The sequence below is a fragment of the Thermosynechococcus sp. PP555 genome, from assembly GCF_031583225.1.
Classification (GTDB): domain Bacteria; phylum Cyanobacteriota; class Cyanobacteriia; order Thermosynechococcales; family Thermosynechococcaceae; genus Thermosynechococcus.
In genome coordinates, this window is record NZ_CP134168.1 from 56,454 (window position 1) to 171,796 (window position 115,343).

Genomic DNA, 115,343 nt, shown 5'->3' on the forward strand with positions numbered 1-115,343 from the left:
TACCCGCAATACCTTGGATTTAGCAGCGATTCCGGTGCTGCGCAAGCTCACCCATCTGCCGATTATGATTGACCCCAGTCATGGCACCGGCTGGGCAGAATTTGTTCCGCCGATGGCCAAAGCCGCCGTGGCCGCGGGCGCCGATGCCCTGATGATTGAAGTGCACCCCAACCCAGCAAAAGCCCTCTCCGATGGTGCCCAATCCCTCACGCCCGCTCAGTTTGATGAGTTGATGCAAGCCCTGCAACGTCCCCTTGTGAGTCTCAGTCGATAGGCTGCCCAAATGACCGATATGCTGGTCAAGCTCTACGAGCTAGCGGTGGATTGGCCCGCCGTCATGGCGCATCAGCAGCAGGGGATTCACTACCGCCAGCCTTTGGGGTCAGAAGTGGATGGCATCGTCCAGTGGGTGGGCGATCGCTTTAGTGCCGGTTGGCGCAGTGAAGTGGCTCTTGCCTTGAGTCAGCGTCCGCCACGGGGACTGATTGCCGTTGAAAATGGCGAACTTCTAGGCTTTGCCTGCTACGATGCAGCCGCCCTGGGACTGTTTGGGCCAATGGCTGTGGCCGAACCCTATCGCGGGCGGGGGATTGGTCGCCTGCTGTTGCAGTTAACCTTGGCTCAGATGCAGGCAGCGGGCTATGCCTATGCCGTGATTGGCTGGGTTTCCTCAGAGGACTTTTATGCAAAGACCGTTGGTGCCATGCCGATTCCCAATTCGCGGCCCGGACTCTGGCAAACGGCCTTAAACCTTGGGCAGTTGACTAACCCGTCAGGCTCTTAACGAGGAGGCCAAGGACAAATCCCAAACCAGCAAAGCGGACAAAGTGCCAAAAGTTTTCTTGAGCCAGAATGTCCTGCCAGCATTCCCGCGCTGCTTCCCCTAAATGGAACAGGAGGGTCAGGCCAAACTCCGCCTCTAGTTGCCGCAGCTCTTGGACGAGGCGATCGCGCTCTTGATCTAGGGCAGCCTGATTACGTCCTTTTAACCGTGCTTGGGTGGCTTTGATCTGCTCGTACTCACGGTAAAGCTCTGCCATCCGTGTTTGCGTCTCTTCATAAACCTGACGCACCTCATCTTGGGGTTCCACAACCTAGCCCCCATGACTGCGGGGATCATCACTGCGTTGGCGGGCGAGGGGACTCGTGAGTTGGGACATTTCACCCGTCAGTTGACCGTAGGGCAAGGGGAGGTTATTGCTGAGGGCTTCAAGATTTTTGGCCATCACTTCCTTGGGTTGCAGGCCGATCGCCACCGCTTGGGGTTCCAAGTGCCGATTCAGAAAGACAAAATGGGGAATGCCATCCACATTAAAGCGCTCAATTTCCGGTAGCCACTTGGTGTTGTCCACATTCAGCATGACGAAGTTCAGGCGATCGCGATATTGCGCCTTTAATTCCGCCAAATCCTTGGCCATGGCGCGACAGGTGCTACACCAGTTGGCGTAAAACTCCAAAAGTGTCGGCTTGCCATTGACTTGAGCCTCCTCCCAAGGGGTGGCTTGGCGGGCTTGCTCGGCGAGGGTGAGGGGTTGATTGCTACTGCGCAGACCCGCCAATAGGGCAAGACTAATGAGAATGGCGACAACAGCAATCACAAAATTCCGTAACCGTTGACCACTGGCTGCCGTTGCTGCTCCCATAGGGCATTCCTTGCACGTCTTAACACGTTGATCCTAGCGGATTTTCTTCCCAAGAGTTGCCCCATGTTGACGTAACACAGCGCTTTTCACAGGGATTGAACGGCCTTGAAAGGTTCAAACTTCTTTGACACTCATCCCGCTAACGCTAGGCGTATAGCAGGAGATTCCCCGTTCACAGAGTCATAGAACAAGCTCCTATCCGCTTTGTGTACCGTTTTTTAGAAACAGGCTATACCTTATGCTATGATAGATATTCTGGAACTTGGGCGGTTAACTCAGTTGGTAGAGTATCTCGTTTACACCGAGGCTGTCGGGGGTTCGAGTCCCTCACCGCCCATCCTAAAATCAATGCCTCAGGAATCTTCGCTATCTTTGATCTGAGATTGCCGCTGCTGGCGTAACCATGTGGCTTCATCCAAGCTGTCTTTGGCCACGACGATGTACTCATTCTCTTGGTGATCAATAATTAAAATCTCCTGACCATGCTGGGGGGTGACCGTTGCCCAAGGGGGGAGCACTGCCGGCAGAATCAGCCGATTGCGATTGGCATCCAAAACACTCACTTGGCCAATACCAGTACCACTGTGGGGAATATGGGCAGAACTGACGTGGCCACTGCACCCCAGCAGGCGATCGCGACTGGTATCTTCACTAAACTGCGCAAAAATTTGCCCCAAAGGCCGTGAACACAGCCCCCCAATTGTTAGCGCCAACAGCAGTGCCGCGATCGCAATCACCCCAGACCACACCACCCCCGGCCAACTGCCACTCAGGGTGTAAAAGAGAACATTAAAAAACCAGCCCAGCACGCCCAAAAGGCTAAAGTCTAAGGCGAGCAAGAGAATGAGGGGCGCTCTCCCCACCCCCAACCAATGCAAAATTGTCAGAAATGAGATGCCCTCCTCTAGATCGACCTCCACTTCCAAGGGATCGGCATCTCCCTCTAGCTCGACCTCTTCAGCGCCCACATCGCCAAAGATCACCGTCAAAAAGAGCAAGACCCCCATGCCCAAGACAATCCAGTAGGGAGTGTGAATCAAGTGAAATAGCATTGCCTTAGTACATAAAGGGATTTTCAGGCTCAGGAATCGGCGTTATCGTCTCAGCAACCAATACCAATTGGCGGCGGTCGTTGAGGGTTTCTGTGGTCATCCGACCTTCAACGCGAAACCACTGATCTTGGGGATAGGCTTGGCGCGATCGCCCCAATTTCACGGGCAGTCCCACAGGATAGGCATCCGCTGCACAACAGGTAATGACAAAACGGGTGAGCGTGAGATAAGTCTCTGGCAGTTGGGGACTATGAACCGCAAATCCCTCAATGCGAGCGGGCAACCCCCTATAGGCATCGGGTTCGGGATAGACATCAAGGGTGCGAATCCAGTCAATGAGCGTCCGCTCCTCAGGCCGTTGATTGAGGCGAAAGGCCACTGGACTATTGCGGGTCACTGTCAAGCCATCCTCGAGACCGCGATGAATGGCCGTGGCACTATTGAAAGGACGGGGCGTAATCACCAAACCCACGACTGCCGCGAAAATCAGAATACTGAGCGTCCAACGAGCCGGTAAGAGGGCAACATGCTGCACAGGTGTCACTCGCCCCCGCCATAACCGCCACCCTTGCCAACCACTCACAGCAACTAAAAGAAACCCAGCGGCGATCGCCAGCGCAAAATAGTTGGGGTGAATTAGTAACCCCAGTCGCCCCTGCCACCAATATCGAAGAAACAACATTCCCCAGAGGAGAAGTGCCCCAACCGTCCACCACTCTTGCTGTAGCCAGCGACGGCGCATCATCATGCGTTGGACACGCGGAGAATAGCGATTGGAGGAGCTAGAAAACATCGGGCGGTGGAAAATTCGCCATCCCTAAACATTCTAGGGGGAATCCTGCCACTGCGGGCTTAGCTCACGAAAGTTAAAGAGGGTGGCCTTGGGATGGCACTGGGCACAACCATCGAGGGTGACGGGCTGCGGCACCGCAACACGGGGATGGAGGATACGAAAGAAGGGCGATCGCCCGACGCGAAAGGGAATTTGGGCATCGTTGGGCAGGGGTCGCGAATAGGTGCGCAAATAGTTCCACAGGGGAACCAGCTCTGGGCGGGGAATGGGTTCGAGGGTTGCGCCGTAGTGATTGGTATCTTGAATCAGTACCTGCCATGCCGGAGTGGGCAATGTTTCCGGGGGGACTGCGAGGTGACAACTGCCACAGCGCCGCAGATAGATTTGCGCTCCCAACTGGGCATTCAAGGGCAAAACATCGACGGTACCGCTCCAGTCGGGGGTGGCGATCGCTGCTAAGGCTGTACCCACTAGGGCACAGAGCATCAAAAGAACTGCCCCTACCCCCCAGCGCCAGTGTTGTCTAATCTTGGATATACTCAAGCCCTTCATCCAAACAAAACTGTGCCCGCATCAGTTCTCGGCCGAGATAGGCCGCATGGTCAAACATCGTCACCAGTTGGCGATCCTTTTCAAAGAGTTCAATGCACAACTCCTTGGCTGTTCGACCGCTAAGTACTAGATCGGGTTCCCGCGTTACTTTCCCTTTGGTGGGAATGGGTTCTCCCGTATCGGGATCCACCGCTAAGCCCTTCTCATTGATGTCATTGGGATAGTGTTTCATCCAGATCAGTTCTTGCGCAGGGTCAATGTAGATAATGAAATACCCTGCCGGATCGAGATGAATAAATCGCTGCGATAGCTTGTTGTCAAGCGCCGTGCGTTCTGCTTTGCTCAACGCCTATCTTTCCTCTAATGGATCCACTCTATTATTGTACGGCGAACTCGACTGGAATCTGCGGGCCGAGCCTTGAGTTTTGGGACATTCGCGTTATAATGAGAATTGCGCAAAAATTTCGGCTCAGTAGCTCAGTGGTTAGAGCAGGGGACTCATAAGCCCAAGGTCGCAGGTTCAAATCCCGCCTGAGCCACTTCTTATGACGATTCAAACTATACGGTTGCTGCCTCTAGCTCGACTCCTTCTAGCAAGTCATTCACGGGGAAGCGATCGAGGAGGTAGCGTGCCTGCTGGGCGCTTTGGCGGAGTTGGGGACTGGTGTGGGGCGCATGGGGAATCTGGGAAAGAAAATCGAGGGTGCGCCGCAGCAACCGCACAATATCGCCGGCATCGAGATTGGTTTCAGTGCACAATTCATGCCACGGCGTGCCCAAGGCCCACTGCTCTACCAAGCCAATGAGATCCCACTCGTAGCAGAGGGGAAAGATGATGTGATGGCGACGCTGCACCTGAAACAGTCGGCGGCGAATCGGACTAAGGGCGGCAAGGCGTTCTTCCACTTCACTGGGAATGGGGTAGTTGCACCAACTGTCGGAACGGGGCGTTTCAGTCACTAGAGCTGCGATCGCTGCCGCCAAGAGGTGGGGGGGCAAGTCATCGAGTTCACCAGAGGCCAAGGCCAGAGCCAACCACAGTTCATTTTCGCCGCGCAGAGCAGCGGCCATTTCCCCAAGGGGGGTGGGGGTTAGGTCGTTGAGGCCACCAAAGTCCTGCAGGGCAGCAATGAGGGCAAGAAATTGCTCCCAGTGGCGTTGGGACTGTTGCTGGAGCTTGTGCTGGCGATCGCGCAGTTCCGTTTGTAGCCGTTCTTCGCGACGAACTAAGCGTAGCAGCGAATGGACATTTTGCGGCAGACTGGCTTGGAGTTGCGTGAGTTTGGCCTCAAGGTCAGCGATTTTAGCGGCTTGGGCCGCCACTTCCGGCGCGGCTAAGACAGGTGGCAGATCCGGGAGGGTACCGAGGTAGTGATTCGCCTCATTGCAGGGATAACTTTCCCCTAGGCGCAGTTTCATTGCCTCTGGGGGCGGGGGGAGATTGCTACAGGGGGGGCGATCGGGATAGACAGCCAAAATGTCATCAATGCCAACGACCCGAAAGCGACCATCAGCCGCAAGGCACAGCCAGTGGGGCAACTGCCCGGAACCAGCAACGGGTTGACAGAGGACGGCGGCTAAGGGGGGATGGTCTCGCAGGGGGGATTTGATATGGAGCCATGTCCCCGGCGGCACCGCCATCATAAAGGGGAGGAGTTCTTGGGCACGTTCCTGCTCCGCCTGCTGTTCGAGGATTTTCAGGAGGCGTTGATCCTGTCGTAGCCGTTCCCGCAGCTTTTGATACTGCGCTAGTTGCTGCCGATCAATGCCTGTGAGGCGTTGTTGCACGGTTTGCAATTCCGTTTCCAGTTGGGCGATCGCCTGCCGTTGGGGCGTGAGTTGCAATGTGGCCAAGTATTGACCAAAACTGCGCTCCACCAATTCCCGCGCTTCTTCAAGGGTGTGGCGTTGGAGCAGGTTCAAGACCATGCCATAGCTGGGGGTAAATTGGCTAATGAGGGGATCCGGGGCGGCGGTGGCCAAAAATGCCGCTTCATGGGCGCCCTCAAAGGGGGTTTGCAGCGTCACCACATGACCCACGGTATCCATACCGCGGCGGCCGGCTCGCCCTGCCATTTGCAAAAATTCAGAGGCCGTCAGGAGGCGATGACCACTGTCGGTGCGCTTCGAAAGGGTGGAAATGACGGTGGTGCGCGCGGGCATATTGATCCCTGCGGCCAGCGTTTCCGTGGCAAAGACGAGTTTGATCAGGCCTTCTTGAAAGAGGGTTTCCACAAGGGTTTTCACCACGGGTAGCACCCCGGCATGGTGAGCGGCAATCCCTTGGTAGAGGGGGGCAATCATTTGCGGGGCAACAATGTCCTGATGTTGTGCCAAAAAGGCCTCGACCCGCTCCGCTAGTGCTTGCTGTTCTGCCTTGGTGAGGAGATTCATGCCCAGGACCTCTTGAACCGCTTGGTCACAGCCGCGCCGACTAAAGATAAAGTAAATGGCCGGCAGCATCTCCCGCTGTTGCAGTTGGCTGACCACGTAGCGGATGCTCAAAAAGTCCCGCTTGCCGCCGCGTCGCCGCAGTTCGGGCTGGCCGTGGAGCTTCGGGTTGAGGCGTTTGCGTTGGCCGTCCAAGAGGGGGAAGAGTCCCTTGCCGTTGCAAAAGTAAAAGTGCAGCGGTATCGGTCGCCAGTCGGAGTAGATCAGTTCAGCATCCCCATGGACGGATTGAATCCAGTCGGTGAGTTGTTCGCCGTTGGCGATCGTGGCGGAGAGGGCGACTAGTTGAATTTCCTTGGGGCAGTAGATGATCGATTCTTCCCAAACGGTGCCCCGCTGGCGATCGTTCATGTAGTGGCATTCATCGAGCACCACCACTTCAACCCCCGCAAGGGAGGTACCCACTTCGCCAATGGGAGTGCCGTAGAGCATATTGCGGAAAATTTCCGTCGTCATCACCAGAATCGGGGCATCGCGGTTAATCGAGACATCCCCGGTCAAGAGGCCGACCTGCTCTGCACCAAACTGCTGCTGAAAGTCACGCCACTTCTGGTTGGAGAGTGCCTTGAGGGGGGTGGTGTAAAAAACCCGCTGCTGCCGCGTCAGGGCACGGTGAATCGCATACTCACCAATGAGGGTTTTACCTGACCCCGTAGGAGCACAGACCACCACAGAGCGACCGGCATCAAGGGCAGCGATCGCCGCTTCTTGAAAGGCATCCAGTTCAAAGGGGAGTTGGGCAAGGAAGTCTGCTAGGGCCGGCGATCGCTCACTCATGGGGTAGGTGTCGGCTCCTGCTGCACCAGAACTTCACCCCTGAGGAGCCGTGCCGCCGCATCCAGTAATTGCTCCTCGAGATAGGGCTTCGTAAAGTAGCCCCGTGCCCCCAGTTGTGCGGCCATCTTGCGGTGGCGATCGGCGCCCCGTGAGGTCAGCATGGCGATCGGCAGATGGTTGAGTTTGGGATCTTTTTGAATCCGCGAGAGCAACTCCAAGCCATCCATGCGTGGCATCTCAATGTCACAAAAGACTAAGTCACAGGGCAAGCCAGAGCGCAGTTTTTCCCACGCATCTTGACCATCCCGTGCCTGCTCAACGCGGTAGCCTGCCCGCGTAAAGGTCATTGAGAGCAACTCCCGCACTGTAATCGAGTCGTCGATAATCAGCACCAAGGGTTCGGAGGCTTCCTCGGGTTCCGCAACATCCATGGTGTGACCAAAGCCACGCCAGTCGCGATCCATGCGTCCTAGGGACAGGTCAATAATTTCCAGCACGTCGGCGATCGCCATCGCGCGACCATCCCCTTGAACTGTGACTCCCGCTACCCCCACCGGCTTCGGCACCGGTCCAGACAACTGCTTAATCACGATTTCCTGTTCGCCGATGACCTGATCCACCTCCATGGCCACGAGATCATCGCCGCTGCGCAGCACAACAATTGAGACCATGCCATCGTCTTGGCTGCTCCCGCCATAGACATTGCTGCGGCTAATATTGCGGCTGTACTTGAGCAAGTCCCCAAGTTTACGCACTGGCAGCAGGCGATCGTGCCACGAGAGGACACGTTGACCATCTTCTAGGGTTTGGATGCGCTCTTGGGGAATATCCAGCATATCCTCCACACCGTCAATGGGGAAAGCAATGCGGCAGTGGTTATCAATGCAGCAGAGGGCTTTGGTAATGCTCAGCGTCAGCGGCAAGCGGATCGTAAAGGTGGTGCCTTTGCCCACCGTAGAGTCAATGTTAATCGTGCCGCGAATGTCCTCCAGATTTTTGCGCACCACATCCATCCCCACACCGCGACCGGCAAGGGCATCGGCTTGATCTTTGGTGCTAAATCCCGACTGAAAGAGGAAGGCATAGACCTCTTGGCGCGACAGGTTGGGGGCATCCGCCTCCTTCAGGAGACCCTTCTCGATTGCCTTGCGTTTTACCCGTTCTGGGTCAATCCCCGCCCCATCGTCACTGACGGAGATAATCGCTTGACTGCCTTGATAGAAGGCTCGCACGCGAATCAGGCCTTTTTCAGGTTTGCCCAATCGCCGCCGCTCTTCGGGGGGTTCAATGCCGTGATAGACGGCGTTATTGATCAGGTGGGTCATCGGGTCAAAGAGCTTTTCGAGGATGCCCTTGTCAATGAGGGTATCTTCCCCTTCAATCTTCAGTTCCACCTGTTTGCCAATGGTACTGGCAACGCGGCGCACGGCACCCGGCAAGCGGACAGACATTTCACGGAAGGGCACCATTCGTGAGCGGCTCAACCCCTCTTGAACTTGGGTAGTGACTTGACGAAACTGCCGTGCCACCTGCTCCACTTCATCAATCACGTACTGGATGTCATCCGCTGCCTCCCGCACCCGCACGATCCGCTCAATCACCTCCTGAGAGAGGGTGTGGAAACCGGTAAAGCGATCCATTTCCAAGGCATCAAACTCGACCCCCGTGGCGTGGGTTCCCCGTTCCCCTTGGCCATTGGCTGCCCGTGCTGTCGTTACGCCCAACAGTGAACTCTCAAGGAGCGATCGCTCGTAGAGGTCTTGCATTTGTTGGCTGACATCCCCAAGTTGTTGGACTTGGTAGAGCAAGTTATCAAGAAACTGCCGCAGGCGTTCTTGGGTGTCTTCGAGGCTATTGCGGTTGACCACCAACTCCCCAACGAGGTTACTCAAGGTATCGAGGTGGCGTACGGGTACCCGCATGGTTTGCTCCACCAAGGCGCTACCTTTTGGCCCTGCCCCGGCTCGGCGAGGAGTGGCCGCCTTCGCACTACTCCCTGCGGGTTGGGGAATTAATTTCTCTAAATCGGCAAAACTATCATCCGCAGTCGAGGGGGCTGTTGTGGCCGGCGGTGGGGTGGGTGCCGTAGGGGTGGCTTGACCCAAGAGTTGCTCGAGATCCTCAAAGGCCGGTGGCGCCACCGTCTCTAAAAGCTGATCCAATTCGTTGAACGTGGCAGCCTCAGCTGGGGTTGTACTCGTTGCACTTTGCTCAATCAACCCCTCCAATTCCTCTAGGACGCTTTCGGGGGTGGCAGGCACAGTGGCATCATTCATCAGTGCCTCCAGTTCAGCCATGCTGGCAGCTTCAGGGGAGGGAATGGATTCCTCCACCACCGCTTCGGGTTCCGTCATGCCTGCAGCTTCAGGAGAGGTGAAGGAGGCTTCCATGAGGGATTCTCGCTCGGCAATGCTAGCAGTCTCAGGAGCGGGTACAATCTCCTCCACTAGGGGTTCGGGTTCAGCAATATTTGCCGCTGTCACTTCAGGCATACTTGGCTCAGCGATCGCCGGTGCCTCGGATAGCGTTTCTGCCCAAGGATCATCAGGGCTTGGCGGGGCAATAAATTCCGCGAGGGCTTCTTCCGCCGCATTATCCACAACCAAGTTTTCTAGGACATCGTTGAGACCCGGCACCTCTTCGAGGAACTCAGCCACATCCTCAGCAACATCACTGAGAGCAGGGATCTCAAAGTCCTCTTCTAAGGGAAGCAGATCGGGAGCCTCAGTGGTTTCCACCTCACCCAAAAAGTCTTCTAGGGAAGCAACTGCCTCATCAAGAGCGGCCATCTCTGAGGGGGCTTCCTCGGCGAATTGTTCAAGAAATGCATCCAGACCAAGTTCGGCGGGTTCTGCGGCTGCACTCTCCTCAAGAGGACGGTCAAGTGTCAAGGGCGCCTCAAGGGCCTCAGCCATACTTTCGGCGATCGCTGGCGGCGTGAGGTCATCGAGGGGGGCTTCCTCCACCTCCGCAGAGACCAGCTCACCCGAGAGTTCTTCAATTTCATCGAGAATGGCATCAAGGCGGGGTTCTGCCTCAGGCAACTCCTCAGCAGCGGTTATGTTCAAAAAGTCGGAAATCTCCTCATCAAAGGCCGCTTCATCCCCCAGCTCTAAACTGGCCAAATCCCCCTCAAGGGTGTCCTCCAGCCAGGCCGTCGGCAGCGCTGTGGCATCACTAAAAATGTCACTCAATTCTTGGAAATCAGTCCCACTCTCCTCACCAAAAACAGTGACACCATCGCCACCGCTGCTCATTGGCTCCATTGGCTCGGAAATCTCTTCTTCAGGCACCCTCACCTCTAGCGGAGCAACCTCAGAGGCCATTTCAAGGGGTTGCAGTGGTTCCTCAAGGGTGACGGGAGCTGATTCTAAGACCACAGGCTCTGGCGCTTCTGGAACAACAGCCGGCGCTTCCTCAATCACAGGGGGCTGAAGCGCCACTAAACTGTCACTGGGACGAATCGCACTGCCTTGACCATTGAGCACCAAGTCGCGAGCCGCCATAATCTCTTTGATCACCACGGGTGCCAAGGCCGTGAGGGGCTGAGCTGTGTTACTCACCGCCTGTTGGGCGATCGCCAGCAGTTCAACCCACTGGGGCAGCGCAAAGGTTTCCCCCAATTGACCCAAATTAGAACAGGCCTCCGCCAATTCTTGCCGCACTTGGGGCGAATCGGGTTGCTTAAAGAGTTGCAACATTGCCCGCAAGCGATCGGGCACCTCCGTTTGAAAGACTAAGCGGTAGCTGGAGTCAGCAACGGGTTGCACCGGCGGCTTAACAGGTTCGGCCACAGGGGGAGAAGGCGCAGCTACAGGGGGCGCCACCTCTGCTCCTTGGGTCAGGTGGCTCAAGTGGGCTTGCAGTTGATTGAAGACTGGCTCCACCCGATTCAGCGTTGCCGTTGCTGTCTCCTCCGTCAAACCAAAGGGGCCTTGCAATTCATCGAGGAGTTCCCGCAGCGCATCAAAGGCTTGCAAAAAGAGTTGCTCTAGGGTTTCATCCACCGTTACGGGGTGTTCCCGCAGAATTTTGAAGTAGTCCTCCAGCTTGTGGGCGGTGTGCTGAATGCTATGGAGTCCGAGCATAGCCGCTCCCCCTTTGACGGAGTGGGCTGCCCGAAACATTTCACTCATCGCCTCGGGGTCATTGACCACCTGCTGGAGATTCATCAAACTGTCTTCAATGGTGGTCAGGTGTTCCTGCGCCTCCTCAATGAAGTAGCCAAGAATGCGCTTTTGTTGATCGCTTTGCATAGCCCCCTCCCGGATTGCTTAGGCTTGATCTTCAGTATTTTCAACGCGGAACCGTTCCACCGATGCCTGCAAGTTGCGCGCCACACTCACTAGACCTTGCAACGAGTCAGACACCCGCTGTGCCTCCTGAGAGGTGGCCTGCGCTGTCAACTCAATGGATTGCATCACCTGAGCCATGGCTCGCGCCGATTCTGTTTGCTCGACCGTAGCGTTGGTAATCGAGCGCACAAGGGTATCAATTTGCGACGACACTTGGATGATGTCCTCAAGGGAGTGCTTGGCCTGTTCAGCCCGCTTCGTCCCCTCAATCACCTGCTGTGTCCCTTCTTCCATGGCGGTCATCACCGCGCCGGTTTCACTTTGAATTTGCAACACAATCTGCTCAATTTCTTTCGAGGCTTTGGCTGCGCGGTCTGCCAGTTGGCGTACCTCATCGGCGACCACCGCAAACCCCCGACCTGCTTCCCCAGCTCGTGCGGCCTCAATACTGGCGTTCAAGGCCAACAGGTTCGTGCGGTTGGCGATCGACGAGATCACACCGACAATCTTGGCAATCTCTTGGGAAGATTCCGCTAGGCGCTTCACCTTGCGGGTGGTCTCGGCCACCGTTTCCCGAATTTGCAAAATACCCGCCACTGTGCGTTCCACCGCCTCACCACCACGGAGGGCTGTTTCTGAAGCATTGCGTGCCACCTCATTAGCTTCTTGGGCACTTTCGGCCACCCGCTGAATCGCATTGGTCATCATCTGCACCGAGTTCAGGGTGACGGCTAGCTCCTCCGCTTGCCGCAGAGCATCTGCTGAGAGACTACGGGCAAAAGTTTCGTTTTCTGCCGCACCGCGACTCACCTGCTGGGCGGCAATTTTCACCTGTTGCACAATCGTCCGCAGGTTGTGAATTGTCAGGTTAAAGGAGTCGGCCACTGCGCCGAGCACGTCCGCTGTCACTTCCGCTTGTACGGTCAGGTCACCGCGGGCAGCCCCCTCCACATCATCGAGGAGTCGGATCACTTGGCGCTGTAAATCATCCCGCTGCCGTTCGTTTTCCTCTGCTTTTTTCTGGGCATCAGCAGTAATTTGCTGGATGGTATCCGTCATTTGGTTAAAGCTTTGTGCCAAGAGTCCCAGTTCATCGTTACTGGTGACCGGCACCCGCGCCGTCATATCACCGGCAATCACGGCATTACACTGTGCCTGCAAATCCGTACAGAAGCGCTTGATGCGGCTGACACTGCGCTGCCCCATGGCATAGACGGCCACCCCGGCGGTGAGACCAGCAGCAGTACCACTCACTAAAGGCGCAGGGCCGGAGGCACTAAAGCCTAAACTAACGGCACCCGCAGCCAAGGCGGAAAGGACACCACTGGTTACGGCTGAGGTAATGTTTTGCTGGCCAAAGGAACTCGTGGCCGTTGAGGTTGCTGGGACTGTTCTAGCCACAGGACTAGGACTACGGGAAGGTGTTGGCGCAGTAGCTGCTGGTGCTGCAACGGGTACTTGCTCGGTAAAGGCTGACAGATCCTGACTTGCTGCAGGGGGTGGGGTTTCAGCGCGGCTAGCAGTGCTTTGACTCAGGTCGAGGCTAAAATCGGCCAAGTCCTCAAGACTTTGCTGGCTGAGATCAAATTCATCCGGTAAAACTGCAAAGGTCTCGGTGCCGGCATCGGCCATCACGGTGGCATCTGAGCCAACAGCCCCCATACCATGCACTTGAGGATTGGCAATGGTCATTTCATCATCAAATCCCGCACCGGAGAGATCTGCATTGCCAAAGGAGAGATCCTCTAGGTTAAAGTCGGCAATGGATTCAAAGGGTTCAGCACCACCAGAGCTCGCTTCCCCTTGCGCGATCGCTGGTGCCTCTGGCTCCCTAACGGTTTCACCTGCGGGAAACTCAGACATGGCGATCGTTTGCTCATCCTCAAAGGTAGCGGGGTCAAAGGCCTCAGGAGACAGGGGTTCTGCCACAATATCTGGGGCTTCAAAAGCCTCAAGGGAAGCTGAAAAGTCGCCAAAGAGATCGTCTTCCTCCTCGGCTGCATCAGAGGAACTTAATTCCGGCTGCGGCAACAATTCAATGGCATCTGCCGCCTCATTGGTCAACAAATCACTGATACCAGCGGCAGAGGTAGAGACTTCAGGAACATTGGTCTCAACGGATTCCGTCAGATTTGGCAAGAGGCTCTCTTCAGAAATGCTGGCTGCTGGGGCTTCCTCAATATCGCCAAAGAGACTTTCTGCCGACATATTTGCCGCTGGGGATTCCTCAAGACCGGGAAAAAGGCTCTCTTCAGAAGCGTTGGCTTCTCCCGATTCTGTAAGCCCCCCAAAGAGACTCTCTTCAGATACAGCTACTTCAGCAGCAAAGGCATCATCAAATGTTTCGAGGGCGGGGGGTGTCATTTCTTGAAACGGAGCCGCAGTACTTTCTGATGTCTCACCATCAAAAATAGGTCTGGCCGGTTCGGACGGGGTCAAAGGAGAACTTCCCATGAGCATTGTGACATCATCATCACTGATGGACTCTGTACCTAGGGGCTGCACGGATTCGCCGATGGGAATTTCTGGAATGTCCGCGACTGGCTCCTCCAAAGAATTGGCCGAAAAGGCAAAGGGATCCTGAACCGCCGCATCTTCGTCGAAGGGATTAAAGGCACCCTGTTCTAAACTGGCGCCAAATTCTTCCTCAATGCCGCCCACCTCAAGATCGTCAAAGGGGTTACTTGTCCCTAAATCGCTACCAAAGTCATCAAAGTGATCAAGACTCAATTCCTCTGAAGGGTTTGCGGCTTGGGGTTCCACAATGGGTGGCGTGGTTTGCAAAAAGGTATTGTCCCCCTGCAGTTGGGTGTGATCTCCTTGCAGGGGGGGGTGGTGTTCGCCGCCGTTTTTGGCAGGTTCAGCAGCGGGAATCAAATCCTTAATCTTGGCAAGGCTCTCGTTGGCCAAGTTGATCAATTCTGGATCCGTTGTGGCATTGAGAACCGCATGGTACTGCTCTTGAGCCTCGCTGTAGCGTTGTTGACAGCAGTAAATGTGCCCCCGCAGCAGCCGCAGGTTTGGATCGCCCGGTCGGGTGCCCACCAACTGGTCAGTGATTTTGGCTGCTTCTTCATAGTTGCCTTGCACATAAGCGGCAACCGCTTTTTGATATTCTTGGGTGTGTTGGGTGCTGCTGGATGCCATGGGCTTACTCCCAGAATGGACGATGACGAGGGGCAGAGAATTCTTAGGGACTACATCAAGGAAGCTTTAATTACTAAAGTATGCGCCAATCCTTGGGAAAGATAGCACGGGGGTGTTAATTTTCCTAAAGTGACTGGTGTTGATGGGTTCCATCGTGACACTTGCGGGCGAGTGTCATTGAGATTCTACTTTTTCTAGTTTAGAGTCCCCAACGAGCACTGCGTAAAATGGCGAGGGGATCCAAGAGCTTAACAATGTCCTGTTGCTCGGCATCAAAAACCCATTCGCCACGGACAAAGGGAGCCATCTGATCGCTGACATGGGTCGCGGGCTTAATGGTGTCATTGTTGAGCCACTCCATGCCTCGGACTTGATGAACTGCTAGCCCTACCATTAACTCATCATCTTCAATGGCAATAATCGATAGCTCAGAGCGATCGGTATTCAAGGGGGTGTCATCGCCAAGAAACTTACCGGTATCCGCGACCCAAATCACCTGCCCCCGCAAGTTCAAAATCCCCAGTAGCAGATTGGAGGTATTGGGCACTGGCGTAATGCGATCGGGAGTCACGGCCACAACTTCGCGTACCCCAATAGCCGGTAGGGCTAGGGTATCACCGCTAGGGATGGTAAAGAGGATATGTAAATCCCCCTCTGGGGTTCTGAGGTCATCGATATTGCCACTTTCGATGGGGGCATTGGTTGCGAGTAAGTCTGAGCTACTAAACATTTTTTTAGCCTCGCAAGAGTTGCTTGATGGTGCCAACCAATTCTTTGGGGTCAAAGGGCTTCGTAATATACGCATCAGCCCCCTGTTTCATGCCCCAATAGCGATCAAACTCCTCACCTTTGGAGCTACAGATCACCACGGGAATGGATTGGGTGCGGGGGTCGGACTTAATTTGGCGACAGACTTCATACCCATTCATGCGGGGCATGACAATGTCGAGGACAACCACATCGGGCGTGCTCTGCTGCAATTGCTCCATTGCCTCGACACCATCGGTGGCAACGGTTACTTCAAAGCCTGTTTTCGCCAGCAATTCGCTGATCATTTCCCGCTGGGGTGGACTATCTTCGACAACTAAGACTTTACTCATAGGGGGTTACACGTAGAATTCAGGGTTTGCTTTATATTCTAAAAGCCTAAGAGGTTGACAGGTTGATGATAGCTAACCTGCTAACGGGGCGTCTCAAGGCCTGATTTTGGTTCTAGCACGTCGCCAAAGGACTCGTCTGTTAAGGAGGTCACAGGTGGCGCTGCACCAATGTAATGGTGCGTAATTGTTAACAATTCTTGAGTTGAAAAGGGCTTGCTGAGGTAATCAGTGGCACCGGCCACTTTGGCGCGCAGGCGATCGCTCCAACCAACGAGGCTAGTCAGCATAATAATCGGCGTATAACGGAAGCGAGGGGTGTGCCGTAGAAGGGTGCAAAATTCGTAGCCATCCAATTCGGGCATGGCAATATCGAGGAAAATCAGGTCGGGGTTGAGTTGGAAAATGAGACTCAAGGCCGTTAAGGGGTGGGCGATCGCCGTGGCTTCATAACCTGCGGCTTGCAGGGTGGATTCAACCACTTGACGGACAGTGGCGGCATCATCCACACACACGACCCGGGGCGATCGCCGCCAAGAGAGGGGGGGAAATGTACGGGTGTGGCCATTGGTTCCCCAAGAACTGACTTGTAAGTACCCTTGATGGAGATAGGGCAGCAGGAGTTTGCCCACCGTCACGCCATCTCGTCCCAGTTGCCGACTCAGACGGCGCAAGGTGATCCGCTCGCGCACGAAGGGTTCCAGTTGGCGAAACCACTGATCCGCTGGATCGTTGCCTGTGGGTTTAATATCCGTCAGTTCGAGGGATTGATCAAGGGAACGCAACTCTGGATGCAGTTTTTTCCATTCCCGCAGATGACTCAGGCTGTCATTGAGCAGCATTGTCAGGGAGAGATTGTGCCATTGGGGGGTGAGGGGACTCGCACTATAAAACTTGAACCAAGCGCGATTGAGGCTAACAACGTCAAAGAGACTCTCCCGCAGCAGCGCCCGCCACACGCTATGGATTTGATTGAGCTTGCAGTGATCGAGGAGCCACCACAGGCATTCGTATTCCACCCAACTGGCACCGGCTTTGCTTTCGATGAAGCTATCGGGACTCGGCCAAGGAATGCCCTGCCCATAGAGCAGATCCTGCAACCGCTCTAAACTGTGGCTGTGGCGATCGGCAATATACACTAGGTGGCCATGACTCAAAAAGAGAAGCCACGTATGACCGGCATCATCTTCGAGGTAGAGTTCCCCGGTGCGCTGGCCAAGGGCAAGGGTTTGGCACAGCGTGTAAATATCCGTATCGTTGAGGCATCCTTCCATGGCGCTATTATAGCGATCGCCAGCGGGCTGACCGCGACACCGGATAGTTCAGTCTCAGTTAGCGCTGGGTATAGCTAGAGAGCAATTGCACCAGTTGCTTCACAAGGGCTTCCTGATCGCGATTGATCTGGGGAAAGTTAAAGTCATCGCGAATATGAACCTCAAAGCCCGGCACCACCTCAATGCGCTTCCAAGATTCTGGTTGCGGTGAATGGCTCGGGGGCGGTACCTCGCGGCGGCTGACACTGGGACTGACGCGCATGGGTTCCCCATAGCGATGCTCGGAGCGGTCTTGTACCTGTTGCAAAAAGGCCAAAGCTGGGTTGATCGGGGGTGGATTCAATTGCAGATGAACCCCTTGCTCAAGGAGTGCCCGCAGTTCTGGGGTGCTCATGCGATACACCAGCTTGTAAATGGCACCTGCGGTATAGCCCTCCATCAACAGCCGCCGCACCACCAGCAATTGCACCAGGTGGCGATAGCCGTAGCGCCCTTCGCGGCCAATGCGAGCGGGACGGTCAATCAATTTGCAGGAGGTGTAATGGCGCACCAGACGCGGGTTGACCTCTTCCAAAACACGGTTTTTGGAATCCTCCTGGGGGAGGTGCTGGGGTAAGAGTTCGTTGGCGATTTCCACCAACTCATCTAATGACCATTGATCCTGAACGTGGATGAAATCTTGAATTGTTGCCATGATGAGCAAACACAGCCTTTTTTGAACGAAAAAAACAAAGAAGTCAGTTAGAGAGGGATTTTCCTGTCCCAGATAGAGCGCAAGGGCGCCCCTAGAGCAGGAGTGAAACTATATTATCGTATTTTTTTGGTTCTGTATCATTTTGGGTCTAATTTAGTCTTACAATTATCAAGGAAAGTAAACACCTGAATATTACAAGTCTACAGAGAGTTCAACGCAACGCGAAGCTGCATTGTGACACCAAAACAATTTATTTGATGCTAGCATACAGCGTTTGGTGTTGAGTGAAGTTGTCCCAAAAATTACTGGGATTTTTGTGTTGTCAAGCAATTTGTTGCAGAGTTGTTACAAATTCAGGATAGGAGACGGCTGCCGCACTGGCGTTGTGAATGTGGCTGGTTCCTGTGGCATTGAGGGCAGCGATCGCCAGACTCATGGCCATGCGATGATCGCCGTAGGTTTCCACATGGGTGCCTTGCAAGGGTACGCCCCCCTGAATATCGAGGCCATCACTGAGTTCAGTGACCTTAGCGCCCATTTTTTGCAATTCTGTGGCCACGGCCTTGAGGCGATCGCTCTCCTTCACCCGCAGTTCTGCTGCATCCCGAATTTCGGTGATCCCCTCGGCAAAGGCAGCAGCCACAGCCAAAATCGGAATCTCATCAATCAAGCGGGGAATCAATTCACCGCCAATACGGGTTCCCTTGAGGGCTGCCGATCGCACCCGCAGATCTGCAACGGGTTCGCCTGTGACGAGCCGCTCATTTTCAAGGGTAATCTCGGCCCCCATTGCCCAAAGCACGTCGAGAATGCCGGTGCGGGTGGGGTTAACTCCCACATTGGTCAGTACTAGTTCTGAATCAGGGGTAATGGAGGCTGCCACCAACCAAAAGGCGGCTGAACTGATGTCGCCGGGCACAATCACCTTCTGACCCTTTAAGACCGCAGGTCCTTCAAGACTCACCGTACAGGTGCCCTCATCCACGCTCAAACAGGCACCAAAGGCCTGAAGCATACGTTCACTGTGATCCCGTGAGCGGTGGGGTTCGCGAATAATGGTGGTGCCTTCGGTGTGGAGGGCGGCGAGCAATAGCGCTGATTTCACCTGAGCGGAGGCAATGGGACTGTAGTAGGTGATTGGCTCTAAGGGCTGCCCCAAAACGGCCAAGGGGGCACGGCTGTGGTGTTGACGCCCCCAAATCTGGGCACCCATCTGCATCAAGGGTGTGACGACCCGTGCCATGGGGCGCGATCGCAATGAGGCATCCCCAGTCATCGTAAAAAAGCGACCTGTTTGCGCTGCCAATACCCCCAACAACAACCGCATCGTTGTACCAGAGTTGCCGGCATTCAGGACATCCACGGGTTCTTGGAGATGGCCAATTCCCAAGCCTTGAACCGTGACTGCTGTGGCATTGAGATCTGAAATCTCGGCACCAAGGGCACGAAAACAGGCGGCGGTACTACAGGTATCTTCACCCACGAGCAGGCCTTCAATATGGGTAGTGCCCTCTGCCATTGCTCCCAACATCAGGGCACGGTGGGAAATGGATTTATCTCCCGGTACCTGGAGGGTGCCCTGCAGGGGATGGCCATCGGCCTGAATTTGCCAAGTGTCGTCGGATGTAATCTGAATAACCGCCATGGGATATTTGGATAAAACCGCGTTCTCGATTGTCCCACGTCTGTTGCGCTATAGCCCCATTGAGCGCTTCAGTTCCTCAAGGGCAGTTTGCAGTTCCAAGCGGCGAAACTCAGCTTCAATTGGGTCATTGAGGTCACTGCTCATGCGTGGTGGCGGTGGGGGCGGTGGTGGGGGCGCACTGGCGGTAGGCACACGGTTCATGATTTCTCGCCGGCGATCGCGAATCTTTTGCAGCAGCTGCTGGGTAACGGGGATTTGATTGAGGGCGTCGAGGCGTTGCGTCCACAATTGTTCCCCCCGTTGGCGCAATTCGGCCTCCCGTTGTCGTGCCAATTCGGCCAGATCAGGACGCTGAGCGGCCATAGCGGTGTGGGTACGATCGCGCCAGCGGCGAATCTCGGAAACAAGGCCTAAAATTTGCTGTTCGCAGGTATTGACTTCCTGTTGCAGCCGCAGTAGCCGCTCTTGGGTTTCCCGTTCTTGATCCTCTAGCTCAAGGAGCAGTAGATTGAGTTCAAGCTGCGGATTGGCACGAATAAAGTCCTCGAGTTTTTGCTCTAGGAATGCATTCAAGTCGCGGAAAAAGCTCATGAGTGCCCCTTTTTTTAAAAACTTTGGCCAACAGTGAGGGAGCGCACTTCCCCTTGACGCCGTAGCACCGCCCGCTGATTTTGAATCTGTACCAGTTGCCAGCCGTCGTTGCCAATTGTATCGCCCACACTCAAGCGCAGTGTTTGGCCATTGCTTTGAAAAAGAGCCACTGAGCGATCGCCCAGTTCGAGGATGCCAACTAAGGTATGTTGGGGGGGCGCCGGTGTAGGGGCAGGGGGTACCGGTGTGGCTGCCGGCGTAGGAGCTGTCACCGTTGGTAAATTGGGCAGGGTCACCGTTGGCGCGCTGGGGGCTTGGTAGACGGGAACGTAAATGCGTTCAACCGTCGGGGTGGGGGTTGAGGGGGTGCGAACCGAATTGCTGGCGATCGCTGGCGATGCAGGGGTTGGGGGGGCGGCCCGTTGGCTGAGCAGCTGAAGGGAGGTTTGCAGATACTCAGCGAAGGCAATGTCCGCAGGGCTGGTGGTTGTGGTCACCGTAGCGTCAGGGGCAACTGCAACTGGTTGGCGATTCAGACTGATCCAAAGGCCAACTCCTAGGACAAAGGAGGCAATGCCAACCCCCATCAAAAAGCGATCGCCCCAAGAAAAGGCCTGCTCTGGTTCCGATCGGTGCAGCCAGCGAGAAGGTTCCGCCGGTGGTGGGGGCGGAGGAGGAGTTGTCGCTTCAAAGGGGACGAGGAGGGAAGGTTCCGGTTCTAAAACCGCTGCTAGGGATTCTGGCTCATTGAGGTCGGCCTCCACAGCGGCAAAGACTTCATCCAGCAAGCGGTTGGCTTGGACATCTGTCAGACAGGTTTCCATGGTATAGGGGTCTGTCCTCTGCGGATCATCGCTCCGTGTCATCACCCATGCCTCACAATAATCACCAAAAACGCCCAACCTTGCCTATTTCTTTTACGATGGATGACTAAATTCTATGCAATCCCTCTCCTATTGGCCACCACTGCCGCTGCACTCTGGCGTGATCCACACGGTCTTTACTGCCTATGTCCAACGCTGGGGGTGCCTCTACCCTTGGCAACCGCAAACCAGCCATGTTTTCCATGGGGCGGCGGGCGTGCCCCTGTACGGTGAGGGGTATCGGCTTGGCCAAGCACGCGGAACCATCATTGCCACCTACGGCATTACGGGTGATCTCAAGAATCAATGGTACTTGCATACCCTTGCCCATTGGGCGATCGCCCGCCGCTTTGATGTGGTGCTCTTCGACTGGCGTGCCCATGGCCGCAGTGCTGAACTTTCTCCGGCGTTGACCAGTGATGGGCTTTACGAAGGCCAAGACTTTGTCGCGATCGCCCAACAGTGCCAAGAACTGGGCTATAGGCCGCCCTACTGGTTTGTTGGCTATTCCTTGGGGGGGCAGTTAGCCCTTTGGGGGGCGTGGTATGCCCAACAGCAAGGGACAAAAGAGATTGGGGGGGCGGCTGTGATTTGCCCCAACCTTGACTCCAACCGCTCCCTTGCCCACCTCGGCACGACTTTTTGGGGACGGCAATTTGAACGCGCCATCAGCCGTCAACTCCAACACTTGGCTCGCCACCTGCATCGCCTTCATCCTCAAATCTTTGATCTCAACACCGTTGCCCAGATTGACACCATTGCCGGTTTTGATGCCGCCCTCGTCATTGACCGCCTTGGCTTTGGCAGTGTGGCCGAGTATTACGCTGCCAGTAGTCCCTTGCCGCTGCTGCCGCAACTGACAATACCCCTATGGATTCTCTATGCCGCCGATGATCCCCTATTTGATCCCAGTCTGGTGCCAGAACTCCTAGCCATTGCCGAGGCCAACCCTGCCCTCACCCTGCTGATGACAGAGCAAGGGGGTCACGTGGGCTTTACCAGCGATCGCAAGTGTCAACGCCTCTGGGGCGATCCCGACTACTGCTGGGGGATTCATCGGCTCTTGGATTGGCTAGGGCAGCAACCTAGATAACCTACGAAAGTATAAAGGCGGCACCCGGATTCGAACCGGGGGATAAAGGTTTTGCAGACCTCTGCCTTACCACTTGGCTATGCCGCCCTATTTGGCAATTTCCCATTATAGCCGATAGCGCTCTTGCCATCGTTGATTGTTTTAGCTTACTGACCAGATTGCTCAAGGTAACGCTGGATGGCTTCACGGGTCACTGCCGCCAGAGACATGCCCTTGGCCGCTGCTAATTCCTTAAGCTGCTGGTATTGATCGGCACGCACATCCACGCGGTAGCGCTTTGTCGCGGTAGCTGGAATATAGGTAGCGGCAAATTCCCGCAAGGCAGCCAAGCCGACGCGGTGGCAAAAGTCCCCAAAGGATTCGCCCTTGTGCCGGCGATCGCGATAAAAAACTAGCAATGGCTCTAGGGCTGTTTCCAGTTCGGCAATCGGTAACCGCTCAATATAGACCTCTGCTAAGCGGGTTTGATCGGGACTCCCCCCCACCCAAGTCTGATAGGCGCCGGGGACAATGCCAACAAAGCCCAATTCCGCCAAGTAGGGGCGGGCACAGCCATTGGGACACCCCGTCATCCGAATCACAAAGTGCTCTTCTTGGAGTCCCAGCCGATCCATGAGGCGACGAATCCGCTCCAGTACCCCCGGAATTGCCCGTTCCGACTCGGTAATGGCCAAGCCACAGGTAGGCAACGCCGGGCAGGCCATGCTATAGCGTTCGAGGGGATCAATGGCATTGACATCACGCACCCCGTGCTGCTCAAGGATGTGCTGAATTGCATCCTGTTGATCGGGAGAAACATCACACAGGAGCAGATTTTGGTGAGGCGTGACCCGCAGGGGGAGCTGAAAGTCTTTGACGATTTTCTTGAGGGCCGACTTGAGTTTGAAGTTCCCCTGATCAAGGATGCGGCCATTGGCAATGGAGAGGCCATAGAAGAATTTGCCATCTCCTTGGGGGTGCCAGCCCAAAAAGTCCTGATAGCGCCACGGCGGCAGCGGGCGAAAGGGTTCGAGGGGTTTGCCAAAGTATTCTTCCACCTTGGCCTTGAATTTTTCGACTCCCCAATCGTGGATCAGGTATTTCAAACGGGCGTGGCGCCGATTATAGCGATCGCCATAGTCCCGCTGGGTGGCCACGATCGCCTTCACCGCCTCATAGACATCTGCCGCTCGGACAAAGCCAATTTCATCAGCCATGCGGGCAAAGGTTTCTTCTTTGTTGTGGGTGCGCCCCAAACCACCACCGGCATAGATATTGAAGCCCTCAAGATGGCCTTGGGCATCTATAATCACCACCAGTGTCAAATCTTGGGAGAAGAGATCTACGGAGTTATCCCCCGGCACCGTGACACAGCACTTAAATTTGCGGGGCATATAGTGATCGCCGTAGATTGGCTCTTCGTTATTGGGAAAGATTGTGCCATTGCCATTGCGCTGCCGTGCCGCCTTGACATCGGGGTGCTCTTCGGCGGAGATCACCTTTTCACCATCGAGCCAAATCTCGTAGTAGGCACCGGTTTGTGGGGTCAGCAGATCGGCAATGCGGTGGGCATACTCATAGGCAAGGGCATATTCCGGGCGATCGCGAAAGGGGGCGGGTGGCGCCATGACATTGCGGTTCAAATCACCGCAGGCGCCCAATGTGGATCCCATGCTGCGAATAATGGCTGCGATCGCTGCTTTCAGATTCTTCTTGAGAATGCCGTGCAACTGGAATCCTTGCCGCGTTGTTGCCCGCAGGGTGTGGTTGCCATATTCATCCGCCAAGCGATCCAAGGTTAAATAGAGCTGCGGCGGAATATACCCTCCTGGACTGCGGGTACGCAGCATGAACTGGTAGTCTTTCTCCTGACCCTTGACGCGGTTATCGCGGTTGTCCTGCTGATAGGAGCCGTGGAACTTGAGGATCTGCACCCCCTCTTCGCTAAAACGATTCGTTGGTTCTAGCAGTTCTGTGGCTAGGGGTTCCCGCAGATGTTGGCTTTGTTCCTTGAGAGCCTCAATTTTTGAGCGTTTCAGGGCAGCATCAGCAGAGGGGGGCGAAGCAACCATAGTGTTCTTTTTTCCAGCAGGTGAAAGTAACTAAAATGACGACAGCCAAAAGTCCCTAATCTTGATCGGGAAAGTGAGCTATCTCATTTTAGCGAACCTGTGGAACGATTAACAGGAGGGTTCTTCCTTGGAGGCACAGTCTTTTTGCCAGCAGCGTTCGAGGTAAGCATCGTAATACTGCCGCCAGAACCGTTTGGGATTGAGGGTAAAGCCCGGACTAAATAGCCGTTGGTTCAAATACTGCCAGAGGGGAAAGGCGAGGACACGACGCGTAGCCATAAGCACACCGTGAGCGTGAGCGATTCAAAAACTTCAACTTACCTTGATCATAGACGAGGGTTCTGGGGGGCAAGGGTCTCTGCCAAGTTTCTTAACGCGCGAGAAACCGTCCGAGGGGCGAAAAATGTTAAAATCTGTAAAGTTTTCTGGGATCACCGATGCGGGTTGTCATTGTTGGTGCAGGATTAGCCGGCTTAGCCGCCGCAGTGGATTTGGTGGATGCCGGTCACAGTGTTGAAATCTATGAATCCCGTCCCTTTGTGGGGGGCAAAGTCAGCAGTTGGCAAGATGCCGATGGAAACCACATTGAGATGGGGCTGCATGTCTTCTTTTACAACTACGCCAATCTCTTCGAACTGATGACCAAGGTGGGGGCGATCGCCAACCTACTACCTAAGGAACATACCCACACCTTTATTAATCGCGGTGGTCAGGTGGGAGAACTGGATTTTCGCTTTCCCTTGGGTGCCCCCTTCAACGGTCTCAAGGCCTTCTTCACCACCAGTCAACTCTCTGCTGCCGATAAATTCTTTAATGCCATTGCCCTTGGCACCAGTCCTGTGGTGCGGGGTCTGGTGGACTATGAGGGGGCAATGCGCCAAATTCGCGCCTTAGATCGGGTCAGTTTTGCGGAGTGGTTTCGCCGCCATGGGGGCTCAGAAAACAGTCTCAAGCGCCTTTGGAATCCCATTTCCTATGCCCTTGGCTTCATTGATACCGAGCACATGTCTGCTCGCTGTATGCTGACCATCTTTATGATGTTTGCCGCCAAAACCACTGCCTCACGGCTCAATATGCTCAAGGGATCACCGGCAGAATACCTGCTCAAACCCTTGGTGAACTACATTGAAGCGCGGGGGGCTAAGATTCATCTGCGGCGACGGGTGAAGGAAATTCGCTTTCGCGGCGAGGATCCGAGCACTTGGCAGGTGGAAGGGTTGGTGATTCCCCTAGGCGAAAAACTAGAAACAGTTACAGCGGATGCCTATCTGTGTGCCTGTGATGTGCCGGGGATTCAGCGCCTGATTCCGGCGGCGTGGCGATCGCACCCAACCTTTGACAACATCTTTAAGCTCGAGGCCGTGCCTGTGGCCACGGTACAATTGCGATTTGATGGCTGGGTTACGGAACTGCAAGACGGCAGTAAACAAAAACAGGTGGCGGCAACGGGTATTGATAACCTGCTCTACACTGCCGATGCTGACTTTTCCTGCTTTGCGGATCTGGCCCTCACTAGTCCAGCGGACTACTATCGCGAAGGTCAAGGCTCCTTACTGCAAGTGGTGCTTACTCCCGGTGATCCCTTCATCAAAGCCAGCAATGAAGAAATTGCCCAACATGTGCTGCGCCAAGTCCATGAACTTTTCCCCTCGTCGCGCCATCTGAACATGACATGGTACAGTGTCGTCAAATTAGCGCAGTCCCTCTATCGCGAAGCCCCCGGCATGGATCCCTATCGTCCGCCCCAAAAAACACCCGTTCCTAACTTTTACTTGGCGGGCAGCTATACGCAGCAGGACTACATTGACAGCATGGAGGGCGCGACAATGTCCGGACGACAAGCCGCCCAAGCGATTTTGGCAGGAGGTCATGGATGAGTTGGTTAGAGCATACGGTTCAGATTGAAGTGGCAGCCGATGTCGATCGCGTCTGGGCACTGTGGTCGGATCTGGAGAAAATGCCCCTGTGGATGAAGTGGATTGAATCTGTGGTCATCACTGAAGAAGACCCTACCCTATCGCGCTGGACATTGACCACGGGCAACTGGCACTTTAGCTGGCGATCGCGCATTTGCCGCCAAGTGAAGCACCAAATGATTCAGTGGGAGTCCGTGGATGGGCTGCCCAATCGGGGTGCAATTCGCTTTTACGATCGCCATGGCAGCACCATTGTGAAGCTGTCGGTGTCCTATGCCATTCCGGGAATTTTGGGACAAATGATGGATCGCCTTTTCCTTGGCCGCGTAGTTGAAAGTACATTGCAAGCAGATCTCGAACGCTTTCGTGAATATGCCCAACAAATGCAGCCCACACAGGTTTCCTGAGGTTGACTCAAAGTTGGGATAGACCAAAAGAGATCGCGATCGCCAGCAGGGCTGCACCGGGAAACGTGAGTACCCATGCCATGAAAATTTGCGCCCACACTTGCCAGTTCACTTCCCCTTGATGGCGATAGCCAGCACCCGTAATCGCACCCACCACGACTTGGGTCGTACTGACGGGAAAGCCCACCAGACTTGCGGCTCCCACAGTCAAGGCGGCACTGAGATTCGCTAAGCAGCCACTCACAGGGTCAAGGGGTGTAATTTTCTCCCCCGTAGTGCGGATAATGCGTTCGCCGCCGCCATAGGTACCGATCGCGATCGCCAAGGCACAGGCAGCCATCACCCAGAAGGGCACACCCGCCTCCGGTGACAGTTGTCCCCAACTCACAAGGGCAAGGGTGATCACCCCCATTGTTTTCTGGGCATCGTTGGCACCGTGGGCAACGGCCATCAATGTTCCGGAGAGAATCTGCAACCGTTGCCAGTGCTCTGGGGGGAGTTCTCCTTGCCATTGCAACCACTTTTCGACTAGGGTCATCAAACCAAGGCCGATGGCGATCGCCACCAAGGGGGACACGACCATGGGAATCACCACCGCCTCAACAATCCCCTGCCAATAGATGATTTGTGGTGACACTTGAAAGAGGGCTGCCCCCACCAAGCCACCAATGAGGGCATGGGAAGAACTACTGGGTAAACCCCAATACCAAGTGAGCAAATTCCAGCCCATCGCGCCGAGGAGTGCGGCACTAATCACGCCAAACCAATGGGCACCCAAGGCACTGCTGTTGAGAATGCCGGCTTCAATTGTTAGCGCCACCCGCGTACTCAAGAAGGCACCACCAAAATTAGCCGCAGCAGCAAGGATGAGCGCCGATCGCAGGGAAAGGGCACGGGTGGCCACCACCGTTGCAATGGCATTGGCGGCATCATGGAAGCCATTGGTGACATCAAAAAGGAGGGCGATCGCAATCAACCCCCCCTTGAAATCAATGGCCATGCCCTAGGCAGAGGCACTCACTTGATCTTTGTCCTTGGCGAGGAATTTCTCCAGTTCGGCAAGGGCGTCGGCATCTACCTTCGTTTGCATGGGGCAGAACTTCGGCCCGCACATGGAGCAAAACTCAGCCGTTTTATAGATATCTGCCGGTAGGGTTTCGTCGTGGTATTCCCGTGCCCGATCCGGATCGAGAGCCAGTTCAAATTGGCGGTTCCAGTCAAAGTTATACCGTGCCCGCGACAGTTCATCATCGCGATCGCGCGCCCCCGGACGATGACGGGCAATATCCGCTGCGTGAGCCGCAATTTTGTAGGCAATCAAGCCATTGCGCACATCTTCAGCATTGGGTAAGCCAAGGTGCTCTTTGGGGGTTACATAGCAAAGCATGGCCGTGCCGTACCAACCCGCCATCGCCGCGCCAATGGCACTGGTAATGTGGTCATAGCCGGGGGCAATATCCGTGACCAAGGGCCCAAGGACATAGAAAGGAGCTTCAGAGCATTCTTCCATCTGCTTGCGCACATTGAATTCAATTTGATCCATGGGCACGTGGCCGGGGCCTTCCACCATCACTTGGACATCGTGTTCCCAAGCCTTGCGGGTGAGTTGACCGAGGGTTTTCAATTCCGCCAATTGAGCTTCATCAGAGGCATCATGGAGACACCCTGGCCGCAGCGAGTCCCCGAGGGAGAAGGAAACATCGTATTTTTTGAAGATCTCAATAATGTCGCGGAAGTGGGTGTAGAGGGGATTTTGTTTGTGGTGATACAGCATCCACTTGGCGAGAATGCCGCCGCCGCGCGACACAATCCCAGTGATGCGGTTTTTCACCAAAGGCAGATATTCAATGAGAATCCCCGCATGGATCGTCATGTAGTCCACCCCCTGCTGGGCGTGCTTTTCAATGACATGGAGAAAGTCATCGGGGGTAAGCCGCTCAACGCTACCGTGGACGCTTTCAAGGGCTTGATAGACGGGCACCGTTCCAATGGGCACGGGTGAGGCATTAATAATGGCGGTGCGAATGGCATCCAAATCCCCCCCACCCGTGGACAGATCCATCACCGTGTCGGCGCCGTATTTAATCGCTAGCCGTAGCTTTTCGAGTTCCTCCTCTAGACTGGAGGAGTTGGGAGAGGCACCAATGTTGGCATTGACTTTGCACTTGGCAGCAATCCCGATCGCCATCGGCTCGAGGTTGGGGTGATTGATATTGGCGGGAATAATCATCCGCCCACGGGCAACTTCATCGCGAATCAATTCCGCAGGCAGGTTTTCCCGCCGCGCCACATAGTGCATTTCTTCGGTGATAATCCCTTGGCGGGCATAATGCATTTGGGTAACATTGTCATGCCCTTTGCGGGCAGCAATCCATTCGCTACGCACCATTGATAGAATCCTCTCTAGACAGCTTCCCTGCGCCAGCATGATCTGGTTCAGGTTCTAAGGGTTTGCTCTCAGCCTGCTCTGACCGCAGACACCCCTAGCATGTCGTTCATTCTATCACTTTGCTTTTGGGGGGTGGGGATCAGTCTAATCAGTCTAAAACGTCAATGCGCACAGGGCCGACACCGACACCAATGAGGCCAATGGCAGCCGCAGCCCCCCGCGAGAGGTCAATTTCCCGTCCCCCCGTAAAAGGCCCGCGATCGTTAATGCGCACCACTACTGAGCGGCCATTCTGGAGATTTGTCACCCGTACCCGTGTCCCAAAGGGCAGTGTGCGATGAGCCGCCGTCAGGGCGTCCTGATCAAATCGCTCGCCATTGGCAGTGCGGGCACCATGGAAGCCGGGGCCATACCACGAGGCAATACCCGTCAACTGCATCCGAATCGGTCCCATGGCCACAACGGTATTTGGTCTACCCTCTACGCTGGTTAGGGCAGGGGCATTCCCCAGTTGGCGGCGGATCAGGTTAGCAATGCGCAGGGCGTTTTCATCATTGCGTTGTGAACTATTGGGAAGCGTGACTTGATGGTTCAGAGTCAGGAGAGGTTCTTTGTCGGCGTAGATGCGGTATTGCTGTTGTTGGGCATCCCAACCCACGCGCACAAGGTTGGCATCAAAGCCCTGTTCGTGGAGCTGATTGAGGCGAGCGGTGAGAATGGTTGCCTGTTGGGCTGCTTCTGAGAGGGTGGTTTGCTCTGGTATCCCGGCGCCGTTGGCGGCAGCGACTTTGACGCCCTCTGTAGCTGCTACCCGTTGACCCAAGAAGGTGAGTACGGGAATCCCCCGCAAATAGACGGTTACGGCTTCGCGGCCTTGCTGTTGGTGACGATGCAGACTGGCGATCGCCCGCGTTGCTGTTGGGGTCGTGGATTGACGTTCCCCCACTTTGGTGGCAACGACAGCGGAAGAGGGGGCTGAACCTGACTCTATGGCTGGTGTGGTTGTGGTTGCACGGCTACTGGAAAGGATTCCCAACACAGCCAACGTGCTTGTTGTCAGACCCACATAAAGCGTTTTTTTCATAGGCGTCCGTTAAAAAGGGCATCCATACGGCTGGACAGTAGGGCACCAACATCACACAGGGGTTACCCCTACTGGTGCCGTGTTCGCTCTCATCGCGGAACTGTTTCAACCTACCACGAAGGCCTAGAATCAAGCATCAGGGGCATTTTGTTCATGGTAAACATTTTGAAAAAGAATAAAAAAGCACTGAAGGCGGTCAAACCTACGCAGACTGGCATATTGACGGAATTTACAGTTGACGAAAGAAAATAAGAAAATTTTATAAACTTTTAACAAATTGTTTTTAATTTCTGAAGATTTCTGTGACTCAGATCACCAAAAATAAAAATTTATCTAAAAGAGAAAATTTGCTTTTTGCGACCTTTTCTGTGTGCCATAGGACGATTTCTCACCCAATTTTGTTTCCCGTTTTACCCCTTTTGGGATGCGCCTCTAGCCACTTCATAAAGTGCATTGCCCAAGGAATGGCTCTCTCCTCTAGCGCATAAAACGGGGATATAGTCCGTAGGGAGCCGAACCATGGAAGATAGGGATGACTTGCGGCGTCGTCTTGAAAACTTAGAAGCCGCTGTGGCTGCCCTGCAGCGATCGCTCGAGATTCTGCAAAGAGCCATTCTCCGTGAAGACCTCTCCTCTTCTGGCGTCCCAGAACCCGCAACACCATCAACGCCACCTGAGGAACCGACGGCGATCGCTCCTGCCCCTGCGACTGAATTACAACCCCCAGCGTCTGAATCTCCAGCGGTGCCACCGTTACGCCCAGTGAGGCCTTCCCAAGCTGACTGGCTACAAAATTGGGAACTGTGGCTCAACCGTCTCGGCATCGGCCTGCTGCTGTTGGGGATTGGCTTCCTCTTTCGGTACGCCGTTGAATTGGGCTGGATTACCGATGCAGTTCTTGTGGCCATGGGCTTTGTCATTGGTACGGTGTTGATGGGGTTGGGCTGGCGGTTGCAGCAGCGAGCCATCTTTAGCCAGTTTTTGCAGGGGGGCGGTCTGGCGACCTATTACCTGACGATCTTTGCGGCCTATCAGGTTTTGACCGTCATGCCTTGGGGTGTGGCCTTCCCGTTGATGGTGTTAGTGACCCTAGGGGCATTTTTCATCTCGTTGCGCCAAAATCGAGCCATTTTTGCGGTGATTGGCGTGGTTGGCGGCTTAGCAACCCCTTTGCTGCTCTACAACACAGAGATGAGTCGTCCCTTGGCCTTGGCCAGTTATACGTTTTTAATTCTCTTGGGCAGTTGGGCAATTTACGCAGTGAAGGGCTGGCGATCGCTCCTGCTGTCAGCTTTTTGGTTGGGATGGCTGATGTTAACGGTGTCTATTACTGCTCAACGGCTTGATCGGGTCGTGGCATTACAGATCATTCTGGCGTTGACTTGGCTGGGCTTTACGGTATTACCCCCTTGGTATCAGGGACGCGATCGCGACAGGGCAGGGGAGCTGTATCGCCCTCAGGAGACTTCCCCACGGCCCTATGGTCAGACGATCGCCCTCTTTAATCCGCTGATTGCTTTGGGCTTAAGTGCCTTCCTCTGGGATTGGTCGGCAACGCTAACGGGGCGGGTGTTTGTTGTTTTTGGGGTGCTTTACCTTGGCACCAGTCTGTTCTGGCGACACTTGCCGCAATCTTGGCGCTGGGTCTATAGCTTGACGGGACTGGTGCTCATTGCCCTTGGCATTGTTGTTCGTTACTACAGCAATCGCTTTATCCTCGCACCGCTGGCGATCGAGGGGCTGATTTTGCATTATTTGAGCCAACACTATGCCTCGCGCACCCTGCGGGTTATTGCCCATCTTTGGTGGGGACTGCTCGGCCTTGGTTTTGTTGGGCAACTGCTGTTTACTGCCGCCGATCGCCCCCCGCTGTTGAATCTGGCTTTTTTCTCCCATTTGGTGGTGCTTGGCGCCGCAGCAGTCAGTATCCGTTTTTTGCCCCCACCCACCCGCCCCCTCTACTGGATATTGGGTCATGGAGTGACGATGATCTGGATGCAGCACGAACTGGCGCCCTTTGGTACGGGGGCAGCCACCCTTGTCTGGGGACTCTTTGGCGTCGGACTGCTGATCTATGGGTTGCGACGGGACACCTCAGCGGTGCGCACGGTGGCTTTAATCACGCTGATCATTACTTTGGTGCGGCTTTTCTTTGTTGATCTCATCCATCTTGCGCCGGTGTGGCGAGTACTCCTGTTTATGGGGTTTGGTTTGATTTTTTTGCTGCTGAGCTATTTTTTCCGCGCCCTGTGGCGGCGATCGCCCGTGGAATCCTCTAGGATCAGTGAAGAAACCCCAACAAATGAGTCCGAAGAAACCCCATGACCCGCATTGCTGATCTGCGCCGTGATTACCGTCGTCAACGTCTCCTCGAAAGTGAGGCGGCTGAGGATGCGATCGAACAGTTTCGCCTCTGGTTTACGGATGCGGTCAACGCTGAATTACCGGAACCCAATGCGATGACGCTGGCCACCGTTGGCCTCGATGGCATGCCTGCTGCACGACTGGTCTTGCTCAAAGATGTGGACGATCGCGGGTTTGTCTTTTTTACGAACTATCGCAGTCGTAAAGGTCTAGAATTAGCCGCCCATCCCAAGGCTGCCCTTGTCTTTTGGTGGGCAGAGCTAGAACGGCAGGTGCGCATTGAAGGCACTGTTGAGCAAATTAGTGCAGCGGAGTCCGATGCCTACTTCCAGAGTCGTCCTTTGGGTAGCCGTTGGGGGGCATGGGCATCCCAGCAGAGTGAGGTTTTAGAATCCTACGCCGATTTGGAAGCCCGCCTTGCGGAAGTGGAAGCCCGCTATGGCGAAAATGTCCCTCGGCCAGAGCATTGGGGGGGCTATCGTGTTCTACCGACCCTGATTGAATTTTGGCAAGGGCGACCCAATCGCCTCCACGATCGCCTGTGCTATCGGCGCCAAGGAGACCACTGGCAGCGGGTGCGCCTCTACCCCTAGGATAGGGATATCTTTAGAGATTGGCTGAGATGCCCATGATTGCCGGTGAACTTATCCCCGCAGAGGGAACCATTGAACTCAATGCTGGCCGGCCAACGGTGACGTTAACGGTGGCCAATACGGGCGATCGCCCAATTCAGGGGGGATCTCACTACCACTTTTACGAAGTCAATCCGGCCCTCCAATTTGATCGTGAACAGGCACGAGGAATGCGCTTAGATATTGCCGCTGGCACCGCCATTCGTTTTGAGCCGGGGGATGAGCGGGTGGTGCAACTGGTGGCCTTTGGTGGCAGTCGCCAAATCTATGGCTTTCGCGGCGAAGTCAACGGTGCGCTCTAGTCGGGATTCCAAGCATCCTGTAGATTAAACAGTATGGATGACAATGATTTCCCCCTTCTCGACACTTCAGAAGATGCACTAGCGGCGCTGCCGAGTGAGGAGAGCGATCGCCCCGATCCCGAAGCCATGTTGCCCCTGCTGACCTCCGCCGATGTGACGGAGCGGATGTTGGCGGCTCGCGCCTTTTGCGAATTGCAGGATGAACGCGCCACACCCTATCTCATCAATCTCCTGCAAGAACCCTGTCCCCTTGTCCGTGTCAGTGCCGCCTATGCCCTTGGCCGTAACCCCAGTTTGGCAGCGGTGGATGCCCTCATTCAGCAATTGGAGCGGGACTGGAATGGCTATGTCCGCAAAGGCATTGTTTGGGCGCTGGGTAACTGTGGCGTCCGCTTTCCCCTGCCAGAAATTTATCGGCGCACCCTTGATCCCTTGATTCGTGCCCTGCAAACGGATATTTCTGCCGTGCGTCTCTGGGCGGCGAGTTCCTTGGGTCAGGTGGCAGAAGCTAGTGAAGAGGCGGCGACGGTTGCCATTCCTGCCCTTGCCCTTGCCTTGGCTCAGGATGCAATTGCCGCTGTGCGCAGTAACTGTGCTTGGGCCTTAGGTCATGCCTGCCGCAAAATTCCCCTTGGGCTTCTTTACACCCAAGCGATTGATCAACTCATTGCCGCTCTCCAAGACAGTGATATGGGGGTTCAAGAAGATGCCAAGGCGGCTCTTTTTAAGTTAGGAGATGCCCGCGGCCTGCAAGCGATCGCAGACCTTCAAGTAGAAGCCTTTAGCTAGGAGAGGCCGACACGATGGCCGAACCATTGGTGGAATTACGCGGTGTCTGCAAAGCCTTTGGCCATCAGCAGGTGCTGAATGATGTGGATTTAGTCATCTATCCCGATGATGCCTTAGTGATTCTGGGGCCTTCGGGAACCGGTAAGTCAACCCTTTTGCGGATTATTGCTGGCTTAGTCGCTCCCGATAAAGGCGAAGTGTATGTTGCAGGAGAGCGCCGTCAAGGATTACGGCAAGAAGGTCTCTGTCGGATGCGGATGAGCATGGTCTTTCAGCAATCTGCCCTTTTTGACTCCCTCACGGTTGCTGAGAATGTCGGCTTTTACCTGTACCAGCATACGCGTTTGCCGGAGGCACGCATTCGCGAAATTGTCAGTGAAAAACTAGCGATGGTCGGCCTCGCTGGCATGGAAGACCTCTACCCAGCGCAGTTGTCTGGGGGGATGCGCAAGCGAGTCAGCTTTGCCCGCGCCATTGTGGATAATCCCGAAGATCCCAATGACAACCCCTACCTGCTGCTTTACGATGAGCCAACGGCAGGGCTAGATCCCATTGCCTCAACAGTGATTGAGGATTTGATTCGCGAATTACGGGAGAAGACGGGGCATGCCTACGTTGTCGTTACCCACCAAAACAGTACCATTGAGCGCACGGGCGATCGCCTGATTCTCCTCTATCAAGGGCGCATTTGCTGGCAGGGCACCCATGCCGAAGCCCGCACGACCGATAATCCCTACCTGCGGCAGTTTCTCAGCGGCGATGTCAATGGCCCCATTCGGATCATTGATCAAGTGGGTACCGCTGCTCTATAAATAACGTAATAAATCAAGGAATCAATAATCGTGGCTTTACACATCGCATGGCTTGGCAAAAAATCTCCCCCCTGCGGCAATGTCACCTATAGTCGTGAAATTACCAATGGGCTATTGGATCGCGGGTACCAAGTGAGCTTTCTGCATTTTGCCCAAGAGGATGAACAGGAAGCTGAGAACGAAGGGGAGATGCCAGATGTGACGCTCCCTTGCCTGTATAAATCGCAAGTCTATACCCTGCCCTCCCTGCGAGCCAACAAAGTTCTGGTTGAGTCCCTTAAAAAACTCAAACCCGATATTGTCCACGCCTCATTGACCCTCTCCCCCCTCGATTTCTTTCTGCCCGACATTTGTGAAGAGTTAAACATTCCCTTGGTTGCCACGTTTCATCCTGCCTACAGCGAAAAGTATCGTACCCTAACGACGGGCACCGCCTTGATGACTTACCAACTGTATGCCCCCTTTTTGGCTCGCTATGACCGCGTGATTGTCTTTTCCCAATCGCAAAAGGAACTACTGATTCGTCTTGGGGTTGGTGCTGAGACGCTGCGGGTGATTCCCAATGGCGTCGATACGCGAAAATATACACCGGGACCTTCTACGACCAAAGAGGACTTTAAGGCACGCTACCTCTATATCTATCAAGGCCGGATGGCTATTGAGAAGAATGTTGAAGCGCTGCTGCGCTCTTGGTGTGCAGCGGAAATGCCGGCGGATTGTAAGTTGCTAATGGTGGGTGGCGGTGCCCTGATGCCCTCCTTGATGGCCAATTATGGTCCAGATCAAAATATTCTCTGGCTTGGCTCGATCGTTAATGATCAAGAGCGGCTACAAATTTTACGCGGCTGTGATGTGTTCATTTTGCCCTCGCAAATTGAGGGGTTATCCCTGTCGCTCCTAGAGGCAATGGCCTGTGGCTTGGCCTGCTTGGCTACCGATGTGGGTGCCGATGGTGAAGTGCTCACTGGGGCAGGCATTGTCTTGAATCCCCAGTATGTGAAAACCCAGTTGCAAACGCTGCTGCCCATTTTTTATCAACACCCGGAAATGATTCGCCTCCTTGGGGACAAAGCCCGCAAACGGGTGCTGGAGCACTATAGCCTCAGTCACAACTTGGATCGCCTAGAGGCCTGCTACCAAGAACTAATGGCTTCGTATTCTTTGGCGCGCCCGGCGGCCAAGGTGAAAAGCTAGCTCCCTCTAGTCTGGCAAACGCTCAAAGCGAGCATTGAGACAACACCATTCGTGCCGTCGCCAGACACTACCTAGGCTCCAGCCCTGCTGTTCCAGTTGCGCCGCTACGCGATCCGCTTGATCCAAAAGAATGCCACTAAAGATGCCCCAGCCCTTGGGTTTCACAATTGCTGGCAAGTGGGGCAGAATCTCGATAATCACGGGTGCCAAAATGTTGCAGACAAGGCCATCCACCAGTTCGAGGACTTGTTCCCAACTCCCTTGCTTGACAATCAACTGGTCGGCTCTGATGCCATTGAGTTCAGCATTGCGTTGAGTCGCAGTCACCGCCAGATCCGAGGTGTCCACGGCATAGGCTTTGTTTGCCCCTAGCAAGAGGCTGGCGATCGCCAGAATGCCGCTACCACAGCCAATATCAGCCATCACCGTGGGTGGCAGCGGCTCAAAGGTTTGATCCAATTGCATCTCTAGAGCCTCAAGGCAAAGCTGCGTGGTTTCATGGGTGCCGGTGCCAAAGGCCATGCCAGGATCCAGTTTGATCACCAAGCGGGTGTTGTCAAGGGGTGGGGTTTCCCAAGCCGGACAAATCAGCAGGCGATCGCCCACCGGTATTGGATGCCAATAGGCTTGCCAACTATGGGCCCAATCCTGTTCATTCACCAACTGCCAGTGGAGTTTTGGCGAGAGGTAGCCCTGCGCCACCACATCTTGCTCAATCCAAACCCCTAGGGCAGCAATGTCCAGTAGGGTCACCTGCTGCTGCGGCACATAGCCTTGGATCAACACCCGCCCCTGCTGTTGCTGGGTTGCCGTACCTTGACAGCCAAAGGATTGAAGGCGCCAATAGACCAGCTCTTCCGCCTCAGCTTGACAAGTGACGGTAATTTCCCACCAACGCTGTACCACAACCGTGCCTACAGATTCACGATATAGGCATCACGAATACCGGGGACTTTCAAGATTTCCTCCAAGAGGCCTTCGGGTAGGGGATCGTCCAAGCTAATCACCATCACCGCGTTACCGCGTACCATCTTGCGTCCCACTTGCATACTGGCAATGTTGACATTAAAGCTCCCTAACTGGGTGCCAATTTTACCAATAATGCCTGGCATATCGCGGTGTAGCGTCAGCAACATATAACGGGTTGGCGCCACACTAATGGGAAAGTCATCAATACTGGTGATGCGCAATTCACTGTGAGCCAGCAAGGCACCAGACACCGAGCGGGTTTCCGAGGGGCTTTTAGCAATCAACGCTAGGGATCCCGCATAGTCACGCTGTGATTCATCGCGGGTTTCGACCACGCGAATTCCCCGTTCTTTAGCTTCTAACCCAGCATTCACGTAGTTCACCCGTTCCCGCAGCGCTGGTGAGAGTAGCCCCTTCAAAGCAGCAATCACAATCGGTTGACTGTCATTGGTGGCCAATTCCCCTTGCAAACGGACTTCCAGAGACTCGACCCGACCACCCGCCAATTGCCCCACAAGATTACCAAGAGTTTCCGCCAACTGCATGTAGGGCGCCAGTTTCTCAAGAACCTCCGGACGCAGACCCGGAATATTTACCGCCGATCGCGCCGGCAACCCTAGGAGCACATCGCGAATCTGCTCGGCAACATCAATGGCCACATTCACCTGTGCTTCTTCCGTGGAAGCCCCCAAGTGAGGGGTCAAGATGGCTTCCATCCCCAAGGCACGCAGCGGAGACTCCGCCTCAAGGGGTTCAGTTTCAAAGACATCGAGGGCAGCCCCCGCCAGCTTACCCGTCTTGAGCGCCTCCACAAGCGCTGCCTCATCAATAATGCCCCCCCGCGCACAGTTAATGATGCGGGCTGTGGGCTTCATCTTGGCAATGGTTTTGGCGTTAATCAGATGCTGCGTTTCTGGGGTCTTCGGCAAGTGCAGCGTAATAAAGTCGGATTCCGCAAAGAGAACATCCAACTCCACGAGGCGGCAGCCCAGTTGTTCGGCGCGTTCCGTAGATAGATAGGGATCGTAAGCAAGAAGCTTCATGCCCATAGCACGGGCAACGGTGGCCACGTGGGAGCCGATTTTTCCTAGGCCAATAATGCCCAAGGTTTTCTTATAAATCTCTACGCCCGTAAAGCGTTTGCGATCCCATTGACCTGCTTTCACCGCAGCATTCGCATCGGGAATATGACGGGCAAGGGAGAGCATCATCGCCAAGGTGTGCTCCGCAGCAGCAATGGTGTTGCCCTCTGGGGAGTTGACCACCATGATCCCTTTACGGGTGGCCGCAGGCACATCGATGTTATCTACACCAACCCCTGCCCGACCAATAATCTTCAGTTGGTTGGCGGCCTCAATGACCTCCTTTGTGACCTTGGTTCCCGATCGAATCATCAGGGCATCGTACTCGGGAATGATTTTGATCAGTTCTGCCTCTGAGAGGCCAAGTTTGACATCGACTTGTGCCACTTGGGCAAGTAAATCAAGCCCCACCTGTTCAATGGGATCGGAAACCAGAACTTTGGGCATAGGTAAACACTAGGTATAATGCCAGAACAGTTATGCTATCACATTTTATTTCGCTAAGGGTAGGGGTAGAATGCGTTTCAGCAAAACTCTTCCTAATAGGGGGGCGATCGTTCCTCCCTTCCTGTTTTTCTTGGTTGCGCTCAGATTAGAATGGCTCACCCAGAAAGAGTTGCGACAGCAGTAGAACCACACCCGCTGCTGCAGCAATCTCTACACCGGCTGCAACTGTGCGCGCCCACTGCTCATCATCCTCTTTTTCTTTGATGGCCAAGAGCAGGAAAAACTGATCTTCATCACTTAAATTTTGAACAAAGGATTCTGAAAGCATTTCCAAGGGTAGAGTTTTGAAATAGTCAATCTGACGACGAATGTAACTAGATTGCTCCTGTAATCGTCGTTCTTTTTTCTGCGCAGCAGCGGCCTTTGCTGCTTCAGTTTCCTTTTTAATCTCACAAATAATTTTATATTTTCGGGGACTCACTGTTTTTGTCAGCATTGCCCCCAAGGTTCCCCAAAAGCAGAAGAAAGCCCACAGGTATCCCAGAAAGCCCAAAAGACCGCCTACACTCCCTACCAATAGGCCAACCAACAAGAGAATCCCCCCCTGAATAACGTTGCCCCATTTGGTTGCTGGATCGACTGTATCCAAATCGTCAATCTTGAGGCCGTGGCAAGCTAGCTTTTGCCGCTGTTGTTGGTCAATAGCATTGATTGATTGCTGATACTGCCGTTGAATGGCCTGCCGCTCTGTCTCCAGTTTCCGAGCTACGGCTTCCATACGAGCGGGATCGAAAATGGAGCGGGCAGTTCTAACATCTGTTGCTGGTTGGGTAGGTGGGGGCGGGCGATCGCCCTGCTCCATGAGGTAGGCATAGGCTTCGTTGATTTGCTTGAAGTGCTCCTCGACGATTTGCCGCGCCTTTTTGGGGGTCTCAGGAGGCAGTTTATCAGGGTGGCACTCTTGGCAGAGGCGGCGATAGGCTGCTTTGATCTGCTCTTTGGAAGCACCCGGCTGCAAGCCAAGAATGTCGTAGTAGTCGGTCATGGCTCCTTAGGTATTTATTCAAGCTCAAAAGGTCAAGAAGATTTGAAAGGAAATAGTTGCAAACATCTTCCAGACTTATTCAAGTGTTTCAGAAACTCGAGGCGCGGATCTTTATTGACGCCAAAAATCGTAATAACTTGATAGTTCCCTAAGTCAGCCACCCAAACTGGCGAGGGTTTGCCAGTGGAACCACAGAGATTTTTGTCGTAGTTACCATTCACCTTAAGGTTAGGGTCATGAAGAAGGGCAAGGCCGTAGGGCTTTTCTTCTCTGGAATCACCACTGCAAACTTCTCCTCTGGGACCACGACTGCAAACAACGATACGGCAGTTTGCATCAATTGCTTCTGCCCATTGGTTGGTAGTAACAGTGCCAATGGATAATGGTTGAGTCGGGTTGATTGGGTGATTACTAAGCTGCCCTAAAGCTTCATAAAACCTTTGCAGTCGCTGTTGAAAAATTTCTTTGAATTCCTTGGCACTGCTGGGGAGTTTCCAAAAGGGATTATTGTTTTTAGGAATCAGATTAGAACCACGCCACCAGGGTGCTTGGTTACGGGTTTTACGAGAGTAGCAAGGGCGACGTGCCCCTTGACCAATGCCACCCAAGTGAAACATGAGCCACATCAAGTTGCTTGCCAGCTCTTTTAGCGTTTCTTTGTGGGCATCAGGAACTTCAGAAGAATAGTCTAATACCAGTGTCCCCTGTTCTTCTCCACAGGGATCGTTTTTACCTTGCTGATTAGGGCGTGCCTCAGGTTGGGTCACCCTCCCATTAATCACCCGTACCCGCAGGTAGCCATGTTTGGGTTGCGGCTGAATTGCACCAAAAATCATTCCTTCAAGGCTTTGGACTTCTGCTGGGGGCAACACCCCCCGCGCAAAGGCACGAAACCAGTATCGCAGCAGGGACTTAAAGGCTGTAGCTCGCACCTCGGCCTCTGGTTGCCCGCGCATCTGCCACGCTTGATTTCTAACGTTCCATTGCCATGACGTAGACGTACACTTTTGGCAACCGTGGATGAGTTGGCCTTGAACAGTAAAATCCACACTAAAGAAGCCACGCTCCACCTGTTTTAGGGATTCGACTAAAATGCCGTAGCCTGCATTCACTTGCGAACCAATTCCTTGGGTCAGGCCGCGAATCAACCAGTTCTTGACCTGTTTAAGCATTTGAGGAGAGCAATGATTGGTAGGTTTAATACCAATAAGAAATGAAGCTTCTCGCAGGGAAAAGAACACGTTTGGGTTGGCAGCATACTTGAGGTTGCCATTATTCCATGACCAAAGGTTGTTGGCCATGTCCACTGCTAGTCCCCCGTTCTTTTGTTCAGGCAAGGGGTAGGCGTCGAGGAAAATAATTTTGCCAGCTTTTTCGCTAGAGTCGCTGCTGTCGAGATAACCAAAGTAACGCTGGCCGACGAGTTTGTCTGCTTCAGCCCAAGGTACGCCTTCGTTTTGCATCACCTCCCGAATGGCTTGGGCACGAGCAACGCCCCGCAAGGTACTGGAGGGAATATAGGGAATGCCTAGGTTATCAAAGGCAGGCAGAAGGATACTTTCAGGACCACGGTGGCCACCAACACGGATGCGCCATGGGCAGGTGACTGCAAAACAATTGTTTTTGCCGGCAATTTGGCGAGTGCGCTCTGTTAAGACCTGCAAACGTTGGCGATAGTCACCCTGCTCTGCCATTGTCATTAGTTCCACTTTCGTACCATCTTTGGCGGGGCTAGCGGGCGATCGCATCCAGCGCAGATACTCGACAAACCCTGCACTTCGATGGGGGGTGGGATTTGGATCAAGGGGATGTTCGAGCCATGGGGAAGGACGGGGTGGAGTGTTCCCGCCCTTTTGGGAACCACCACTATTGCCTCTGCCACCTTTACCACTACCGCTATTGCCAGCGTTTCCTGAGTTGGGACGCTGTGTTGCTTTATGCACTTGAGGTCGCTGTAATGCAGGGTTATTTGTCATGTTGTACTCCTCCTAGTCTGCATTGCCGATGTCAACGTAAAGGGCGGTTGTCCAGAAGCTAAATTCACGGGCAATTTGTAACCCTAAGCCGGTTAAGCCAAGGTAGGATTCTGTGTCAAGGTTCTTGAGGGTCTCCAAGCCTTTGTCATCCGCCAAATTCTGAACATGCGCTGTTTCTTCAAGGGCACGGAAAAAAGCTTTGACAACCTCTTTCTTCCCCTCTTGACTGAGAGCGGCTTCCTCCGCTTTTAGGCGCATCAGTCCCCAAGTGGCCAAGTAGGTGTAGAGTTCAACGGCTTGGCTTTTTTGCTCCCGCAGCCGAGTGTCGTCTTTTGTATCATTCCGCAGTTTACTCAAGGCTTCATAGACTGGCTGTGCCATTGTGCGTGGATCAAAGGCCATAGCTAACTCCCAAGGGTTACAAGTTGGACAAAGCCGCGACCAAGGCTTTCTTGACCACCAATTTGGAGAATTGGGTGGCTATCGAAAACATCCCGCAGATCGCTTTCCACTTTTTCTGCGGCGCCATTGAGTTGGGCAACCGTCCCCCACGGGAAGTACATCAATGTATCGGGGGGAATGGCTTCCTCGTAGCGAAAACCGCCTTCAACGGTTTTATGCTGATCGAGTTTCACCTTGACCTGTCGCCACAGGCTGGTTTCAATGAGGGTTTTGCAGTGCTGATCGGGTAGAACCAAGACCTGTTGAATTTGGGTTTGCTCGCGGATCGGAATCCACTCTTGCCATTTCTCCCAAGGCTTGAGCTGATCGCCTTTGAGGATCGCGTCCTTGAGATAAACAGGTTTGCTGGTGTCTAAACTGGTGCTGTAGGCAGCGACTGTTCCTGAGGACTGACCAGTGAGGCGTTGCCAACGATGCAGCAGCATGGGGCAGCTAATCCAGATCACGCCATGGCTGAGGGAGGGAACCGGTACCCACAGGAGTGAACCATCGCCGACCCACACTTGCCCTTGGGTAAGGTTGGTGTTTTCGCCGCCCATGACATCTTCAATGGTGTTGCCCCAAAGGCGGTTGCGGTCTTTGTCGGGGGTACTGGCACGCAAGCGACCCCGAATCGTGCTGGAGGGAATGTAGGGCAACTCTGTGTGGGACTCCCGCGCAATGCCGAGAAGGTTGCCCTCTTGGGTGGTGCCACCCGTGTGGAGGGGGGAGAGAAGGTAGAGGTAGGCAAGGTTAAACATTGTTGATCATCCAGTCTCTTTGAGGTCAACGTGTATCGGTGCTCACCTAATTTATCCATTCGTATTCGGGTGGTTATGCAGTGCCCCAGAGCAATTGGCCGTAGTGAAGTTTTTCAAAGGTGGTGCGAGCTTTGGGGGCTACACCGCCGAGGAGTTGTTGGGGCTGGGGAGAGGGAGGCTGAGCAAAGCGATAGATAGTTCCCGGCCTAACATAGGCACGCTGTGCGGAATAGCCCAATTGGGGTTGCCCATTGCGACGGGTAAAGGTACTGAGACCACCGGCTAAAAGGGGGCGATCGCCCACCACACCAATCAGATGCTCTTGCCAATCATGGGGATACAGTCCATAAACGGGTGCGTCAACCACCACGGGCGCCAAGCCGGGAGTCAGCACGTAGGCTAGGGTTTCTTGACCGGTGCCTTGAAACCGCTCTAGGTCTGCAAAGGGAGGTTTCTTTAGGGCATGCACCTGTGCCTGATGCCCCTCACCCCCAATGCGCACGACTCCCTCTCGATTGGCAACACTGATGCCGGCCACAAAGCCCCAGCCCGGATGCATCCGGTTGGCCACTTCCGTAAAGTAGCCGGCTTCGTCCTCCACATTGCGACTTTCGGTTTGCATTTTGATGTGGGGGAGGACTTGGGTTGACCACGGCAAATCATGGAAGTGCTCTTTGGCGTTGAGCTGATCCAGCTTTCCTTGGAGATAGAGGACAAGAGCATCCAAGCGCATGAGGGGAGCCGGTCGGCCTTGGGCTTGCTCATTCTCCCTGAGGGTCGGTTCCACAATAGGGCGTAACTTTCCCGGCAACGGATGGCGGACATCTTTCCAAGCAGGGTCGTCGGTGGCAGCGGGTTGAGTGCGGGCAAAACCCTTGACTTTACTGAGGTCGGCACGATCGTTGATGTCGGCTTCCTCGTTGCTTTTGTTGCCAATGCACACCAAATCCTTGGGCGTGTCTACCCAGACTTGGTTTTTGGCATCAATGAGGAAAGGCCCAAGAAACTCCAGATTTTGCGCGTAGGGATCACACAGGGAGCGTAAGGCTTGAAAGACCGTAATCGGCAAGGGCGGAAAGAGACTTTTTGCCCAAGAGCCTTCTCCCGGTTGAAAGGGTCGGGAGTCACGAAAAAGGAGGACATCTAGGGGATCTAGACGATACCAACTTAATTCAGTCATGATAATCAACCTCATGTGTCTTTCGTTATCCTTGAAGCAGAATAGTTTTGCCCAAATGAGTTTTAGAACTCTCTGCTTTCATCGATCGCCATCCTGATTACTCCTTGGGGGTACAAACCGTTTATCAATGAAGAAGGCCATGAGCCGCAACAGGTTGAGCAGGTCTTGCAGATCCGTTCCTAGCTGACCTTCATGCTGGAGTGCCCAGTCTTCCCATTGATTGCAACACCGACAAAGCTGCTCAATCAGTTCTGAAGGGATGTCTTTTTCGCGGCGATTGGCAATGCTAGCGATCGCCTTCTCAATGACCCGCTCTTTGCTCAACCAACAGTGTTGGGGCAACTCTGTCACGAGTCGGTACAGCAGCGGACTCACATCGTCATTTGCTTGCTCAAGTAGTCGGCTCCAAGCCTCTAGCAGTTCACCCTTCAACACTGCTTCGAGGACATTGCCAGACCCATAGAGCACCCGGAAACAGAGGCCATCTTTGCCGGGGAGTTTTTTCGCCCGTTCCTTTTCGGCTTGCCAGAGGTTTTCTAGAACCGTGGGCAGAGGAACACTCTTGTAGGCAATGACCACGCCCATACTCATTGTTGCCCCTTTGCCCATCGTAAACAGGCGACGCATGTCCAAGACCTTAGCCGCTGTCTTGCCCTGAACCGTTTGCCAGTAGTCGCCGTGGGGTTCAAATTCGCCGGCTGGATCCGTACCGCCACACCATGCTTGACGTAGGAGATGAATCGCCGAGAGGGCATCCTCTAGGGGCAAGACGGCCATGACATCATCGCCACCGCTATAGACCACACGGCCACAGTGACGTTGCTCCACTAAGTAGGGCACCAGACGATTCGAGAAATCTAGCAGGGCACGGTTGAGTCCCACATGGGTGGCAGGTCCCATGCGTTTGGGGGTCTGGTTGAGCAGTGTTTGCCACTCATCAGGGTTTTTGATGTAGCTCTTTCTTTGCTGAATGTCTTGAATAATGTTCGTAGCAACATACTCACGATACTTCTTCAGGTTGCGACCGCGGACGTAGTTGCCCATGCTGTCGCCATCGGCCAAGAGAATACACCACCAGTCAGCAGGGGAGCGATCGCCCCAACCCACTCGTTTTTGTGTCTGATTCACCGCCCTCCGAAGTTCGGCCAGCTCCTGTTTACTGTCAAGACCTAAGGCTTCTGCCAACCACTTGGCCGAGAACATGACACCGTTGTAATTCCCTAGCCCGGCATCTACTTGGGGAATCTGGGTTGGGCGGCAAGTGGTGCTGTTAAAGCGAGCGTGAGCGGCAGTAAATTCTTGCTTCAATTCTTGCCAATACCGCTTGACCTGATCGGGATACTTCACCATAAAGCGAGCGGCAGCGATACTGCTGGCATTGGGAAAGCGCACCAAGTTTTCATAGTCCTCCTCAGGGCACGCAACTCCCAAAGACTCAGCGACACCGCCATGTTTCCATGCCATTCGCTTGGTGACTTCAATCGCATTCAAGCGCTCACTGCCATTAAATAGCCCCGGAAAGGCTTGGCTCATCACATACCAAAACAGGCGCAGGGAACTCGCCGGCAGGCCATGCCCCTCGCGAAAAGGATCACGGTACAGCAAATTCGGGTGCAGGGCACTGTAGGCTCCAGAAATCGAGGAGCGCTCACCCGGCGAAGCGGGAAACTGCCAGTTGCGAGTGTTTTTGACAGCGGAGAGGGCTGACCCAAGGCGCTGTTGCAGCAATGGCCACCATGTACCCACGTTAATCGTGGCATACACCTTTTCCTCAACCTGAGTGGGCAGGGGATCCTCGGCTTTTGCTAACGTGGTTTGGGCGGTTTTCCAAGTTGGGTAGGTAGATGCTCCACGCTGGCAGGTTAGAGGTTGGGTTGGCTCCCCAAGGGGCAAAGCGATCCAGTAGCTTTCCCAAAAGTTTTCCAGTTGGGCTTGCCAAAGGGCATTCCACTCCCAGCGTCCTCCCTGCTGCCAACTGAGAAACTCTTTCTTTAACTCCTCTTGTTCTGCTGCAGGAAACTGTGTATCAATCCACGCTTCAATGTGAGCAATCCAGTGACAATCTTCATAGCCACTCCGTACCTTGGTTTTGATGGCTTGGCGCACATTTTTGCCAAGGTTGAGCCATGTTTCCCGCAAATGGTCTTGAAGCTCTTTGCCAATCGTGTCTTTGTCTTGTTCAGGAATGAGTGCTGTAATCACGTTGGGAAAACCCGCTGTCACCAAGCTGGAGGACGGCTGCCCTTGTGCCTCAACTGGTTTGGGGATACCAAATTCCGCAAAGTAGGGTTCAAAGTCTGGGTATTTTTGCAGCAGAAAGGCATCAATGATCGTTTGGTTGTAGAGATTGGGGGTAATCACAACATCAGGGCCATAGCGTTCAGCAAGGAACCAGCAGGCCTTGGCACTTAGGTAGTGGAGTAGATAGGAACCTGACCAAAAGTCCAGCAGCTTGCGTGAGGATTTAATGAATTCCTGCACGGGGGAAAAGGAAAACATCAACAGCCATGGGTGCTGCGGTTTATCCCCATTGCTGGCGTTTCGGGGAAAGAGGGTACCGGCAAGGGCAGCGGTAATCGAGGTGTGGGCTTCGAGGGGGCAGTCGGGAATGCGCGTGTCTGAGGGTAACAGCAAGACATCTTTGGCATAGACCGCTTGATCTTTGATGCGGCGATCGCCAGCAATGGCTTCGCCATAAAATCGCCAAAACCACCAGAAGACCTTTTCAGCATCGGTTTCTTGGCGAATCTTGCTCCAGATGGACTGCGCCTCAATTTCAGCTAAATTCTCATCGCTGAGACTCGCTGCAAAGGCAAAGTTCAAATCACTTTTGGCACCAGTAATCGGGTGACGAATTTCCACTTGGGTGATATTTGCAGTGGTTGTTGGGGGGGTGCTCATGCCGCGCTGAAAGCTCAGGCGATCGCTGGCCGAGGCAATATGGTCTGCGGTAATACCGCCGTGATGCTTCCACCAATTTTCCAAATCCTGGGCATGTTGATTCAGGCAAGACACCTGTTGCCATACGCCTTTGAGAGCTTTGTTGCGGTACAACGCCTTGAGGTAGGGGTCGTGGAGGAGGGCAAAGAGTTTGCGTTCGTAGTACATGGATGGCCTTCCTAGAACAATTGACTCCACTGCGAATCGGCGACCGTGCGCCTTGGGCGATCGCAGCTAATGTTTTATCCAGTGTCGTGAGTTGGGATATGCAGTGGAAGCAAAATAAAAATTCTTTTGTAATATTTAACAGTTTTTTCTACTAGCTATAAGAATTGAAACATTTGGGTCTTGCTTCCGAGAGATCTGCCAAGTTGCCTCCAACCCTGATGCTTTCGTTGAATCCCTTAGCGTTTCTCAGGAAGCGGGTTTGAGTATTTTCTAGTATTTCAGATGAAAATGACAATCCCTACCTAGGGGCGGGGCATTCAGAAGCTCCCCACTGGCCTCAAACCCTGATTTTAAGGGGACTCACTGCAAACTAACCTAGAAGCGATCGCCCGCCTCAAGAACTTTTTCAAGTTCGTCTGCCACCTCAAGAACCACGCGGATACTGGTGTAAAGGGCTTCGGGGTCACAGTCAGCAGCAACCTTCGTACAAAATACAGCGATATACCTATTGTCAGCAAGGGGACGCAACTCCCAAGCGCCAATTTTCTTATTGGCATTTTCAATTAACAGATAATTGGCTATCTCTTGGTCAAGAAAGCCCTCGCAACTGTAGCCCACAGACCAGACATCCCGAATTTCATAGCTTCCCAGCTGCTGGGTTTTGGAGTCAATAAAGGCCTGTTGCGTTCGACCGTTGGATAGCTCAAAGACAACGCGGTAATCACCATCCTCATCCACTTGATAGCGGATTCCCAGGCGATCCAAAACGCGACTGACACGGACATCTGCTTCGACTCGCCGCTGACCAAACATCTTGAGATTCTCACTATAGGGGTGATTTGTGTCATTGATAATACAGGTTAACTGATCAGGTTTTGATCGCCACAGGGAGGGTTTTACGAATGTTCATATGTGCGGCAGGGACGCGGGCATGGTATTGTGGCTAAGTAGCTCAAAATTCCCACTTTCTGCGAGGGGGCTCGCTGACCCAAGTTAGCCAAAGGGATGCCATGTTGTCAAAGGGCTTTGAGGTTGAACTCTACACGGGTAAGCCCACGGGCGAGATTGTGGGACTGTCGGATCGCATTGTGAGGGACTTACCGGGGTTTGTGCGTGAACCCGATAGCCGCAATGTTGAATTTACAACCCCGCCGGTCTTTCTATATGACCAAGCCCTCTGTGACTTGCTGCGTCCTCGCTTTCGGCTGCGCGCTTATTTGCAATCCCTAGGGGATTTAACGCTGGTTCCCGGTAGCACCCTGAGTCTAGGGGACAGTCAACGCTTTTATCGCTCTGACCCCCAGAATCCCTATCACACCTACATTGAGCAAACCTATGGCACAAGGGTTGTCACCGCCAGTGTCCACATCAACATTGGCCTGCGGGATCCAGAAGAGTTGATCCGTGCCTGTCGGCTAGTGCGGCTGGAGGCGTCCCTGTTTCTGGCGCTCAGTGCTGCGTCGCCGTTTCTTGATGGCAAGGTAACGGGCTATCACTCCACCCGTTGGGCAATCTTTCCGAAGACCCCACCGCAAGTGCCCCTATTTACTAGCCATGCCCACTTCATTGAGTGGACAGAGCAGCAACTCCAACGCGGCACGATGCAAAATGTGCGGCACTTGTGGAGTGCTGTGCGCCCCAATGGCGATCGCCGACCCTATGATCTCAACCGCCTTGAACTGCGAATTTGTGATCTAGTTACGGATGCCATTTCCCTACTGGCGATGACCGCTCTTCTAGAGGCGCGGCTCCTGCAATTGCTGGATACCCCTGATCTTGACCCCCTGCGGTGGGGGGATGGCGAGATGTTGGCACAACTAGCCGATGAAAACGAGCAGATTGCTGCAAAAAACAGCCTAGAGGCCGTGCTGACCCACTGGCGCGATCGCCGGCAACTAACGGCAGCCGCTTGGGTAGCCGAACTCTACGAAGAGGTTTGGCCGATCGCCAAGGCACAGGGCTTTAGCTGCTTTCTGGCACCGATTAAGAAAATCCTGCGACAGGGAAACACCGCCCAGCAATGGCTGGCTCAATATGCAGCGGGGCAATCGATCCCTGAGATTATGGCCACCGCCGTACAGGAAATGGCCGCTACGGAACAGGAATTTGCCGATCAACTCTGTCAACCAGTGGCGGCAGTGCGGGGCTAGGCATGGCGCATTTGTTCATTAGCACCGGCGAAGTCTCTGGGGATTTGCAGGGCGCCCTGTTGGTCAAGGCACTCTATCGCCTCGCAGCAGAGCGGGGGATTCCCTTAGAAATTTCTGCCCTTGGGGGCGATCGCATGGCCGCTGCGGGGGCAAAGCTACTCTTTAATACCGGAGGAATTGGCTCCGTGGGGCTACTAGAAGCCCTGCCATTGATCAAGCCAACGATCGCGCTCCAACTCAAGGCTCGCCGCTATTTACGGCAGCATCCCCCTGATTTAGTGGTTTTAATTGACTACATTGGTGGCAATGTCGCCATGGGGCGGTTTATCCGCAAACATTTTTCTATTCCCATGGTTTACTACATCGCTCCCCAAGAGTGGGTCTGGTCCCATAGTTTGAAGGCCACTCGGCAAATTGTTGCCCTCAGCGATCGCCTGATTGCCATTTTTCCAGAAGAAGCCACCTATTACCGCCGTCATGGTGCCAATGTGGTCTGGGTGGGGCATCCCCTCTTGGATCGCATTGCTGCGGCTCCCAGTCGCGAAGTGGCACGCCAAAGTTTGGGCATTGCTGCCGATGAGCTGGCGATCGCCCTGTTGCCCTTGTCCCGCAAACAGGAAATCAAGTCCCTCTTGCCTCTAATTTTGGGGGCTGCCACAAATATCGCCAAAGCCTATCCCCACGCCCGCTTTTGGTTACCCCTTTCGCTGCGGCAGTATCGCTCAGCCATTGAAGCAGTTCTCAAGGAATATCCCATTCGCGTCACATTGGCGGAAGACTCCCTGCAAGTTCTAGCGGCCGCAGATCTGGCGATCGCTAAATCCGGCACGGTGAATTTAGAAACCGCGCTGTTGAATGTGCCTCAAGTCGTGATCTACCGCGTTCATCCCCTCAGTTTGTGGCTTTATCGGCGTTTCCTGAAGTTTGACCTCAAATTTGTCTCTCCCCCCAATTTACTCGTGAATAGAGACATCGTCCCCGAACTCCTGCAGGAACGAGCCACCGTTGCCAACATTACCGCTGCTGCCCTTGCGCTATTGGATCATCCTGAAAAACGCCTAGCCATGCAGGCAGGCTATGCCAAAATGCGAGCTGCGATGGGTACCCCCGGCGTGGTCGATCGCGCCGCCACCGAGATTCTTGATCTGCTGAGCAACAAAAAAGTGCAGGATCCGCTGTCCCGCACTTAGGGAAGTCATGAACTCCTTTAGAGCGTTGCCAAGTTTAATGGGTTACTGCTGGGGTTTCATGGGGCGATTGCCCGGCCGCCGCTGCTGCATTTGAGTGGCCAAGGCTTGTCGTTGCTGGGGTGTGAGAATGCTGCGCATCGCTAGCATGCTTTCAAAGCGCAGGGAAGCCAGTTGATTTTCCAGTTGACGCACTTGCTGATACTTGCTGCGGATTTGCTCCTCCGAGGCATTGCCACTCATCATTTGCCGCAGTTCTGTCTTGGCAGTGCGCAGTTGGTTGCGGGTTTGCTCCATTTGGCCTTGGTATTGTTGCTGCACGGCTTGTAAACGTTGCCGCTGTTCAGGTGTGAGGTTTAGGTTGTCCAGATTGGCTCCCCAGCGAGGTCCGCCATAACCGGGGTCAGCGACGCTCGGGGGAGCGATCGCCAGTAGGGGGCTGAGGCTACCACATATAAGAAGCGTGGCTAAAGATTTTTTCAACATAGCTGTGTTCTCCTTTGTCAAAACTTAACTTGTCAAAACTCAACAAAGAGTAAAAGTAGGGTGGACAGAATTTAGTCGAAGATGGCGGGTTCTGCGTCTTGAAACATTGCTTGCCAATTGGTGGTGATGAAGATAGCCACTGCATCCGGGGACGTCTGCTTTGCCACTTGAGTTGAGGGTTTGAGGAACCACACACTGGTGGCGGTGGCGATCACCCCAGCCCCCAAAAGAGACACGATTTGCCAGCGTCGCTTACTCAGTTGATGTTGATGCAGAGCCGCTTGGACAATGCGCTGCTCCAAATGGGGGTGGGGGGGCGGGGGCGTCCCCGCATAGGTTTGTAAAAATTTAACCAAGGGTGTATCCTCCACAGGTGGGGGTTCACGTTTCATAAAGTGATTCCAGCCTCCGTAAAGTAAGTCCGCAATGTGCCTCGGGCACGAAAGAGGCGGGATTTCACTGTACCCACGGGAATCCGCAGAATTTCAGCAATTTCTTTTTGGGGCAAGCCCTGCAGATCATGCAGGACCAAAACACTGCGGTACTCCAAGGGCAGTGTGGCTAAACCGCGCTGAACTAAATCTTCGTAATGCAATTGTCGTAGATCCAGTCCAGGAGTGAGTGGCTCACTTTGAGACAGGTATTGCTGATGTCGCGATTTGCGCGTTGCCAGTTGGCGGCGATAGTCGCAAGCCACATTCCAGGCAATCCGATAGAGCCATGTTGAAAACTTTGCCTCATGTTTGAGACCCTTTAGCCCCTTCCATGCCCGCAAGAAAACCTCCTGCACTAAATCATCAAGGGCAACCGCACCGCACAACTGAAACAGGAGCGATCGCACCCGTTGCTGATGCCGTTGATAGAGTTCCCGAAACCCATTTGGATGTCCGGAAAGGCACTGCTCAATAATCCGCCGATCGGGATCGATCACTTGGGGTCGGGTCACGATAGCCGTTGATGCCGTTGCCGCTGATAGGGGTAAAGATACACTCATGCGAGGTATCACTCCATTAACGTAATTATCTATTTAGACGGGGCATCGAAAAGAGCGGTTCAAGACCCTTGGCACCACGGTTCGCTAGAATTTGGTAAACAATTGCGGCTACTGGCTGGACTATACTAAACGTCGGATGCTCTGACAGGGAACTGATCGTGAATATCGCCGAAATTTTTAACCGTGGTGGCTTGGCCATGTGGCCACTACTGATTCTCTCGATCTTGACCTTAGGCACCATTTTTGAGCGGCTTTGGTTTTGGAGCATTGTTCTCCGAGGAGAGACGAAACTGGCCGAGCAGATTCTGGATGCCGCTCGCCACGATTGGCAAGAAGCCATTGAATTAGCAGCCAATGCCTGTGACCAACCGATTGGTCGCTTCCTCTATACCCCTTTACAACTGATTGACACCAACCCAGAAATCTTTCGCCTAGCCCTAGAAGCTGCGGCTGATGAGGAGCTGAGTGCCATGCGGCGGGGAGAAAAGGTCTTGGAAGCAACGATTACGATGGCACCTCTACTGGGTTTGTTGGGAACGGTGTTAGGTCTGATTAGTGCCCTCAGTTCTATTCGCTTGGGGGATATTGGCACACCTGCAACCATGGGCGTGGGTCTCGGGATTAGTGAGGCCTTGATTAGTACCGCCTCTGGCCTGGTGGTGGCAATCATTGCCCTTGCCTTTCAGCGGCTCTTTCAAGCGTTTCTCTTGCAGCAGGCACAAATTTTTCGCCGCACCGGCAATGAATTAGAACTCACCTATCGCCAAGCATGGCTAGAGCAGCGGATCAAAGGGGAACCTGAAAAAACATTGTTCTAACTCAAGCTATTTTTGCCCCTTTGACAGTTCTGAAGGGGAAAATCCTACGGGTAGGGGGAACCAAAATCGTTATAATCGCTGTTGAGATTTCATTAGCGAGGCATCATGCGCGTTTACGTGTTGCTCTACAACCCGGGGACTGAAAATGAGGGCATTCATTCTCTGCAACTGGGCGATCGCAACCTGATTCTGATGTTTGAAAGCGAAGACGATGCCAGTCGCTATGCCATGCTTTTAGAGGCACAGGATTTTCATCCCCCCAGCGTTGTCCCCATTGATGCCAAGGAAATTGAAGAATTTTGCGAATCCTCAGGCTACACCTGTCACTTGGTTCCCGAAGGATTTGTGCCGACAAACGATGCTGAGCGTCTTTTCTTGGCACCCCCTGAACGCAATGTCGAAGAAACCGACTGGGAACTAGAAAATCGCGTGCCCCCCGCTGCTGAGAGTGAGTTCTCCGAAAGTGAACTGAATCAGTTGCGCCAACAACTTGAAAAGCTGCTGTAGATGGTGCGGGTCTGTGCCTGTCTAATTGTCAAAAATGAGGCAGCCCATTTGGCACGCTGTCTGGGCAGTGTCCAGCCTTGGGTAGATGAGATCGTTGTGGTAGATACTGGGTCAACGGATGAGACGATCGCGATCGCCCGCCAGTTTACAGAGCGCATTTTTACCTTCCCTTGGCAGGATGATTTTGCCGCTGCCCGCAATTACTCTCTAGAGCAGGCCACGGGCGATTGGATTTTAGTGATTGATGCTGATGAGGTGCTCGTGACCTTGCGGGAGCCGCCTGTGCCCCTCGGCCAACAACTGGAGGGCAGCACTTTCAGTGCTTATCAACTCCTACGACGGGAAATCGGCACGGGGCAGCAATTTTCTGACTTTGCCATTGTGCGACTCTTTCGCAACCTGCCGACGCTGCGCTATCAGGGACGCTTCCATGAGCAGTTGGTTTCGACAGCCGCAGAACCGCTGACCATTGGTACTCTGGAAACGCTGCGTATTGACCACTATGGCTATCAACCCGCACAAATTCAAGCCAAGATGCGCGATCGCAACATCCCGATTTTGGAACGCATCCGCGCTAGTGAAGGTCTGCCTTTGAATCTCCTCTTTGCCTTGGCGGATATGTACCACGCTGTGAATAACCCCACGGCTGCGGATGACTGCTACCAAGAACTTTTTGAGCGGCTCTTGCCCCATCTCCTCATCAGCCAACTGCCTGAGAATGCCCCTAGCGCCCTGCCCGAAATTCTGAATCAACTGGGGCGGCGTCTGCTGGCTATGGGGGATCACGAAACATTGCAACTCCTCTGTCAGCAAAGTCTGGTGTGGTTTCCCACCTATCCTCCCCTCAATGATTTGGCCGGGCGCTGGCTGATGGCTTTAGGATTTCCTTTGGGAGCAACGGCCTACTTTGAGTATTGCCTTGAACTGGGGCGCACCAATGGCTACAGCAAGCAGATGATTTTTCCCTTGGGCTATGTGCGGGAGATTGCAGCCGAACAACTAGGGCGTGCCTATGAAACCTTGGGCGATCGCGAGCGGGCGGCGGCGGCCTTTGCCCAAGCAACAGCTTTTCGCCAAGAAAGGGGCAATCACCAATAGAAAATAAAAAAGTGCCGCTGTTAGCAACGGCACCGCAGTTTGGGTTTCGGTGATCCAACCTTAGGCAAATTGCTGCCACTCTTCTTCCAGCAGACTGATGAGATCTTCATTGCCCTGACTCCGAGCCACTTGCAGCCGCCGCTCAAGAGTTTTCAGAATTGCATGGCGATGGGCTTCGGCCAAGGAGTCACGCTTACGCTGGGGAAGTACTGAAGGGGCAGTACTCGTCGTCGGAGCGCTTGTGGTAACTGGTGTACCGTTCGTTTGGTAGGTCACCCCCCGCCAGCAGAGGACATGATTGGGTTGAGGAACCGGTTCAGCCGCTTTGTGCCCTACCCATTGCACCCCCCGGTAGAAACCCTTGGCACCCGATTCAACAAGGGGAATGTGCTGCTCAGAAGTTTCGTATTTAACGCCGCGATAGATTACTTGCATAATTAAATCAAGGCTTCTAGGTGAATACTATTGACTCGTTATCAAGCTTTAGGTGATCTGCGTTAGGAAACAACTTGCTTTTAAATTTCTGTATTCTATTATACGATTTTTCGATCTTCATTGGGTAGAAGCCGGTTTTTTTAACAAATCTTTAGCCCTTCCACAGTCCTCCTATGAACGTGTTGTCACTCCCCGCCAATGCCAGTCACCTTCTAAGGACGTTGCGTCCAGGTCAACGGGAAATTAGTGAATGGCAAGGGGGTCTCTTGGCGGTATCGGCAGTGCCCGGAGCAGGCAAATCCCATGGCATGGCCGTAGGAGCCGCGATCGCCATCGCTCGCGAAAAACTCCATCAGCAGCGGCAACTGGTCGTAGTCACCTATAGTCGTTCGGCAGCGGCCAATATCAAGGTGCGGATTCGCCAGTACCTGCGGGAAATGGGCTTGCCCCGCAATGGTTTTAGTGTGCAGACGCTCCACAGTTTGGCCTTGAAAATTGCCACCAGTCACCCCACAGCGGGTCTGCGTTGGAGTGGCGAGAATTTAATGAGTGAGCATGAGCAGCGACGCCTGTGTGTTACCTGTGTTAAGGAATGGGCGCGATCGCACCCCGATATTCTCGAGCAACTGATCCAAGGCTGCGATACCAGTCCCCTGAGTGACGTTGAACACGATGGTCGCAGAAGTGCGCTTTTGACTGACATCTTGGTGAAGTTGGCACAAACCGTTATTAGCAGTGCCCGCAGTATGGCGTTGACGCCCCATGATCTGCGGCAGTTGTCCCAGCAGTTGCGCTCCCAAAGTGCAGCCGCAGCAGAACCCTACCCCTTTTTAGAAATTGGTGCCGACCTTTTGGAACTGTACCAGCACCATTTAGCGCAGCGAGAGCAAATTGACTATGATGAGATGATTTTGGCAGCGGTACAACTCCTAGAGGGCGATCGCCAGTGCCGCCAAGAATGGCAACAGCGGGTGTATGCCGTCTTTGAGGATGAGGCGCAGGACTCGACCCCCTTGCAATTGCGGTTACTGCGACTTCTCGCCGAGGACAACACCACAGGGCAAGTGAATTTTGTGCGGGTGGGGGATCCCAATCAAGCCATTAACTCCACATTTACGGCGGCAGACCCTCTCTTTTTTAATAAATTCTGTGACGAATGTGCCCAGCAGCAGGCCTTCTATAAAATGACCCAAGCGGGGCGATCCACCCCATTGGTCATTCGATCGGCCAACTTTTTAGTGAACTGGGTCAATCATGCCCTCAAAGGCCAAGAACTGCCCTTTCGATCCCAAGCAATTCAGCCCGTCTCACCGACGGATCCGCAACCGGGGGCGAACCCACCCCCCTGGGGAGAAGGGGTAGAAATTGCCCGACCAGCAACCGTTTTCGAGACCGTGCGCGAGCTAGCAGCACGTATTTCTGAGGTTTTAGCAGAGTATCCTGAGGCCTCAATTGCGGTACTGGTGCGTACCAACCGCCAAGGGGAATTTGTCGCGGATCTGTTGCGATCGCCCGCTAGCTTCAGCATTAATACCGACCTTGCCGCTCAGGGGATTCCGATTCTCGATGTATCGGGCATTGAACGGCGATCGCAGGTGCCCAAGGAATTGCTGGACATTCTTTATTTTCTCCACTGTCCCTATTCTCCCGAAGCGGTCAAAGCAGCTCTGACTGTTCTTCAGGAGCGCAAACGCATTTCTGTCCAAAATTTGGATCGCTTAGCCGCCCAGCCAGAGGTGTTTCTCTATCCTGGTCCTTTAGACCCCCCTGCCGAGGAACCGGTACTCAAGGCACGGCACTACTGTCAACGTCTCCTCAAAGCCCGCCTAGAGCTATCTCTATTTCCTTTGATCACGTACTGCGCTCAGGAATTGGGCTATGATGCCGCTGAATTGGCCACCAGCGATCGCCTGATCTGCCACTTGGCACAGCAGGAACCAACGCAACTGTGGGAGCGTATCCATCCCCGTTGGCAGGAGTTGGTGGCGACGGATCGCTTTGACGCTGTTGAGATGGAAGACCTCCATAGCCGCTTGGTGCGATCAGGGCAAGTGACGATTATGACGATGCATCGCGCCAAGGGTCTGGATTGGGATGCCGTTTTTGTTCCCTTCTTAGAGGCAAGAACCCTCCCCGGTGAGAGCTGGGTGGCGGCCAATGCCAAGTTCCTCAGTCCAGAGGTGGATTTTACGGATGTGGTGCGATCGCAACTGCGAGCCTACGGCCATCAGCAACCCCTTCCTGACTGGCAAACCGCCTATCAAAAAGCCACAGAGGCCAAAGTTGCCGAGGAATACCGCCTGCTTTACGTGGCCATGACCCGTGCTAAGCGTTTACTGTGGCTCGCCGCCGCCCACCAAGCCCCCTTTAACTGGCAGACCTTTGACTGGCGAGGGTTTTATCAACTGCAAGACAGTGACCCTTGTCCTTTCTTACCTGCCCTAGAGCAGAAGCTAAAGAAACATGCCAAGGCTACTCGCGGCGATCGCTAAGGCTATCACGCCCCGGCAAGCGTTCCATGGCTGCCAAGACGGCCCGTTCTGCTGCCAGAATATCCCGCTCCGCGCCCCCCAAAAAGAGTCGGCCAAAGCTGCCCACGGCTGAAATCTGCAAGATATTAATGAGTGCTGCCTTTTCCGCTTCATTGGCGGCCAGTGCGGCATAGGCGGCAGGTTCCACTTCAAACACATAGAGGGTTTGCCCCGCCAAAATCATATTGCCCCGCCGCGAACGGTTAATTAGTTGGGTGTGGTGGGCATCAATATTGCGAATGACTTGACTCGAAATCACCCGTGGCCGCAAGCAATCCTGTACCCGAGCGCCAATGGCATCTAAAATTGCTTGCCCTGCTGCGCGTACTTCCCCCTGATTGCCCGAATGCACCTCCAATAGTCCGTAGAGTCGCTCGATAAACAAAACTCCCGGCCGCACCACCGCAGACTTCAAGGCAATATCCAAAAGGCGATTGACATCAATCCCCGGTGAAATCTCCACCCAGAGGGAGCAATCCCCCGGCAAAGGCAAAAACCCTTGAGCCACGGTTCCCAAGTAGGCCGCGTGTTGCGGTTGAATCGAGTCGAGATAGACATAACTGCGCAGATCAACGCCCAAGGTGGTGGATTCCTAACGCGCCAGTACCCATGATCGCCGAAAATGCCCTAGGACAATAGCCATTGCAGGCGTGGATCCGTAAAGTCCTCAATGCAGACCTCTGCTCCTGCGGCTTGCAGTGCCGTTTCCGATTGCGTTGTTAACACTCCCCAGCAGAGCATCCCTGCCCGCACCGCTGCCATCACCCCTGCCACGGCATCCTCAAAGACAAGACAATGCTGCGGCAACACCTGCAACCGCTCCGCCACTAGGAGATAGCATTCTGGATCGGGCTTGCCCCGCTGCACATCCTGCTCCATCACCACCGTATCGAAAAAGTTGCCCACCCCCTCGCAGGAGAGCACCAATTCCACATTGGCAGCACAGGCCGAGGTGCCTAAGCCCAAGCGATAGCCTTTTTCTTTAGCACTTTTGAGAAAGGGCAATAGCCCCAGCAACAGTTCCAAATGGGGTGCCAAGAGTTCCCGAAAGACAGCCTCTTTGCCCGCGCCCCAGCGTTCGACTTCCGCTTCAGTGACCGATCGCCCCAAGAGTTCTGGCAGGAGTTCGGCATTGCGTTTACCCCCCATTTGCCGCAACTGTTCCAAGTTAATCTGCTGCCGCAGTTCAGGGGTGCGATCGACATAGACCCGCCAAGCTTCAAGGTGGTAGGGCATAGTATGGCAGATGACCCCATCCATATCAAAAATCAGGGCACGCTGCGAGGGTTCAACGGCAAGAAACTGGGAAAAATTAGCCATTGGCGAAAAATTTGGGCATCAGCAAGTGTAGTCTATCGTCTTTTGAGACTAAAGAGGCTGGCCAATCGATCAATCGAATTTTGCTGCAGGCTAGTCCCCAAAATCTCAATTAAAATACGGGCAACCACACCTGCAAAAAAATGAGTCAACATCTACAGTAGGAGTACAGCCCTTTATCTAAGCTATAGGGTACGTCAAGGGACGTTGATCCTGTTTAAGAGTGGATTTGACGGTTCTGGGTCTGTTCCATCTTTTGGGAAGAGGGCTGTAAATTGGCATACAAAAACACGCCAAAGTGGACGTGTTAAGATGAGTGTTACCAGCACGCAGGAGCCATTAGGGGAAGGGTCATGTTTGAACGGTTTACAGAAAAAGCCATTAAAGTCATCATGCTGGCACAGGAAGAGGCTCGCCGCCTCGGCCACAACTTTGTCGGTACCGAACAAATTCTCCTCGGATTGATTGGTGAAGGCACCGGTGTGGCTGCGAAGGTGCTACGTTCCATGGGGGTGAACCTCAAGGATGCCCGCATCGAAGTGGAAAAAATTATTGGCCGTGGGTCTGGTTTTGTGGCGGTGGAGATTCCCTTTACCCCCCGTGCCAAGCGAGTGTTGGAACTCTCCCTCGAAGAAGCCCGCCAACTGGGACACAACTATATTGGTACTGAGCACCTTCTTTTGGGTCTGATTCGCGAAGGGGAAGGGGTAGCAGCACGGGTTCTTGAAAATCTCGGCGTTGACCTGTCGAAAGTGCGCACCCAAGTGATTCGCATGCTGGGTGAAACCGCCGAAGTGGCTGCCGGTGCCAGCCAAGGGCGTACCAAAACACCGACGCTGGACGAATTTGGTGCCAACCTCACCCAGATGGCCATTGATGGCAAGCTAGATCCCGTGGTGGGTCGGCAAAAAGAAATTGAGCGGGTGATTCAAATCCTTGGCCGCCGCACTAAAAATAACCCTGTGCTGATCGGTGAACCGGGGGTAGGTAAAACCGCTATTGCTGAAGGCCTTGCCCAACGCATTGCCAATAAAGATGTCCCCGATATTCTGGAAGACAAGCGGGTGGTCACCCTCGATATTGGCCTGTTGGTGGCGGGCACGAAGTACCGCGGTGAGTTTGAAGAGCGGCTGAAGAAGATCATGGATGAGATCCGCCAAGCCGGTAATGTGATCTTGGTGATTGACGAGGTACACACGTTGATTGGGGCTGGGGCCGCTGAGGGTGCCATTGATGCGGCGAATATCCTCAAACCCGCCTTGGCTCGTGGTGAGTTGCAGTGCATTGGTGCCACCACGTTGGATGAGTACCGCAAACACATTGAGCGGGATGCTGCCTTGGAGCGCCGCTTCCAACCGGTGATGGTGGGTGAACCCTCCGTTGAGGAAACCATTGAGATCCTCTACGGCCTGCGGGAACGCTACGAGAAGCACCACAAGCTGAAAATTTCCGATGAAGCCCTTGAGGCGGCAGCGAAGCTGTCTGATCGCTATATTAGCGATCGCTACCTGCCCGACAAAGCCATTGACCTCATTGACGAAGCTGGCTCACGGGTGCGCCTGATTAACTCGCAACTACCGCCTGCGGCCAAGGAATTGGATCGCGAATTGCGGCAAGTGCTCAAAGAAAAAGATGATGCTGTGCGTGCCCAAAACTTTGACAAAGCGGGTGAATTGCGCGATCGCGAGATGGAACTGAAAGCGCAAATCCGTGCCATTGCCCAGCAGAAAAAATCCGAAAGCGCCAATGGTGAAGAGGAAACCCCCGTCGTTACCGAAGAGGACATTGCCCACATTGTTGCCTCTTGGACAGGTGTGCCTGTCAGCAAGCTCACCGAAAGCGAATCGGAAAAACTGCTGCACATGGAGGAGACCCTGCACCAGCGGGTCATTGGCCAAGATGAAGCGGTGAAAGCCATCTCCCGTGCCATTCGCCGTGCCCGTGTCGGTCTAAAAAACCCCAACCGTCCCATTGCTAGCTTTATCTTCTCTGGGCCAACCGGTGTGGGTAAAACCGAGCTAACGAAAGCCTTGGCCGCCTACTTCTTTGGTTCTGAAGAGGCGATGATCCGCTTGGATATGTCCGAGTACATGGAGCGGCATACCGTCTCCAAGCTCATTGGTTCGCCCCCTGGCTATGTCGGCTACAACGAGGGCGGTCAACTGACCGAAGCCGTGCGGCGGCGTCCCTACACGGTGGTGCTCTTTGACGAAATCGAGAAAGCCCATCCCGATGTCTTTAACCTGCTGCTGCAAATCCTTGAGGATGGTCGCCTCACTGACTCTAAGGGGCGTACCGTTGACTTCAAGAACACCCTCTTGATCATGACCTCGAACATTGGCTCGAAGGTGATTGAGAAAGGCGCTGGCGGTCTTGGCTTTGAGTTTGGCACTGAGGATGCTGCTGAATCGCAATACAATCGCATTCGCTCCTTGGTGAATGAGGAACTGAAGCAGTACTTCCGTCCAGAGTTCCTCAACCGCGTGGATGAGATTATTGTCTTCCGCCAGCTGACCAAAGACGAGGTCAAGCAAATTGCTGACATCCTCTTGAAGGAAGTCTTCTCACGCCTGACCGAGAAAGGAATCACCCTAGAAGTGACGGATCGCTTCAAGGAGCGACTCATTGAAGAAGGCTACAATCCCAGCTACGGTGCGCGACCCCTGCGGCGGGCCATTATGCGCCTCCTAGAGGACACCTTGGCTGAGGAAATGCTCTCTGGCCGTATTCGTGAAGGGGATACTGCCCTCATTGATGTGGATGAATCAGGTCAAGTGAAGATCCAAGCTCAACCTCGGCGTGAGCTACTGCCCCAAGCGGTTGAGTAGGGTATTGACTTCCTATGCCAGACACACCGCAAGAGGTTTATGGGGACTCCCTCAGCTCCCGAGCGCTGGATCACGACTGGCGCACCATTTATCCCTTGGGTGCTTACCAAATCCACGGTCTGGCATGGGTCGATCCCCAAGCCCTGTGGCTACGTCAATTGCCCCGTTTGCCCTTTTGCCAAGCAACCCTTGGCGCCAGTTTTTTGGCCTTGGATCGGGTAAGGGGTTTTATTTTGCTCATCAATGGCGAAAATGACCACAGTGAGATTCTCAATCCCTACGATCTAGAGCCATTTCTCGATGCCGATGGCCTCTGTCTCCATCGCGAAACCCTCTGGTTTTGCCGGGACACATGGCTCTATCGCTGTCATCTGCCTGACTGGCATGTAGAAAAGGTGTTGGCGTGCCGCTATCCCATTTACGGTGTGGCGGTGGATGACACAGGCATCTATGTGGCCTGTCAAAAATCGGGTTACATTCACTGTTTTGACGAGACGGGTCGAGAGCAGTATCGCCTCAGTGCGCCGGGCATTGGCTGTGAAAATTTAGCCCTTAAGGATGGCTATCTGTGGGTGAGCGATCGCTTAGAGCAATCCATCTATTGTCTCGATCACCAGAGTGGCCGTGTTGAATGGGTGGCCTTGACGCCCTTTGCCCAGCCAACGGCGTTTACCTTTGATGCGACGGGGCGACTGTGGGTGGCCTATGGCGGCGAAGAACCCTATTTGCGGGATAACCCCAACAACCGCGAAGCCCCCCTCGAAATTGATCATCGCGATATTTGCCTGATTCATCCTCTGCTCTATCAGACCCACAAAGAGCAGCATTACACGGTCTCCAATGGCTATCTGATTGAGATGGCCTACGTGGAGGAAATGTCTCCCCTTGATGCGCTGCACCTAGATAACCTAGAGTGGCGAATTGCTCTGCCCGCCAATTCCCTGCGCCAAAAATTGCTGCGGGTTGAACCCGTCGGTACCCCCTTTCACTTGGAAACGGTGGGTGATCAGCAGGTGGCGGTGTTTGATTTTCCTGAAGTGCGTCCCTACGAAGCCCGTCTTTTTGGTTGGCGTGCTTGGCTAGAAGTGAGAGGTATCAAGTACCATCTCAGCTTTGACGACATTGATGAGACGCTACCGCTGCCACCAGAATTTGCAGCACAGTATCTAGTGGATAACGATGAGTTGGCGATGGATCAACCCATTGTCCAGGAGGCGGCACGGCAAGCTGTGGGCACAGAGACCAATATCCTGCGTAAGATGCTCAAGATTCGTAACTATGTGTACGATCGCCTGAGCTATGCCATGCGACCCACGATTGAAACCCCCGATTTGGTTTTGAAACGGGGAACGGGGTCCTGTGGTGAGTACGTGGGGGTGCTCCTTGCCTTGGCGCGATTAAATGGCATTGCCTGCCGTACGGTGGGTCGCTACAAATGTCCCCCCCATCCCCAAAAGCGGGGTATTCCCCTCCAACCCACCTATAACCACGTTTGGTTGGAGTTTTATGTGCCGGGGGTTGGCTGGTTGCCCATGGAGTCCAATCCCGATGATGTCGTAGAGCGCGGCCCTTATCCAACGCGGTTCTTTATGGCACTGCCTTGGTACCACGTGGAAGCGGGTAAAGGGATTCGCTTTGAGAGCATGAATTATCGCGATCGCGGACTACGCCTTGGAGATTTAGCCCTCAATCATGTGCGCTTTACCATTCATAGTGAGCTGCCCCCAATTGCCTAAACAGTTCTAAGACAGGAGCACTCGCAGTAATCCCAAAGGAGCCGGCTGCCAATCGCCGCGCCAATCCAAAAGCTGTACTAACACCAAGTAGCCAATTCCCAATAACAGGGAAATGACACCGGTGACGATCGCCACCCATTTGCCCGATGACCGTTGAGACACCCTGAGCCTCCTATTCATTCTTGAGTCGCAATACTGCCATAAAGGCCTCTTGGGGGACATCCACCCGCCCGATCGCCTTCATCCGTTTTTTACCCGCTTTTTGTTTTTCGAGGAGCTTGCGTTTACGGGTCACATCGCCGCCGTAGCACTTGGCCAAGACATCTTTGCGTAAGGCGGGAATACTTTCACTGGCAATCACCCGTGAGCCAATGGCCGCTTGAATGGGAATTTTGAACTGGTGGCGTGGGATCAAATCCTTGAGTTTGCTGACAAGGGCACGTCCCACATAGTAGGCCTTATCGCGGTGAACAATCGCTGCCAAGGAATCCACTGGGTCGTTATTGATCAGGATATCCAGTTTCACCAGATCATTAGGACGGTAGCCAATCAGGTGGTATTCCATACTGGCATAGCCCCGCGATCGCGACTTCATTTCATCGAAAAAGTCCGTCACAATTTCCGCCAAGGGCATTTCATAGACCAATGTGGTGCGCCCTTGGGTGAGGTAGCGCATATCCTTAAAGATGCCCCGCCGCGACTGCGCCAACTCCATCAGCGTTCCCACATAGGTTTCGGGGGTAATCATTTCCAGTTGAACGTAGGGTTCCTCAATTTTTTCGCGGTATTGGGGTTCCGGTAGCAGGCTGGGGTTATCAATCGTCAGCACTTCCCCTTTGATGGTGGTGACGCGATAGACCACCGAAGGGGCGGTAATGATTAAGTCCAGATTGTATTCCCGCTCTAGCCGCTCTTGGATAATTTCCATGTGCAGCAGCCCCAAAAAGCCACAGCGGAACCCAAAGCCCATGGCACTGGAGGTTTCCGGCTCGTAGTGGAGCGAAGCATCGTTGAGCTTCAATTTTTCAAGGGCTTCCCGCAGATCCTCAAACTGATCGGCATCGGTGGGAAAAAGACCACAAAAGACCATCGGTTTGGCCTCGGTGTAACCCGGAAGAGGTTCCTTGGCTGGGTTTTGTGCCAATGTAATCGTGTCGCCGACACGAGCATCGCCAACGGCTTTAATGGCGGCTGCGAGGTAGCCCACTTCCCCGGCATGGAGACTGTCCACGGGTTTTTGGTTGGGGGCGAGGACGCCGAGTTCATCAATTTCGTATTCTTTGCCAGAGGCCATCAAGCGAATGCGATCGCCCTTGCGAACCACACCATCCATGACCCGAAAATAGACAATCACCCCTCGGTAGGCATCGTAGTAGCTATCAAAAATCAATGCCCGCAGGGGTTGATCTACCGTATCCCGAGGCGGCGGCACCAAATGCACAATCGATTCCAGAATTTCCTCAATGCCAATCCCTTCCTTGGCGGACGCTAGAACCGCTTGGGAGCAATCGAGACCAATAATCTCTTCGATTTCGGCCTTGACGCGATCGGGTTCAGCACCGGGTAGGTCAATTTTGTTGAGGACCGGAATAATCTCTAAATTATGCTCCAATGCCAGATAGACATTGGCCAGTGTTTGCGCTTCTACCCCTTGGGAGGCATCCACAACGAGGAGTGCCCCTTCACAGGCAGCCAGCGATCGCGACACCTCATAGGAAAAATCCACGTGGCCGGGGGTGTCAATCAAATTCAAAATATACGTTTCGCCATCGCGACTGGTGTAGGTCATGCGGGCAGCTTGCAGCTTAATCGTAATTCCCCGCTCCCGCTCCAGCTCCATATTGTCAAGAAACTGTTCCTTCATTTCACGGGGATCCACCGTGCCTGTAAATTGCAGCAGGCGATCGGCAAGGGTCGATTTGCCGTGATCAATGTGGGCAATGATCGAGAAATTGCGAATGTGGGAAACGGGGACGTCGGTCATACCAGCGAGGACAACCTTAACAAAATGAAAAACTCCTTTCTTGATTCTAAGCGTCCCTGTCCGATTGTGCTGAGAATTCGGTGGTAGGATAGAAATTAACTGCCGGGATGTAGCGCAGCTTGGTAGCGCATCTGCTTTGGGAGCAGAGGGTCGCAGGTTCAAATCCTGTCATCCCGATTCGGAACCGTAAACCTAGAACGATTGTTGCCCATACAATCCTGCGGTAGATTAGCCTCAGGCCTTTTGGATACGTATTCATTGATGCTGACGGTTCCACGGACAATTTGCCTTGGATTTTTGGCGGTGATTACGCTGGGGACGCTGCTGTTGTGGCTGCCTTGGTCCACTAGTAATGGGGAATGGAACCCCTTTATCGTTGCGCTATTTACCGCAACATCGGCCGTTTGTGTGACCGGCCACATTATTGTCGATACGGGAACCCACTTTTCTCCCTTTGGTCAACTGGTGATTCTGCTGTTGATCCAGGTGGGTGGTCTGGGGTACATGACGGCGACCACCTTTTTGATTATTTTGCTGGGACGCAAGTTTAACCTGCGGCAGAAGATAGCGGTACAGCAAGCCTTGGATCGGCGGGGCATGCAGGGGGCACGGCAATTGGTGCGCTCGATTTTGGGTCTCACGTTTCTCTTTGAACTGACGGGTGCCTTGTTGCTGTGGCTGATTTTTCGCCAAGACGTTAGTGATCCACGGGCACTGTGGCTGGCGGTGTTTCACAGTATCAGTGCTTGGAATAATGCCGGGTTTAGTCTGTTTAGTGACAGCTTGATGGGGTATCAAACCTCTGTGCCCCTGAATTTCGTGATTTCACTGCTGATTATTTTTGGCGGCATTGGCTATGAGGTGATCTTTGAATTTTATCTTTGGCTGCGGGAGCATCTGCGCCACTGGGGTAAACCCGCCTATCTAATCCGCAAGGCGAGCCAGATGACGTTTAGCCTCAATTTCAAAATTGTGACGAGTACAACGGCGATTCTCCTCATCTTGGGAACGGCGATGCTGTTTGCGACGGAGATGCGATCGCCAGAACGATTTGGTCTTTTTTCCTTTGATCAGAAGCTCCTCTTGGCCTGGTTTCAGTCGGTGACAGCGCGGACGGCGGGCTTTAATACCGTCAACATTGGTGAATTCAATAATGGCGGGCTATTTATTATGATTGCCCTGATGTTTATTGGTGGTAGCCCCGGTGGCACGGCAGGGGGCATTAAAACAACCACGTTGCGGATTTTGGCAGGGATTACCAAGTCAGCTCTGCAAGGGAAAGAGGTGGTGCTGCTCTACCGCCGTCAGGTGCCCCCCTCGCTGATCATGAAAGCGGTCGCTGTTGCCTTTGGCTCAATGTTTACGGTGCTGGTTTCCACTACCCTCATCGCGATCGCTGACCCCGAAGAGAATTTCATTAATATTCTCTTTGAAACCGTTTCCGCCTTTGCCACCGTTGGTCTCTCCACCGGTATTACCAGTGGGCTAACCGCCTTTTCCAAGTTGGTCTTGATTGTAACGATGTATGCCGGACGGGTGGGTATCCTGCTGCTGATGGCGGCAATTATCGGTGACCCCCAGCCTTCTAGCGTCCAATATCCTGAGGAAAACCTGCTGGTGGGTTAGGGGGCGGCGTACTCGGCAATGGCGGCAGCCATCTCTTGGGTACCCACGGGTTCTTTGCCCGCTGCAGCCAAATCATAGGTGACAAAGCGCCCCTCAGCAATGACTTTTTCAACAGCCGCTTGCAGACGCCGTGCCGCTTCCATTTCACCCAAGTGTTGCAACATCAACACACCAGAGAGAATCAATGCCGTAGGATTGGCTTTATTTTGGCCGGCATATTTAGGTGCTGAACCATGAATCGCCTCAAAAACGGCATATTCATCGCCAATATTGGCGCCGGGAGCCACCCCAAGGCCACCAATCATCCCTGCACAAAGGTCAGAAAGAATATCGCCGTAGAGGTTGGGCATCACCATCACATCATAGAGTTCAGGCTTCTGCATCAACTGCATGCACATGTTATCGACGATGCGATCCTCAAATTCAATTTCCGGATAGCGGCGGGCAATCTCACGGGCGCGCTCTAGGAAGAGGCCATCGGTAAATTTCATGATGTTGGCCTTGTGAACGGCGGTCACTTTCTGGCGATGGTTGGCCTTGGCATATTTGAAGGCAAACTCAATGATGCGATCGCTCCCCAGCACAGAAATCGGCTTGACACCAATGGCAGCATCCTCACGGATCGGCTTACCCGCTAGATCACTCAAAAAGGCACGGGCTTTGGCCGCCTCGGGACTGGTGTATTCAAACTCAATCCCGGCATAGAGGTCTTCGGTATTCTCGCGAACAATGACAAGGTCAATGTTTTGAAAATAGCTTTTCACCCCAACAATGGATTTAGCCGGCCGTAGGTTCGCATAGAGATTGAGCCGCTTGCGGATCTCGACATTCACAGAACGAAAGCCGGTACCCACGGGGGTGGTAATCGGCCCTTTGATGGCAGTTTTCGTGCTTTTGATCGCATCGAGAACGTGTTCGGGCAAGGGGGTACCATAGCGTTCCATCATGTCCACGCCGGCATCCACCACCACCCAATCAATTTTGACGCCCGTAGCATCAATGGCCGTGCGAGTGGCAGCGGCAACCTCAGGACCAATACCGTCGCCGCGAATTAAGGTAACAGCGTGGGACACGAGTTCTCTCTCCCTATGCAGAACTGAAAGACAAGGTATTAGGAGGGTATGATGCCGCTAAATGAGCTTCACCGTACGTAGCGTGTGAAACAAAATTGTCGCCAAGGCGATCGCGCCCGCAACAATGACAAAGTACAAAACAATTCCCATCATGTTTCTCCTCAACAGGTAGTGATTTACCTCGGAATTCAGAATACCCTAGGCTGTGCCTACAAAACTAACATCACTAAAGCGCTTTTGTGCCTCGCTGACGGGACGATTTTTGCCTTCCTCTTGCCAGTAGTTAATGATTTCGGTGGCACGGTTGAGGAGTTCAATCCGCTCGGCTTCCGTAATCCAAGATTTCTTCTCTAACTCCGCCTTCAGGAGTTCCCAAGCATCGGTGCGCGGCCAAAAGAAGTAGGAGGTGAGGGGGCTTGTCCCTTTGCCAACAATTTGATCGACAGCGATCGCCACGTCTTTTTCTAACCAAAGTACTCTCAGGGTAAAGCGGGACAATTCTAACCTCCTAAAACTTGTTTTTTACAAAAGGCCATCCTCTATAATAACCAATCAGGCCAGCTGCATACAAGTTTCTGGAGAGCTACCGTTGAGTCCCCCCTGTGCCTGTGTCTTCTTTGATATTGATGGGGTAATTCGCGATGTCAGTCGTTCCTATCGCCGTGCCCTAGCGGATACCGTCGAGCATTTTACGGGGGGTGCCTATCGTCCCAGTCAAAAGGAAATTGACAACCTCAAGGCGGAAGGCTGCTGGAATAACGACTGGGAAGGGTCGCGTGAACTCATTTATCGCTACTTTGAACGCCAAGGGAAACCCCGCTGCCAAGTGCCCTTGGATTACGAGCGCCTTGTAATCTTTTTTGAGGAGCGCTATAGCGGCCAAAATTGGTGCGGCTATATTCAAGATGAGCCACTGCTGGTGGATGTTGCCTATTTTCAGGCTCTTGATCAGGCACAAATCCGCTGGGGGTTTGTCAGTGGTGCGACGCGGGACTCGGCAGAATATGTTCTGAAACACCGCTTGGGTCTCGATCAGCCCCTTTTGATCGCCATGGAAGATGCCCCCGGCAAACCCGACCCCACAGGACTCCGCATGGCCTACCGTCAGGCCGCGGCTCAGGAAACCATTCCTGCCTTTTATGTGGGGGATACAGTGGCGGATATGCAGACCGTTGTCAATGCCCGCAAAGAACAAGCAACAACGCCGTGGATTGCCTTAGGGGTGATTCCTCCCCATGTCAAGCCCGAAGATCGGCAACGCTATGGCGATCGCTTGCGCTCAGCGGGAGCCAGTGCAGTTTTTGAACACACGCGCGACATTACCCCAGCGATGGTGGCAGCGTTCTTAGGGCAATTGGCTGCCCACGACTCAAACTGCGGGCAATAAGATCACAGCGTTCATTGCCGACATCGCCACTATGGCCACGCACATGGTGCCACTGGACTAAGGGATCATTGAGGGCATCTAGCTCCTGCCACAGGTCTTGGTTGAGAACAGGCTTTTTGGCGGCTGTTTTCCAGCCCCGCCGTTTCCAGTTGTGGATCCACTCCGTAATTCCCTTGAGGACATATTCGCTGTCGGTGTAAAGGGCGATCGCGCTCCCCGGAGCCAGTTGGCGCCATGCCTTGAGGGCTTCAATGGCCGCCTGCAATTCCATGCGATTATTTGTGGTCGCGGGGTGATGTCCTCCCAGTTCCCGCACAGAGCCGTCGGCAAAGTAAATGACCACGCCCCAGCCCCCCGATCCCGGATTGCCTTCGCAGGCACCATCGGTATAAATGGCACGAATCTCGGTCATGAGTCTCTATGCTCTCCAAAGGTTGCAAATAAAAAAGGGTGGCCACAAGACCACCCCCGAAACAAATGGATACCAAAGACTACTTGATGCTGACTTTGGCGCCGGCTTCCTCGAGTTCTTTCTTAGCGGCTTCGGCGTCTTCTTTGGTGGCACCTTCTTTCACGGGTTTGGGCGTGGATTCCACCACTTCCTTAGCTTCCTTGAGACCCAAGCCGGTCAAAGAGCGCACCACTTTGAGCACGGCAATCTTCTTGTCGGCGGGGACTTCTTCGAGAATGACATCGAAGGCGGTTTTCTCTTCGACTTCTTCTGCGGGAGCAGCAGCCCCACCACCCACAGGAGCGGCGACCATCATGCCACCGACCGGCGCAGCGGCACTGACACCAAAGGCCTCTTCAATTTGCTTGACCAGCTCAGCGGCTTCCAGCAGGGTCAAGGATTTCAACTTTTCGAGAATTTCATCGGTTGCAGCAGACATTGTCAACTCCTATCGTTTCAAGGTTGGAAAACAAGAACAGGTGGCTTCCCAAGGGAAACCGAAAACAGGATCGATCTATGCCGCACCTTTGTCGGCGATCGCCTGGGTTGCCCGCGCCAAGGAAGCAGGAACCTCCTTGATGCCAATGGCAATCTTCGCTGTGACGGCATTGAGGGCACCAGCAATCTGCGCCATGAGTTGTTCTTTTGAGGGCAGATCACCAATGGCCTTCACTTGCGCTTCATCAAGGGCCCGTCCCTCCATGACCCCACCGCGTAGGGTGGTTTTTTTCGTGGCCTTTTGGAATTCTTGGTAGGCCTTGATCGTGCCGCCAATGTCATCCTTGACCAAGAGGAACGCCGAAGGTCCCTTAAGGAATTGGGTCATGGGTTGCCAAGTGTCACTTTCTTTAACCGCCAATTCCATCAGCGTATTTTTAGTGACCTTGCAACTGGCATTACACTTGCGCAAGCGTTGCCGCAAATCCTTCATCTCAGCATCGGTGAGACCTTGGTAGTCAATCACCAGTGCCATTTGTGACTCGCTCAGGCGTTCCTTTAGCTCCGCCACAATTTCTTTTTTGTTTGCTAGCGTGCGTCCCACGCGCATCACCTCCTGTAGTCAGTGAAAGAAAAACCCCAGCAGTGGTGCCGGGGCGATCGCCCAATCCCAACGGATGGACTTCGCAAACCTCGGCAGGAAGATTATGTCTGAGCCAGACCCCTGCGGTCTTCGGTTTCAGTCTTGAGTTGTCCAGTATTGGGCAATAGACAAGTCCTCCTTAGGCGGCTTCGGCCAGTTTTAGCTCCCGCAGGGCGTTGATGTCCACTTGAATGCTCGGCCCCATGGTGGCGGCCACATAGACACTGCGCCAGTAGCGACCCTTGGCACCACTCGGGCGGTTGCGGTCAATACTCTCTTGTAGTGCCTTGAGGTTAACGAGCAAGTCTTCGGCGCTGAAGCTAGCTTTGCCAAAGAGCACATGGACAATCCCGGTGCGATCGGCGCGGAATTCCACTTTCCCCGCCTTGAACTCTTGAATCGCTTGGGGCAAGTCAAAGGTCACCGTACCGGCTTTGGGCGATGGCATGAGCCCCCGCGGACCCAAAATCCGACCCACTTTGGCCACTTGGGGCATCATATCGGGGGTGGCAATGAGCAGATCAAAGTCCATCCGCCCCTTTTGAATTTCGTCAATGAGTTCCTCTGAACCCACAACATCGGCACCGGCGGCACTGGCTTCAGTCACTTTTTCACCCCGGGCAATGACCGCGACGCGAATCGTTTGACCGGTGCCTTTGGGGAGCGCCACAGTGGTTCGCAATTGTTGGTCGGTATATTTGGGATCAATGCCCAAGCGGATGTGGGCTTCTGCCGATTCAGGAAATTTGGCTGTGGCCGTTTCCTTCAGCAGTTGCAAGGCCTCGAGGGGAGCGTAGGGACGATCCTCCACCTTGGCATAGAGTTCGCGCAGTCGTCGCGAGAGTTTACGCATCAGAATTTACCTCCACGGGGTACTAACGAAACGCAGTTTCTCCCCCAACACAACAACGGACTCAACAGGAACACACGAAGGAAAGCTTTAGTCGGCAATGGTCACGCCCATATTGCGAGCGGTGCCTTCGATAATCCGCATGGCCGCTTCAATATCGTTGGCATTGAGATCCGGCATTTTCTTCTCAGCAATTTCCCGCAGTTGGGCACGGGTGATCCTGCCCACTTTTTTCTTGTTGGGTTCGCCGGAGCCTTTTTCAATGCCCGCAGCTTTTTGAATCAGCACGGAAGCGGGCGGCGTTTTCAGAACAAAGGTGAAACTGCGATCTTCATAGACCGAAATTTCAACGGGAACCACCATCCCCACTTGATCGGCGGTGCGAGCATTGTACTCTTTGCAGAACATCATGATGTTCACACCGTGCTGACCAAGGGCTGGACCAATGGGGGGAGCAGGGTTGGCTTTACCCGCTTGAATGGCAAGTTTAATAACTGCGACGACCTTTTTCGCCATAGTGAGTTAGCGTCCTAATCTACTTTTTCCACTTGAGTCACTTCGAGTTCGACCGGCGTTTCGCGGCCAAAAATCGAGAGTAATGCTTTCAGTTTGCTGCGCTCAGCACTGACTTCAATCACCTCTCCCTCAAAGTCCTTAAAGGGACCATTGAGAACTTTGATCTTATCACCACTATTGAGATCAATGCGGTGAACCGGTTCTTGTTCTTGGGCTTTGCGGAAGATGCGATCCACTTCGGCCGGACTCAGGGGCATGGGCTTGACGTGACCGCGGCCGCGGCCTGTACTGCGGCGTTGCTCGGCACCCACAAAGTTAATCACATTGGGGGTGTTTTTAATCACCTGCCAAGCTTCATCATCAATTTGCCATTCACCCGTTTCGGGGGACTGCTGTGCCCGCACTTGGACAAGAACATAACCGGGAAAAACTTTTTCCTCAATGGTTTGCCGCGAGCCATCTTTTTTGATTTTGATGACGGGGGTTTGGGGAATTTCAATGCGAAAGATGCGATCGGCCACATCCAGCGTATGGAGCCGCTGCTCGATGGTGCTTTTCACTTTTTTTTCGCAGCCAGAGGCCACCTGCACGGCATACCAAAACCGTTTGACCTTACCCGCTTGATCCCCTTCGGCCACTTCAACGGTGTCGTCAAGAGGATCGTTCAGATCAGAATGATCAGTAAATTCACTCACCATAGGCGCGTACTCGTAGGAATCTTTGGCTGTCTAGAAAATCAGTGTGGCCAGCCAACGAAAGAGTTCATCCACTAGGTAGATGACCGCAGCCGAAAGGGAAACGATGAGAATGACTGCCGCAGATTCGCCAATCAGACGCTGGCGATCGGGCCACACCACTTTGCTGAGTTCTTCCTTGGTTTCGCGGAAAAACTCGGTTAGATTAAAGCCACTAGTGGGCTTTTCGCCTTCGGTACTCTTGGTCACGGCGGCACTCCTTAGGGCGGGGGCAGCCCGTTGCTACCCGTTTAATTCAGCGCGATTTATTATCATAGCAGGTTTCTTCTTTTTAGGAAATCCCGATGTTTGATTGCTTGCGATCGCGCACCCTCACGACGGCTATGGGTGAGGTGGCCTACGTTACCAATGATCTCGGCAATGTTAACCCTGCTCGGCCGCCTTTATTTTTTTGGCATGGCTTTGGCGGTGGCTCGAGCCGCTATGAATGGTCGGCAGTTTATCTGGCCTTTTCAGCCGAGTATCCCCTTTTTGCTTTGGATTTGCCCGGTTGGGGCGCCTCTGAGCATCGCGATCAACCCTATACGGTGGCGGCTTATGTGGATCATTTGCTAGAGTGCCTTGGTCAATTGACGGCAGAACCAGCGGTGGTGATCACGTCGTCACTGACGGCAGCCTTTGCCATCCAAGGGGCGATCGCCCATCCCCAACGCTTCCGTGGCCTGATTCTCACCTGCCCAACGGGGTTGAGTGATTTTGGTCAAGATTACCGCCAGACCCCCCTTGCCCAGATTGCCCGCCAGCCCTATGTGGATATCGCCTTTTATCGCCTCGGCGTGGCCAATTCCCTGAGTGTGCAGTCCTTTATGGCCAATCAACAGTTTGCTCGACCTAGCCGCATCAGCCCGGAAATGATTGCCACCTATACCCAAGTAGCGCAGTCGGCGGGGGCAGAATTTGCCGCGTTGGCCTTTGTGCGGGGTGATCTCTGCTGCGATCTCAGTCGCTTTTTACCCCATTTGACGGTGCCGACCTGTATCGTTTGGGGAGAGCAGGCAAAACTCCCTCCTGTGGCCGTGGGTCAACGCTTGGCACAGTTAAACCCCGAGGCGATTCGTGCCTTTGATGTGATGCCAGAGGTGGGACTAACGCCGCAGTTGGAGTGCCCTGCGGTGATGATTGGCTGGATTGATCGCTACCTTGGCCAGTTGCTGGCCTCCCCTTGAGGTGATCTAACGCTGGGCATTGGCAGTGGCGGGTAGGGTTGTGCCATAGACACGGGGGCGATCGCCCTGGGCCAATTGGGTGCTGCCTTGAGTATCCACTGCCCAAATGGTGGCTTTGGGGTTCCCCATGGTTTGGGTTTGAAAGAGTACCCGTTGCGGATCCGTTGTGCTCCAGCCCAAAAGGGTGGCAAAGTCGTATTCATCAGCGGTGGGATAAACCGTGGCCACATGACCCACCCCCGCCTGCCAAATCCATGCGCCATCGCTAATTAAATCAGTGGCAAACAAGCCGCCAAGCTGGCGCACCAAGAGACGATTACCGGTTTCTGACCAGCCAACTGGAACTAGTACTGCAATCAGACCTTGACCTTGGGGCACCTCTGCCAAAAATTCAGGCGGCATTTCCTTGAGGCTTTCAATGCGCTGCTGACTGCCGCTCTGGCGATCGCGAATTTCAAGAACGCTCACCAGTTGTTGCCGTTGCGCCTCGGGATCAGCCGTGAAGTAGAGGGTGGCCTGTGCCACATAGCGGCCATCGGGAGAGAGATATTGGGGCGTCTGCTGAGTCAAGCGGAGAGATTTCTTAGCCTTTAGAGCAGCGGCGTGGCCGTCGTCAATCCATTTCCAAGGCAGGGGGAAAGGACTCTGAAGCGGATCTGTGACTACTGTTTCTACGGGTTGATCGGGGGCTGAGGGTCGCTGGGCTTGGGCAGGCGTTACTGGGGCGATCGCAAGGGCTGTCAATATCCCACAGATTGAGGAGATGAAAAAGCCCCGCCACGGCGCAAATCGGGTTACCATGAGGTCACTCCTCTGAAATAAAGTTTGCTTATTTTATTGACAGTTTGGTTAAACGAGTGACGACGGCTCCTCACACCTCTAGCATAGCAATTGGCCTAGGCCGATCGCAGGAAAATTAACGAAGTTTTATGCTCTTGACAGAATTAGTCAAAAAATCTTGTGACTATTTGCAATCATTGGCAGTCATTGAGATTCATTCCCAGTGGTTTCCCCTCAGTTCCCCCTCGCTCAAAGATGCGGGGACGAGCCCCTATGCAGTGAATGCTAAAGGGCATTTGGCGTGGCCCAAGGGTCGGCACTCCCTCTGGTTGGGGCAGCGAATCACGGTACCCGCGACGGTTCAAGGCTATAGTGTGGCGGGTTTAACTCTACGCCTTGATCTCACGTGGTGGGCGGATCGGGCAACGGTGTATGTCAATGGTCAGGTGGTGCATCAGGGGGATTTATTTGATCATTCGGTGAGTCTGTGCCTAGGGGAGGCGGTGACCCCCGGCCAAGCGTGGGAGGTGGTGTTGCATCTTGTGAGTCCCGGCCACGATGACGGTGCTTTGGTGAGATCAGGCCTGCGGTTTGAATCGCCAACGGGAGTGGATCCCGACTTTATTGCCACTGAGTTGGACATTTTGGCGATCTTTGGTGAAACCCTCAACCTGCAACCCCTTGAACCCCTGCTGAAGGACGTTTTAGAAAGTCATGGACAGCGCCCCATCTTAGATCCGTTACTGGCGGAGATCCACGAGAAAATGCAGGCGATCGCTACCCCCTTGCGGCACTTCACCATGCACCTGTGTGGCCATGCCCATCTGGACTTGGCGTGGCTTTGGCCGATCGCCGAAACGTGGCAAGTGGCACAGTCCACTTTTCGATCTGTATTACAGCTGAAGGAACGCTATCCCGAACTCACCTTTACCCACTCCACTCCCGCCCTCTATGCCTATTTGCAGATCCATGCCCCAGAACTTTTTGGGCGGATTCAGGAAGCCGCGGCAGCGGGTTGGTGGGATGTAGCGGCAGGCCTTTGGGTCGAACCGGAACTCAATCTCATTCATGCTGAGTCCATTGCCCGTCAGATTCTCTATGGTCAGCGGTACGTGCAGGAGGCCTTTGGTGGCATTAGCCCCATTGCTTGGTTGCCCGATACCTTTGGCTTTCCGGAACGGCTCCCCAGTTTCTTGGCTCAGGGGGGCATTCGCTACTTTGTCACCCAAAAATTGCGCTGGAATGACACCACGCGCTTTCCCCACGGTTGGTTTGTCTGGCGGGATGTGGCGGGGGCGGCGGTGAATGCCCTGATGTCAGCACCCATTGGCGAGGGGATTGCTCCTGTGAAAATGGCTGCCTATGCCCAAGAGTGGTGGCAACAAACGGGAGCGCGGCGCAGTCTCTGGCTCCCCGGTGTCGGCGATCATGGTGGTGGACCAACGGCAGACATGTTAGAACGGGTGCGACGCTGGCAACACCTCGGTGGTATTGGGCCGCAGTGGCAATGGACAACCGTGCAGCAGTATCTGGAACAATTAACCCAAGAAACACCCCCTACAACCGCTTGGCAAGGGGAACTCTACTTGGAATTCCATCGCGGCTGCTACACCAGCCATGGTGATCAAAAGGCCGCCCACGATCGCGCCCAACGCCAACTGCAAGAGGCGGAACGCTGGTGTGCCCTCGCGGCAATCACAACTTCTTTTTCCTACCCCAAAGAAGAACTCAAAGCCTGTTGGCAACAACTTCTCTTTAACCAGTTTCATGATATTCTCCCTGGCTCCTCGATTCCAGAGGTCTATGCCGAGGTGAACCCAACATGGCAGCAACTCCTGACCACGACAGAGACAGTCCTAAGGGAAGCACAAACAGCGCTGTGCCAGTCGATTGACGGCGGTGAACCGCCGGTGACAGAGGCAATTCCCGTTGTGATTTTCAATGGATTGGTGGGCGATCGCGCCGGGGTTGTCCACATTGACTTGGCGCAGCTACCGCAGGAGGTTCCCTCTTGGCGGGTTTATTGTCCACGGGGCGACTACGATTTACCAGCGCAGTTGAATGCTCCCCAAGGTTGCTTGACGTTTCGTACCCCTGAGGTGACGGGAATTGGCTACACGCTGCTGTGGCTCTGCCCGCGATCGCGCCCTGATACGTTACCAACCCCACCCTTGGGCTATGTCTTAGAAAATAACTATCTCCACGTTGAAATTGATCCGGCAACAGGGGAAATCACTAACCTGTATGACAAGTTGAATCATCGTCCCTGCTTGGGCGATCGCGGTAATCAACTGCAATTTTTCCGTGATCAGGGGCAATACTGGGATGCTTGGAACATTGACCCCAACTATGGGCAGCATCGACTGCCGGGGGCGACCCTAGAGGCTATTGAATGGGTGACGTGGCATCAACTGGAGCAGCGACTACGGGTCAGATGGCGCTTTCAGTCCTCGCAGATTCAGCAGGAGTATGTGTTGCAGTATCAAACCCCGTGGCTGCGCATTGATACGGTGATTGACTGGCAGGAGGAACATATTCTCCTCAAGGCGGCTTTTCCCTTGGCAATCAGTGCTGAGCAGATCACCTGTGAAACTCCCGGCGGCGTTACGCTGCGCCCGACCCTTCCCAATCCCCACCTCAGCGCCCATGAGCAAACAAAATGGGAGGTGCCCTTTTTAACGTGGGTGGATCTGAGTACCCCAGAGTATGGGGTGAGTCTTTTCAGCGACTGCAAGCATGGCCTTGATGCCCAAGCGAATCAACTGCGATTGACCCTGTTGCGATCGCCCACTTGGCCAGATCCGACGAGCGATCGCTGTCAGCACCGCTTTAGCTATGGTGTGTTTCCCCACAGTGACTCGTGGCAAGTGGGCGGTGTCCCGCAGCAGGCGGCTCAGTTTAATCAACCTCTGAGGGGAGAAATTGCCCCCGCCAACCCATCAGGATCATTACCGCCCCACGCTCAGCTTCTCCATTGGTCGGATGCCCGCATTCAATGCCTTGCCCTCAAACAACCAGAGGATGGACAGGGTTGGCAATTGCGAGTAGCAGAAGTGGCTGGGGAAGGGGGCACCTTGGAACTGCACTCAACGCTAATCCCATGGCAGATCAAAGCACCGCAAACACTCTTGGAGACGCCCACAGAGAATACCAACACAGTGACCCTCAGCCCATGGCAAATTCAAACCTTCCGACTACACCCTTGACCTACAATTGCGCCTTGAGGATTCTTGGCGATTCTCAGACAAATCTCCCTCACTCAAGCAGGGCAGCTTGTTGACATTACAGCACATCAATCGTCGGGAAAGCTGTTGAAACATGACTCAAGTCTAAACTATAGCTATTCCAATAAAGAATGAGATATCATCCAGCACAATACTTGCGAATCACCTCATCAATTGAACTGTTTGACCCTGCATACATCCGCGCTCGCTTCAGCGCACTAAAGTCGTGCTCAATCACATTCAAATCAGGAGAGTATTTCGGTAAAAATAACACCTCGTGACCCGCCGCTTTCACCACTGCCTGAATCACCCCTTTTGGATGAATCGGTACATTATCCATCATCAACAACGAACGTTTCTCTAACGCCGGCAAACAGTACTGACTCAGCCAGCTTACAAACCCTACCGCATTCAAATATCCGCAAAACAGCATTGGGGCGATGAAGTCTTTCTGGTGTCTATACCGTCCTGCTACTAATACCAATATCATCTAAAGAACCATATTATTTGCTTATTATGGCCAATACTACAACAGATAGTACAAACTCAGCCAATATGCTCCCATGAAACAGCCGTACCCCGCTCAATGGCCTGATTCACTCGCTTGCCCAGCAGTACCTCATAGTATTTAGGAGGCAACCCATACCCAGGGCGAATCGAACGAATACACTCTGGCGTAATCACTTCCCCTGCCACCATATCTTTGACAAAGTACAGTGAGCGGCGATACACCAGCGACTTTTTCTCCGCCTCCGTAGGCCCATAGTGCACCCGCCCCAGCGCTTGATAAGCCCGCTGCGTTTCCTCCACCAGCAGTTTCATTTCGTGGGGTTCCAAACTAAAGGCGGCATCTACCCCGCCCTCAGCACGACTCAGCGTAAAGTGCTTTTCAATGACCGTTGCCCCTAGAGCCACCGCCGCTACTGCGACACCGATGCCCAGCGTGTGATCCGATAGCCCCACTTCACAGCCAAAGAGTTCCCTTAGGTGCGGAATTGTCCGTAAGTTAGAATCCGTTGGACTCGCAGGATAAGTGCTAGTACATTTGAGCAAGACAATCTGATCATTGCCGGTTGCCCGAATTGTTCGCACCGCTTCATCCAGTTCCGCAAGAGTTGCCATCCCTGTAGACATAATGATCGGCTTACCCGTTTCGGCGACCCGCCGAATCAGGCGTAAATCCACGTTTTCAAACGAGGCAATCTTGTAAATTGGACAGTCCAACTCTTCAAGGAAATCTACTGCCGTCAGGTCAAAAGGGGTGCTGAATGCAATTAGCCCCAGTTCTTTAGCACGCTTGAAGATGGGTTCATGCCACTCCCAAGGGGTGTAGGCTTTTTGATAAAGATCGTATAGATATTCACGCTTCCATAGACTGCTCTCATCACTAATGAAAAAATCAGGCTTCTCACAGCGGAGCGTGATTGTATCCGCCGTGTAGGTCTGAAGCTTTAGGGCATGGGCACCAGACTTGGCGACTACTTCAACGATCTCTAAGGCTCTATCAAGGGACTGATTATGATTCCCTGACATTTCAGCAATGATAAAAGGTCTAGGAAAGTTGATTCTGAAGTATTTGTTTATAATCTCTACATTCATATGACTTCATAACCGCAGAAAATTTAACATAGCATGTATCAAGGGATTATAAATATTTGGTCTACGATCATAGTCTATAAATAGTGCAGCATCAGCTATATTCCAAGAAATATGACCAATGAGTAGAAAGCCTAGTAAAGTACTTGAAACCTTGATTTTAAGATAAGGCTCTATAGCAGAATTTACATCAGTTAGTTCTTGTAAATCCTCATTCTTCATATTAATAACAAACAATAGATTTCGATCTGAAATTTCTATGACGTACCTAAAGTCTGGAAAAAAATTCTCTTTCTTTTGAGCATTCCAAAGATTCATTCGTGCATAGTTCAATAATTTTCTAAAGTTAACACTTGGGTTTAACTCTATTTTTTCGTGATCATAAACTTTATCTTTTAAATATTCCTCGATATATTTCTGACGATCAGATTCAGAATAAAGTACATATGGTTCATCAGGAATTTTCTGAGCAGTAGAAAGATCAAAGGACTGGCCTGAGTTAAGTAACAAAACTCTACTATCGAGACTATACTCTTTAAGAGCTTCTAAAACAGCGCTACCTTCAGGTGGATGGGGTAAATATTCATTAAGATTAGAGCGCGATCCAGCAATAACGTACTGGTCTGCAAAAGGCATGGCATAAGTTGGCTTAAGATAAAGAACAGCATCTACAAAGCCTTGAATGCCTTGGTTGGCAATTCGCTGTTTCTCTTTGAGCTTCTCAGCGTGAGACAGATTATGATAGCAAGCTGGATATCCTGAACCACCAGTATATGGCAGTAGAGCTAGATCAACTTTTCCATAGGTGGTTTTTATGTATTCCCAAGCATCTTTGTAAGGTGTGCAATCATTTGCATTAAAAATCACAAACCCATCCCACTTTATGACTAATGCTGAATCTACTAAAGTATTTAGTTGATGATACCCTGGGTCAGGCTCTACAATATCTACAATTAAGTCTTCAAAAAGTTTCTTCGGTGATCTGGCTGGTATACAATGCACATCTCTAAATGTAAAACCATTTGATTTTAAGAAATTCAACACAAAATTTGGATTTCTATCCATTAATATCACTTCTGCATCTTTGTTAATGTGTTGAATAGTACCAGCGGAACAATGATCTTCATGAATATGAGAAATATAAACATAATCTACATGACCGATATCCTCTATGCCCACTCTTAGGGGGGGATAGTGGTACCATGCTCCATGAAAGATACCATCATCTAGCCATGGATCAAATAAGATTCTTTTATTTTTGTGCTCTAGGATCGCAGTTGCACCACCAAAAAATTTTAACCTCATCTTGCTTTCAACTCCCTATATCGGTTTAACTGCATAAAGTGTAATTTGTCGGCCTATGCCTAGGTCAGCTAATGCTCTATAAAAACGACTAAGAAAATCCTTTTTTCCTACTTTAGCTAAGTTCATCTCAAAGCTCATTCTTTTTTCATGACATCTTCTTCCTAGCTCTTGATTTCCAACATAATTATCACCAAACAAAAGAAATATCTCAATAGGAAAAGAAGATTCTATTAATTTTACATCGTACCCAATACCTTCAGCTAAATTACGTAATGTTGTTGAATTAAAGTAGTTTAAGTGTGCAGGAGGCGCAATCCACCAATCATGAAGGTTATGTATGTCACGCCCAGCTACTTGAAATGTGTTGAATTCATTTGGAACATCAATAATCAAGATACCTCCGGGCTTCAAAACTGATTCATAAATCTCTTGTAGTACACGAACAGGATCTGGTAGGTGCTCCAAAACATTGAATAAAGTAACAATATCAAAAGAATTGGGAAATACACGCATTGTATCCAAGCCAGCCTCTACAATGTTCAGCCCTCTTCGTTTTCCATATTCAATAGCATCTGATGCTGGGTCGAACCCATAACAGTCAAGTCCCTTGCTCTTAAAAAAGAGTAAAGCTTCCCCCCACCCGCAGCCTATATCTAAAAGAGTCTTACCACTAACTGTCTCTTGGCTTATATTTTCAAGATTAGATAGAACTCTATCTCTACAAAAGTCATACCAATCCTTATCTTTTTTTTGAACCTCTAAGGAAGAATCATTAAAATTTAGATTACTAGAGTAAAACTCATTAAGATAGTAGCTCTGTATCTCTTCAGATGTTGGAGTTGGCTGTATTTGTAAGAAACCATAAACTGGATGAGGTACAAGCTTATACTCTCTCATAGGTATTTACTCCTGACGTAATCTGATGCACTACTCCATCCAATATTAGCAACTAAATCAATAATAGACAAGTGACTAATAAAGTTATTACTGTCTTTTTGAGGATAAGCAGTAGGTATAAACTCTTGAAAAGTTAATTTAATCATTGAGTTATTGAATAATCCATCCTTATCTATATATTCTTTTGCACCAATCGGGCTAATGTATTCTTCGCATCCAAGATACTGGCATATTTTTATGATTTTTTCGCTTCTTTTTCCTTCTATTCCTAATTGACTAGAAACCAAAAAAACTGGTGATAGATCCAACAATTTGCTAATAAGAGTAATTATTTTGATATTGAGTTCACATAGATTAGTTATTTTTTTGTCGTAAATGATATCTATTATTGGCAATATGTGTTCAATATATCTGCATTTTGCATAGTTATTTTGAATAGAAATAGAGTGTTTTTTGCGCCAATTCTTTTTATCGTCTATCTCAATTTCATTTATCTTTTGACTCAGGCTTTTGTGTAAAATAGGTACTGTTAAAAAATGAGGTTGATGATTGATGAGTATTCTATTTCTGTTTTGCCAGCTACTTTTTTCATATTGAACGTCATCTAAGAATATAAAAATGTCTACTAGTGATATTAAATTAAAGTATCCAGCCCATGGTAAGTATGTTGGTTGCATAATTGCGCACTTCATAGGTCAGCCTTAGTCTTCCGAACTCTATACTCATGCTCTAGTATGCCCATGCTTACTACATTCTCATAACTTACTTTGTTCCAAAATTCTTCTCTTTTGATTCCTTCTACCTGAAATCCAAATGATTTGTAGAGATTAATAGCAGCTCTATTAGATTCTGAAACCTGTAAGTATATTTTGTGTAAATTAAGAAAACAGAAAGCATAATCTAAAATTAAATTAATTGCTGTTTTACCCACACCAATTCCTCTATACTTTTCATTTGCAATATAGATACCGAGCTCTGATTTCCTATTTATCCAGTCTATGAACATTAATCTAGTAATACCAATTAACAGTTCTTGATCGGGTACAATGTGATTTACTTTTATTCCTAGAATTATTTGATTTTTGTCTTTTAATACTTTGTTAAGCCATTCTTTGGTTTCGTCTAAGGTAACTGGCATCGGTTTTGCCATCAATAAATGAACTAATGATATATCATTTTTCCATTGATGTATTATTTCTACATCTTGAACAGATAAAGGCTTAAGGCAAACAGAACCAGACTCAAGCATTTTCTACACCTAGAAAAAATTGAGTTTTGAGTAAGCACTTTCTACTTTTATCCTTGTTAAGTCTGGGATTGTGTGATTTTTGATAATTTCACTGTCGTACTTAACTCTATCATACCCAATGTTACTAGCATACAGCTTCAATAACTTTGCATAACCATTTTCTAGAGAATTAAATGATAGACTATCAAGTAATATGTCATGATCTCTTTGATGCAGTAGTTCCAAAAAGGGAATTTGATTTTTGTTGGTTGGAACTACAAGACCAACTAATTGCAAATATATCCGTTCCCAAGTAACAGAGCCACCTCCACCTAAATACCATGAGCAGTGTAGCATAATCTCAGCTATTTCATCGGTTTGAATATGCAACTGTCCTTCAGGGAAATACTGCATTTGCGATTCCACTTCCGCACGGTGAGGGTTGGCTCCACCAATCACCACTTCAGGGGCAAAATCCCCAATTTCCCGCAGGATTTGCAGGGCTCGGGTTGTGTAGTTCTGGGGATCTATCCCGCCAAAAAAGACCAGTACCTTACGTGGATCAAACGGTGGGCGTCCTTGTCGCTCCAATTTTTCGCGGGCAGCAATGAACTCTGATCTGAGGAGAGCGTACTCAGGCCCTAGCAACTGGCAACAGTGCGGAGGAACTAAGCCGACGTAGCGATCCCAGCGATGTGTATAGTTTTGATCCAGCAAGACATCACAATCATGGAAGCGGTTGGCAAGGTCATCAATGACAAAAATTTGCTTGACCACTGGGCGCAACTGCTGCTCCCACGCCTTGTCAATGCCGTAGTGATCGACAACCAGCCAGTCAGGGGTTGCCTCTAGACTTTCGATAATTTGCTTGGTTTGTGCTGCATCTACTTGTTGAGGCACGCCTAGGTCAGCCGCTGTTGTGGGTTCAGCTCCCCTTGGCAGCTCATAGACCCTAAAGCCCTTTTTCTGCACAAGGGCGATGATATTGTTTGGATGGTTGCGACAAATGAAAATACAGGTTACCCCTTGCTCACGCAGCGCTGTTGCCAATGTCATACACCGCATGATGTGTCCAGTGCCAATGTGGGTTGCCGAGTCGGCACGGAAAACAATGAGCATTTCCTAGCTCTCCTCCCTAGTTGAGTCTTCGCATCTCTGCATGGCAGATTGATCCCTTTAGCAGGGTCTTGACATCCCGACCCTCTTCACACTCTTTGATGAGACCAAAGACTTCATCTAGGGCTTGACCATAGCTCTGAATGATCTCCGGTGTATGCTCTGTGCAAACATATACGGCGTTGGTTGCCAAATAGCCTCGTGCTAGCATCTCTTGAGTAATGAGGGTTTTATACGCTAGGTTGTTGGTTGTGTTCTCAAACTGAAAGCGAATCAAAGCAGGAATTCCAGAGATTCTCAGAGCCAGTTGATGCTTGACAGCTAGTTGTTGCCAAAGCTCAGCAATATTCCGACCGGTCTGAGTGATTCGTTCCCAAGAACGGGTTTTGTCCATCACTTCAAGAGTTTTTAGGCCAGCTGTCGGCCCAATGCGTTCCGTCCAAAAGGTGCTGCTAATAAATGTGGACTGAGCAGCAGTCATGACTTCCCTGCGGCCAACAACTGCGGTAATTGCGTAACCGTTGCCTAGGGCTTTGCCAAAAACGGCCATATCTGGCTCAACACCATAGATTTTGTGCAAACCGCCAAGTGCCTGCCGAAAACCTGAAGTACACTCATCAAAGATTAAAACGATTCCTCTATCGGTTGCTAGTTTTCTGACTTTTGCCAAAAAACCATCTTTTGGGGGCTCGTTGCGCTGTACCTCCATTTTGATAACGCCAATGTCATGCTGATTCACCAAGGCTTCGAGTTCATCAAACTGGTTATAGTGAAAGGGAAAGACGGTTCCCTTTAATCCTGAGGGAATGCCCTTTGGCTCTAGCCTTGGGAGTAAATGCGTAGCTAAGGTTTGCTCATCACCAAGGTTGGCGGCTAAGTACCAGTCGTGCCAGCCATGGTACCCACAGATGGCCACCGAATCCTTGCCTGTGGCTGCCCTAGCAATACGAATGGCGATCGCGTTCGCTTCACCCCCCGTTCGGGCAAACCGCACCATATCAGCCCATGGATGTAGTTCAATGAGTTTTTCAGCCAGATAGACTTCTTCTGGACAGTTGAGGGTCGATAGATTGCCTTTGGCAATAACTTGTTGAACCGCTTCATCCACTTCTGGGTGAGCGTAGCCCAAGGTATTGGTGCCAATCCCCATCATTGACATATCAATATATTCGCGGTCATCTAAGTCCCAGATGCGGCACCCCTTAGCTTTACTAAAATAGCTGGGCCAATACTCTGGCAGAAACATTTCAGCGCGCTTGGAAAGAAGCATGCTGCCCCCAGGGATGACGCGTTTAGCTCGTTTCCACAACTTTTGGCCGGTTCCTAAGATGGCTCCCTCGTTTCTGCCAATATGCTCATTCAAACTAAAAGCCGCAGGATACTCCTGCTGCATTTGCCAAATTTCCCGCCAAGAGAAGTCAATTCGCGGGGCAAAGTGCTCAATCACCTGCCGAACAACTTGGTAATCTTCCGGTTCATCAACCGTCCAGCGACAACTGGACAGGTCAATAGGTGGTTCTAAAAACCTGACCTGAAATTTGCCACTGTTCCTAATGTAAGGAGAGACATGCTCACGATCAAAGGATGAGCAGGCTTCTTGCCACGCTGCTTCTAGGGCTTGAAAGGTAAATACTTCTACATCTAGACCATCGGCAAAGCGAGTGCTGGTCGCACAATAGTCGGCACTGGAGCTTTGAAATAGATCGATAACTTGGTCAACAATTTCAGGATCAATCAATGGGCAGTCAGCTGTTATGCGTATAACAGTTTTAGCACCATACTTTTTAGCCACTTGATAATATCTATCTAAAACATCCTTTTCACTGCCTTGCTCACAACAGAACCCCAGCCCATGCACATAATCTACAATTTTCTGATTTTCTGGTTGAGAACCAGTGGCCACAACTATTTGGTCTACTAACTTGGCATTTCGCAATCGCTGAAGTAAAAAATAAATCAAGGGTCTACTGTCCGCTTTCAGCATCACTTTGCCGGGTAAGCGGGTTGAACCCATGCGTGCCTGCACAATTGCGATTTTCATAGTTGCTCCCAGCGACTAGGATGGATTAAGTCTAGATCATCACTACATAGATGACTAGGCCAAGGAGGAAGATCGGTGTTCATTGCTTCTAAGATAGCTTGCAGTTGGCCGCAACTTTCAACACCAACGAGGATCCGGTCTAGTCCCTGTTGATGGAAGGCTGCACCTAAGCAAGCTTGCAAGGGAGTGACCCTTACGGTAGCTTGCCATGTTTCTATGTTCTGCCACAGCTTAGACCAACGGGAGAACTTTTGGGGACGCTTTTCAGCGGGCATGAGGAGCAATCCCTGTAGAAAAACAGAGCGCGCGTGCACCTCAACACCATCGCTTTTTAGACGAGCCAGCCAACCCGATTTCACTAGCCGCTGGTCTAGACCGTTAAAGGGAGCCTGAACAAGATCAGGTTTAAAGTTGGGATACAGTTGCTCTAATTCTTGCGGTGAATAAATGGAAAAACCAATCTTGTCAACCCAGCCATCTTTTTTCAATTCTAGGAGTGCATCATACAACTCCTTTCCCTCTGACCTAAGGAGATCCAAGGGATGATGCAATAATAGCCCATAGAGCTTGTCTAGCTTAAGACGCTGCAGTGATCTTCTACAGTTGTCTTGAACCCACTGCTGAACATTAGACAAGTTGGAAGGTAATTTGGGAAGTTTAGTGACAACATTCCAGCTCTGAACACCAATGTCCCCTAGCCTTGCTTCACTGTCACCATAGGCTATTGCTGTATCAAGGGTATCTATGCCCACCTCTTGAGCCTGTTGTAAAATGGCTTTTGCTTCTTCAAGGGTGACTTGACCTTGCTGGTTGGCAATTCCATAGGCAAGACCAAACTGAACGGTACCAAGAGCCAAACGCTGAGTATTCATTCCGACTTGTGAAAATAGCGATCCTGCAGATCTTTTCTTAGGATGCTTGTTACCCACTGACGATCATAAGGGTCGTCTAGATCACTACCGCTGTGGTCAACAAGTGTTTCCGAAAAGCGATAAATCAAGTGATAAATGCCAAGCTGACGAAAAATTTCAGCATAGTCCTGCTTGTAGGTGTATAAGCCAGACCGATGTTTGTAGGCATTTGCTCGTAAGAAGGGAGAATCAAAATCGGAGATCACTAAGTAGCCGCCATCCTTAAGCGCTAAATCCACATTGGCGACCGCACGGCTGAGAAGGGAGCGATCAACCCAGTGAAATACCGATGAAATAACTACAATCGTTGCTTCTTGCCAAGGTAATCCTTGGGCTTGGGTGATACTCCCCTGAGTAAACTCTAAGTGGGGAAAAGCTTTTTTACCTGCGGCAATGGCTTTGCCTGAAGGTTCCACGACTCGGCAGTGCCACTGTGGGTATTGTCTTCTAAATCCTTCAGCAACCCTGCCTGAACTGCCACCAACATCAATGAGTATTCCCTGCGCTGGCAAAGTCAGATGTGATAGAGCCCGTAAAATTCTATCGTTAGCCGGTGCAGGTTCGGTGGCACTTGCTGCATTGCGCTCATACCATGCATCGGCTTCTTGATTGACAAAAATAGTATCTTGTTGGTTGAGAGAGGTCATATGAAATGATGATGAATAACCCTGCGCTCTAGGATACCGATTTTATGCATGGACGCAACAGCAGTGCCAACTCCTGTCTTTATCTATAGCGATCGCTTCCTCGAACACCGCTGCCGCCAGTTTCACTTTGAGCGACCCGAACGGTTAGTGGCCATCCGTCAGCACTTAGAGGCAGCATTTCCAGCAGCAGAATGGCGTGAACCTACACCTGTCGGAGAAGGATTAACTCCTTGGTTGGAAAAGGTACATAGTCGGGTGTATTTAGACCAATTAACGCGGATTGCAGCACAAGGGGGCGGCTGGCTAGATCCCGATACCTACCTCAATGACCAGAGCGATCGCGTGGCGCGGTTAGCAGTACAGGCGTGGCTCGATGGGGTAGATTTAGCTGTACAGCGGCAGCAACCGATTTTTGTTTTGGCACGCCCCCCCGGCCACCATGCGTTGCGGGAGCGGGGAATGGGCTTTTGCCTACTAGCGAATGCAGCCATTGCTGCCCACTATGCCCTCAGTCTGCCAAGGATAAGACGAGTCGCAATTCTCGATTGGGATGTCCACCACGGCAATGGTACCCAAGCACTGGTTCAAGATCATCCTCAGATTGCCTATTGTTCACTTCATGAGTTTCCTGCCTATCCCTATACGGGGGATGGGGGCGATCGCGGGCACCACAACAACGTCCTCAACTTACCCATGCCCACAGGCTCCACTGGAGCGGCCTATCGCACTGCTTTTCAAGATCAAGTCATGCCCTTTTTGCAGCAATTTGGCGCAGATGTGCTCATCATCAGTGCGGGCTACGATGCCCACCGCGATGATCCCCTTTCTAGCATTGAATTACAGGAGGCAGACTATGGCTGGATGATGCACCAGTGCTTGCAGATCACTCACTGTATTGTCATTGGCTTGGAGGGAGGGTACAACCTTAATGCCTTGGGGCGATCGCTGGTTGCTACTGTACAGGCGACGGTTGTTGACGATGCCGCTCGAGAACTTCCTCATAAAGCGCAAGATACTGCTTAGCCACCACAGGATAGGCAAATTTTCTCACCGCATCAGCACGGGCTTGCGCACATAGTTGAGCATGACGCTGAGAATCCGCTAACACCCAGTGAATACCATTCGCAAGATCAGTTGTATCAAAAGGTTGAGCCAAGTACCCTGTTTGTTGATGAGTAATAATATCGGGTAATCCGCCAATACGAAAGGCAACTACTGGTGTTCCACAGGCCTGCGCTTCAATAGCGGTATTGGGAAGATTATCCTGCCGAGAGGGCACAATCATCACATCTGCTGCGCTGTACAGCTTACAAAGATACTCTTCATTATCAATATGACCCGTGTATTGAACTGGAAACTTCAAATCTAGTTTCTTACGAGGCTCAGATTCACCAAAAACAACTATTTGAAACTGTTGACCTGTATTTTTTAGATAACCCAAGGCTTCTTCGAGTAAGTCAAACCCTTTGCGCACATCTCGGCCACCCCCCATTGCACCAAACAGAACAATTGGCACTTCTGTTGGTAGGCCTAGGTTTTGGCGTGTTTGTTTTTTATGATAGGGGTACCACTGCTCAGTATTAATTGGATTAGGAATTACGCTAACAGGCCAATGATACATCAGTGCACTTTGTCGAACACAGTTTGCTAACCAGTGACTTGGTGCAACGATATGTATGGGCTTTTGCCAATATTTTCGCTTACGCTCCCAAGTCCAGCGATTGAGATCAAATCCCCTTTCATAAGCAGGTCGATTATGGGGATAGTAGCCCTCTTTCCAGCGCAAGTCATCTGTGTAGTGCTCCGCACCACAAAATGCCCACATATCATGCAATGTCCAAACAAGTGGCTGCGTTAACTTGGCAACTTCCTCAATACTTAACAGATTCGCTGCGATCCAGTGAAGATGGATAATATCAGGTAGCAGTGATTCGAGAAATGCCGTGGAATAGCAGGAAAATAGATTAGGGCTATGAAGAATTTTATTCTCTGTTCTAAAACCAGATAGCTTAATAAAAATTTTGGACAAATCATTAAGAAAACTATATTTAATCAATCCAAGTGGATTCTTATCAGAAAAGATGTAAGTCTCTTTCATTTGAGAGGAAGCAACAACCATCGAGGCATTACAGTTGATATCTCGCAGAGATTGACAAATTCTTAAAGCAGCTTTTGCAGCGCCACCTGTATCCGCGTACGTATTTAAGTGAAGCGCTTTCATCATGCCTTTTTAGTTAAGACAGCTAGTAAAGTATGTCCTGGAAGCATTTTACTTATTCCTAACTTCAAGAGAAGACTTATTGGACTTAGAGTAACATAGTTTGCAAGTAATCGGCATCCTAAATTGGGTAGTCTCAGTTTAGTTTTAAGAAAACTTCGACAATAGCCAACAACAAATCCTTCCACATGATAACTTTGTAGAGGCTCTTCTAATAGGTTAGTAACCTCTAGGGGCAGAATGTTAGGTAAGTAATTAAAAACACTTTTACACCAGTGAGACATATGATGAGGAGGCTGATCAAGGAGGTTTTCATAGCTTGGATCAATTTTACGTAAGACTTCAGAATTAGGTACAGAGAGAATTAATTTGCCGTTTGGCTGCAAAATATTGATTAATTTAGTTAGAAATGAGATAGGGTCGGGGATATGTTCAATCACCTGAAAAGCACAAATAGCGTCATACTTTTGATCTGGATATTGGTTTAGAAATTCATCGATTGAGACTGGGTAAATTATGAAACCTAGTTTCTGGGCATTTTGAATTGCTTCAGGATTAATTTCCATTCCTTCAATATCAACACCCTTTCGGCGTGCCAGTTGTAAAAAGCCTGCACCACCAATACCTACTTCAAGAACTTTTGATGATGGTTGAATATAGTCTAGAGCAGCATGGAACTCCCACTTATCAGACATATAGTACCATGGAAATTTTTGTAGTTGCTGATAAAGAGAACCATCACCAGCGGCTTCAGCAGGAGTGTACCATTCAAAATCAGTCTCTGGACACTTCCAATGGTAGATTGTTTCAATCCTAGTAAGCTGATTAGACACGTCAATACCGAATACCTTCCTCCATTGATCACAGACTTTCTTGACAGGTAATTTCCTAAGATGTACAGTATTCGATTGGCCTGTTAGAGGTGAATTGGGAATTGACAGATTCATAAAATTTAGATTTTGCTCAAACGTTTACTCAAACTTTGGAATTTTTTTACAACCCTGCTAGGTAGATTAAATAAAGCATTAGGAAAACGCATATACTTACCACCAAATTGCTCATTAAAGGTATACTTATCTGCTTCTACATCAACAGCCACTTCACTTGGATGTTGAATCTCTCCTATTGGAAAAACGGGCAAGTTTGCATGAATATGACTTGCAGTCTTTGTATGAGTTGCATCAGAACCAAAACCAATATTACTTACAAGATTAACATTGGGTGTTGCCGTTAACCCGCCATGATACCAGACACAGGCCGTCCATTGATAGTCCCATGTATTAATCTCACTTGAATACACTCGATTAAAAATCTTACGCCAGTATCCCTCCTCAACAGAGTTAAAGTGAAGATTTTGCCACGCTGATGATTTGCTCCACGCCGGCCAAAATGAGATGTCTACGTCGTATTTAGACCATGCCCGTTTCCACGTAGCCCAACCCCAGCAGTGATTATATTTAGAGAAATAATAGCTAGCTTTTCCACGCCACTGCCCATCCTGAAAGTTGTTTCCCGTGATAACCCAAACCCGTTCGTCTTGTTTGTAGTATTCAAGCAATTCATCACAAAACCTAAAAAAGTCAGGATGGGGCAAACAGTCATCTTCTAGAATAATCCCCTTTTCTTCGTGCTCAAAAAACCAAGTAATAGCACTACTGACCGCTACCTTGCATCCTAGGTTCTTCTCTCTAAAAAGAGTTTTAACTTCACAAGGCCAATCTACTTGGGTTGCAATTCTTCTCACCTCAGCAACTTTTTCTGCTTCCCCTTCTCGATCTGCCCTAGGTCCATCAGCAGCCACATAGAGCCTTGGTGGCCGAACCTGACGAATTGCCTCAAAAACTCGTTGTGTCGTATGAGGACGATTGAAAATGAGAAAAAGAACTCCTTTACCTAGCTGATATTTCATAACGAATACTACCTTAAATATTTCGATCTTGCCTTAAAAAATGGTTCATAATGTATTAAATTAGCTTGATAATAGTTATAGAATTGGGGCAAAATTTTGCTTTCATCAATACCTTTATAATTTTGTCCAAATTTACTTAAAGAAAACTGAATTTGCAACAAAAGACGAAATCCTTTTTCTAAAGGTTTTCCCTTATGAAAGCCAATTGTGTCAGCAGCTATAATTGTTCCTTTTGCTCCGCAAATTTCTACTATTTTATCTTCAGAATAGTATTTTCTTATCAAGTCATCAGTAACTCTTCCATCTCTGAAAATTTCTCTTGGCTTGTGAATGTGGGAACCCTTGACATAGCAGTGTGGGCCACTCACTGGACTAACATCAGTTAAATAAAAGAAAAACTTCAGAAACTTAAATCTATCATAATCAAAGTGAAATAGTTGTGCTTCTTCTGATAGACATGAATTATCAGATGGAATAGACCACCACATAGCAACTAGGTCTAATACAGGGGGTGCTTCTAAGTACAAATAAGCTAAGTTCAAGAGATCATTATCAAAAATAATGGATTGTATGTCTTCTGACTCAAATATAGTATCAACCGAGTAAGATATCCTAGCCTTTTTACCAAGATGATCAGCATCTCTCAACAGTTGCTTGTCATTTTCAGAGAGAGTATTAAGTGAAAAATGATAGATTTTTTCAATCTTAGACAGTTCTATTGTTTTTTCTAATATGGAAAATCCGTCTCTTCGTAATTCATCTAAACTTTTAGTAAACTTAATCTCTATATCATGATTAATTTTAGATAAAGACTTATTTACATTGGAGTAACGAAAATAAATTTTATAAATTTTTGCCAGTATTGGTGTAAGCCATCCATTTGTTTTAACGTATAAATTTCTCATCAATAAGTAACCTCTTTGAGGTGTTTGACCGCAGGTTAAGAAGTAAATGAAAGAAATTCCTAAAATAAGGAAGTCAATTGGTAATTTAAGTAAGTATATCTTTGAAAATAAGCTCATTCAATTACTCCTTACTTATGGAGAAAATCGTTACCACAGTTGAATTAGGATACAAACTGTTTTGTTGCAAAATTTCAACATTATCTCTTAGTGGAGCATTATTACAGAAGTAAATATGTGAAATTACATCCCCAAAGAGTTCATAAATTTGTTCAGCACTATTTAATCTTACAAAGCTACCATCTGTTGGTTCTATTGAATACCCGAATTTCTTCTCAGCTTCTATGGGCGACATATTTGAAAAATCCACTGCTATACCAATAATTCCACCGCTCTTAATTACCCTAATCATTTCAGAAGCTGCCTTTTCAGGATTTTTGCTGTATGAGATAGTCCAGCCGCATATTATTACATCAAAGGAACTATCTTCATAGGGCATAGAGTGCATATCTCCAAGATCAATCAGAGGTGAGTAGCTTATTAAGTCTAGGCCTTTAACATTTTTGAAGCCCCAACTGAATAATCGAAGTAAGTCATTTTCGGTTCTTGGGCCAATCACTAGAATTGAAGACTCAGGAAACACCGTTTCTATACCCAATAATGGTAGAATCAGTTTATTCATTCGAGGCATTAAAAAGTCTAATTTATGATTTTTAACTGACTTCATGTTATGAAATATAGTCAACTCAAATGCATTATCTGATTCTAACGACTTAATTCCGCGAGTTAAAGCAAAATATTTCAAACGAAGGGAGCCAATAAAAAGTCTGATATGGTCAACTCTTAAAAACTGACACACTAAGCTACTAACTTTAGATTTAATCTTTTTCAGAAAATATCGCATTTTAACTCCTTTTCATAAATTGAAATAATCGAGTCAATTTTAGCTTTATTTCATGTAATCTCGAAAAGATTTGATTCTCATAGAACAAATAATCGTTCACAAATTTGCCTTGAAATAAGCTATAAGGCTTGTAGTACGAAAATAAGTTTCCATAAAGCATATAGTAATATCCAAATGGAAGTGAATTTTTAGCCTCTTTAGGTTCAAGTTTCTTCAAAGATAAGTAGTCCTTTAGCTCTTGCAACGATGATGGCTCGTAAGTACAGTCTAATCCTTTGTAAGTAGCATCACCAATAGTAATCACAGGTTTACCAAGATAGGCTGCTTCTACTCCCATAGTTGAGCCATAAACAATAATCAGATCAGAGTTTTTAGCTAGGGCATAGGAATCAATAGGAGAGTGGCTAGGAATTACTGATACATTCTTACCACCAAGATTATTCCAAAAATTTCGGAGTCTTTGACTCTTTTGTTCTTTATGAGGATGAACACGTATAACTAGCTCTACGTCATCTAGTTGTGCTGCATAATTTATAAGCCAACGAATTGCTTCAATTTGTGACTTAAAAATAGGATGTTCTATTGAGTCTTCAACATAGATATATTCATCATCACTGGAACTATAATACGTCCATCTATACTTTTTACTTTTTTCAGGAACCATCCCTTTTATCTGTTTTTCTGTGAAAGAAACCCAGCCGATTCCTTCACCTTTTATTTTTCTTAAAAAATAAGATTCTGCTATTTCTTCTTTATTTTGATCTTGAGAAAGCTCCCACATTTTCTTTATTGATGCCCTAATAGTCTTAAAGTCATGGGGAGGCTTATCCGATAGATAGTATCGCTCTTTTGTTGCACCTCGTTCATGATAAAAAACAGGTATTGAGTATTTCTTGCATAAATAGATAATTGGCCTTGAACAAGCAAATCTACCATTGTAAGTTACAACTTGAGAAGGCTTAAAATATTGAATTAATTTTTCTACTTCTACATAGGTGGCGATCGCTGATTTGAAATAGCGCTCAATTAAGGCTTTATCTATATCTGGCTCAATATCCTTCATATACGACACATATGAACTTGCAACTCCCATACCAATTTTTATATTATTTAGTTCTATTTTTCTCAAGCAATCGACATTATTACAAGACCTTATTTGATCTTTGATTTTTTCAAACAATAGATCGACTAATGATTGATCAGGAGTTTTTACTAAGCAGTTAATGCCAAACTTAGAAAGAATTCTAAAAAGAGCCTCAACACGATTTCGGCGACTTCTAGATATCACAAAGACCCTTTTTGGAATATAGTCATCAGGATTATCTACATCAATAAACACAATTCCAGCTCTAACGCCTTCTTTTCTGTATTTAATTGCAATCTCTCCAGCAGTTTCTAAGTGAGGACAGTAGGCAAATGTTTCAATTATTAAAACATCAGCCTTTTGGAAATTAAATCTAGTTTCCTTATGATTATCGCTTTTGTCTTTCATGTTTTCCTACTAGTAGCAGGCCTTCTATATAACTTCAGAAACTGGTAAATTGCATAATTTCTGTAGTTGGTTACTTACAAGCTGTGTTTTTATTTATACATCTCTGCTACCCTCTCAATGAGATACACTAAAGCTAGTATTTATGTCAAGTGCTAGCTACAGTTCTTCACTATAGCACTGAGAGTTAAAATTTAAATATTTATGTTTAATTTTTTAATTTGTAGGTACTACAGCGGTGAGGACTGACTAGAGTGAACCAAGGATTAACGAAAGAGAGCGGCGTACTTGTGACGGGGGGCACAGGGTCGTTTGGCCGTGCGTTTGTCAAGGAGGTGTTGCGGCAGTTCCCTGATATTCGACGTCTTGTCATTTTCAGCCGTGACGAGCTAAAGCAGTTCGAGATGGCTCAGGAGTTCCCCTACCAAAAGTATCCAGGTATCCGCTACTTCATTGGCGATGTTAGGGATCGCGATCGCCTGCGCCGTGCCCTCAATAGAGTGGATATTGTAGTTCATGCGGCTGCCCTGAAGCAAGTGCCGGCGGCTGAATATAATCCCATTGAGTTTATTCGCACCAATGTCATGGGGGCCGAAAACGTCATTCAAGCCTGCCTCGACACCGGTGTCAAGCAAGTCATTGCCCTCTCCACCGACAAGGCGGCTGCCCCCATCAACCTCTACGGGGCAACAAAGCTCTGTAGTGACAAACTCTTCATTGCTGCCAATAACTTTGCGGGTCGTGATCTGCGGTTCAGTGTGGTTCGCTACGGCAACGTTATGGGGTCACGGGGGTCAGTGATTCCTTTTTTCTTGAAAAAGCGCTGTGAGGGCTGCCTACCAATTACGGATCCAGCCATGACTCGCTTTAATATCTCCCTCCAAGAGGGGGTAGAAATGGTACTGTGGGCACTGCAGCACAGTTGGGGGGGCGAAATCTTTGTGCCGAAAATTCCCTCCTACCGCATTCTCGATGTTGCAGAGGCCATTTGCCCGGAATGTGAGCAACAGTTTGTGGGTATCCGTCCAGGGGAAAAGATCCACGAAGAGATGATTACCACTTCCGATTCTTACACCACGGTTGATTTAGGCCAGTACTATGCCATTTTGCCCATTCAAGGGCGCTTCACGCTAGAGGAGTACTGTGCCCAAACAGGGGCAACACGGGTTAAACCGGGCTTCAGCTATAATTCTGGCACCAACGATCGCTTCCTTAGTGTCGAGGAGCTGCGCACTCTGATTCGCCAACACGTTGACCCGAACTTTATCCCAGGCAGGGGCTAAATGGGCACAATTCCCTACGGTCGCCAAGACATTACGCCAGAGGATATTGCGGCTGTGGTTGACGTCCTGCAATCGGACTGGCTGACCCAAGGCCCCAAGGTTCCCGAGTTTGAAGCAGCACTGGCCAGTTGTTGTGGTACACGGTATGCCGTTGTGGTTAGTAGTGCCACAGCAGCGCTTCACCTCGCCTGTATTGCAGCGGGGCTACAAGGGGGCGATCGCCTGTGGACCTCGCCGATTACCTTTGTTGCCTCGGCGAATTGTGGCCGCTACTGTGGTGCTACGGTGGATTTTGTTGATATTGACCCCCACACCTATAACCTGAGTGTTTCTGCCCTTGCCGACAAGCTAGCAATTGCCAAAAAGCAAGGGACGCTTCCCAAGGTTGTCATTCCTGTTCACCTCGCCGGACAATCCTGTGAGATGGCTGCCCTTGCTGAACTTGCACAGACCTATGGCTTTACCCTCATCGAAGATGCCTCCCATGCCCTTGGGGGTCACTACCGTGGCCGACCCATTGGCTGCTGTGAATTCTCGACGATGGCGGTTTTTAGCTTTCATCCCGTCAAGATTATCACCACGGGTGAGGGCGGTGCCATTCTCACCAATGATCCAGACCTCTACCAGCGCCTTATCCGTCTGCGCAGCCACGGGATTACCCGCGATCCCCAACACATGGTGAGCGACTCCCACGGCCCTTGGTATTACCAACAACTGGAACTGGGCTTTAACTACCGCATGAGTGACCTGCAAGCGGCCCTCGGCCTACAGCAACTGCAACGCCTCGATCAGTTTGTCGAGCGGCGGCGTTTTTTAGCCCAACGCTACCATCAATCTCTTGCGGATTTGCCCCTCACGCTCCCCTTTCAGCATCCTGATACCCGCTCCAGTTGGCATCTCTACATCATTCGCCTGAAGCGAGACCAAATTCAAGCTTCCCATCGCGAAGTCTTTGAAGCCCTTCGTTCCCTTGGAATTGGGGTGAATCTCCACTACATTCCTGTGCATACCCAACCCTACTATCAGCAATTGGGCTTTCAATGGGGAGACTTTCCCAACGCCGAGGCCTACTACCAAGAAGCGATTAGCTTGCCTCTGTACTATGGCCTGACCCTTGCCCAACAGGATCAAGTCATTCAGGCGCTCAAGCAAGTCTTGGCTTAAGACCGCAACGCCAACAGCCCCTCCCCTATGCGAAAGTAAGCCTGCATCAACCGCTCAAAGCGATCGCCCAAGTCCCGTTTTGACTCTGCTGGCGATCATCTCGCCCTAGGGGCTTTTAAGGTTTGAGGCCTCTTGCCTTCAAGAATTGTAGGAGGTCACTCCTTTGAATGTGATTGAGCACGAGTTCAGTGCGTTGAAGCGAGCATGGATGTATGCAGGGTCAAACAATTCTATTGATGAAGTGATTCGCAATTATTGTGCCGAATAGCGTCTCATTCTTTATTGGAATAGCTATAATTCTAACGAAGACCCAATTCACCCATGCCTAGTGATTAGACTATAAAGCATCAGGTGGCTTGAGGACAGTTTCATGGTGCAAGATGGGTTACGCTACTGGCCGCTGGGTATTGTTCTTCTTTTAGGGGTGGCTCTTGAACCGGTTAGAGCAGCAGAGATGTCCCTACCCCAAACGGGTGTAGCAGAGGAGGAGTTGATTGCTCTCATTAAAGAAGACCCCTTTGCCCAAGCTCGCCTGCCGCAATCTGAAGGCTCTGCTGTTGATCTATTGCCGCTGCCACCCCAGCCCCCCCCAGCAGTCGTTCCGCCTGTAGAATCCCCTGCTCCCCTACCCACGAGCACTGAGATCAAGGATGATTCAGCAGCCCCCTCTGTGGAACCTGCACCAAGAACGACTGACAATTCTTCAGGAGCTCCAACAACAGTGGAACTGACCGCAGAGCAAGCCGCACAGGAGGCGCGGTTAGCACTTCTACGGGAGGGCGATCGCCACTGGCAATTAGGAGACACCGTCACAGCCCAAACCTATTACCAAAAGGCTAAGGCTGACCTAGATTTGCCACCCCCCCGTGTCACCCCCCCCGCTGTACTGGAAATTAGTCAACTGCCCCCCGCTGCCCAAGTCTATTGGCGAGAAGTTCAAGGGGGTTCCCAACTCTACAGTGCCCAAGCCGTGCCCCTGCGGCTGTTGGTGGAGCAATTCCCAGAGTTTATCCCCGGCCAAGTGCGCTTCGCTGAGTTTCTAGCGCAGCAGGGTTCCCTCAAAGAGGCCTATGCCCATCTCGAAAAAGCCGCCAGCCTCTATCCTGATCAACCCGATATTCAACGTAGCCTCGTCACCCTCTACGATCGCCAGCAACAGTGGCTAGAAGCGGCTCTTGCCGCCCAACGTTTTGCCCTACTGAATCCTGACCACCCCGCCACACCCGAATTTCAGCAACTAGCCGCAGAGCGAATGCAACGGTTCCGTCGTCGCCTGCAGGGACAACTGCGCGAAGGCATGATTGTCGGCGCCCTCACTGGACTGGTGGGTGTGGCACTCACGGGCAATCCCTTACTATCCTTGGACTCGATTCAAATGATGGCCTTGATGATGCAGGGAGAATCTGCCCTAGGCCGTTCAGCAGCACAGCAAATTAGCCGCCAAGTCAAGCTCCTTGAGGATCCTGAGGTTCAAGCCTATGTCAATGAAGTGGGGCAACGCCTCGCCAAAGTGGCCGGTCGCAATGAGTTTGAGTATGAGTTTTTTGTGATAAAAGATAATGATCTCAATGCCTTTGCCCTGCCAGGAGGCAAGATTTTTATCAATTCCGGTGCAATTCTCAAAGCCAATACCGAGGCAGAACTTGCTGGCTTACTGGCTCACGAAATTGCCCACGCGGTGCTCTCCCACGGTTTTCGCTTGGTCACCCAAGGCACGGCCACTGCCAACTTGACGCGGTTATTACCTGCTGGTGGCTATGTGACAGGGATTCTCGTGACTAGCTATAGTCGAGAAATGGAGCGAGAGGCGGATATTTTGGGCACACGGATTCTGGCGAGGGCAGGCTATGCCGCTGATGGCCTACTTAACCTCATGCACACCCTCAAGAAGGAATACCGTCATCAGGAGCCACCGTTACCATGGTTTTCTACCCACCCGCCGACCAATGAGCGCATTCGCTATATCCGTGGTTTGATGCGCGATCGCGGGTACACCCCCTTTGCCTTTGAGGGGGTCGAACGCCATCAACAAATTCAAGCGCGCTTGCGTACCCTTGTGGATCCCCCCAATCCCAAAAAGTCCAAACGGGAAACTGCCAAGACGCCGCAATAGCTGAGTCCGCTTTGAATGTTCTGAATGTCTCGACATTGCTTTCAAACCCTTGAGTACGAACCCGCATTTCTCTCCCTAGGGGAAGAGTACTGGGACGAGGTACAGGCGGCAACCTTTCCGCAGCATATTCTGCGTTTTCGCAATGATGCCCTCTTACCCCTGATGGGTCTGAATCCCGCCAAGGTAACCGATGCTGACTTTATTGCGGCCTTTGGCCAGTTTCAGGGGCGTGAACCTTTTTTAGCGATGCGTTACCACGGCTACCAATTTGGGGAATACAATGCTCGCTTGGGGGATGGCCGAGGGTTTCTCTATGGTCAGTTTCGCGGTGTGGATGGTCAACTGTATGACCTTGGCACGAAAGGATCCGGCATCACACCCTATTCGCGGGGGGGAGATGGTCGGCTGACGCTCAAAGGCGGTGTCCGTGAGGTTTTGGCCAGTGAACTGCTGCATCGCTTGGGGGTGAGCACCTTTCGCAGTCTCAGTTTGGTGGAAACGGGAGAATCCCTCTGGCGGGGGGATGAGCCATCGCCGACGCGATCGAGTGTCTTAGTGCGCCTTGGCCGTTCCCATATTCGCTTTGGTACCTTTGAGCGGCTCCACTATCTGCGGCGACCGGACTTGATTCGACGGTTACTCGACCACGTCATTTACTACTACTACCCCCACTTGCTAGAGATCCCAGACCCCAAGGAACGGGATTGTACCTTTTATCGTGAGCTAGTGGCACGCACAGCGGATCTGGCGGCGCAGTGGTTGGTGGCGGGGTTTTGTCATGGGGTTTTGAACACCGATAATATGGCCATTACGGGCGAGAGCTTCGACTATGGTCCCTATGTCTTTTTGAAGCACTATGATTTGGGGTTTACAGCCGCCTACTTTGACTACTATGGCCGCTACGCCTACGGCAATCAACCAGCAATTTGTGCTTGGAATTTGGAGAAGCTGCAAATCCCTCTGTCTTCAGTAATGCCCCTTGAGGAAATGCAAGCTGCCCTAAAGACCTTTGGCGATCGCTGCCAAACCACCTACTTGAAACTCATGCTCAAACGCCTCGGTTGGGCAGACCTTCCTCTAGAAATTGGCCATCCCTTGGTGGCAGAAACCCAAGCTTTTCTCAGCCGCAGCACCATCAGTTATCCCCAATTCTTTGTCAGCCTACGGCAGGAATTCTCCCCTGAGTGGGCTGTAGATCCCAGTCATATCTTTCGTAACAGCTCAACCCTCACGCCAGCAGATCAGAAATTGCTAGAGGTTTGGAAAAGAACCTATTTTGAGCTACTTCAGCAAGCCAGCCCACGGCAGCGGGCGGCAATTCCCCAAACCCTACAGGCAGCCAATCCCCTTGTCATCCTCACTCGTTCCCAGATCGAACACATTTGGCAGGCCATTGATCAGGCGGATGATTGGTCACGATTTACTACAGCTCTTGAGTTGATGCAGGCATGAAGCGACTCCTTTGCCTGAGTAATGGCCACGGTGAGGATGCGATCGCTAGCTCGATTTTGCAGGCCTTGCGGCAGCGGTGTCCACACTTAGACCTAATGGCGTTGCCCTTGGTGGGCTTAGGGTCTGCCTATACGCGGCTGGGAATTCCTGTATTGCAGCCTAGAAAAATACTCCCCTCTGGGGGCTTTATCTACATGGATCTGCGACAGCTATGGCGAGATCTCAAGGCAGGTTTGCTAGGACTCTTGGGATCACAGATTCGCGCCATTCAAGCTTGGCAGCAATCGGGAGGACATCTGTTGGCGGTGGGGGATATTGTGCCCCTATTGCTGGCCTATGGCACAGGGGGAACCTATAGTTTTATCGGCACTGCTAAGTCTGACTACTACCTATATGACACGACGGGGCGTCCCTATCGTTGGGGCATGGGCTGGGCGGGGAGTGACTACCTGCCTTGGGAGCGATGGTTGTGGCGATCGCCCCGCTGTCGAGGCATTTTTGTCCGTGATGAGTTAACCGCTAAAGGGTTGCGGCAATTCGGTTACACGGTTCACTACTGTGGCAATCCCATGATGGACTTAGTGATGCCACCCCCTGAGCGATCGCCTTTTACGACTAGAACCATTGTGCTACTGCCGGGGTCTCGTGCCCCTGAGGCCTACCGCAATTGGCAACAGATCCTACGGGTACTGGCGCCCTATCCCGATCAGCCGCTGACCTGTCTTGCCGCTGTCAGTCCCAGCCTTGATTTACGGATGCTTGAGCAAAGCCTTGAGGGCTGGCAACCCATCGCCAGTGCATTACCCCAGACCAGCGCATGGCAGTTGGGTCAGCAACAACTGATTTTAAGTTCACATCACTTTCGTGAATTTCTGCATTGGGCAGAAGGGGGCATTGCCCTCGCCGGCACAGCCACAGAGCAGTGTGTGGGCTTAGGGAAACCCGTGATCACCTTTGCGGGTGCAGGCCCCCAGTTTACCCGTGAGTTTGCTAGTCGCCAAAAACGCCTTCTCGGAGACTCGATTTTCCTACTCGATGATCCTCAAGAGGCCATCCCGACCCTTTGGCAGATTTGGGAAGATGCGACTTTACTTGCGCGAATTGCCGCCAATGGCAAAGAACGCATGGGCGACCCCGGAGCGAGCGATCGCATTGCTGAGCAACTGTTAAAAATACTCGGCATTGAGTCCTGCTAAAAAAAAGACCCCCATCCGTAGATGGGAGCCAAGGACGATTGAGTTTGGTTAGATGAAGTCAGTGACTCTAATCAAGGCTCGGCATCGAGAGTACGGGTTCAGACTCACGGTCAATCCCCTTCTCGAAACCAGCCGCCGCCGCACGGGCACGACCAGCATGCCACAGGTGACCCACTAGGAAGAAGAAGGCCAAGACAAAGTGGGACGTAGCCAGCCAAGAGCGGGGTGACACGAAGTTCACCGAGTTGATTTCGGTGGCCACACCACCCACGGAGTTCAAAGAACCCAGAGGGGCATGGGTCATGTACTCAGCGGCACGACGCTCTTGCCAAGGCTGAATGTCATTTTTGATCTTGTTGAGGTCAAGACCATTGGGACCGCGCAACGGCTCCAACCAAGGACCACGGAAATCCCAGAAGCGCATTGTTTCACCACCGAAGATGATTTCACCCGTAGGAGAGCGCATCAGGTATTTACCAAGACCAGTGGGGCCTTGAGCCGAACCGACGTTCGCACCCAATTTTTGGTCACGGATCAAGAACGTCATTGCCTGAGCCTGAGAGGCCTCTGGACCCGTAGGACCATAGAATTCACTGGGATAGACCGTGTTGTTGAACCAGACAAAGCAGGTGGCAATGAAGCCCATCATGGACAGGGCGCCCAAGCTATAGGACAGATAGGCTTCCCCAGACCAGATAAAGGCACGGCGTGCCCAACCAAAGGGCGTCGTCAGAATGTGCCAGATACCACCAGCAATGCAGATCAAACCGATCCAAATGTGACCACCGACAACGTCCTCAAGGTTGTTGACGCTGACGATCCAGCCCTCACCGCCAAAGGGAGACTTCAGCAGGTAGCCAAAGATCACCGTGGGGTCAAGGGTGGGGTTGGTAATGACGCGGACATCGCCACCGCCGGGTGCCCAAGTGTCATAGAGGCCACCAAAGAACATGGCTTTGGCCACCAACAGCAGGGCACCAATACCGAGGACGATCAGGTGGAAACCGAGGATCGTCGTCATTTTGTTTTTATCTTTCCAGTCGTAGCCAAAGAAGGAGGAGTATTCCTCAAGGGTTTCAGGGCCACGAATGGCATGGTAAACCCCACCAAAGCCGAGAACAGCAGAGGAAATCAGGTGCACCACCCCGACCACAAAGAAGGGGAAGGTGTCCACGACTTCACCCCCAGGGCCAACGCCCCAACCAAGGGTGGCAATGTGGGGAATGAGGATCAGCCCTTGCTCGTACATTGGCTTCTCAGGAATGAAGTGAGCCAACTCGAACAGGGTCATGGCACCGGCCCAGAAAACGATCAGGCCAGCGTGGGCGACGTGAGCACCCAAGAGTTTGCCGGAGAGATTAATCAGACGAGCATTACCGGCCCACCACGCGAAACCGGAGGATTCTTGGTCGCGATTGGTGGCAAAAATCGAGTTACTAGAGAGCGTTACCACGGGGGAGTACCTCTTCTGGGAAGACAAAGTTTTCATGGGGTTGGTCTTGGGGCGCCATCCAAGCGCGAATGCCCTCGTTCAAGAGCAGGTTCTTGGTGTAGAAGGTCTCAAACTCAGGGTCTTCCGCTGCCCGAATCTCCTGCGAAATAAAGTCGTAAGACCGCAGGTTCAACGCCAGACCCACCACGCCAATCGCACTCATCCACAGCCCCGTCACGGGCACAAACAACATGAAAAAGTGCAACCAGCGCTTGTTCGAGAAGGCAATGCCAAAAATTTGGCTCCAGAACCGGTTGGCCGTCACCATCGAGTAGGTCTCTTCCGATTGGGTGGGGCTAAAGGCACGGAAGGTGCTGGCGCCTTCGCCATCTTGGAAGAGGGTGTTCTCCACTGTGGCACCGTGGATGGCACACAACAGGGCACCGCCGAGCACACCGGCCACCCCCATCATGTGGAAGGGGTTCAAAGTCCAGTTGTGGAACCCTTGGAAGAACAGCAGGAAGCGGAAGATGGCAGCCACGCCAAAGCTGGGGGCAAAGAACCAACTGGATTGCCCCAAGGGATACATCAAGAAGACGCTGACAAAAACGGCAATGGGGGCACTGAAGGCAATGGCGTTGTAGGGACGGATGCCCACCAAGCGAGCAATTTCAAATTGCCGCAGCATGAAGCCAATGAGGCCAAAGGCGCCGTGGAGGGCGATAAAGGTCCACAGACCGCCCAGTTGGCACCAGCGGGTGAAGTCCCCTTGGGCTTCGGGACCCCAGAGGAGCAGGAGGGAGTGCCCCATGCTGTTGGCGGGGGTGGAAACGGCAACGGTGAGGAAGTTGCAGCCTTCGAGGTAGCTGGAGGCGAGGCCGTGGGTGTACCAAGAGGTCACAAAGGTGGTACCGGTCAGCCAGCCCCCGAGGGCAAGGTAGGCGCAGGGAAACAGCAGGATGCCTGACCAGCCGACAAAGACAAATCTGTCACGCTTGAGCCAGTCGTCGAGGATGTCAAACCATCCCCGTTCTGCTGGCGCTCGTCCAATTGCGATCGTCATGGAATTAAATCCTCTTGCAGATATAGATGCCAGATTTAGAACCTTACAGTTGCTGGTAGGGCGTGATCGGCTCTCTAAAACTTAGGAGCGATCGCTCCAGCATCCTGTTAATTTGGCTTCATAAATTAAGAAACCCATCCCTCGCTAACGCTTGAGCTAGTAGGTGGTTTTACCTAGTTGCTGTTGGCGTTCACCAAGGGTAGGTTAAGCTTCCCATCAGCATTTGCTGCGGGAGAACTATATTAACGTGATAGCGGAATTCTTACGAAATATCAAGGTGATTGTTGCCTAGCTTCTCAGCTTTCTCATTTTTGAGCAGGGGTCGCAATCTGGCAAGAGAGCAAGAAATTCAGGCCTCAACTGGCAGAGAACGTCAGCAAGAAATGTTAACTTTTGTAACACTACTGCCAGCGGTTGCTGCCATAAAAGTCTTGGGCGATCGCCCACCCGCCAGAAACAGAGGGATAGCTGTCTTGATAAGATAGGAGACGTGCAGGATAGTCTTTGCCAACAACCGAGAAAAGGAGGCCCGCCATGGCGACCGAACGACGGGTGGCACGGGTAGCAGAATTAATCAAACGGGAAGTGAGCCAGTTGTTAATGTATGAAATCCGCGATGAGCGCGTGGGGGCGGGCATGGTCAGTGTCACCGATGTGGAAGTTTCCGGTGATTTGCAGCACGCCAAGATCTTCGTCAGTATCTACAGCACCGATGAGGTACGGCGCTCAACCATGGCCGGCTTGAAAGCGGCTTCAGGCTTTGTGCGACGGGAATTGGGGCAGCGCATTCGCCTGCGGCGGACACCGGAGGTCGTCTTTATTGAGGATCGATCGCTGGAACGGGGCAGTCGCGTTCTTTCGCTACTGAATCAAATTGGGCAACAGCAGAGTGCTGCAGAGACTCCTGAAACAGCGTCTTAGGTGCGGCTTGGTCTTGCGGGAACCGATGCAGTAAGGTAGTGCCTCGGCGGTAGGGAGGAGCTTTTGCTGCGCTGGGGAGGTGCCAGTAGGGTTTTCAGGATCACAAAGGCCGCAATGCCAATTAAGAAGTAACCAAAGCCCTGCTGAAGTCGCTTGGCAGAAATGCCGTGACTGAGATAGCTACCGATAACAGAACCGCTAGCGGCGGCTAAGGTGAGGGTCAGGGTTAAGTGGGGATCCAAGCTAACCGTGCCCAGATAGCCCCAAACCGCAGCCACGGAATTGGCGGTGATAATCAGCAGTGAGGTGCCGATCGCCTGCCGCATTGGAATTTTGCCCAATAAAACAAGGGCAGGCACAATGGCAAAGCCCCCACCCACTCCCACCAACCCCGTCAGAATACCCACACCAATGCCTTCGGTGGGTAGCCACAGCCAACAGTACTTACAGACTGGAGGAGCATAGAGCTGGCTCTCAAGGGAACGTTCCGGCGGGGTGAGTTCAGGGGCAGGGGGACGCTGTTGCCGCCGAATCATTAAAATAGCCGCCACCATCATAGCAACGGCAAAAAGTAAGAGTTGCACCGTATCGGTAATCCAAGGCAAGGCTGCCAGTCGTGCCCCAAGATAGGCACCCATCATGGTTGCCGAACCAAAAATCAGTGCCAGACGCAAATTAACGTAGCCGCGCCGCCACTGGGGAATGACTGCCAGTAAACTGACGCTGCCGACAATCACAAGCGTCATCGGGATCGCGACCTTGGTTTCAATGCCCATGACATAGACCAGCACTGGCAGGGCAAGGACAGAACCGCCGCCCCCCAATAGACCCAGACTCAAGCCGATGGCGATCGCCAGCCCATGCCCTATCCAGTAGCTCAGCATGGGTTATTTCACCTGTGGGCGATTGAAGGGCAGCAGTGCCAAAACCCGCGCTAGGGCACAGGTACCGGTGACACCGGCAAAGACCAAACCGGCACCGACAAAGCCCGACAGGAAGAAGAATCCCGGATTGACGGTAAAGCCCAAGATCACTCCCGTGAGAATCAGACTGCCGGCCACAATTTGCACCTGCCGCATCAGGCTGATGGGCGCACTAACCGCACCCGTGATCGGATAGCCCCCCTGTTTCCAGCGTTGAATGCCCCCTTCAAGGTTTTTCAGATTTGCGAACCCCCGCTGGGCAAGGATTTCGCAGGCCATGCGCGATCGCCGGCCAGATTCACAGTAGAGCACCACCGGGGTGTCAGAATTACAGGCGGGTTCAAGTTCCTTCACATTGGCCAAAGGACAGAGCAGCGCTCCCGGAATGTGGGCATTGTTGTATTCGCTTGGCTCCCGCACATCAATGAGCAGTACCTGCTGGCGTTGCAGGGCAGCGTGCAGTTGAGCCGCAGAAATGAGGGGAGACTCAGTCGTTGCTGTGGTCATCGTCGTTGGTTCTCCAGTGGTTACTCAGGGTTGGCTAGACAGGGGCGATCAGGGGTCAAAGGACTAGACGGCGGCGGCAACCATGCCACACTGTTGGTTAGCGGGCACCGCTTCCATAATTTTCTTGGGATCCGGCAGGTTCAGGTTGGCCATGAACTCAATGAACTGCTGGCGATCGCGACCGACAAAGCGGGGATTAAAGCGTTTTTCTTCACCAATGGTGGAAACGGTGTGACCGCGATAGTCATGGCCGGGATAGACCAATGTGGTGTCTGGGAGCGTAAAGAGCCGCTGTGTTACCGCATCGTACATTGCGCCTGCATCGCCACTTTGGAAATCAGTGCGCCCACAGCCACGGATAAACAGGGAATCCCCCGTCAGCAGGTGGGTACCATTCACGAGGAAGGCCATGTGGCTATCGGTGTGCCCCAAGGTGGCGATCGCCTGAATCGGAATGCTACCGACGTGAATCACTTCACCGTCTTTAATATAGCCATCGGCGCAGTCCACATGGGCATTTTCGGGCACAAGGGTTTTGCAGCCTGTGCGTTCGCGGACTTTGCCCGCCCCGGTAATGTGGTCGGCGTGGACATGGGTTTCGAGGCAGTAGCGCAGTTTCAACCCCAATTGCTCAATTAACTGCACATCCCGATCCACCTGTTCAAGGACGCTATCCACCAAGGCGGCCTCACCCGTGGCTTCATCGGCAATCAGGTAAGAATAGGTCCAAGTGTCGTAGTCAAAAAGTTGGCGAAACAGCATAACGGACTCCTTTATGGGGTATCGCGTGAGGGGAATCGTGCAGACTTAAAACGGTGACGACTTTAGCCTAGTCAATCTAAATATAATTTTATAACTATCTAGTAAATAAATGTCAAATGCCCCCTAGTCCCATTCCTGAGGCAACAGACCCATTTACGATAGGAGAAGGCGGTTTAGAGCACTGGGGATGTCCACACTACAGCAAATTACCCCTTGGCAGCGGGTCACAGAGGAGCTAGCAGCCATTGTCGGCAAGGGGAGCGTCATCAGTGATGCAGCAAAAGCCCTTGTGTATGAGTGCGATGGGCTATCCATGTATCGGCAACGACCCAAACTGGTCGTGCTACCGCAAACCACTGCCCAAGTCTCTGCCATCCTCAAGGTGTGCGATCGCTACCGTATTCCCTTTGTTGCCCGCGGTTCAGGGACGGGGCTATCGGGGGGAGCCTTACCCCACACCGAGGGGATTCTCGTCGTCACCTCCCGCATGAACCAGATTCTAGAGATTGATCTGGCCAACCAGCAGGTGGTTGTGCAGCCAGGGGTAATCAATGCTTGGGTAACGCAAGCCGTTGCCGATCAGGGCTTTTACTATGCCCCGGATCCCTCCAGTCAAATTATTTGTTCCATTGGCGGCAATGTCGCTGAAAACTCTGGGGGCGTCCACTGCCTGAAGTATGGCGTGACCACGAATCATGTGCTGGGACTGACGGTGGTGTTGCCCAATGGTGAGATTGTTGAACTGGGGGGTGCGGCCCCAGAAATGCCCGGCTACGATCTCATGGGTGTCTTTGTTGGCTCCGAAGGGACGCTGGGAATTGCCACAGAAATTCGGCTGCGGATTCTCAAACAGGCGGAGGCGATCGCCGTGCTATTGGCGGACTTCACCACGATTGAAGCAGCGGGAGAAACGGTTTCCGCGATTATTCGGGCGGGGATTATTCCCGCTGGCATGGAAATCATGGACAACCTCAGTATCAATGCCGTTGAGGATGTGGTGGCCACCAATTGCTACCCCCGCGATGCTGGCGCCGTACTCCTAGTGGAAGTGGATGGCCTAGATGCCGAAGTGCCCATTTTGCAGGAGCGCGTCACACGCATTTGCTATGAACAGGGAGCACGCCATGTAACGGTTGCTACAGAAGCTGAAGATCGCCTCCGCCTTTGGAAGGGTCGCAAAGCGGCTTTTGCGGCTGCGGGTCGCCTCAGTCCTAATTATTTTGTCCAAGATGGGGTGATTCCTCGCAGTCAACTGGCCACCGTCCTCAAGGAAATTGAACAACTGAGTCAGCGCAGTGGCTATCGCATTGCCAATGTTTTCCACGCTGGGGATGGCAATCTGCATCCCTTGATTCTCTACGATCAGGCAGTGCCGGGCGCCCTTGCCGAGGTGGAGGCTCTAGGCGGTGAAATCCTCAAGCTCTGTGTGCGCTTGGGGGGCAGCATTTCCGGTGAACACGGGATTGGTAGCGATAAGGCCTGTTTCATGGGTGAGATGTTTAGCCCAGCAGATTTAGAAACGATGCAGCAGGTGCGCTCCGCTTTTGATCCCAAACGCCTTGCCAACCCCGAAAAGGTGTTTCCCACACCCCGAACCTGTGGCGAAGCCGCCCATCAACTTCAAGATTTTGCCGGTATTGAGGCCTTTTAGCAAAATGAGTGCAAAAATTCCAGTCACGATTATCACGGGTTTTCTAGGGAGCGGTAAAACCACCCTAATTCGGCAGTTGCTTCAGAATGCAGCGGGCAGGCGCATTGCCGTGATTGTGAATGAATTTGGTGATGTCGGTATTGATGGCGAACTTTTGCAGTCCTGTTGCGATCGCACAGCGGGCATCTGGGAACTCACCAATGGGTGCCTCTGTTGCACAGTGCAGGAGGAATTTTTGCCCACCATGCAAACCCTCTTGGCACAACGGCAGGAGATTGATCACATTGTCATTGAAACCTCTGGACTCGCCTTACCCAAGCCGCTCGTGATGGCTTTTCGTTGGCCGCAGGTGCGCCATGCCGCAACCGTCGATGGAGTGGTGACAGTGGTAGATGGCGTTGCCTTGGCAGCCGGTCAAGTGAGTGCTGATCTGGAGGCGCTCTTTGCCCAAAAGGCAGCCGATCCTAGCTTGGCGCATGAGGACACCCCCCTTGAGGAACTCTTTAACGATCAACTGGCCTGTGCCGACTTGGTCATCCTCAGCAAGGCGGATCAACTGACTCCCGATCAGGTAGAGCTGCTCATCGCTGAACTGCGCACTCAATTGCCCCCACGGATTAAGCTGCTGGCGGCTCACCAAGGACAGGTGCCGGCGGATCTGCTGCTGGGATTTAATGCAGCGGTGGAGGAAGACTTGGGGCAGCGACCCAGTCACCATGATTTTGAGGAGGATCACGAGCACGATGCAGAGATTCAAGCCATTTGTTTAGAGATGGGCAGTTGCGATCTTCAGCGCCTGCGGCAATCCCTCGAGCGCTTGCTGCAAGTACCTGACATTTACCGCATTAAGGGATTTGCGGCCATTGAGGGCAAACCCATGCGTCTGGTGGTGCAAGGGGTGGGTCAACGGTTAGACTTGTTTTACGATCGCCTGTGGCAAGTGGCAGAGCCACGCCAAACCCGTGTGGTGGTGATTGGTCGTCAGTTGGATCAACAGGAGCTGCTGTCCCATTTTGCCTAGGAAGCTATGGCCAGCCTTCAGGACATCATTGACCGCCAACTGCGCCAACTGTTGGGTAGCAGGGCAACGTGGTTCATTGATATCGGCGATCGCCACCTCAGCATCTGGGTTGAATCGACCACTTTAGAGCCAACAGATTTAGATCGCCTATCTAGGTGGGGCAAGACCCTTTGGCAGCAGTGGCAACGGGGTAGTGTTCTGATTTTTGCTGCTGAGCCTCGTCAACCGTTTCCCTACTGGTGGACATCTTGGTCTGTTGCCTCAGCCACACCGCAGGCCACTCAAATAGGTGAAACGACTGCGGGCGATCGCTTTATTATCTGCGGCCTTGGCAGTTTAGGGCAATTTTGTATCCAAAGTCTGCGCCGCTTTGCCGGTGAGCATTTGGCTCTAGAGATTCGTGCCATTGAACGCCACGCCAACATTGAGTGGGAAATTCCGCAGTTGACGGAGTTGCTCAGTGAACCTGTGATCATCGGTGATTGCCGGCAGGAGGCGGTTCTGAAAGTGGCTGGGATTGATCGCTGTCGTACCTTACTGGCGGTGACCAGTGATGAGGCCACCAATATTGCGACGGCGATTGTGGCTCGGCGCTTAAATCCCGATGTCCATCTTGTGGTGCGCTCTAGTCGCGATAATCTCAATGCCCTCCTAGAGAAAAAACTAGGGAGCTTTGTGGCGCTCAATCCTACCGAACTACCAGCTCCTGCCTTCGCCCTTGCAGCCCTTGAGGAAAATATCCTTGCTGCGTTTACGATTGAGGGGCAGCAGTTTCGCGTCTTTCAACAACCCATCACCGCCGACAGTCCGCTGGTGGGTACCCCTGTCCATCGCTGGCAACGCCGTCACCAACGCCTCATTAGTGTGCGCTCGTGCCATGCCCAATCCTCAATCTTCCAGCCAACGCGCCCCCACCGCCTCTTTAACCATTGGCCGCCGGATTTGTGCTTTGCGGTGGGCGATCGCCCGATTTGGATTGAACGGGTAGAAGTGGTGAAATCCTTGCCCATCCCTGACCCCAATCCCATCCAGCGCCGCATTCAGCAGGTGCGCCAACTGCCTGAGCAGGTAGAACAATTCTGGCAGTGGCTCCATGGCGATCGCTCTCGTGAGTTGATCTTCAATGGCCTTTGGATGGGCAGTGGTCTGTGGCTTGTGACCGCGATCTTGCTGCGCTACAACGTCCCCGAACTCACATGGCAAAAAGCCTTTGCTGCCGGGTTTATTCTCCTTTTGGGGGGCTTTGGCGATGTTTTTGGCGGGCTAGAAAACGATCCGATTCCCCCTTGGCTGCTGGTGGTCTGTATTTTGGTGGCGATCGTCAGCCTCCTCTTTATTGTCGGTGTCTTGGGACTTTTGGCGGAAAAGCTGCTGCAAGCGCGGTTTGACTTTCTCAAGAAACGTCCCCCCCTGCCCACGGCGGATCACGTGATTGTTGTTGGCTTAGATCGCATTGGTCAACAGGTGGTGCAAATCCTACGTGCCTTCCGTCAACCCCTTGTGCTACTGGTGGACAACCCAGAGCAAACTCAGCTTTTTGAAGACCTGCCCATGCTCCTTGGCAACATTCCAGAAAAGCTCCCCCAAGCCCATTTGGAGACCGCCAAAAGTGTGGTTCTCACCACTGCCGATGAAATGTTGAACCTAGAGGCAGCCCTCATTGCTCGTCAAGCCACGGAGCAGCGGGAATCCCCCATTGGGTTGGTCATTGGCATCTATGATCCCAGCCTCACTAATGATCTGCGGGATCTCCTACCACGTGCCCGCCCCCTCTGTGCCTATGCCCTTGCTGCTGAGGCCTTTGCCGGTGCCGCCTTTGGCGAAACAATGTTGGGTCTGTTTCAAATTGACCAGCAGACGGTACTGATTGCCGATTACACCGTTACTGCCGGCGACACCCTTGAGGGCAAGTTGATTGGTGAGGTGGCCTATGGTTATGCAGTCATCCCCATTTTCTACAATCGCCATGAGCAGTTTCTCGGCGGTGAGATCAGTCATCAGTTTTTGCCCAGTGATACGCTGCAACTCACGGTGGGCGATCGCCTGATTGTTTTAGCAACCATTGATGGCCTACGGCGCATTGAACAGGGCAAAATGGCGCCCCGCCGTCTCTGGCGGCTTTGGGTCGGTCATCCTCGCAACGCGGAAGCTGCCCTAGAAATTGGCAATCTGATCACCAAGATTACGGGTCTGCCCCTGCCGCGATCGCGCACCTTTATCCAGCAACTGCCTGCGACACTGACTCTTGGACTTTATGAACCCCAAGCCTTTCGCCTCGGTCAACAACTGCAAGCCCTCGCCCCCGTGCGCCTCTTTCCCTTAGTGGATCAGGAAACTGCGTAGGTGAAAATCGGCTTCACCTTTTCACCCCAACCGATGCCATGGGGGAGGGCTCATGCGTTTGTTGTGTTGGTTAGGACACTATGCGCCGTCAGCCCCTCTATCTTGAAGGCACAACCATTGGCACAGCGGCGTTAATGCCACACCGTAGGTTCTAGTTTCTGAGCCTCTTATTGATAGGGGATGATCGTTGCCCTTAGCTTTTGTAGTATCTTTGGGAATTCTAGCCCTCAGGCTAAGATATTGATTAACAATCGTCAATTAATCTAAGTTGTTCCCATGAGTGGTAACCGTCAGCACCATCTACTCAACATTGAGGACGAAACGGGTAAGCGCACGATCCCTTTGGAGGCGGCAACCTACTCCATTGGCCGCGATGTCACCAATGCGATCGTGATTCATGGTCACGGTGTCTCACGGCAACACGCGCTGCTGCTGCGGATTCCTTCACCAAATGGCTATCGCTACCGCGTCGTGGATGGCAATGCTGAGGGTAGGCCCAGTGCCAACGGTATCCTAGTGAATGGCCAGCGGGTGCAAAGCCATGAGCTAAAAGATGGAGATGAGATTAACTTTGGCGGTTCTGTCAAGGCGCACTATGCTACTGTGTCCATGGGGGAGGCGGAGTTTATTAAGTATTTGAAGAGCGTTAACTATCACAGCATTAAGGCCGTGCCCATGACCTCAACGATTACCCAAGCTGAGGAAGGTGCAGACGATAAAAAATCAGAAGAAGAAACGGAATTTAATGCCACGCCCCCATCGCTGCCAGCCAATGCTACCCCAGCGTCAGCACCCGCCCCTAAATCCTCTCCCCCTTGGTTACTGATTGTTGGTGGGATCGTCGTTGTTCTTTTGATCGCGGGAATTGGCGTTGTGATCATCAATCGACCACCTGCCCCCCAATCGGAAACTCCCACGCAAATGCAGTGATGGCCTATTCCCAAAACTTAGCTCCTGCCCTGAACTCAATCTGGCAGCCGCAACCAACGGCGGATGGCTCTTTTACGTTTTTTTCGCCAGAATTTCAGGAAACGTTCCATAGCCTTGGGGGAGCGCGTCAAGAAGCCTTTGAAAAGTTCGCGATCGCCACCGATTTGCCCCGCAAAGCCCAAGCGTCTCATCTGCGCCTTTTGGACATCTGCTATGGTTTGGGTTACAACACCGCCGCTGCGTTAGAGGTGATTTGGCAGCACAATCCCACCTGTCAAGTTACAGTTATTGGCTTAGAACTGGATCTGGGCGTTCCCCAAGCAGCCTTAGCAGTCATGCCCCCTTGGCCAGCATCGGTTCAAACGATTCTTGAAGGACTCGCTCAGCAACAGCAGGTGAGCACCCCCCACTGTGAGGCACAGCTTTTAATTGGGGATGCTCGCCAAACCATTCAAGAGCTTGTTCGCCAAGGATTCCAAGCAGATGCCATTTTTCTTGATCCCTTTTCACCCCAGCGCTGTCCGCAACTCTGGACAGTGGAATTTCTGCGTCTGGTGGCTCAGTGTCTGGCACCAACGGGGCATTTGGCCACCTATTGTCGTGCTGCTGCCGTTCGTGCCGCTTTGCAGGCGGCGGGTTTACACCTTGGAACGCTACCACTTGTTGCCCCCCAGCAGAGTCATGAGTGGGCACAGGGCACCGTGGCTCGCTGGCAAGCCGATCAGCTTATTCCGCTGTCGCTGATGGAGCAGGAACATTTGCAAACCCGCGCGGGTATTCCCTACCGCGATCCGCACCTGCGGGATAGTGCGGAGATGATTCGATCGCGCCGCCAAGCGGAGCAACAAACCGCTAACCGTGAATCCACCAGTCGTTGGCGACACCGCTGGGGCATTACTTAGGGCGGGTATAGGCCACCTTGAGACTCCACAGCAGCAACCCCAAGGTCATCACAGAAATCAGCGCCCCCCACAGCCAATAGGGGAGCCAGAGGTACCGTTGGAGAAGCCCTGTATCGGAAAGCTGCCCCCCCGGCATGGCATAGGTAAAGAGGTAGTCCACCTGCTGAAATGTGCTAATACAGGCTTGCACCCCAAGGAATTGAATCGAAATCCCCTTGAGCCAGCGATTGCCGCGATAGGCCACCAGCAGAATGGCAATCCCCACCAATGTCATGAAGACAATGCCAAAGAGCGATCGCACCCACAGCAGCACTGAGGCGAGAATAATGATTCCTAGGGCTTTGAGGCAAATATCTGTGGCGCGATGAGAGCGGCTCGACAAAATAAAGACACTGCCAGCGATCGCGGGTCCTAGAGGTCCGCCAATGGCGACTAAGCCATGTCCCAAATTGCCCAGCAGCACCTCGCCCCCGTAGCGCGCAAATCCTGAACCACTGGGATAGATGACTAATTCGCGAAAGTAGCCCCCCAACAGAATCGCCGTGAGGCCATGCCCCATCTCGTGGAACCATGTGGCCAAGATTGTAAAGGGATACAGCAGATAGTTCCCCAAGGGAATCT

At 52.1% G+C, this 115,343-nt stretch carries 105 protein-coding genes, 4 tRNA genes, 1 pseudogene, 1 riboswitch and 1 other annotated feature (2 of these 112 cut by a window edge); of the genes and pseudogenes, 38 read left to right on the forward strand and 72 right to left on the reverse strand.

Going from position 1 to position 115,343, the window contains the following annotated elements:
• Positions 1–274, forward strand: partial view of a 3-deoxy-7-phosphoheptulonate synthase gene (aroF, locus tag RHH27_RS00280; protein WP_302678542.1) — the final stretch only. Its footprint begins 758 nt before the window's first position; 274 of the gene's 1,032 nt are visible here — the last part of the coding sequence; its start codon lies beyond the left edge, outside the window; it ends in the stop codon at positions 272–274.
• A gap of 9 nt (positions 275–283) precedes the next feature.
• Positions 284–784, forward strand: coding sequence for a GNAT family N-acetyltransferase (locus RHH27_RS00285; RefSeq protein ID WP_302676933.1), 501 nt, complete (start codon positions 284–286; stop codon positions 782–784).
• On the opposite strand, the gene RHH27_RS00290 is transcribed toward RHH27_RS00285, so the two are convergent.
• Together RHH27_RS00290 and RHH27_RS00295 are read right to left on the reverse strand one after the other, a co-directional pair.
• A complete protein-coding gene (locus RHH27_RS00290; protein WP_206200573.1) occupies positions 765–1,091 on the reverse strand; it encodes a hypothetical protein in 327 nt (108 codons plus the stop codon). The two genes, RHH27_RS00285 and RHH27_RS00290, sit on opposite strands and share 20 nt — an antisense overlap.
• 3 nt (positions 1,092–1,094) lie before the next feature.
• Positions 1,095–1,643 (reverse strand): thioredoxin family protein, encoded by a 549-nt coding sequence (locus tag RHH27_RS00295; RefSeq protein ID WP_206200574.1) that lies wholly within the window; start codon positions 1,641–1,643, stop codon positions 1,095–1,097.
• A gap of 264 nt (positions 1,644–1,907) precedes the next feature.
• Between RHH27_RS00295 and RHH27_RS00300 the strand changes: the two genes are divergently transcribed.
• Positions 1,908–1,980, forward strand: a tRNA-Val gene (locus RHH27_RS00300).
• Positions 1,981–1,996: 16 nt separating this feature from the next.
• Here RHH27_RS00300 and RHH27_RS00305 read toward each other — a convergent pair.
• From RHH27_RS00305 to RHH27_RS00320, 4 genes are read right to left on the reverse strand one after another with little or no spacing between them, the layout of a single operon-like run.
• On the reverse strand, positions 1,997–2,695 hold the full coding sequence (locus RHH27_RS00305) for an OB-fold-containig protein (RefSeq protein WP_206200575.1): 699 nt from the start codon (positions 2,693–2,695) through the stop codon (positions 1,997–1,999).
• Positions 2,696–2,699: 4 nt separating this feature from the next.
• On the reverse strand, positions 2,700–3,488 hold the full coding sequence (locus RHH27_RS00310) for a TIGR03943 family putative permease subunit (RefSeq protein ID WP_302678543.1): 789 nt from the start codon (positions 3,486–3,488) through the stop codon (positions 2,700–2,702).
• Positions 3,489–3,521: 33 nt separating this feature from the next.
• A complete protein-coding gene (locus tag RHH27_RS00315; RefSeq protein WP_225901605.1) occupies positions 3,522–3,974 on the reverse strand; it encodes a diheme cytochrome c in 453 nt (150 codons plus the stop codon).
• A gap of 37 nt (positions 3,975–4,011) precedes the next feature.
• The gene (locus RHH27_RS00320) at positions 4,012–4,386 is read right to left on the reverse strand and encodes a DUF4346 domain-containing protein (RefSeq protein WP_149817099.1); all 375 of its coding nucleotides are present in this window, start codon (positions 4,384–4,386) and stop codon (positions 4,012–4,014) included.
• Positions 4,387–4,506: 120 nt separating this feature from the next.
• Here RHH27_RS00320 and RHH27_RS00325 point away from each other — a divergent pair.
• Positions 4,507–4,579, forward strand: a tRNA-Met gene (locus RHH27_RS00325).
• Positions 4,580–4,598: 19 nt separating this feature from the next.
• On the opposite strand, the gene RHH27_RS00330 is transcribed toward RHH27_RS00325, so the two are convergent.
• The 10 genes from RHH27_RS00330 to RHH27_RS00375 all read right to left on the reverse strand — a co-directional run bounded on the left by RHH27_RS00330 (position 4,599) and on the right by RHH27_RS00375 (position 20,877).
• A complete protein-coding gene (locus tag RHH27_RS00330; RefSeq protein ID WP_302678544.1) occupies positions 4,599–7,268 on the reverse strand; it encodes an RNA helicase in 2,670 nt (889 codons plus the stop codon).
• Positions 7,265–11,524, reverse strand: a complete 4,260-nt coding sequence (locus RHH27_RS00335) for a response regulator (RefSeq protein ID WP_302678545.1) — start codon at positions 11,522–11,524, stop codon at positions 7,265–7,267. Before RHH27_RS00335 ends, RHH27_RS00330 begins: the two co-directional genes overlap by 4 nt.
• A gap of 18 nt (positions 11,525–11,542) precedes the next feature.
• Positions 11,543–14,710 (reverse strand): methyl-accepting chemotaxis protein, encoded by a 3,168-nt coding sequence (locus RHH27_RS00340; protein WP_310742750.1) that lies wholly within the window; start codon positions 14,708–14,710, stop codon positions 11,543–11,545.
• Between the two features lie 199 nt (positions 14,711–14,909).
• Positions 14,910–15,440, reverse strand: a complete 531-nt coding sequence (locus tag RHH27_RS00345; RefSeq protein ID WP_149817107.1) for a chemotaxis protein CheW — start codon at positions 15,438–15,440, stop codon at positions 14,910–14,912.
• Positions 15,441–15,444: 4 nt separating this feature from the next.
• Positions 15,445–15,810: a response regulator transcription factor gene (locus tag RHH27_RS00350; protein ID WP_149817109.1), complete on the reverse strand. Its 366-nt coding sequence runs from the start codon at positions 15,808–15,810 to the stop codon at positions 15,445–15,447.
• A gap of 80 nt (positions 15,811–15,890) precedes the next feature.
• Positions 15,891–17,081, reverse strand: coding sequence for a response regulator (locus tag RHH27_RS00355; protein WP_302676941.1), 1,191 nt, complete (start codon positions 17,079–17,081; stop codon positions 15,891–15,893).
• A 58-nt stretch (positions 17,082–17,139) separates the two neighbouring features.
• Positions 17,140–17,775 carry a MerR family transcriptional regulator gene (locus RHH27_RS00360; protein ID WP_149817113.1) on the reverse strand — a complete coding sequence of 212 codons (636 nt, stop codon included), beginning with the start codon at positions 17,773–17,775 and terminating at the stop codon, positions 17,140–17,142.
• Positions 17,776–18,097: 322 nt separating this feature from the next.
• The gene (aroA, locus tag RHH27_RS00365; RefSeq protein WP_302678546.1) at positions 18,098–19,420 is read right to left on the reverse strand and encodes a 3-phosphoshikimate 1-carboxyvinyltransferase; all 1,323 of its coding nucleotides are present in this window, start codon (positions 19,418–19,420) and stop codon (positions 18,098–18,100) included.
• Between the two features lie 48 nt (positions 19,421–19,468).
• Complete coding sequence (locus tag RHH27_RS00370; RefSeq protein WP_302678547.1) at positions 19,469–20,011, reverse strand: hypothetical protein; 543 nt, start codon at positions 20,009–20,011, stop codon at positions 19,469–19,471.
• Positions 20,012–20,025: 14 nt separating this feature from the next.
• Positions 20,026–20,877 carry a hypothetical protein gene (locus RHH27_RS00375; protein WP_302678548.1) on the reverse strand — a complete coding sequence of 284 codons (852 nt, stop codon included), beginning with the start codon at positions 20,875–20,877 and terminating at the stop codon, positions 20,026–20,028.
• A 73-nt stretch (positions 20,878–20,950) separates the two neighbouring features.
• Here RHH27_RS00375 and RHH27_RS00380 point away from each other — a divergent pair, with 73 nt between their 5' ends.
• On the forward strand, positions 20,951–21,967 hold the full coding sequence (locus RHH27_RS00380; protein ID WP_302678549.1) for a YheT family hydrolase: 1,017 nt from the start codon (positions 20,951–20,953) through the stop codon (positions 21,965–21,967).
• Between the two features lie 15 nt (positions 21,968–21,982).
• Here the strand turns inward: RHH27_RS00380 and RHH27_RS00385 are convergent.
• The 3 genes from RHH27_RS00385 to RHH27_RS00395 all read right to left on the reverse strand — a co-directional run bounded on the left by RHH27_RS00385 (position 21,983) and on the right by RHH27_RS00395 (position 24,297).
• Positions 21,983–22,054, reverse strand: a tRNA-Cys gene (locus RHH27_RS00385).
• Between the two features lie 59 nt (positions 22,055–22,113).
• Entirely contained in the window at positions 22,114–24,018 is a 1,905-nt protein-coding gene (sir, locus tag RHH27_RS00390; RefSeq protein WP_302678550.1) for a sulfite reductase, ferredoxin dependent, read from the reverse strand.
• Positions 24,019–24,126: 108 nt separating this feature from the next.
• Positions 24,127–24,297: a hypothetical protein gene (locus RHH27_RS00395; protein WP_190278128.1), complete on the reverse strand. Its 171-nt coding sequence runs from the start codon at positions 24,295–24,297 to the stop codon at positions 24,127–24,129.
• 158 nt (positions 24,298–24,455) lie between these two features.
• Here RHH27_RS00395 and zds point away from each other — a divergent pair, with 158 nt between their 5' ends.
• Both zds and RHH27_RS00405 read left to right on the forward strand, forming a co-directional pair.
• The gene (gene zds, locus RHH27_RS00400; protein WP_302678551.1) at positions 24,456–25,895 is read left to right on the forward strand and encodes a 9,9'-di-cis-zeta-carotene desaturase; all 1,440 of its coding nucleotides are present in this window, start codon (positions 24,456–24,458) and stop codon (positions 25,893–25,895) included.
• Positions 25,892–26,341 carry an SRPBCC family protein gene (locus tag RHH27_RS00405; RefSeq protein ID WP_206200587.1) on the forward strand — a complete coding sequence of 150 codons (450 nt, stop codon included), beginning with the start codon at positions 25,892–25,894 and terminating at the stop codon, positions 26,339–26,341. Before zds ends, RHH27_RS00405 begins: the two co-directional genes overlap by 4 nt.
• Before the next feature lie 7 nt (positions 26,342–26,348).
• On the opposite strand, the gene RHH27_RS00410 is transcribed toward RHH27_RS00405, so the two are convergent.
• The 3 genes from RHH27_RS00410 to RHH27_RS00420 all read right to left on the reverse strand — a co-directional run bounded on the left by RHH27_RS00410 (position 26,349) and on the right by RHH27_RS00420 (position 29,814).
• The gene (locus RHH27_RS00410) at positions 26,349–27,341 is read right to left on the reverse strand and encodes an inorganic phosphate transporter (protein WP_302676949.1); all 993 of its coding nucleotides are present in this window, start codon (positions 27,339–27,341) and stop codon (positions 26,349–26,351) included.
• Between the two features lie 3 nt (positions 27,342–27,344).
• On the reverse strand, positions 27,345–28,727 hold the full coding sequence (thiC, locus tag RHH27_RS00415; RefSeq protein ID WP_302679175.1) for a phosphomethylpyrimidine synthase: 1,383 nt from the start codon (positions 28,725–28,727) through the stop codon (positions 27,345–27,347).
• A 10-nt stretch (positions 28,728–28,737) separates the two neighbouring features.
• Positions 28,738–28,836, reverse strand: a riboswitch (TPP riboswitch).
• Positions 28,837–28,878: 42 nt separating this feature from the next.
• Entirely contained in the window at positions 28,879–29,814 is a 936-nt protein-coding gene (locus RHH27_RS00420) for a septal ring lytic transglycosylase RlpA family protein (protein WP_302678552.1), read from the reverse strand.
• Between the two features lie 519 nt (positions 29,815–30,333).
• Between RHH27_RS00420 and RHH27_RS00425 the strand changes: the two genes are divergently transcribed.
• From RHH27_RS00425 to RHH27_RS00450, 6 genes are read left to right on the forward strand one after another with little or no spacing between them, the layout of a single operon-like run.
• A complete protein-coding gene (locus RHH27_RS00425; protein ID WP_302678553.1) occupies positions 30,334–32,139 on the forward strand; it encodes a DUF2339 domain-containing protein in 1,806 nt (601 codons plus the stop codon).
• Positions 32,136–32,771, forward strand: coding sequence for a pyridoxamine 5'-phosphate oxidase (gene pdxH / locus RHH27_RS00430; RefSeq protein ID WP_206200590.1), 636 nt, complete (start codon positions 32,136–32,138; stop codon positions 32,769–32,771). Before RHH27_RS00425 ends, pdxH begins: the two co-directional genes overlap by 4 nt.
• 35 nt (positions 32,772–32,806) lie before the next feature.
• Complete coding sequence (locus tag RHH27_RS00435; RefSeq protein ID WP_206201553.1) at positions 32,807–33,112, forward strand: urease subunit beta; 306 nt, start codon at positions 32,807–32,809, stop codon at positions 33,110–33,112.
• 33 nt (positions 33,113–33,145) lie between these two features.
• Complete coding sequence (locus RHH27_RS00440) at positions 33,146–33,901, forward strand: HEAT repeat domain-containing protein (RefSeq protein WP_302678554.1); 756 nt, start codon at positions 33,146–33,148, stop codon at positions 33,899–33,901.
• Positions 33,902–33,915: 14 nt separating this feature from the next.
• Positions 33,916–34,713, forward strand: a complete 798-nt coding sequence (locus RHH27_RS00445; RefSeq protein ID WP_302676954.1) for an ABC transporter ATP-binding protein — start codon at positions 33,916–33,918, stop codon at positions 34,711–34,713.
• 30 nt (positions 34,714–34,743) lie between these two features.
• Positions 34,744–35,907 (forward strand): glycosyltransferase family 4 protein, encoded by a 1,164-nt coding sequence (locus RHH27_RS00450; RefSeq protein ID WP_302678555.1) that lies wholly within the window; start codon positions 34,744–34,746, stop codon positions 35,905–35,907.
• Between the two features lie 6 nt (positions 35,908–35,913).
• Here RHH27_RS00450 and prmA read toward each other — a convergent pair whose 3' ends face one another.
• The 9 genes from prmA to RHH27_RS00495 form a co-directional block, all read right to left on the reverse strand.
• A complete protein-coding gene (gene prmA, locus RHH27_RS00455; protein ID WP_206200594.1) occupies positions 35,914–36,813 on the reverse strand; it encodes a 50S ribosomal protein L11 methyltransferase in 900 nt (299 codons plus the stop codon).
• A gap of 8 nt (positions 36,814–36,821) precedes the next feature.
• Complete coding sequence (serA, locus tag RHH27_RS00460) at positions 36,822–38,405, reverse strand: phosphoglycerate dehydrogenase (protein WP_206200595.1); 1,584 nt, start codon at positions 38,403–38,405, stop codon at positions 36,822–36,824.
• 145 nt (positions 38,406–38,550) lie between these two features.
• Positions 38,551–39,450, reverse strand: coding sequence for a J domain-containing protein (locus tag RHH27_RS00465; RefSeq protein WP_206200596.1), 900 nt, complete (start codon positions 39,448–39,450; stop codon positions 38,551–38,553).
• 32 nt (positions 39,451–39,482) lie between these two features.
• Positions 39,483–41,426 carry an RAMP superfamily CRISPR-associated protein gene (locus RHH27_RS00470; protein WP_302678556.1) on the reverse strand — a complete coding sequence of 648 codons (1,944 nt, stop codon included), beginning with the start codon at positions 41,424–41,426 and terminating at the stop codon, positions 39,483–39,485.
• A 12-nt stretch (positions 41,427–41,438) separates the two neighbouring features.
• Positions 41,439–41,828 (reverse strand): hypothetical protein, encoded by a 390-nt coding sequence (locus RHH27_RS00475; protein ID WP_206200598.1) that lies wholly within the window; start codon positions 41,826–41,828, stop codon positions 41,439–41,441.
• 2 nt (positions 41,829–41,830) lie between these two features.
• Entirely contained in the window at positions 41,831–42,628 is a 798-nt protein-coding gene (gene cmr4 / locus RHH27_RS00480) for a type III-B CRISPR module RAMP protein Cmr4 (protein ID WP_302678557.1), read from the reverse strand.
• Positions 42,629–42,701: 73 nt separating this feature from the next.
• Positions 42,702–43,808, reverse strand: a complete 1,107-nt coding sequence (locus RHH27_RS00485) for a type III-B CRISPR module-associated Cmr3 family protein (RefSeq protein WP_302678558.1) — start codon at positions 43,806–43,808, stop codon at positions 42,702–42,704.
• 78 nt (positions 43,809–43,886) lie between these two features.
• Positions 43,887–46,916 carry a type III-B CRISPR-associated protein Cas10/Cmr2 gene (gene cas10, locus RHH27_RS00490; protein ID WP_302678559.1) on the reverse strand — a complete coding sequence of 1,010 codons (3,030 nt, stop codon included), beginning with the start codon at positions 46,914–46,916 and terminating at the stop codon, positions 43,887–43,889.
• Positions 46,917–47,291: 375 nt separating this feature from the next.
• Positions 47,292–47,729 (reverse strand): hypothetical protein, encoded by a 438-nt coding sequence (locus RHH27_RS00495; protein ID WP_206200602.1) that lies wholly within the window; start codon positions 47,727–47,729, stop codon positions 47,292–47,294.
• 197 nt (positions 47,730–47,926) lie between these two features.
• Here RHH27_RS00495 and gshA point away from each other — a divergent pair, with 197 nt between their 5' ends.
• Both gshA and lpxB read left to right on the forward strand, forming a co-directional pair.
• Positions 47,927–49,066: a glutamate--cysteine ligase gene (gene gshA / locus RHH27_RS00500; protein WP_302678560.1), complete on the forward strand. Its 1,140-nt coding sequence runs from the start codon at positions 47,927–47,929 to the stop codon at positions 49,064–49,066.
• A 2-nt stretch (positions 49,067–49,068) separates the two neighbouring features.
• The gene (gene lpxB / locus RHH27_RS00505) at positions 49,069–50,256 is read left to right on the forward strand and encodes a lipid-A-disaccharide synthase (protein WP_302678561.1); all 1,188 of its coding nucleotides are present in this window, start codon (positions 49,069–49,071) and stop codon (positions 50,254–50,256) included.
• Between the two features lie 42 nt (positions 50,257–50,298).
• Here the strand turns inward: lpxB and RHH27_RS00510 are convergent, their stop codons facing one another.
• From RHH27_RS00510 to RHH27_RS00520, 3 genes are all read right to left on the reverse strand, one after another.
• On the reverse strand, positions 50,299–50,739 hold the full coding sequence (locus RHH27_RS00510) for a Spy/CpxP family protein refolding chaperone (RefSeq protein ID WP_302678562.1): 441 nt from the start codon (positions 50,737–50,739) through the stop codon (positions 50,299–50,301).
• Between the two features lie 71 nt (positions 50,740–50,810).
• Positions 50,811–51,131, reverse strand: a complete 321-nt coding sequence (locus RHH27_RS00515; RefSeq protein WP_206200606.1) for a hypothetical protein — start codon at positions 51,129–51,131, stop codon at positions 50,811–50,813.
• Positions 51,128–51,733 carry a sigma-70 family RNA polymerase sigma factor gene (locus RHH27_RS00520; protein ID WP_149817174.1) on the reverse strand — a complete coding sequence of 202 codons (606 nt, stop codon included), beginning with the start codon at positions 51,731–51,733 and terminating at the stop codon, positions 51,128–51,130. The genes RHH27_RS00515 and RHH27_RS00520 overlap by 4 nt, the downstream gene beginning before the upstream one ends.
• A 158-nt stretch (positions 51,734–51,891) precedes the next feature.
• On the opposite strand from RHH27_RS00520, the gene RHH27_RS00525 reads away from it, so the two are divergent.
• From RHH27_RS00525 to RHH27_RS00535, 3 genes are all read left to right on the forward strand, one after another.
• Positions 51,892–52,551 carry a MotA/TolQ/ExbB proton channel family protein gene (locus RHH27_RS00525; RefSeq protein WP_206200607.1) on the forward strand — a complete coding sequence of 220 codons (660 nt, stop codon included), beginning with the start codon at positions 51,892–51,894 and terminating at the stop codon, positions 52,549–52,551.
• Positions 52,552–52,656: 105 nt separating this feature from the next.
• Positions 52,657–53,058 (forward strand): DUF3110 domain-containing protein, encoded by a 402-nt coding sequence (locus RHH27_RS00530; protein ID WP_206200608.1) that lies wholly within the window; start codon positions 52,657–52,659, stop codon positions 53,056–53,058.
• Complete coding sequence (locus tag RHH27_RS00535) at positions 53,059–54,156, forward strand: glycosyltransferase family 2 protein (RefSeq protein ID WP_302678563.1); 1,098 nt, start codon at positions 53,059–53,061, stop codon at positions 54,154–54,156.
• Between the two features lie 60 nt (positions 54,157–54,216).
• Here the strand turns inward: RHH27_RS00535 and RHH27_RS00540 are convergent, their stop codons facing one another.
• Entirely contained in the window at positions 54,217–54,591 is a 375-nt protein-coding gene (locus RHH27_RS00540) for a DUF4278 domain-containing protein (RefSeq protein WP_302678564.1), read from the reverse strand.
• Positions 54,592–54,764: 173 nt separating this feature from the next.
• On the opposite strand from RHH27_RS00540, the gene RHH27_RS00545 reads away from it, so the two are divergent.
• Positions 54,765–57,083 carry an ATP-dependent helicase gene (locus RHH27_RS00545; protein ID WP_302678565.1) on the forward strand — a complete coding sequence of 773 codons (2,319 nt, stop codon included), beginning with the start codon at positions 54,765–54,767 and terminating at the stop codon, positions 57,081–57,083.
• Here RHH27_RS00545 and RHH27_RS00550 read toward each other — a convergent pair.
• Together RHH27_RS00550 and RHH27_RS00555 are read right to left on the reverse strand one after the other, a co-directional pair.
• A complete protein-coding gene (locus tag RHH27_RS00550) occupies positions 57,064–57,702 on the reverse strand; it encodes a hypothetical protein (protein ID WP_149817184.1) in 639 nt (212 codons plus the stop codon). The two genes, RHH27_RS00545 and RHH27_RS00550, sit on opposite strands and share 20 nt — an antisense overlap.
• 47 nt (positions 57,703–57,749) lie before the next feature.
• On the reverse strand, positions 57,750–58,442 hold the full coding sequence (locus tag RHH27_RS00555; RefSeq protein ID WP_302676970.1) for an HAD family phosphatase: 693 nt from the start codon (positions 58,440–58,442) through the stop codon (positions 57,750–57,752).
• Between the two features lie 350 nt (positions 58,443–58,792).
• Between RHH27_RS00555 and RHH27_RS00560 the strand changes: the two genes are divergently transcribed.
• Positions 58,793–61,267 (forward strand): ATP-dependent Clp protease ATP-binding subunit, encoded by a 2,475-nt coding sequence (locus RHH27_RS00560; RefSeq protein ID WP_149817189.1) that lies wholly within the window; start codon positions 58,793–58,795, stop codon positions 61,265–61,267.
• Between the two features lie 14 nt (positions 61,268–61,281).
• Positions 61,282–63,003 carry a transglutaminase domain-containing protein gene (locus RHH27_RS00565; protein ID WP_302678566.1) on the forward strand — a complete coding sequence of 574 codons (1,722 nt, stop codon included), beginning with the start codon at positions 61,282–61,284 and terminating at the stop codon, positions 63,001–63,003.
• Positions 63,004–63,009: 6 nt separating this feature from the next.
• Here the strand turns inward: RHH27_RS00565 and RHH27_RS00570 are convergent, their stop codons facing one another.
• The gene (locus RHH27_RS00570) at positions 63,010–63,165 is read right to left on the reverse strand and encodes a hypothetical protein (RefSeq protein ID WP_206201713.1); all 156 of its coding nucleotides are present in this window, start codon (positions 63,163–63,165) and stop codon (positions 63,010–63,012) included.
• Between the two features lie 10 nt (positions 63,166–63,175).
• The gene (lepA, locus tag RHH27_RS00575) at positions 63,176–64,987 is read right to left on the reverse strand and encodes a translation elongation factor 4 (protein ID WP_181496686.1); all 1,812 of its coding nucleotides are present in this window, start codon (positions 64,985–64,987) and stop codon (positions 63,176–63,178) included.
• Between the two features lie 103 nt (positions 64,988–65,090).
• Between lepA and RHH27_RS00580 the strand changes: the two genes are divergently transcribed.
• Both RHH27_RS00580 and RHH27_RS00585 read left to right on the forward strand, forming a co-directional pair.
• Positions 65,091–65,164: transfer RNA gene (locus RHH27_RS00580), tRNA-Pro, on the forward strand.
• Between the two features lie 87 nt (positions 65,165–65,251).
• Entirely contained in the window at positions 65,252–66,613 is a 1,362-nt protein-coding gene (locus RHH27_RS00585) for a TrkH family potassium uptake protein (RefSeq protein ID WP_206201554.1), read from the forward strand.
• Here the strand turns inward: RHH27_RS00585 and RHH27_RS00590 are convergent.
• Positions 66,610–67,686: an isocitrate/isopropylmalate dehydrogenase family protein gene (locus RHH27_RS00590; RefSeq protein ID WP_206200615.1), complete on the reverse strand. Its 1,077-nt coding sequence runs from the start codon at positions 67,684–67,686 to the stop codon at positions 66,610–66,612. The two genes, RHH27_RS00585 and RHH27_RS00590, sit on opposite strands and share 4 nt — an antisense overlap.
• Before the next feature lie 198 nt (positions 67,687–67,884).
• Positions 67,885–68,184, reverse strand: coding sequence for a 30S ribosomal protein PSRP-3 (locus tag RHH27_RS00595; RefSeq protein ID WP_149817201.1), 300 nt, complete (start codon positions 68,182–68,184; stop codon positions 67,885–67,887).
• A gap of 91 nt (positions 68,185–68,275) precedes the next feature.
• Here RHH27_RS00595 and RHH27_RS00600 point away from each other — a divergent pair, with 91 nt between their 5' ends.
• The gene (locus tag RHH27_RS00600) at positions 68,276–69,073 is read left to right on the forward strand and encodes a TIGR01548 family HAD-type hydrolase (RefSeq protein ID WP_302678567.1); all 798 of its coding nucleotides are present in this window, start codon (positions 68,276–68,278) and stop codon (positions 69,071–69,073) included.
• Here RHH27_RS00600 and rnhA read toward each other — a convergent pair.
• The 7 genes from rnhA to secE all read right to left on the reverse strand — a co-directional run bounded on the left by rnhA (position 69,006) and on the right by secE (position 72,915).
• Positions 69,006–69,485 (reverse strand): ribonuclease HI, encoded by a 480-nt coding sequence (gene rnhA, locus RHH27_RS00605; RefSeq protein WP_302678568.1) that lies wholly within the window; start codon positions 69,483–69,485, stop codon positions 69,006–69,008. The genes RHH27_RS00600 and rnhA overlap by 68 nt on opposite strands.
• Before the next feature lie 79 nt (positions 69,486–69,564).
• Positions 69,565–69,963, reverse strand: coding sequence for a 50S ribosomal protein L7/L12 (rplL, locus tag RHH27_RS00610; protein ID WP_149817205.1), 399 nt, complete (start codon positions 69,961–69,963; stop codon positions 69,565–69,567).
• Between the two features lie 75 nt (positions 69,964–70,038).
• Positions 70,039–70,566, reverse strand: a complete 528-nt coding sequence (gene rplJ, locus RHH27_RS00615) for a 50S ribosomal protein L10 (protein ID WP_149817208.1) — start codon at positions 70,564–70,566, stop codon at positions 70,039–70,041.
• Between the two features lie 18 nt (positions 70,567–70,584).
• Positions 70,585–70,717 (reverse strand) — a sequence feature (ribosomal protein L10 leader region).
• A gap of 27 nt (positions 70,718–70,744) precedes the next feature.
• Positions 70,745–71,461: a 50S ribosomal protein L1 gene (gene rplA / locus RHH27_RS00620; RefSeq protein ID WP_190278287.1), complete on the reverse strand. Its 717-nt coding sequence runs from the start codon at positions 71,459–71,461 to the stop codon at positions 70,745–70,747.
• Positions 71,462–71,545: 84 nt separating this feature from the next.
• Complete coding sequence (gene rplK / locus RHH27_RS00625) at positions 71,546–71,971, reverse strand: 50S ribosomal protein L11 (protein WP_206200619.1); 426 nt, start codon at positions 71,969–71,971, stop codon at positions 71,546–71,548.
• 14 nt (positions 71,972–71,985) lie between these two features.
• Positions 71,986–72,669: a transcription termination/antitermination protein NusG gene (gene nusG, locus RHH27_RS00630; RefSeq protein WP_149817215.1), complete on the reverse strand. Its 684-nt coding sequence runs from the start codon at positions 72,667–72,669 to the stop codon at positions 71,986–71,988.
• A 30-nt stretch (positions 72,670–72,699) separates the two neighbouring features.
• The gene (gene secE / locus RHH27_RS00635; protein ID WP_149817217.1) at positions 72,700–72,915 is read right to left on the reverse strand and encodes a preprotein translocase subunit SecE; all 216 of its coding nucleotides are present in this window, start codon (positions 72,913–72,915) and stop codon (positions 72,700–72,702) included.
• Positions 72,916–73,010: 95 nt separating this feature from the next.
• On the opposite strand from secE, the gene RHH27_RS00640 reads away from it, so the two are divergent.
• On the forward strand, positions 73,011–73,892 hold the full coding sequence (locus RHH27_RS00640) for an alpha/beta fold hydrolase (RefSeq protein WP_302678569.1): 882 nt from the start codon (positions 73,011–73,013) through the stop codon (positions 73,890–73,892).
• Between the two features lie 6 nt (positions 73,893–73,898).
• Here the strand turns inward: RHH27_RS00640 and RHH27_RS00645 are convergent, their stop codons facing one another.
• On the reverse strand, positions 73,899–74,693 hold the full coding sequence (locus RHH27_RS00645; RefSeq protein WP_206200621.1) for a hypothetical protein: 795 nt from the start codon (positions 74,691–74,693) through the stop codon (positions 73,899–73,901).
• 176 nt (positions 74,694–74,869) lie between these two features.
• Between RHH27_RS00645 and RHH27_RS00650 the strand changes: the two genes are divergently transcribed.
• Entirely contained in the window at positions 74,870–77,878 is a 3,009-nt protein-coding gene (locus RHH27_RS00650) for a glycoside hydrolase family 38 C-terminal domain-containing protein (RefSeq protein WP_302678570.1), read from the forward strand.
• Between the two features lie 157 nt (positions 77,879–78,035).
• Here RHH27_RS00650 and RHH27_RS00655 read toward each other — a convergent pair.
• The 10 genes and pseudogenes from RHH27_RS00655 to RHH27_RS00700 all read right to left on the reverse strand — a co-directional run.
• Positions 78,036–78,374: pseudogene (locus RHH27_RS00655) on the reverse strand (transposase); the annotation flags it as partial.
• Between the two features lie 68 nt (positions 78,375–78,442).
• On the reverse strand, positions 78,443–79,495 hold the full coding sequence (gene pseI / locus RHH27_RS00660) for a pseudaminic acid synthase (RefSeq protein ID WP_315862895.1): 1,053 nt from the start codon (positions 79,493–79,495) through the stop codon (positions 78,443–78,445).
• A 6-nt stretch (positions 79,496–79,501) separates the two neighbouring features.
• Positions 79,502–80,797 (reverse strand): MBL fold metallo-hydrolase, encoded by a 1,296-nt coding sequence (locus RHH27_RS00665; protein WP_302678572.1) that lies wholly within the window; start codon positions 80,795–80,797, stop codon positions 79,502–79,504.
• A gap of 15 nt (positions 80,798–80,812) precedes the next feature.
• The gene (locus tag RHH27_RS00670; RefSeq protein ID WP_302678573.1) at positions 80,813–81,694 is read right to left on the reverse strand and encodes a bifunctional 2-polyprenyl-6-hydroxyphenol methylase/3-demethylubiquinol 3-O-methyltransferase UbiG; all 882 of its coding nucleotides are present in this window, start codon (positions 81,692–81,694) and stop codon (positions 80,813–80,815) included.
• Entirely contained in the window at positions 81,691–82,371 is a 681-nt protein-coding gene (locus RHH27_RS00675) for a WbqC family protein (RefSeq protein ID WP_302678574.1), read from the reverse strand. Before RHH27_RS00675 ends, RHH27_RS00670 begins: the two co-directional genes overlap by 4 nt.
• An 11-nt stretch (positions 82,372–82,382) precedes the next feature.
• Positions 82,383–82,943, reverse strand: coding sequence for a GNAT family N-acetyltransferase (locus RHH27_RS00680; RefSeq protein ID WP_302678575.1), 561 nt, complete (start codon positions 82,941–82,943; stop codon positions 82,383–82,385).
• 9 nt (positions 82,944–82,952) lie between these two features.
• Positions 82,953–84,041, reverse strand: a complete 1,089-nt coding sequence (pseG, locus tag RHH27_RS00685) for a UDP-2,4-diacetamido-2,4,6-trideoxy-beta-L-altropyranose hydrolase (protein WP_302678576.1) — start codon at positions 84,039–84,041, stop codon at positions 82,953–82,955.
• A 16-nt stretch (positions 84,042–84,057) separates the two neighbouring features.
• On the reverse strand, positions 84,058–86,079 hold the full coding sequence (locus tag RHH27_RS00690) for an aminotransferase class III-fold pyridoxal phosphate-dependent enzyme (RefSeq protein WP_302678577.1): 2,022 nt from the start codon (positions 86,077–86,079) through the stop codon (positions 84,058–84,060).
• Complete coding sequence (locus RHH27_RS00695; protein WP_302678578.1) at positions 86,076–87,008, reverse strand: aldo/keto reductase; 933 nt, start codon at positions 87,006–87,008, stop codon at positions 86,076–86,078. The genes RHH27_RS00690 and RHH27_RS00695 overlap by 4 nt, the downstream gene beginning before the upstream one ends.
• Positions 86,948–87,637, reverse strand: a complete 690-nt coding sequence (locus tag RHH27_RS00700) for a trans-aconitate 2-methyltransferase (RefSeq protein WP_302678579.1) — start codon at positions 87,635–87,637, stop codon at positions 86,948–86,950. Before RHH27_RS00700 ends, RHH27_RS00695 begins: the two co-directional genes overlap by 61 nt.
• A 48-nt stretch (positions 87,638–87,685) precedes the next feature.
• On the opposite strand from RHH27_RS00700, the gene RHH27_RS00705 reads away from it, so the two are divergent.
• On the forward strand, positions 87,686–88,660 hold the full coding sequence (locus tag RHH27_RS00705) for a histone deacetylase (RefSeq protein WP_302678580.1): 975 nt from the start codon (positions 87,686–87,688) through the stop codon (positions 88,658–88,660).
• On the opposite strand, the gene RHH27_RS00710 is transcribed toward RHH27_RS00705, so the two are convergent.
• The 6 genes from RHH27_RS00710 to RHH27_RS00735 form a co-directional block, all read right to left on the reverse strand.
• Entirely contained in the window at positions 88,590–89,861 is a 1,272-nt protein-coding gene (locus RHH27_RS00710) for a glycosyltransferase family 4 protein (RefSeq protein WP_302678581.1), read from the reverse strand. The two genes, RHH27_RS00705 and RHH27_RS00710, sit on opposite strands and share 71 nt — an antisense overlap.
• Positions 89,858–90,688, reverse strand: coding sequence for a bifunctional 2-polyprenyl-6-hydroxyphenol methylase/3-demethylubiquinol 3-O-methyltransferase UbiG (locus RHH27_RS00715; RefSeq protein WP_302678582.1), 831 nt, complete (start codon positions 90,686–90,688; stop codon positions 89,858–89,860). The genes RHH27_RS00710 and RHH27_RS00715 overlap by 4 nt, the downstream gene beginning before the upstream one ends.
• Positions 90,689–90,807: 119 nt before the next feature.
• Positions 90,808–91,764, reverse strand: a complete 957-nt coding sequence (locus RHH27_RS00720; protein WP_302678583.1) for a glycosyltransferase family 2 protein — start codon at positions 91,762–91,764, stop codon at positions 90,808–90,810.
• 8 nt (positions 91,765–91,772) lie between these two features.
• The gene (locus RHH27_RS00725) at positions 91,773–92,786 is read right to left on the reverse strand and encodes a phytanoyl-CoA dioxygenase family protein (protein ID WP_302678584.1); all 1,014 of its coding nucleotides are present in this window, start codon (positions 92,784–92,786) and stop codon (positions 91,773–91,775) included.
• A gap of 4 nt (positions 92,787–92,790) precedes the next feature.
• A complete protein-coding gene (locus RHH27_RS00730) occupies positions 92,791–93,570 on the reverse strand; it encodes a class I SAM-dependent methyltransferase (RefSeq protein WP_302678585.1) in 780 nt (259 codons plus the stop codon).
• 1 nt (position 93,571) lies between these two features.
• Positions 93,572–95,062 carry a DUF354 domain-containing protein gene (locus tag RHH27_RS00735; RefSeq protein ID WP_302678586.1) on the reverse strand — a complete coding sequence of 497 codons (1,491 nt, stop codon included), beginning with the start codon at positions 95,060–95,062 and terminating at the stop codon, positions 93,572–93,574.
• A 242-nt stretch (positions 95,063–95,304) separates the two neighbouring features.
• Here RHH27_RS00735 and pseB point away from each other — a divergent pair, with 242 nt between their 5' ends.
• The 5 genes from pseB (at position 95,305) to RHH27_RS00765 (ending at position 102,267) form a co-directional block, all read left to right on the forward strand.
• On the forward strand, positions 95,305–96,342 hold the full coding sequence (gene pseB, locus RHH27_RS00740; protein ID WP_399373352.1) for a UDP-N-acetylglucosamine 4,6-dehydratase (inverting): 1,038 nt from the start codon (positions 95,305–95,307) through the stop codon (positions 96,340–96,342).
• A complete protein-coding gene (gene pseC, locus RHH27_RS00745; protein ID WP_302678588.1) occupies positions 96,343–97,506 on the forward strand; it encodes a UDP-4-amino-4,6-dideoxy-N-acetyl-beta-L-altrosamine transaminase in 1,164 nt (387 codons plus the stop codon).
• Between the two features lie 370 nt (positions 97,507–97,876).
• Complete coding sequence (locus tag RHH27_RS00755) at positions 97,877–99,619, forward strand: M48 family metalloprotease (protein WP_302678589.1); 1,743 nt, start codon at positions 97,877–97,879, stop codon at positions 99,617–99,619.
• A 24-nt stretch (positions 99,620–99,643) separates the two neighbouring features.
• Positions 99,644–101,071 (forward strand): YdiU family protein, encoded by a 1,428-nt coding sequence (locus tag RHH27_RS00760; RefSeq protein ID WP_302678590.1) that lies wholly within the window; start codon positions 99,644–99,646, stop codon positions 101,069–101,071.
• On the forward strand, positions 101,068–102,267 hold the full coding sequence (locus tag RHH27_RS00765; protein WP_302678591.1) for a lipid-A-disaccharide synthase-related protein: 1,200 nt from the start codon (positions 101,068–101,070) through the stop codon (positions 102,265–102,267). The genes RHH27_RS00760 and RHH27_RS00765 overlap by 4 nt, the downstream gene beginning before the upstream one ends.
• Before the next feature lie 67 nt (positions 102,268–102,334).
• Here RHH27_RS00765 and psbC read toward each other — a convergent pair whose 3' ends face one another.
• The 3 genes from psbC to RHH27_RS00780 form a co-directional block, all read right to left on the reverse strand.
• Positions 102,335–103,720 (reverse strand): photosystem II reaction center protein CP43, encoded by a 1,386-nt coding sequence (psbC, locus tag RHH27_RS00770; protein WP_190278038.1) that lies wholly within the window; start codon positions 103,718–103,720, stop codon positions 102,335–102,337.
• A complete protein-coding gene (gene psbD, locus RHH27_RS00775; protein ID WP_206199695.1) occupies positions 103,704–104,762 on the reverse strand; it encodes a photosystem II D2 protein (photosystem q(a) protein) in 1,059 nt (352 codons plus the stop codon). Before psbD ends, psbC begins: the two co-directional genes overlap by 17 nt.
• A gap of 401 nt (positions 104,763–105,163) precedes the next feature.
• The gene (locus tag RHH27_RS00780; protein ID WP_302678592.1) at positions 105,164–105,298 is read right to left on the reverse strand and encodes a hypothetical protein; all 135 of its coding nucleotides are present in this window, start codon (positions 105,296–105,298) and stop codon (positions 105,164–105,166) included.
• Here RHH27_RS00780 and rbfA point away from each other — a divergent pair.
• Positions 105,297–105,683, forward strand: a complete 387-nt coding sequence (gene rbfA, locus RHH27_RS00785) for a 30S ribosome-binding factor RbfA (protein WP_149820016.1) — start codon at positions 105,297–105,299, stop codon at positions 105,681–105,683. The two genes, RHH27_RS00780 and rbfA, sit on opposite strands and share 2 nt — an antisense overlap.
• On the opposite strand, the gene RHH27_RS00790 is transcribed toward rbfA, so the two are convergent.
• The 3 genes from RHH27_RS00790 to RHH27_RS00800 form a co-directional block, all read right to left on the reverse strand.
• Complete coding sequence (locus RHH27_RS00790; RefSeq protein ID WP_302678593.1) at positions 105,680–106,567, reverse strand: sulfite exporter TauE/SafE family protein; 888 nt, start codon at positions 106,565–106,567, stop codon at positions 105,680–105,682. The two genes, rbfA and RHH27_RS00790, sit on opposite strands and share 4 nt — an antisense overlap.
• A gap of 3 nt (positions 106,568–106,570) precedes the next feature.
• Positions 106,571–107,113 carry a rhodanese-like domain-containing protein gene (locus RHH27_RS00795; protein WP_206200642.1) on the reverse strand — a complete coding sequence of 181 codons (543 nt, stop codon included), beginning with the start codon at positions 107,111–107,113 and terminating at the stop codon, positions 106,571–106,573.
• Between the two features lie 63 nt (positions 107,114–107,176).
• On the reverse strand, positions 107,177–107,875 hold the full coding sequence (locus tag RHH27_RS00800) for an MBL fold metallo-hydrolase (RefSeq protein ID WP_024124642.1): 699 nt from the start codon (positions 107,873–107,875) through the stop codon (positions 107,177–107,179).
• 187 nt (positions 107,876–108,062) lie between these two features.
• Between RHH27_RS00800 and RHH27_RS00805 the strand changes: the two genes are divergently transcribed.
• The 5 genes from RHH27_RS00805 to RHH27_RS00825 all read left to right on the forward strand — a co-directional run bounded on the left by RHH27_RS00805 (position 108,063) and on the right by RHH27_RS00825 (position 114,722).
• Complete coding sequence (locus RHH27_RS00805) at positions 108,063–109,526, forward strand: FAD-linked oxidase C-terminal domain-containing protein (RefSeq protein ID WP_302678594.1); 1,464 nt, start codon at positions 108,063–108,065, stop codon at positions 109,524–109,526.
• Between the two features lie 4 nt (positions 109,527–109,530).
• Positions 109,531–110,547 (forward strand): cobalamin biosynthesis protein CobW, encoded by a 1,017-nt coding sequence (gene cobW / locus RHH27_RS00810; protein ID WP_302678595.1) that lies wholly within the window; start codon positions 109,531–109,533, stop codon positions 110,545–110,547.
• Between the two features lie 6 nt (positions 110,548–110,553).
• Positions 110,554–112,890: an NAD-binding protein gene (locus RHH27_RS00815; protein ID WP_302678596.1), complete on the forward strand. Its 2,337-nt coding sequence runs from the start codon at positions 110,554–110,556 to the stop codon at positions 112,888–112,890.
• 276 nt (positions 112,891–113,166) lie between these two features.
• The gene (locus RHH27_RS00820) at positions 113,167–113,820 is read left to right on the forward strand and encodes an FHA domain-containing protein (RefSeq protein ID WP_302678597.1); all 654 of its coding nucleotides are present in this window, start codon (positions 113,167–113,169) and stop codon (positions 113,818–113,820) included.
• The gene (locus RHH27_RS00825) at positions 113,820–114,722 is read left to right on the forward strand and encodes a tRNA (5-methylaminomethyl-2-thiouridine)(34)-methyltransferase MnmD (RefSeq protein WP_206200647.1); all 903 of its coding nucleotides are present in this window, start codon (positions 113,820–113,822) and stop codon (positions 114,720–114,722) included. Before RHH27_RS00820 ends, RHH27_RS00825 begins: the two co-directional genes overlap by 1 nt.
• Here RHH27_RS00825 and RHH27_RS00830 read toward each other — a convergent pair.
• A protein-coding gene (locus RHH27_RS00830; RefSeq protein WP_302677006.1) for a M50 family metallopeptidase crosses the window boundary here: on the reverse strand, positions 114,715–115,343 show its 3' portion. 115 nt of this gene lie beyond the right edge of the window; 629 of the gene's 744 nt are visible here — the last part of the coding sequence; the start codon falls outside the window, past its right edge; its stop codon occupies positions 114,715–114,717. The genes RHH27_RS00825 and RHH27_RS00830 overlap by 8 nt on opposite strands.

What these genes read in the sequence shown, in the direction of transcription:
- RHH27_RS00285 (WP_302676933.1), top strand. Translation starts at nt 284, where the DNA reads ATGACCGATATGCTGGTCAAGCTCTACGAGCTAGCGGTGGATTGGCCC.
- RHH27_RS00295 (WP_206200574.1), bottom strand. Translation starts at nt 1,643, where the DNA reads ATGGGAGCAGCAACGGCAGCCAGTGGTCAACGGTTACGGAATTTTGTG.
- RHH27_RS00305 (WP_206200575.1), bottom strand. Translation starts at nt 2,695, where the DNA reads ATGCTATTTCACTTGATTCACACTCCCTACTGGATTGTCTTGGGCATG.
- RHH27_RS00310 (WP_302678543.1), bottom strand. Translation starts at nt 3,488, where the DNA reads ATGTTTTCTAGCTCCTCCAATCGCTATTCTCCGCGTGTCCAACGCATG.
- RHH27_RS00315 (WP_225901605.1), bottom strand. Translation starts at nt 3,974, where the DNA reads ATGCTCTGTGCCCTAGTGGGTACAGCCTTAGCAGCGATCGCCACCCCC.
- RHH27_RS00330 (WP_302678544.1), bottom strand. Translation starts at nt 7,268, where the DNA reads ATGAGTGAGCGATCGCCGGCCCTAGCAGACTTCCTTGCCCAACTCCCC.
- RHH27_RS00335 (WP_302678545.1), bottom strand. Translation starts at nt 11,524, where the DNA reads ATGCAAAGCGATCAACAAAAGCGCATTCTTGGCTACTTCATTGAGGAG.
- RHH27_RS00340 (WP_310742750.1), bottom strand. Translation starts at nt 14,710, where the DNA reads ATGGCATCCAGCAGCACCCAACACACCCAAGAATATCAAAAAGCGGTT.
- RHH27_RS00345 (WP_149817107.1), bottom strand. Translation starts at nt 15,440, where the DNA reads ATGTTTAGTAGCTCAGACTTACTCGCAACCAATGCCCCCATCGAAAGT.
- RHH27_RS00350 (WP_149817109.1), bottom strand. Translation starts at nt 15,810, where the DNA reads ATGAGTAAAGTCTTAGTTGTCGAAGATAGTCCACCCCAGCGGGAAATG.
- RHH27_RS00355 (WP_302676941.1), bottom strand. Translation starts at nt 17,081, where the DNA reads ATGGAAGGATGCCTCAACGATACGGATATTTACACGCTGTGCCAAACC.
- RHH27_RS00360 (WP_149817113.1), bottom strand. Translation starts at nt 17,775, where the DNA reads ATGGCAACAATTCAAGATTTCATCCACGTTCAGGATCAATGGTCATTA.
- aroA (WP_302678546.1), bottom strand. Translation starts at nt 19,420, where the DNA reads ATGGCGGTTATTCAGATTACATCCGACGACACTTGGCAAATTCAGGCC.
- RHH27_RS00370 (WP_302678547.1), bottom strand. Translation starts at nt 20,011, where the DNA reads ATGAGCTTTTTCCGCGACTTGAATGCATTCCTAGAGCAAAAACTCGAG.
- RHH27_RS00375 (WP_302678548.1), bottom strand. Translation starts at nt 20,877, where the DNA reads ATGACACGGAGCGATGATCCGCAGAGGACAGACCCCTATACCATGGAA.
- RHH27_RS00380 (WP_302678549.1), top strand. Translation starts at nt 20,951, where the DNA reads ATGCAATCCCTCTCCTATTGGCCACCACTGCCGCTGCACTCTGGCGTG.
- sir (WP_302678550.1), bottom strand. Translation starts at nt 24,018, where the DNA reads ATGGTTGCTTCGCCCCCCTCTGCTGATGCTGCCCTGAAACGCTCAAAA.
- RHH27_RS00395 (WP_190278128.1), bottom strand. Translation starts at nt 24,297, where the DNA reads ATGGCTACGCGTCGTGTCCTCGCCTTTCCCCTCTGGCAGTATTTGAAC.
- zds (WP_302678551.1), top strand. Translation starts at nt 24,456, where the DNA reads ATGCGGGTTGTCATTGTTGGTGCAGGATTAGCCGGCTTAGCCGCCGCA.
- RHH27_RS00405 (WP_206200587.1), top strand. Translation starts at nt 25,892, where the DNA reads ATGAGTTGGTTAGAGCATACGGTTCAGATTGAAGTGGCAGCCGATGTC.
- RHH27_RS00410 (WP_302676949.1), bottom strand. Translation starts at nt 27,341, where the DNA reads ATGGCCATTGATTTCAAGGGGGGGTTGATTGCGATCGCCCTCCTTTTT.
- RHH27_RS00420 (WP_302678552.1), bottom strand. Translation starts at nt 29,814, where the DNA reads ATGAAAAAAACGCTTTATGTGGGTCTGACAACAAGCACGTTGGCTGTG.
- RHH27_RS00425 (WP_302678553.1), top strand. Translation starts at nt 30,334, where the DNA reads ATGGAAGATAGGGATGACTTGCGGCGTCGTCTTGAAAACTTAGAAGCC.
- pdxH (WP_206200590.1), top strand. Translation starts at nt 32,136, where the DNA reads ATGACCCGCATTGCTGATCTGCGCCGTGATTACCGTCGTCAACGTCTC.
- RHH27_RS00435 (WP_206201553.1), top strand. Translation starts at nt 32,807, where the DNA reads ATGATTGCCGGTGAACTTATCCCCGCAGAGGGAACCATTGAACTCAAT.
- RHH27_RS00440 (WP_302678554.1), top strand. Translation starts at nt 33,146, where the DNA reads ATGGATGACAATGATTTCCCCCTTCTCGACACTTCAGAAGATGCACTA.
- RHH27_RS00445 (WP_302676954.1), top strand. Translation starts at nt 33,916, where the DNA reads ATGGCCGAACCATTGGTGGAATTACGCGGTGTCTGCAAAGCCTTTGGC.
- serA (WP_206200595.1), bottom strand. Translation starts at nt 38,405, where the DNA reads ATGCCCAAAGTTCTGGTTTCCGATCCCATTGAACAGGTGGGGCTTGAT.
- RHH27_RS00465 (WP_206200596.1), bottom strand. Translation starts at nt 39,450, where the DNA reads ATGACCGACTACTACGACATTCTTGGCTTGCAGCCGGGTGCTTCCAAA.
- RHH27_RS00470 (WP_302678556.1), bottom strand. Translation starts at nt 41,426, where the DNA reads ATGACAAATAACCCTGCATTACAGCGACCTCAAGTGCATAAAGCAACA.
- RHH27_RS00475 (WP_206200598.1), bottom strand. Translation starts at nt 41,828, where the DNA reads ATGGCCTTTGATCCACGCACAATGGCACAGCCAGTCTATGAAGCCTTG.
- cmr4 (WP_302678557.1), bottom strand. Translation starts at nt 42,628, where the DNA reads ATGTTTAACCTTGCCTACCTCTACCTTCTCTCCCCCCTCCACACGGGT.
- RHH27_RS00485 (WP_302678558.1), bottom strand. Translation starts at nt 43,808, where the DNA reads ATGACTGAATTAAGTTGGTATCGTCTAGATCCCCTAGATGTCCTCCTT.
- cas10 (WP_302678559.1), bottom strand. Translation starts at nt 46,916, where the DNA reads ATGTACTACGAACGCAAACTCTTTGCCCTCCTCCACGACCCCTACCTC.
- RHH27_RS00495 (WP_206200602.1), bottom strand. Translation starts at nt 47,729, where the DNA reads ATGTTTGGTCAGCGGCGAGTCGAAGCAGATGTCCGTGTCAGTCGCGTT.
- gshA (WP_302678560.1), top strand. Translation starts at nt 47,927, where the DNA reads ATGTTGTCAAAGGGCTTTGAGGTTGAACTCTACACGGGTAAGCCCACG.
- lpxB (WP_302678561.1), top strand. Translation starts at nt 49,069, where the DNA reads ATGGCGCATTTGTTCATTAGCACCGGCGAAGTCTCTGGGGATTTGCAG.
- RHH27_RS00510 (WP_302678562.1), bottom strand. Translation starts at nt 50,739, where the DNA reads ATGTTGAAAAAATCTTTAGCCACGCTTCTTATATGTGGTAGCCTCAGC.
- RHH27_RS00515 (WP_206200606.1), bottom strand. Translation starts at nt 51,131, where the DNA reads ATGAAACGTGAACCCCCACCTGTGGAGGATACACCCTTGGTTAAATTT.
- RHH27_RS00520 (WP_149817174.1), bottom strand. Translation starts at nt 51,733, where the DNA reads ATGAGTGTATCTTTACCCCTATCAGCGGCAACGGCATCAACGGCTATC.
- RHH27_RS00530 (WP_206200608.1), top strand. Translation starts at nt 52,657, where the DNA reads ATGCGCGTTTACGTGTTGCTCTACAACCCGGGGACTGAAAATGAGGGC.
- RHH27_RS00535 (WP_302678563.1), top strand. Translation starts at nt 53,059, where the DNA reads ATGGTGCGGGTCTGTGCCTGTCTAATTGTCAAAAATGAGGCAGCCCAT.
- RHH27_RS00540 (WP_302678564.1), bottom strand. Translation starts at nt 54,591, where the DNA reads ATGCAAGTAATCTATCGCGGCGTTAAATACGAAACTTCTGAGCAGCAC.
- RHH27_RS00545 (WP_302678565.1), top strand. Translation starts at nt 54,765, where the DNA reads ATGAACGTGTTGTCACTCCCCGCCAATGCCAGTCACCTTCTAAGGACG.
- RHH27_RS00555 (WP_302676970.1), bottom strand. Translation starts at nt 58,442, where the DNA reads ATGGCTAATTTTTCCCAGTTTCTTGCCGTTGAACCCTCGCAGCGTGCC.
- RHH27_RS00560 (WP_149817189.1), top strand. Translation starts at nt 58,793, where the DNA reads ATGTTTGAACGGTTTACAGAAAAAGCCATTAAAGTCATCATGCTGGCA.
- RHH27_RS00565 (WP_302678566.1), top strand. Translation starts at nt 61,282, where the DNA reads ATGCCAGACACACCGCAAGAGGTTTATGGGGACTCCCTCAGCTCCCGA.
- lepA (WP_181496686.1), bottom strand. Translation starts at nt 64,987, where the DNA reads ATGACCGACGTCCCCGTTTCCCACATTCGCAATTTCTCGATCATTGCC.
- rnhA (WP_302678568.1), bottom strand. Translation starts at nt 69,485, where the DNA reads ATGACCGAGATTCGTGCCATTTATACCGATGGTGCCTGCGAAGGCAAT.
- rplL (WP_149817205.1), bottom strand. Translation starts at nt 69,963, where the DNA reads ATGTCTGCTGCAACCGATGAAATTCTCGAAAAGTTGAAATCCTTGACC.
- rplK (WP_206200619.1), bottom strand. Translation starts at nt 71,971, where the DNA reads ATGGCGAAAAAGGTCGTCGCAGTTATTAAACTTGCCATTCAAGCGGGT.
- nusG (WP_149817215.1), bottom strand. Translation starts at nt 72,669, where the DNA reads ATGGTGAGTGAATTTACTGATCATTCTGATCTGAACGATCCTCTTGAC.
- RHH27_RS00640 (WP_302678569.1), top strand. Translation starts at nt 73,011, where the DNA reads ATGTTTGATTGCTTGCGATCGCGCACCCTCACGACGGCTATGGGTGAG.
- RHH27_RS00645 (WP_206200621.1), bottom strand. Translation starts at nt 74,693, where the DNA reads ATGGTAACCCGATTTGCGCCGTGGCGGGGCTTTTTCATCTCCTCAATC.
- pseI (WP_315862895.1), bottom strand. Translation starts at nt 79,495, where the DNA reads ATGAATGTAGAGATTATAAACAAATACTTCAGAATCAACTTTCCTAGA.
- RHH27_RS00665 (WP_302678572.1), bottom strand. Translation starts at nt 80,797, where the DNA reads ATGAGGTTAAAATTTTTTGGTGGTGCAACTGCGATCCTAGAGCACAAA.
- RHH27_RS00670 (WP_302678573.1), bottom strand. Translation starts at nt 81,694, where the DNA reads ATGAGAGAGTATAAGCTTGTACCTCATCCAGTTTATGGTTTCTTACAA.
- RHH27_RS00675 (WP_302678574.1), bottom strand. Translation starts at nt 82,371, where the DNA reads ATGCAACCAACATACTTACCATGGGCTGGATACTTTAATTTAATATCA.
- RHH27_RS00680 (WP_302678575.1), bottom strand. Translation starts at nt 82,943, where the DNA reads ATGCTTGAGTCTGGTTCTGTTTGCCTTAAGCCTTTATCTGTTCAAGAT.
- pseG (WP_302678576.1), bottom strand. Translation starts at nt 84,041, where the DNA reads ATGCTCATTGTTTTCCGTGCCGACTCGGCAACCCACATTGGCACTGGA.
- RHH27_RS00690 (WP_302678577.1), bottom strand. Translation starts at nt 86,079, where the DNA reads ATGAAAATCGCAATTGTGCAGGCACGCATGGGTTCAACCCGCTTACCC.
- RHH27_RS00700 (WP_302678579.1), bottom strand. Translation starts at nt 87,637, where the DNA reads ATGACCTCTCTCAACCAACAAGATACTATTTTTGTCAATCAAGAAGCC.
- RHH27_RS00705 (WP_302678580.1), top strand. Translation starts at nt 87,686, where the DNA reads ATGGACGCAACAGCAGTGCCAACTCCTGTCTTTATCTATAGCGATCGC.
- RHH27_RS00710 (WP_302678581.1), bottom strand. Translation starts at nt 89,861, where the DNA reads ATGATGAAAGCGCTTCACTTAAATACGTACGCGGATACAGGTGGCGCT.
- RHH27_RS00720 (WP_302678583.1), bottom strand. Translation starts at nt 91,764, where the DNA reads ATGAAATATCAGCTAGGTAAAGGAGTTCTTTTTCTCATTTTCAATCGT.
- RHH27_RS00725 (WP_302678584.1), bottom strand. Translation starts at nt 92,786, where the DNA reads ATGAGCTTATTTTCAAAGATATACTTACTTAAATTACCAATTGACTTC.
- RHH27_RS00730 (WP_302678585.1), bottom strand. Translation starts at nt 93,570, where the DNA reads ATGCGATATTTTCTGAAAAAGATTAAATCTAAAGTTAGTAGCTTAGTG.
- RHH27_RS00735 (WP_302678586.1), bottom strand. Translation starts at nt 95,062, where the DNA reads ATGAAAGACAAAAGCGATAATCATAAGGAAACTAGATTTAATTTCCAA.
- pseC (WP_302678588.1), top strand. Translation starts at nt 96,343, where the DNA reads ATGGGCACAATTCCCTACGGTCGCCAAGACATTACGCCAGAGGATATT.
- RHH27_RS00755 (WP_302678589.1), top strand. Translation starts at nt 97,877, where the DNA reads ATGGTGCAAGATGGGTTACGCTACTGGCCGCTGGGTATTGTTCTTCTT.
- RHH27_RS00760 (WP_302678590.1), top strand. Translation starts at nt 99,644, where the DNA reads ATGTCTCGACATTGCTTTCAAACCCTTGAGTACGAACCCGCATTTCTC.
- RHH27_RS00765 (WP_302678591.1), top strand. Translation starts at nt 101,068, where the DNA reads ATGAAGCGACTCCTTTGCCTGAGTAATGGCCACGGTGAGGATGCGATC.
- psbD (WP_206199695.1), bottom strand. Translation starts at nt 104,762, where the DNA reads ATGACGATCGCAATTGGACGAGCGCCAGCAGAACGGGGATGGTTTGAC.
- rbfA (WP_149820016.1), top strand. Translation starts at nt 105,297, where the DNA reads ATGGCGACCGAACGACGGGTGGCACGGGTAGCAGAATTAATCAAACGG.
- RHH27_RS00780 (WP_302678592.1), bottom strand. Translation starts at nt 105,298, where the DNA reads ATGGCGGGCCTCCTTTTCTCGGTTGTTGGCAAAGACTATCCTGCACGT.
- RHH27_RS00790 (WP_302678593.1), bottom strand. Translation starts at nt 106,567, where the DNA reads ATGCTGAGCTACTGGATAGGGCATGGGCTGGCGATCGCCATCGGCTTG.
- RHH27_RS00795 (WP_206200642.1), bottom strand. Translation starts at nt 107,113, where the DNA reads ATGACCACAGCAACGACTGAGTCTCCCCTCATTTCTGCGGCTCAACTG.
- RHH27_RS00800 (WP_024124642.1), bottom strand. Translation starts at nt 107,875, where the DNA reads ATGCTGTTTCGCCAACTTTTTGACTACGACACTTGGACCTATTCTTAC.
- RHH27_RS00805 (WP_302678594.1), top strand. Translation starts at nt 108,063, where the DNA reads ATGTCCACACTACAGCAAATTACCCCTTGGCAGCGGGTCACAGAGGAG.
- cobW (WP_302678595.1), top strand. Translation starts at nt 109,531, where the DNA reads ATGAGTGCAAAAATTCCAGTCACGATTATCACGGGTTTTCTAGGGAGC.
- RHH27_RS00815 (WP_302678596.1), top strand. Translation starts at nt 110,554, where the DNA reads ATGGCCAGCCTTCAGGACATCATTGACCGCCAACTGCGCCAACTGTTG.
- RHH27_RS00820 (WP_302678597.1), top strand. Translation starts at nt 113,167, where the DNA reads ATGAGTGGTAACCGTCAGCACCATCTACTCAACATTGAGGACGAAACG.
- RHH27_RS00825 (WP_206200647.1), top strand. Translation starts at nt 113,820, where the DNA reads ATGGCCTATTCCCAAAACTTAGCTCCTGCCCTGAACTCAATCTGGCAG.